This is a genomic window from Nocardioides sp. Root682, assembly GCF_001427795.1.
Classification (GTDB): Bacteria; Actinomycetota; Actinomycetes; order Propionibacteriales; family Nocardioidaceae; genus Nocardioides.
In genome coordinates this window covers 1,022,898-1,136,870 of the sequence record NZ_LMHJ01000003.1, presented here as the reverse complement: position 1 = coordinate 1,136,870, position 113,973 = coordinate 1,022,898, and the positions used below count along the sequence as shown (strand labels likewise).

Sequence of the window (113,973 nt, the reverse complement as noted above, 5' to 3'; positions counted from 1 at the left end):
ATCTCCGCCTCGAGGCGGTCGCCCTTGGGCGTGCCCTTCCAGTCGTCACCCTTGAAGATCTGGTGGAAGCCGACGTCGCGCCACGAGTCGGTCTTGCTGACCGTCTCCTCGGCGTAGACGGCGTCGACGATGCCGATGGCCTCGACGATCTCGATGCGCTCTGCCAGCGGCACCGTGGGCTCGACGCCCTTGGTCTTCAGGCAGATCTCGTCCGCCACGACTCCGGCGACGAGGACGTCGCACCACTGGCGCGCCTGGCGCAGGGCGTTGAGATGGCCGATGTGGAAGAGATCGAAGGCGCCGGGCACGTAGCCGATCACGTTTCCCACCGGAGCCTCTTTTCCCTTCGGATGGGCCCCGACCGTCGGTGCCCGAGCAGAACTTTAGCGAAACCCTAGCGAATGTTGCCTATCCCAAGAGGGAACGCACCACGGCGTCGGCGAGCAATCTGCCCCGCCTCGTCAGCACCACGCGGTCCGATCGATCCTCCACGAGACCGTCCGTGACGAGCCCTTCCAGCGCTGCCGCCGTGCCTGTGCGCGCGCCCAGGACGTCCGGCGACAGGCCCTCGCGCAGTCGCACCTCCAGCAGGACCCGCTCCACGGCGCGCGTCTCCTCGTCGAGGACCTCGCGGGCGTGCGCCGGGCTGAGCCCGTCGGCCAGGCGGGCGGCATAGGCGGTCGGGTGCTTGACGTTCCACCACCGGACACCGCCCACGTGCGAATGCGCTCCGGGCCCGATCCCCCACCAGTCCGTGCCCCGCCAGTACGCGAGGTTGTGGCGGCAACGCGCGGCATCATCGCGAGCCCAGTTGGACACCTCGTACCAGCCGAGACCGGCGGCGGTGAGTCGCTCATCGGCCTGGACGTACTTGTCCGCGAGGTCGTCGTCGTCCGGCATCGGGAGCTCGCCCCGACGCACCCGCCGGGCCAGCGCCGTGCCGTCCTCGACGATGAGCGAGTACGCCGACACGTGGTCAGGCACGCAGGCGAGCGCCGCGTCCAGGGTCGTCGACCAGTCCGCCGCGGACTCCCCCGGCGTCCCGTAGATCAGGTCGAGGCTGATCTGGTCGAAGCCGGCCGCGCGCGCTGCCTCCACCACCACCGGAACGCGGGCTGGGTCGTGGGTGCGGTCGAGCACCGCGAGCACGTGCGGGACAGCGGACTGCATGCCGAACGAGATCCGGGTGAACCCGGCCTCGCGCAACCGGGCCAGCGAGTCCGCGTCGACCGAGTCCGGGTTGGCCTCGGTGGTCACCTCGGCACCGGGTGCCAGGCCGAACTCGTCGTCGATCGCGGCCAGCATCCGGCCGAGGTCCTCGGGTGCCAGCAGCGTCGGCGTGCCACCGCCGAGGAACACCGTCTCCACCGGCGCATCGGCCTCACCGAGCACCGTGCGGGCCAGCCGGATCTCGGCGACCGCCTGGTCGGCGTACGACGACCGGGAGACGCCGCCGCCGAGCTCCTCGGCCGTGTAGGTGTTGAAGTCGCAATAGCCGCACCGGACGCGGCAGAACGGGACGTGGACGTAGACACCGAACGGTCGGGTGCCGAACCCGGCGAGCGCGTCAGCGGGAAGCGCTCCGTCGGTGGGGGCGAGGTCCCCCTCGGGGAGCGCGGACGGCATTCGCCCAGTCTCCCCGAGCCATCAACGGATTACCTACACGGGCACGTTGAGGGTGGCGGTGTAGCCGTCGTCGACCGAGCCGGTGACCGTGGCCATCTGCAGGGAGTGACCGTCACTGAAGACCATGTCGGAGTCGAGGGAGACCCCCTGGAAGGTCGACACGCTCGAGTCGTAGCCGTCGGCGTTCCCGTAGACGTCGTTGCAGACGTCCTCGGGCAGCGCCAGCTGGGAGGTGCGCAGCTTGCTCGTCCCGCTGGTGGCCGCATCGAGGCTCTCGTACACCTCGAAGTGCATGTGCGGCCAGCGACCGGAGTAGCAGGCCGGGAAGATCGTCGTGAAGGTCAGGTTGCCGTCGGCATCGGCCTCCTGGACCCCGCGCAGGTAGTTCTCGCCCGAGATCTCGTCGTCGTAGAGCGAGTAGCGACCGTCCCGGTCGCAGTGCCAGAGGTAGACCGCAGCACCGGCGAGGGCCGTGATCGAGTCGCCGTTGAGGTCGTAGACCTTGAGCTTCACCGTCATCGGCACGCCCGCGGCCACACCTGAGGCCGAGCCGAAGCTGGTCGTGATGTCGCTGCGTACGACGCCCGACTCGGTCAGCACGTTGGGTCCGTTGCTGCCGTCCCCCGGATACGGACCGGCCGTCTCCTCGGGGATCTCGCCGTCCGTTGAGGCCGCGGTGGCTGCCGAGGTCGTGCTCGCCGCGCTGTCCGCCGTACCGGCGTCCGAGCCGCAGGCGGTCAGCGCGGCGGCCGCGCCGACCCCGCCGAGGAGGCCGAGCAGCCCACGACGCGCCATGATGCGCGGCAGGTCGTGGGACAGCCCGAGGTCGTGGTCTTCGATATCGTCGCTGTGGCTCATGCCCTCAGTGAAACGGGGAGACCTGTGCGGCTGCTGTGTGCTTCCTACGAGCCCGTGTAGAAGCTGGCGATGAGGTCCTTGTTGTTGGCCTCGACGACGTTGCGCTTCACCTTCAACGACGGGGTGAGCTCGCCGGACTCGATGGTGAGGTCGTGGTCGAGCAGGCGCCACTTCTTCACCGTCTCCCAGCGGTTGAGCTGCGCGTTGAGGGTGTCGACGTACTCGCCCACCATCGACAGCACGGCCTCGTCACGCACCAGGTCGGTGTAGGAGGTGCCCTCCTTGCCGTTCTCCGCCGCCCAGCCGGCGATGGAGTCGGGGTCGAGGGTGATCAGCGCGGAGACGAAGTTGCGCTCGGCACCGAAGACCATGAACTGGCTGACGTAGGGGCAGATCGCCTTGAACTTCGCCTCGATCGCCGGCGGCGCGATGTACTTGCCACCGGAGGTCTTGAAGAGCTCCTTGATGCGGCCGGTGATCTTGAGGTAGCCGTCGCTGTCCAGCTCGCCCTTGTCGCCGGTGCGCAGCCAGCCGTCCTCGGTGAGTGCTTCGGCGGTCGCCTCGGGACGGTTGTGGTAGCCAGCCATGATGTGCGGGCCCTTGAGCTGGACCTCGCCGTCGGCGCCGATCCGCACCTCGGAGCCCGGGAAGGGCTGGCCGACCGTTCCGATCTTGTAACCGTCGGGGTGGTTGACCGTGGCACCCGCGGCGTTCTCGGTCATGCCGTAGCCCTCGAGGATCAGGATGCCCGCAGCGTGGAACCACTGGGCGATGTCGGCATTGAGGGCGGCCGAGCCGGAGATGAAGAACTTGACCCGGCCCCCGAAGCGGTCCCGGACCTTGCTGAACACGAGCTTGTCGAACAGGCCGTGCTGCAGCTTGAGCAGCAGCGGGACCGACTTGCCGTCTCGCTTGAGGGCGTCGAACTTGGTGCCGACCTCGAACGCCATCTTGAAGATCTTCTCCTTGGCGCCGCCCTCGGCCGCGGTCATGGTGACGATCCGGGCGTGGGCCTTCTCGAAGATGCGGGGCGCAGCACCCATGAAGGTGGGCTTCACGATGCCGAGGTTGTCGACGATCTTGTCGACCCGGCCGTCGATGGCGGTCGCGAAACCGCACGCGAGCTGGGTGGAGAGGAGCACCTTGCCGAACGAGTGCGCCATCGGCAGCCAGAGGAACTGCAGGTCGTCCTCGGTGAGGATCCGCTGCGCCTTGATGGCTTCGCCCTCGAAGACCCAGGCACGGTGGAGAGTGCGCACGCCCTTGGGCTTGCCGGTGGTGCCGGAGGTGTAGATCAGGGTGGCGAGCTGGTCGGGCTCGATGCTCTGCGCCACCGTGTCGACCGCGTCCGGGTTGGCGGCGAGGTGGGCCTCACCGAGCTCGGACAGCTGGTCGAGCGAGATCACCCAGTCGCTGTCGGCCAGGGCGGGGTCGAAGGAGACGACCTTCTCGAGCGCCGGGAGGTCGGCCCGGTGGTCACGCAGCTTGGTGAGCTGCTCCTGGTCCTCGGCGAAGATGATGCGGCTCTCGGAGTCGCCGACGATGTAGGCGGTGTCCTCGCCATTGGTCGACGGGTAGACCGTGGTCGTGGCGCCACCGGCACACATCACGGCGAGGTCCGCGAGGATCCACTCGTACCGCGTCGACGAGGCGATCGCCACGCGCTGCTCCCGCTCCAGGCCCAGGGCGAGCAGGCCGGCCGCGAGGCGTCGTACGCGGTCACCGGCCTCGCCCCACGTCACGGACTCCCACGCGTCGCCCACGGGGAAGCGGAAGGCTTCCCTCGAGCTGCTCGCCTTCACCCGGTCCAGGAACTGCACAGCGCAGTTCTTGGGAAGGTGCTCGAGGAAACTGGTGTCGTGGTTGACGGGCATGTCGCTCCTGAAAAACTGTTCCGAGACCGGCGGTGACTGGTTGGTAACTTAGATCACTCTGCGGCCAGTGGGTACGGGACCCCAGCGGCGCGGACGAACTCTTCGACCTTCTCGCGGACCTTCGGCGGCAGCAGCTCGATCGCCGCGAGCTCGGGAAGACGGTTCCGATCGGTGTTGAGCGCGACGAACATGTCGCGCACGGTCACACCGTGTCCGGGCCGGTGAACCACCTCGACCGGGTCGCCCGCGGCGAGAGTTCCGGGCTGGAGCACCCGGAGGTACGGGCCGGGGCGGGCCTCGGCGGTGAACCGCTTCACCCACACGGTCGGGTCGTAGCCGCTCTCCCCCATCCAGCCCTTGAAGTCGTTGCACGGTGTCCGCACGTGGGCGACCTCGAGCAGCGGTCCGTCGGCGCCGCCGATCCGGAGCCGGGTGCCGATCTCCATGCTGGTGAGGTCGAGACCTTCGGTGGTGAGGTTCTCCCCGAACTGGCCGTTGCGGATTGGCTGCCCGAGCTCGGCCTCCCAGAAGTCGAGGTCCTCCCGCGCATAGGCGTAGACGGCCTGGTGCGGCCCGCCGTGGTGCTCGGTGTCGGAGACCTCGTCGCCCTCGATCCCGAGGGCGTGGACGACGACAGGCCCGGTCAGGTTGCCCTTGTCGATGGACGTGCGGCCGATCCCGGCCCACTCCTTGTCCTGCGGACGACCGACGCTGACGGCGAGAACGCGAGGCATGGGTCCAGTCTGCACGACGGCGCTCAGTCCTGGACGGCCTTGGCGATCGTGATGCAGGCCGTGACGTGCTCACGTTCGTCGGCGGTGGGCCTGCGTCCGGTACGGACCGCTTCCTCGTGCGCCCAGTGGGCGTTGAGCACTGATCGGACCACGGCCCAGTCACGGGCACGCGACTCGTCGAATCCGGCAGCGTCGACCAGCGCATGGAAGCGCCGACGGATGCCGTCGCGCACGGACCCGACGGCACCGGGCAGGAGGTACTCCTCGAAGCGGTTGCGGAGCATCGGCTCGAGCTCGTAGTGCGGGTCACCGTTGGTCGGCTTCGGGTCGATGGCGAGCCACTGCGGGTCACCGTCACGCTCGCCGCAGAGCACGTTCTCGTAGTGGAGGTCGCCGTGCAGCACCGCGCTCGCCGGCTCTCGGCACAGGTCGCGCGCCAGTCCGATCGCCTGGTCGACGAGCCGACGCGGCACCGGCACCGTCGCGGCGTCCCGTTGCAGCGCCCCGACCCAGCGGGCGACGTACGACGACTGGTCACGAAGCTGCGGCATGGGCGGCACGTGGAGGCGGCCGTAGAGGGAACCCACGATCTCGCACGCCTCCAGGTCCCAGACGTCCACCAGGTCGTCACGGTCCAGGCGCTCGAGCAGCAGCGCCCGCCGCGACGGATCTGCGCGCAGCAGGAGCACCGCTCCGTTTCCCTGCCAGCGCTGCAGCGCGATGTGCTCGTGCTCCGACTCGTCGTCGGGGAGCGCGATCTTGAGGGCGGCTGCGCGACCCTGACGGGTCGTGACAGGCAGCACGAGCGAGCGGGTCCCGTGCCACCTCTCGTCGCCGGCGACGAGCTCCCACTCGTCGAGCAAGCCCTCAGGGATCGAGACACTCACCGGGACATCCTCGGTCAACCCGCTACCTCACTCGTCCAGCCACCGCTGCACCTGCGCCTCGTCGGGACGGTCGGCGTCGGTGATCACGTGCGGGACGACGCGCGAGAAGTAGTCGGTGACCGGTCCGTCCGACTCGCGAACGATGCATCCCGCCGACACGCCGCCCACCACCCAGGAGCCGATCACGGCCCGGTTGCCGTCGAACGAGGGAATCGGGTTCCACTGCTGGTAGACGAGGGTCTGGCCTTCGTAGTGACCGGGCCGTCGGTCGTCGCTGTCGTGCGTGTGGATCCAGACGTTGTCGCCCTCGCGACCCTGCAACGGCTTGGCGACCCATTCGGTCAGGTCGCCCGGGTGACCGAGGTACGCGGGCAGCAGGTTCGGGTGGTCGGGGTAGAGCTCCCACAGCACAGGGAGGATCGCCTTGGTGGACAGCATCAGCTTCCACACGGGCTCGACCCACCGGACCGGCTCGCGCTCGTGGCGTTCGAGCAGGTGCGGGCCGAACTCCTCGGCCAGCATGCTCTCCCAGGGGTAGAGCTTGTAGGCCGCGCGGATCGGCAGGTCCTCGACGTCGACGAACCGCTGTGCCTCGGGAGCCTCGTCCCAACCGACCTGCTCGATCACGTGGCCGTAGGTGCGCAGGCCCGCCATCGCTGCGGTGTCGCGCATGTACGTCGTCGTCATCTCCTCCTCCCCGCTGGTGTCGGTCGCGGAGTGGAAGAAGTGCACGGCGTGGTCGGGGAACAGTCCTCGTGCGTCCTGTTCCCGCCACCAGCGGACCAACCGGTCGTGGACCGAGTTCCACTGGTCGCGGTCGGGGAACACGTCCTCGAGCCAGTTCCACTGGGCCACCGCCGTCTCGATGAGGCCCGTGGGAGTGTCGCCGTTGATCTCGAGCATCTTCGCCGGCAGCTCGCCGTCGTACGACAGGTCGAAGCGGGCGTGCGCGGACGGATGTTCGGCACGCAGCGACTCCCGGACCAGGTCCATGGTGCCGCTGGGCAACATCAGCTCCCGGTCAGTGAAGCGCTCGGCCATCACGGCTCCGGCGTGCAGGCACATCGCGTAGAGCTCGTCGGTGACGGCCTCGAGCCGCTCGATCTCGGTGGAGGTGAACTCGTACCAGGCGGACTCGTTCCAGTAGACGACCTCACCGGAACCGTCCGCCAACGGGGTCATCGGGAAGACCAGGCCCTGCGCGACCACGGTGTCCTGCCACCCGGCACGCGGGCTCGTGACGTGGCGCCACATCAGGCGATGCTCGCGATCACGACCAGCGCGACCGCGACGACCACCCCCGACGTGACCTTGGCCAGCGGCTGGGTCTCGCCGGCCACGCAGATCTCCTCGCCCAGGTTGCCCGGCGTCACCAGGTCGACGAGGCGCCAGGCCGCGGTCTGCAGCAGGACCCCGAGCACGCTGAACGCCAGCGTCCACACCAATGCGTCACCGAACCCGGACGACGCGTTCGTCCAGATCGCGGTGAAGATGATCGCTCCCTGCGCCACCATCCACGTGGCTGCGACGAGACCGGCGCTGTGGGACACCCGCAGGTGCTCCCCGAGCCGCCCCGGGGTCAGGAGATCGAGCACGAACCAGCCAGCGGTCAGCACGATCGTGCCGAGGAGGCCGTACGCCATCCCGTAACCGAGGGCGGGAAGGAGGTCTTCCATGGTGGTCCTTGTCTCTTCGAGGCCGAGGGGATTCAGGATCCGGAGAGGTGGACGCCGCCGAAACCGCCGCGCTTGATGGTGCCGCCGGCAGCGTCCACCCCACCACGCTTCACCTCGCCGCTCAGCGAGGAGGAATCGAAGGTGCCGCCGCTGGTGGAGTACCGCTCGCCCACGGCCGGAGCGTTGCTGCCCGCCCGAAAGTAGTACCAGTAGTAGCCGCCGCCGTGGCCCGCGTAGTCGTCGTCGGAGTCGTCACACAGGTCGTCGTCGACGCGCTGCTGGGCCTGTGGATCGGCGCAGACCGCCCGGTGGTCGGGGTTGTCCTCGCAGCTGACGAAGCTGGCCGCGACCAGACCGGTCAGGCCGACACCGACAGCGACGCTGCGCCATCGGATCGGCTGGTCGCCCCGGTCGCCCTTGTGACTGGTCACTTCTTCGGCTTGTCCCCCGCGGGACCGGAGGTGGACAGCGCGGCGACGAAGGCCTCCTGGGGCACCTCGACACGGCCGACCATCTTCATCCGCTTCTTGCCTTCCTTCTGCTTCTCGAGCAGCTTGCGCTTGCGGGTGATGTCACCGCCGTAGCACTTGGCGAGGACGTCCTTGCGGATGGCGCGGATGTTCTCGCGTGCGATGACCCGGGCGCCGATGGCGGCCTGGATCGGCACCTCGAACTGCTGGCGCGGGATGAGGTCCTTGAGCTTGCCGGCCATCATCACGCCGTACGCGTAGGCAGCGTCCTTGTGGATGATCGCGGAGAACGCGTCGACCGGCTCGCCCTGGAGCAGGATGTCGACCTTCACCAGGTCGGCGGCCTGCTCGCCGGTGCGTTCGTAGTCGAGCGAGGCGTAGCCCTTGGTGCGCGACTTGAGCTGGTCGAAGAAGTCGAAGACGATCTCGCCCATCGGCAGGACGTAGCGCATCTCGACGCGGTCCTCGGAGAGGTAGTCCATCCCCTGCAGGGTGCCGCGCTTGGTCTGGCACAGCTCCATGATCGTGCCGATGTAGTCGGACGGCGACAGGATCGTGGCCCGCACGACCGGCTCGCGCACCTCGGCGATCTTGCCGCCGTCGGGGTACTCGCTCGGGTTGGTGACCTCGATGTGCTTGCCGTCCTCCATGACGACCTCGTAGACCACGTTGGGCGCGGTCGAGATGAGGTCGAGGTTGGACTCGCGCTCGAGGCGGTCCCGGGTGATCTCCATGTGGAGCAGGCCCAGGAAGCCGACGCGGAAGCCGAAGCCGAGCGCGCCCGAGGTCTCGGGCTCGAAGGTCAGCGCTGCGTCGTTGAGCTGGAGCTTCTCCAGGGCGTCACGCAGCACCGGGTAGTCGTCGCCGTCGATCGGGTACAGGCCGGCGTAGACCATCGGGTTCGGGTGCTTGTAGCCGCCGAGCGCCTCGGTCGCGCCGTGGTGCTGGGAGGTGACCGTGTCACCCACCCGCGACTGACGGACGTCCTTCACGCCGGTGATCAGGTAGCCGACCTCGCCGACACCGATCTCGCCGGACTTCACCGGCTCGGGGCTGATCACGCCGACCTCGAGCATCTCGTGCACGGCGCCGGTCGACATCATCTTGATCCGGTCGCGGTGGCTGAGGCTGCCGTCGACGACCCGGACGTAGGTGACCACGCCGCGGTAGGTGTCGTAGACCGAGTCGAAGATCAGCGCGCGGGCCGGCTTGCTGGCGTCGCCGACGGGCGGCGGCGTCTGCTTGACGATCTCGTTGAGCAGGGTCTCGACGCCCACGCCGGTCTTGGCGCTGGTGAGCAGCACGTCGGACACGTCGCAGCCGACGAGTCCGGCCAGTTCGGCGGCGTACTTCTCGACGTTGGCGCTCGGCAGGTCGATCTTGTTGAGCACCGGGATGATGTGGAGGTCCGCGCCCATGGCGAGGTAGAGGTTCGCGAGGGTCTGCGCCTCGATGCCCTGCGCCGCGTCGACCAGGAGTACGGCGGCCTCGCACGCCTCGAGCGAACGGGACACCTCGTAGGTGAAGTCCACGTGGCCCGGGGTGTCGATCATGTTGAGGACGTAGGTGCCGGGCTCGGCGCCCTCCTCGTTGCCGTCCGGAACCGTCCACGGCATCCGCACGGCCTGGCTCTTGATCGTGATGCCGCGCTCGCGCTCGATGTCCATCCGGTCGAGGTACTGCGCCCGCGCTGCGCGCGCGTCGACGACCCCGGTGAGCCGCAGCATCTGGTCCGCGAGCGTCGACTTGCCGTGGTCGATGTGCGCGATGATGCAGAAGTTGCGGATGATCGCGGGGTCGGTACGACCGGGCTTCGGGGCGGGTGCTGGCGGCATGGTGGACCCATTCTCTCCAATGCCGGCTCCGTTCGCTAAACCGTCGCCACCGATTCACCGGCGCCTCGCCTGAACGGCGGCTCCGCGTTCGTCGTACGACGTCAGGTTGGTGCCATGGACTCGGCCACCCCCCAGCCTCCCGCCCCTGCCCGCACCGACCGCCGCACCCTGCTCCGCGGAGCAGCCGGAGCCGGTCTCGCCACCGGTGGCGTCGCGCTCTTCAGCGCCCGCTCCGCCGCCTCACCGCTGCTCGTGCACCGCGACCGACCCGTGCTGCCGCTCGGCGTCCAGTCGGGCGACGTCCGGGCCGGCTCGGCCTTGCTCTGGTCGAAGGCGGACCGGCCCTCGCGCTTGGTCGCCGAGATCAGCCGCGACCCCGACTTCCGTCGCGTGCGCCGGGTCCCGGGGCCCGTGGTGACGCCGTCCAGCGACCTCACCGGCACGATCCCGCTGCGTGGCCTGCCCACAGGCACCGACATCCACTACCGGATCCGCGCGGTCGACCTGGGCTCCCACGTCGCGAGCGCGCCCACGGTCGGCCGGTTCCGGACCGCGCCCGCCACCCACGACGACGTCCGGTTCCTGTGGTCCGGCGACATCGCGGGACAGGGCTGGGGCGTCAACCCGGAGTACGGCGGCTTCCGGATCGCCGACGCGATGCGGGCCCGCGACGCCGACTTCTTCCTGTGCAGCGGCGACACGGTGTACGCCGACGGGCCGGTGCAGTCCTCGGTACCGCTGCCGGACGGATCGACCTGGCACAACCTGGTGATCCCGGAGAAGACCAAGGTCGCCGAGACGCTGGACGAGTACCGCGGGCAGTTCCGCTACAACCTGATGGCCGACAACTGGCGCGCGTTCCTCGCCGAGACCTCGCAGGTCGGGCAGCGGGACGACCACGAGGTCACCAACAACTGGTACCCCGGCGAGATCCTCGAGGACGCGCGCTACACGGAGAAGCGGGTCGACGTCCTCGCAGCCCGCGCGAGCCGGGCCTTCCACGAGTACGTGCCGGTGGCCTCGATCTCGCCCGACCCTGAGGGCCGGGTCTACCGGGTCATCCACTACGGCCCGCACCTGGACGTCTTCGTCCTCGACATGCGCACCCACAAGGACCCGAACACGGCCGACAACGAGGCGCTGGGCGACGGCGGGGTGCTCGGCGACCGCCAGACCTCCTGGCTCATCGAGGAGCTCAGGAAGTCGCGTGCGACGTGGAAGGTGATCGCCGCCGACCTGCCCCTGGGATTGGTCGTTCCCGACGGGTCCGCCGCCCAAGAGGGACTCGCCCAGGGCGAGCCGGGCGCGCCGCTCGGGCGGGAGATCGACATCGCCCGGGTGCTCTCGGCCTTGTCGCACGCCGGGATCCGCAACCACGTGTGGCTCACCGCCGACGTCCACTACACCGCAGCCCACCACTACTCCCCCGACCGTGCGGCGTACCAGGACTTCGACCCGTTCTGGGAGTTCGTGTCGGGCCCGCTCAACGCCGGAGCCTTCGGTCCCAATGCTCTCGACGGCACGTTCGGCCCGGTCGCGGACTTCGTCGCCGCACCACCGGCCGCGAACACGTCGCCGGCGCTGGGGCACCAGTACTTCGGCGAGGTGGAGATCTCGGGCCCGACCGGTCAGCTGACAGTCACGCTGCGCGACGTCGTCGGAGTCGCCCTCTACACGAGGACGCTGGACCCGGCACCGCGCTGAGCACGCCGTTGGCGACATGATGTGCGGGTGATTCCGAACCGGATCCCCCACGGCCGGACGGCCCGACGCCTCGACTGGGTCCACCTGCCGCCGTACATCCGGTCGACGGTGGAACGTCATGTCGGCTCGGCTGTGGTGGAGGACGTCTCCCAGGGCGGCGGCTTCACGCCGGGCTTCGCATCGGTGCTGACGTGCGCGGACGGTTCGAAGCACTTCGTGAAGGCGGCCTCGACGAAGGCGCAACGGATGTTCGCCGAGTCGTACCGCGAGGAGACGCACAAGCTGCGGTTCCTGCCTCGGGAGGTGCCGGCGCCGCGACTGCTGTGGGCAGAGGACGACGGCGAGTGGGTGCTCCTCTCCACCGAGTACGTCGACGGGCGGGCGCCTGTCCGTCCCTGGACCGCTGAGGACCTTGCCGCCGCATCCGCGATGGCGGTGACGATGGCGGAGGTACTGACACCCGCTCCGGGCGAAGGGCTGACCAGCGCGGCGGAGGAGTTCGGCGACTGGCCCGCGCTCTGGGACCAGATCGACCACCCGCGCGCTGCTGACCTCAAGGCGCTCGCTGACCGCTACCGGGAAGTGGTGGGCGGTTCGACCCTGGTCCACACCGACATCCGCGACGACAACATCCTGATCCTGTCCGACGGCAGTGCCGTGCTGTGCGACTGGAACTGGCCGGTGATCGGCGCCGCCTGGATCGACTCCCTGTTCCTGCTGATCGGCCCCCGCGGCGACGGCCTCGACGTCGAGGCCCACATCGCCGCCCACCCCCTGCTGTCGGCGGTGCCTGCTGGGGACATTGATGTGGTGCTCGCCCTGGTGCTCGCCTACTTCACGGTGTCGGCCGCGCAACCGGTCCCGTCCACGTCGCCGTACATCCGCCAGGCGCAGGCCTGGCAGCGCACGGTCATCGACGACTGGCTGGCTGAGCGGCGGGGCTGGCGGGACTGAAGGCGGGCGGTCAGGCGTCCTCTCGGAGCGTGTGCGCCACGAGCGCGCTGGCATGTCCGTGCCCGACCTCGTGGTCGTTCTTGAGGAACGCGACGAGATCGGAGTGACGGGCACCGGCGCCGTACTCGGGATGACCCCGCAGGATCTGCTGCCAATCGGCGATCGATCGGCCGTACTTCTTCTCGATCGAAGGGAAGTACGACGCCGGGCCGGTCGGCTGGGGCCTGCTCTGCTCAGTCATGAGCGTGGAGACCGGATGCAGCAGGCAAACTCATCGCGGCCCAACTGCATGGTCGCCACTCGACACCTCGGAACGCACGAATGACACAACCGCCCGCTCCGAGGCATGGTCGGGCGTTCCGCTCCGACAGCGGCAGATCCGTGCGGTCTCCTTGTGACGTTGATGGCACTCCGCCGGTTGGGCAGAAATGGCGCAGTCCAGGCCGTTCAGGAAGCCAATTCCGCCCAAATGGGTTGAGACGTCAGCCCGCGCGGCGGGCGATCGACCCGGCGGCCGTCCCAGCAGCCTGTCCTCGGCAGATCCGGGCGGGTCGATCCCACCCTCGACCGACCGCCGTCCACCCTCACGCGGCGACGTAGTTGACGAGGGTTTCGCTGAACTGGAGCTCTGCGGGCGTGGGCGAACTGCCGCCGGGGGTGCCGGTGACTCTCCTCGTTCCGGTCGCATCGACCAGGTAGTGGGCCCCGTAGGGATCTCGCCAGATCACGATCCCGGGGAACGGTTGTCGCACTTCCCAGCCCGTATGGGTCTTGATCCGGTGGTGGGCCCGGGTCATCGGACCCAGATTCCCGACCCCCGTGGGTCCGCCCTCGGAGTAAGGGATCGCATGGTCGAGGTCCATTCGCCTGCTGGTGTTCGCCGCAAACGGGAACACGTCGCCGGGATGGATCAAGTGCACCGCTTCGCGCATCCTTGACGGGATCTCGTACGCGTCGACCGGGGCCTGGTTGTTCAGATCGATCACCGGCGTCACCTGAACCTTGCCACCCAGCCCGTGGCGGCCCAGCTGGTGGCGGACCCAGTCGGTGGTCACGGGCCCGTGGCCCTCCAGGCGTGCGATGGGTGAATCGCCGTACAGGTGCAGGTAGGCCTTCACCTTGACCTTCACCGGCCCCACCGAAGGCTCAACATGCGCGGCCGGGTTCACCAGGAGCGCGACCGCAGCAACACGACGTTCGTTCAGGGTCGCGTCGGGCATCAAAGCCTTCAGCTCCTCGGACTCGGCGACCGCGTTCACCGCGGCATCGATCCCAGCGATCGTCAGAGCGTCGCCGTGGATCGTGTAGGTCGCCTTGCCGTGCTTGTTGACCCGCGACACCCGCGCAAACACCTCCCTCGCAGCGGCTTCCTCCTTCAACCGCGCCAACTCAGGTGCAGCGGCAGCGACCTTGCCCTCCACCAACGCCTCGAACCGCGCCCACGACAACCGGCCGTCACAGGACTCCGCGACCTCGGCATCGACCCACGCCGCCTCCGACTCCGACAGCTCCCGGGTCGCCTCAGCAACGTGGCGGGCATGACCAGGACGGGCGGTACCGGCATCGACCCCGGCCCGGATCCGCGGCAACCGCAGCGCGATGTCGACCGAGTCCGCGATCAACTTCTTCGCCCCGTACGGCGAGGTCTGGATCCGGGCCCCGAACGCGGCGGCGGCGTGCTCGGTGATCAACGGCGTCCCCGCCCCACCCGCAGGCTTCGCCCGCTCCCGACCCCGCTTGTCACCCGCCGGCAACGCGTCGGGATTGTGCAGGACAGCCCACTGGTACGCGGCCTTCAGGATGTTCCGCTCAGCATCCAGGCGCTTGGCGTGCTCGGCCTCGGCGTACGCCAGAACACCGCCGGCGGACATATCCACCAGCTCGTCCCGCTCGTCGACCTCGCACCCGATTGCCATACGAGTATTGGACCAGAACCCTCCGACACAAGACCCAGATCAGGCCAAGTTCTCCACAGACATCGGGTTTCCAGGCCCGGCGGTGCCGCGCCGTACTCACTTGTGAGGACATTCCGTGCGTCCGATGCGGGGTTACCGTCAAGACGCCTCGGTCGGCGCCGAGGATCTCGGGCCCGCGGGTCCCTCGTCGGGGGATCCCAACCGAGGGAGCCATGGACGATGAAGAAGAGCTTGATGTCGATCGGCGCTGCTGCAGCAGCGCTCCTGCTCATCCCGCTGACGGTTGCTGATGCCGCACCGGGAGGAGCCAACTGGACCAACGCTGGCGGCGACTACCGGAACACGAGGTCGCAACCCTCCGAGTCGAAGCTGACGGTCAACAACGTCAGTGGGCTCACGAGGAAGTGGGAGTTCACGACCGGCGGCGACGTGTCGGCGACGCCCGCCGTCTACAACGGTCACGTCTACGTGCCCGACTGGGCCGGCAACCTGTACGCGATCAACGCGAGGACCGGTCTCCAGGAGTGGCAGGTCAACATCGCTGCTGCCAGCGGCGTGCCGTTCGACAAGGTCCGTGCGACCCCGACGGTGACCGAGTCGCTGGTGATCGTGGGTACGCAGGGCAGCATCCTCGTGCCCGGGGGTGGACCCGGCGGCAAGGTGATCGCATTCAGCCGCGCAACCGGTGAGGTCGTCTGGATCACTCAGGCTGACTCACACGCTGCCGCGATCATCACGCAGTCCGCGACCGTCTTCAGTGGCCTGTTGTACGTCGGCGTCGCCTCCCAGGAAGAGGCACTCGCCGCCTTCGTTCCGGGCTATGAGCTCTCGTTCCGTGGCAGCATGCTGGCGATCGACGTGGCGACGGGCGCCATCGTGTGGAAGACCTACATGGCACCGGACGGCTACACCGGCAACGCGATCTGGGGAAGCTCGCCGGCCATCGACACCAAGCGCCACCAGGTGCTGATCGCCACCGGCAACAACTACTCGGTGCCGCCGGACGTGCTCGCATGTGTGGACGCAGCCAGCGGCCCCACGGAGCAGTCGGCGTGCCTGGCTGGCAACGACTTCTTCGACTCGATCCTGGCGCTCGACCTGACCACCGGCGCGGTGAAGTGGTCGACCCGGGCGATTCCGTACGACGCGTGGACCGTCGACTGCATCCCGTTCTTCGGGGACGGCGACCTCTGCCCCGACCCGGCAGGACCCGACTACGACTTCGGTCAGGCGCCCGCGCTCTTCACCGTCAAGACCACCGGAGGCAAGTCGGTCGACGTCGTCGGAGCGGGGCAGAAGAGCGGCCAGTACTGGGCACTGGACGCGGCCACGGGCGCAGTTCGCTGGGTCACCCAGGCCGGGCCAGGTGGAACGGCGGGCGGCCTGCAGTGGGGCTCCGCCGTCGACGGCGGACGCGTCTACACGGCGAACGCCAACAGCAACCTCGTGCCGTGGACCCTCCCCGACGGCTCGGTGACGACCAACGGTGTGTGGACCGGACTCAACGCCTCGACCGGCCAGGTCCTGTGGCAGAAGACCCCGCCGCACGGCGGGGGCGCCTCCGGCCCGGTGACCACCGCGAACGGCATCGTGTTCGGTTGCTCCCTCGACCCCGACGGCTACATGTATGCGATGAACGGGGCGACGGGCGCGGTGCTGTGGGAGTTCGCGAGCGGCGGCTCATGCCTGTCCGGCGCCGCGATCTCCAACGGCACCGTCTACTGGGGCTCGGGCTACAGCAACTTCTTCTTCGGGACCCCGAACAACAAGTTGTACGCGTTCGGCCTGCCGGGCTGAGGGTCCTGGCCGCGCTCAGCCACGGCCGAGCGCGGCCGGGTCGATCACGACGTACTGCGGGTCGTCCGGGTGCACCCACACGTCGATCACCGTGTCCGGCAGGATCCGCGGGATCGCCAGCTGGGAGACCAGCTCGGTGAGCTCGACGCGGTACGGCTCCCCCGACTCGGGGTCCACGTCGAGCGTGAAGATGACGTACGGGTCGTTGTTGAGGCTGCCCCGCACCCGGGTGGCGACGATCCGGGCCGTCGTCCGCGTGCCGGAGGAGATCGCCCGGTCCCGGTGCAGGCGCTTGACTCGAGACTCCCGCACCTTGAGGACGGCGAAGAGAGCCAGGCCGGCCCCACCCACGGCGAACGCTGCGGCGACGTACCCGTCGTCCTCCGTGGTCGCGGCCAGGATCACCAGGACCCAGAAGAGGGTGCCGGGCAGGAACATGAGGGCGCCGAGCGGGAGAGGTGGTCTCGATGGTGCGGGCACGCGCGCAATCTCGCAGACTGACCGGGCCAGCACAACAGCCGGTCCGTCGGACGCTCGCCCGATTTGGGGGCGGTGTTCCCCCGCTGTTAGCCTTACTGGTCGCGTCTCCTGTGTTGTCGCCTGCCCCTCGGGCACGGCTCACCGGGACACGCACTCCGGACCAGACCAGCATTTCCATACGACACAGAGGCAGTCAACCGTGGCGAACATCAAGAGCCAGATCAAGCGCAACAAGCAGAACGAGAAGGCGCACGAGCGCAACAAGGCCGTCAAGACCGGCCTGAAGTCTGCGATCCGCAAGTTCCGTGAGGCCGCCGAGGCCGGCGACAAGGACAAGGCTGTCGCCGCCGCCCGCGAGGCCACCAAGAAGCTCGACAAGGCTGCGTCCAAGGGCGTCATCCACAAGAACCAGGCTGCGAACCGCAAGTCGTCGATCTCCAAGAAGGCTGCTTCTCTCTGATCCACTCCGGTCCGGAGTCAGCAACATCTGAAAGGGGAGTCCTCGCTCTGCGAGGGCTCCCTTTCCGTTTTCCTGAAGCGACGGGGGTCAGCCGCGGCGGAGCGACGTGATGGTCAGCACCAGCCGCTCGAGGGCGTACGACGCATCGCTGGCCGCACCCTTGATGTCGGCGTCGGCCTGGGCGACCGCGCGGATCGCGCGAGCCAGTCCGGGTTCGTTCCAGCCACGCGCCTGGTCGCGCAGCGAACGCAGCTTCCACGGCGGTACGCCGACCTCGCGGGCCAGGTCCGCCTCCCGCATGCCGCGCGGCGCACTCACCAGACGAGCCAGTCCACGGGCGCTGCCCGCGAAGGCTGAGGTGACCAGCACGGCCGGGGTGCCGGCGTCGAGGGCCCAGCGCAGCTCTTCGAGCGCCGCCCGGTCGCGGCCGGCGAACGCAGCATCGGCAACGGCGAAGGACTTCGCCTCCGCGCGGCCACCGAAGTAGCGCTTCACCTGCGCTTCGCTGATCCGCTCCCCCGGGAAGTCGTTGGCGAGCTGATGAGCCCCTCCGGCGAGCGAGCGCAGATCGCGGCCGATCGACTCGATCAGCACGTCCGCGGCGTCACGCTCGATCGTGGCGCCCCATCGTCGTACCTCGTTGGCGACGAAGGCCGGGAAGTCCGACGGCTTGAGCTCCTCGGACTTGTGCTCGGTGACGGCGGGCAGCTTGCGGAGCTTGGTCAGCACGCCGCTGCCCTTGGGGCCGCCGCCGTGGACCAGTACCAGCGCGACGTCATCGACGGGCGCTGCGGCGTAGCTCAACACACCCTCGACCGACTCGTCCGGCAGGTTCTCGAACCCGCGCACCACCACGCAGCGGATCGCGGAGAACAGCGACGGAGCGGACATCTCGCCGAGGGATGCCAGGGTCAGGTCGACGGCAGCACTGTCGGCGAACTCGGTCTCGGCGTCGTACGCACGGACCGCAGCCTTGACGTCATCGACCGTCCGAGCGCCGAGGAACTCCTCCTTGCCGGTGACCAGGATGACCCGTCCCAACACGTCCTCGGCCCGCATGCGCCCACCTTCCCACACGGCACCGACCGCATCTCTCCCCCCTCACTGCCGGGTGGCGGTGGTGACGGCACCGTCGCTGTCGACCACGATCGCGAGGTCACCGCCGGTGTCGGTGCGCAGCACCTCGGCATCCTCCTGCTCGAGCGTCTCGACGACCCGCGGGGACGGGTGTCCGTAGTCGTTGTCGGCCCCCACGGACACCAGCGCGATCTCGGGATCCAGCGACGCCAGCCAGCCGAAGTCCTGGTGGGCGCTTCCGTGGTGCGGCACCTTCAGGACGTCGATGTCGAGGCCGGGCACCAACCGTGCGAGCTCGGCCTGCCCGGGCGGCTCCACGTCGCCGGTCAGCAGGATCCGTGTGCCGGCCACCTCCACGAGCAGCACCACGCTGGCGTCGTTGGCCGAGCTCCCGTCGCCCGCACCGCTGACCGGCACCGGGATGTCGGGGTGCAGGACCTGGAGCACGGCGGCGCCGTACCGCCGCGCGCTCGCGTACGACGCCGGTGCGACCGGGATCCGCGCCGCATCGGCGATCTGCTGGACCTGGCGGACCGCCTCGGGCGGGTCGAGGACCGGCGTGGTCTCGATCGCGGAGACGCGTCTCCCGCGCAAGACACCCTCGAGCCCGTCGACGTGGTCGGCGTGGAAGTGGGTGAGCACGACCAGCGGGATCCGCTCGATCGCCAAGCGGTCCAGGCAGCCGTCGATCGCGTCCGGGTCGGGTCCGGCGTCGATCACGATCGCGGTGTGCGGCGCGACGGACAGGACCAGCCCGTCGCCCTGCCCCACGTCGCAGGCGACCAGGACCCAGCCGTCCGGCGGCCAGCCGAACCCGGGACCCGACCAGATCCGGCCGGGCACGCCCAGCACCACCAGCAGCAGTCCGACGCCGAGAGCTGCGCCGAGCGCACGCCGACGCAGGATCCGCGGCAGGACGACAGCGATGACCACGCACACCCCGACCAGGCACGCGATGGCGAGCGCGCTGGTGCCCCAGCCGACGGTGGCCCCCGGGAGCCCGGCGCCGTGGCGCGCAACGGCGATGATCCAGCCGACACACCATCCCGCGCCCGTGCCGCACACCCGTCCCAGCCCGGGCACGACGAGGCCGACCAGGCCGCCGAGCAGACCCAGCACCGTGGCCGGACCCACCAGCGGTCCGGCCAGGAGGTTGGCCGCGATCGCGACCAGGCTCACCTGGCCGGACAGCACCGCGATGACCGGGGTGCACGCCAGTTGCGCGGCGGTCGGCACCGCGATCGCCTCGGCCAGCCCATGCGGCAGCCAGCGAGCCAGCGCCTCCGAGAGGGGTGGGCCGAGGAGCACGATGCCCGCCGTCGCCAGGACGGACAACGCGAAACCGGCCGACACGGCCAACGCTGGCTGCACGAGCACGAGGGTCGTGACAGCGACGCCGAGCGCGCGCAGGCCACGGCGGCGGCCGTCGGGACCGAACGCGAACAGTCCGACCGTGCCCATGGCGGCCGCCCGGAGCACGCTCGGCTCGGTGCGCGCGAGCAGGACGAAGCCGACGATCCCGGCCAGCCCGACGACCACCAGCCAGCGTCGTCGTACGCCGACGCTGCGGGCGAGCAGCAGCAGTGCGCCCACCACGAGGGTGAGGTTGGTTCCGCTGACGGCGGTGAGATGGGTGAGGCCGGTGACCTGGAAGTCCTCCTCGATCGCAGCAGGCAGCCCGGCGTCGTCGCCGTCGACGAGCGCCGGCACCAGACCGGCCTGATCAGCCGGACGGTGGGCAACGGCCTCCCGGATCGCGGCCCGCAGCGCCCCCGATGCCCGCCACCACACGTCCGGGCCACGGATCCGCACGGGCGGCCGGGCCCCGGTCAGCAGCGCCGCCTCCTCGGCCCGGTCCGACGGCGCCAGCCGGCCCCTGGCCACCACTCGCTCCCCCAGCGCCACCTCCGACCACGCCGGGTCGCCCAGCACCACGACCGTGCCCCCGAGCCGCTGTCGCACACCACGCGCGGTCACCCCCTCCACCCGCAGTCGTACGACGACCTGATCGCCCCATTGCCCCTCGACCCGACGCGGGTCGGAGACCACGGTGGCCTCCAGCTCGGCAGTGGCCCGGTCGGCGGCCCAGTGATGGAGCGGACTCGCGGAGACAGAGGTGTGCCGCAGCACGGTGCTGGCCACCACCGCCGCTGCCAGGAGCAGGGCAGCAGTGACCAACCGGGAGCCCCCGACCACTGCGGCAACGGTGGCGAGCGCCAGCGCGACCAGCAGCCAGACCGCCGAAGGTCCCATGCCGGCCGCTGCCACTCCGGCGCCCCAGGCCGAGGCGCCGAGGGCGGGCATCCGGAAGTCGTGGCGCGGCGGCTCCGGCTCGGCGCTCACCGCGGGGTCCACGGCGACCACCTAGGGTTCCACGGGTGAGCCGCTACTCGACGTCCGAACTGGCCCGTGGTGCCGGCGGTGCCCTGCTCGGCATCGCGGTGGCCGGCGCCACCGCGCGGGCGGTGCCCGGCGGACCGGAGCTGCTGCCGTTCATCGTGGCCCCGATGGGCGCCTGCGCGGTGCTGCTGTTCGCGGTGCCGGCGAGCCCGTTGGCCCAGCCGTGGCCGGTGGTCGGCGGCAACCTGATCTCGACGGCGGTCGGGCTGACGGCACACTGGCTGGTCGACGACGTGCTGCTCGCCGCAGCGGTCGGAGTCGGTGCGGCGATCGCCGTGATGATGCTGTTGAACTGCCTGCACCCGCCCGGCGGCGCGTGCGCCCTGCTCGCGGCGACCGCGACGCCGGTGATCCACGACCAGGGTCCCCTGTTCGTGCTCACGCCGGTGGCGGTCAACACGCTCGCGCTGCTCGTGATCGCCGTCGCGGTCAACAACCTGACCGGCCGCCGGTACCCCCACCGTCCGCCCGCGACCGCGCCAGCGACCGCCGCGAGCGAGCTCGGCATCACCACCCCCGACGTCGAGGAGGCGATGAAGCGCCTCGCCGACCGCCTCGACGTGCTCCCCGCCGACATCGTCGCCATCGTGCGCGACGCCGAGACCCACGCGCTCGACCGGCGGCTGGGATCGATCCCCGTGTCGCGGATCATGAACACCGACGTCGCGGTGGCCCATCCGTTCGAGTCGATCTACCGGGCTCGCGCGCTGATCGTGCAGCGCCAGGTCAAGACGCTCCCGGTCATCGACAGCGAGCGACGGGTGATCGGGGTGCTGTCGATCATCGACCTGTTCACCCGCGACCTGGTCGAGCTCGAGACGGTCGACTCGATCATGCGCCACGACGTCACGACGATCCCCGCGAGCACCCCTGTCGCCGATCTGGTGCCGATGATGACCTCGGAGGGCTACAAGAACGTGCCGGTCGTCGACGACGACGGACGCCTGGTCGGCATGATCACGCGCGGCGAGCTGATCGCAGTGCTGCACCGGGCCCTGCTCGGCGCCACCTGAGCGAGCCACCCCCTCACACCGTGACGAACGGCGCGAGCCGCTCCAGGGTCTTCTCCCCGATGCCGTCGACCTCGAGGAGCTCGTCGACGCTGGTGAATCCGCCTCGCTGGTCCCGCCACGCGATGATCGCCTGGGCCGTGACCGGCCCGACCTGGGGCAGCCCCTCCAGCTCGCCCTGGCTCGCGAGGTTGAGGTTGACCAACGGCCCGGCGGCTCCCGGCGCCGCCGCACCTCCTCCGCTCGGCACCGCAGCGGGTGCGGCACCGGGTGCCGCCCCGACCACGATCTGCTCCCCGTCGACGAGCACCCGGGCGAGGTTGAGGGACGACACGTCGACGCCCCGCTTGGCACCGCCCGCCGCCGACAGGGCATCGGTCACCCGCGCCCCCTTGTCGAGCACGACGATGCCGGGACGTCGTACCTTGCCGGCAACGTCGACCGTGACGGTGCCCGCAGCCACTCCTGGCGACGCGGTCGGGGAACCGGCGGCGAGCAACGGCTCCACCGCCTCTCCCGCGGCCACCGGTGGACCGGACTCGCCCACCGGCTGGTCCCGGGCCACCCACCACGTCGTGACGGCCAGTGCGACCGCGACCAGGACAGCGACCACGGCGACGTGTGCGGGGCCGAGCGTCGGCAGCCCGCGCGGCGCCAGCCGAGCCAAGGACATCACCCGAACCCGACGGCGTGCGGCGTGCCGACCCGGCACCGGCAGCGCAGGAGGAGGCGTCACCGGAGGGGAAGGAGGAGGCGGCTCCACCTCCGCCACGCGCGTGTGGTCGGCCCACCAGGTCTCGACAGGCTCGACCAGCGGGGACGGTTCCGTGTCAGCGGCCAGCCCGTCGGCGATCAACGCGAGTCGAGGATGCATGCCCGCACGGTAGGCAGGATTCGCCGACCTCCACGGGCGTCACGTCGCCGCCTGTGGAGAAGTCAGGAGCCACCGACCGCCTGTGGAGAGAAGGTGGCCGTCAGGTGAGCGGGGCGACGCAGACGGCGAGCATGCCGGGCCCCACGTGGGCGCCCAACACCCCGCCGAACTCCATCCGTCGCACCCGGCGTCCGTCCCGGGTCGGCACCAGCTGCTCACCGAGGCGCTCGGCCAGCCGCTCCGCGAGCGCCGCGGCGCGATCCTCGGCCTCGAGGTGGGCGACGCACAGCTCGACGAAGTGGTCGCCCGCAGCTTCCACGGCCATCGACTCCAGTCGCGCGATCGCCTTGCCCGACGTCCGGACCTTCGCACGGGGCGCGATCACGCCGTCGACGATGCCGAGCAGCGGCTTGACCGCGAGGGCACCACCGAAGACCGCGGCCGCGCCGCCGACGCGGCCGCCGCGGCGCAGGTACTCGAGGGTGTCGACGTAGAACAGCGAGGTGGCCGCTGCCGCACGCGTGCGGGCTGCTTCCGCAGCCGCGGTCACGGTGCCGCCGGCTGCAACCACGGCGGCCGCGGACTCGACGGCGTAGCCGGTGGCGATGCCGACCTGGCGCGTGTCGATGCAGGTCACCGGCACCGGGGACGTCCGTGCCGCGACGAGGGCCGACTCGAAGGTGCCGCTGACCTCCGCCGAGAGGTGCACGGAGAGGATCTCCGTCGCGCCGTCGGCGGCCAGCTTCGCGTAGAGGTCCGAGAACACGGCCGGCGGTGGCCGCGAGGTGCTGACGGCGCGCTTCTCACGCAGCGCCGTCGCCACCTTCGCAGGCGTCGCTTCGGGCGACCCCTCGTCGTACACCTCGTCATCGATGACGACCTGCAGGGGCACGACGGTGACCCCACAGGCCTCCTCGGCGCCGGGCTGCAGGTGCGCCGTCGAGTCGGTGACGATTGCTACGGACGAGCCCATCGGGTCACACCACGATGTTGACGAGCTTGGGCGCCCGGACGACGACCTTGCGGACCTCACGGCCGTCGATCGCCTTGATCACCGCTTCGTCCGCCAGCGCGAGGGCTTCGAGGTCGGCCTCGCTGATGTCCGGCGAGACCTCCAGGCGACCGCGGACCTTGCCCTGGATCTGGACGACCGCGGTGACCGAGTCCTCGACGAGCAGCGCCGGGTCGACGACGGGCCACGAGACCTGGGCGACCGACGGCTGGTGGCCGAGCCGGTCCCACATCTCCTCGGCCGTGTACGGCGCCACCAGGGACAGCAGGATCGCAACGGTCTCCGTCGCTTCGCGCACGGCCGGGTCGGCCGGGCCACAACCCGAGTCGATCGCCTTGCGGGTGGCGTTGACCAGCTCCATCACACGGGCGACGACCACGTTGAAGCGGTAGGACTCCAGCAGGTGGGTCGCGTCGTTGACGGTCTTGTGGGTGACCCTGCGCAGCGCGACGTCTCCGGTGCTGACGTCGACACCGGGATCGGAGGTCACGTCACCCGACAGGCGCCAGGCACGCTGCAGGAACTTGGCCGAACCGGCCGGCGAGACGTCGGCCCAGTCGATGTTGTCCTCGGGCGGGCTGGCGAACACCAGCGTCAGCCGAATCGCGTCGACACCGAACTCCTTGAGCTGGTCGCCGAGGTTGATGCCGTTGCCGAGCGACTTGCTCATCTTGCGGCCGGCGTTGATCACCTTGCCCTGCGAGAGGTACGCGGAGAACGGCTCGTCCCAGTCGACCAGGCCGATGTCGCGCAGCACCTTGGTGAAGAAGCGCGCGTAGAGCAGGTGCAGCACGGCGTGCTCGTCGCCACCGATGTAGAGGTCGATCGGACCCCACGCGTTGGCCAGCGTCGTGTCGAACGCCTGCGTCGCGTCGTGGGCCGAGATGTAGCGGAAGAAGTACCAGGACGAGTCGACGAACGTGTCCATCGTGTCGGTGTCGCGCAGGGCGGGACCGCCACAGGTCGGGCAGCTGACGTTGACCCAGTCGGTGGCCGCGCCGAGCGGCGAGGTGCCCTTCGGCTTCAGGTCGGCGCCACGCAGCTCGGGCAGCTCGACGGGCAGCTGGTCCTCGGGGACCGGCACCTCACCGTCGACCGGGCAGTGGATGATCGGGATCGGCGCGCCCCAGTAGCGCTGGCGCGACAGCAGCCAGTCACGCAGCCGGAAGTTCACGGTCCGCTCGCCGCGGCCCTTGGCCTCGAGCCAGTCGATGATCGCGGCCTTGGCCTCGGCGATCGCCAGGCCGTCGAGCGAGATCTCGTCGTTGGCGGAGTTGATCGCGGGACCGGTTCCGGTGAACGCGTCGCCCTCGAAGTCCTCGGGCGGCTGCACCGTGCGGATGATCGGCAGGTCGTACGCCGTCGCGAAGTCCCAGTCGCGCTGGTCCTGGCCGGGCACGGCCATGATCGCGCCGGTGCCGTAGTCGGCCAGCACGTAGTCCGAGGCCCACACCGGGAGCTCCCGGCCGTCAACCGGGTTGACCGCGTGGACACCGAGGAAGACACCGGTCTTGGGGCGGTCGGTGGCCAGGCGGTCGATGTCGGAAGCCTTGCGGATCCCGTCGAGGTAGGCCTCGTACGCCGCCCGGTTCTCGTCGGTCACCAGCGTGGCGGCCAGTGGCGCGTCGGCAGCCACCACCATGAAGGTCGCGCCGAACAGCGTGTCGGGGCGGGTCGTGAACACGTCGATCTCGTGGCCGGTGCCGACCACGGGGAACGTGACGTGGGCACCCTCGGAACGGCCGATCCAGTTGCACTGGGCGTTGACGACCTTGCCGATCCAGGTGTCCTGCAGCCCGTCGAGGCAGTCGTGGAGCTCCTGGGCGTACTGCGTCGTCCTGAAGTACCACTGCGTCAGCTCACGCTTGGTGACCTCGGCGCCGCAGCGCTCGCAGGTGCCGTCGGCCAGGACCTGCTCGTTGGCGAGCACGGTCTGGTCGTTGGGGCACCAGTTGACCGGGCTGTTCTTGCGATAGGCCAGCCCCTGCTCACGGAACTTCAGGAACAGCCACTGGGTCCACTTGTAGTACTCGGGGTCCGAGGTGTGCAGCCGACGGGACCAGTCGAAGCTGATGCCGTAGCGCTTCATCGACTCGAACTGGGTCTCGATGTTGGCGTAGGTGTACGTCGCCGGGTGCTCGTCGTTGCGGATCGCGGCGTTCTCGGCGGGCAGCCCGAAGGAGTCCCAGCCCATCGGGTTGAGCACCTCGTAGCCGCGGAACCGCCAGTAGCGGGAGATCACGTCGTGGAGCGCGAACACCTCGGCGTGACCCATGTGCAGGTCGCCGCTCGGGTACGGGAACATCGTCAGGGCGTAGCGCTTCTCACGCTCGCCGGACAGGACGGCTGCGTCGTCGGCGCGGAAGGGGTCGAGCTCTTCCCAGACCGGAAGCCACTTCTCCTCGACGGCATGGACGTCGTAGTGGACTTCTGGACTCACAGGGGAGGGCACGACCGTTTCACTCACGGCCAAAGGATAGTCGTCAGCGCGGGTGGCTCAGGCCACGGCCTCACCGGTCTGGACCCGCCACAGGGCGGCATAGCTGCCACCGAGCGCGACCAGCTCGTCATGGGTGCCCGCTTCAGCGACCCGGCCGCCGTCCACGACCCAGATCCGGTGGGCGTGCCGGACGGTCGAGAGCCGGTGCGCGACCACGATCGTGGTGCAGCGCTCCGCGGCCCGGCGCAGCGAGGACTGGATGGCCGCCTCGGTCTCGTTGTCCACCGCGCTGGTCGCCTCGTCGAGCACCAGGATCGCCGGATCCCGCAGCAGGGCGCGGGCCAGCGCGATCCGTTGCCGCTGGCCGCCGGACAGGGTGATGCCGCGCTCCCCCACCCAGGTGTCGTAGCCGGCGGCCAGCCCCTCGATGAAGTCCGCGACGGCAGCGGCGTCGGCCGCTTCGCGGATCTCGGCCGGCGTCGCACCCGGGCGGCCGTAGGCGATGTTCTCGCCGATGGTGCCCGAGAAGAGATAGACGTCCTGGGCGACGTACCCCATGGAGCCGCGCAGCGAGTCCCAGTCGAGGTCGCGCACGTCGGCACCGTCGAGGAGCACCTGGCCCTCCCGCGCGTCGTCGAAGCGCAGCACCAGGCGCAGCAGCGTGGACTTGCCGGCGCCGGTGGAACCGACGATGGCGTGCGTCTCGCCCGCAGGGACGACGAGGTCGATGCCGTGCAGGACGTCCGGCCCGTCGGCGTACCCCGCCCGGACGCCGCGCAGCTCGACCCGGCCGGCGACCGGCCCGGCGAGGGTCGCGGTCCCGGCCGGGACCGTCACGGGTTCGTTGAGCAGCGCGAGGATGCGGGCCGTCGACGCACGGCCGCGCTGGTAGAGGTCGAGCACCTCCGCGACGTCGGTCATCGGCCAGAGCAGGCGCTGCGTCATGAAGACCAGCACGGAGTAGAGCCCGATCTCCAGGTCCCCACGGAGGGTCGCCCAGCCGCCGAGGAGCAGGGTGCACGTGAAGCCGGCGAGGATTGCCATCCGGACCAGCGGCACGAAGGCAGCCGAGGACCGGATCGCGCGCACGTTGGCGTCGCGGTACGCCGCGGAGACGCCCTCGATCCGCTCGCGCTCGCGACCCTCGGCGGTGAAGGCCTTGATCGTGGCGATGCCGCCGAGGTTGGCGCTCAACGCACCCGACAGGTCCGCGACAGCCGCACGCACCCGGTCGTAGAGCGGCTCGAGGCGCTTCTGGAACAGCAGCGAACCCAGCACGATGACCGGGATCGGGAGGAACGCGTAGAGCAGCAACGACCACGACGCGATCGCGAACACCGCACCGACGAGCACGATGTTGAGGAAGGTCTGCAGGATCGCCGGGAAGCCGACGTCGAGGAACCGCTCCAGCTGGTTCACGTCGTCGTTGAGGGTCGCGAGCGTGGTGCCCTGCGGCCGCGACTCGTGCCAGCCCAGGTGCAGGTGCTGGGCGTGGTCGTAGGCGTCGACCCGCAGCTCGTGCTCGACGGTCTGCGCGAGGCCGCGCCAGAGCAGGCTGGCGACGTACTCAGACGCCGACTCGATCACCCACACGACCACGTTGAAGGCCGCGATCCAGGCGAGCTGCGCGTAGCGCGAATCGACGCCGAGGAGGTCGCCGACGAACGAGTCCGACCCGCGTACGACGACGTCGACCGCTGCTCCGATGAGCAGCTCGGGCATCACGTCGGCGACCTTGTTGATCGTCGACATCAGCACAGCGAGGAGGAACCGACCACGGAGTCGGTCGTAGCGGTTCCACAACGCGCGGAGCGGACGATCGATTGGCGCGGTGGACTGCACGGTGCTCCCGGGTTCGACAACTGGTTAGGCGAACCTTACCGACGGATCGGCCAGCGACCACGCCCGGTCCCTGCCCGAGCCAGCCGCTACCGTGACAGCATGACTGTCAACGACCTCTCCTCGATGTTCCGGCTCGACGGCAAGGTTGCCGTCGTCACCGGCGCCAGCTCCGGCCTGGGTGTCGACTTCGCGAAGGCACTGGCCGAGGCCGGCGCCGACGTCGCGATCGGCGCCCGCCGCGTCGAACGCCTCGCCGACACCGCCGCCCTGGTCGAGGCAGCCGGGCGTCGCGCGCTGAGCGTGGCGACCGACGTCGCCGACCCGGCGTCGTGCCAGGCCCTCGTCGACGCCGCGATGGCCGAGTTCGGCCGCGTCGACATCCTCATCAACAACGCCGGTGTCGGCACCGCCGTACCCGCCACCCGCGAGACGCCGGAGCAGTTCCGCGAGGTCATCGACATCAACCTCAACGGCAGCTACTGGATGGCCCAGGCCTGCGGTCGCGTGATGGGACCGGGCTCGAGCATCATCAACATCTCCTCGGTCCTCGGGCTCACCACCGCGGGCCTCCCCCAGGCCGCCTACGCCGCCTCCAAGGCCGCGATCATCGGGCTGACCCGCGACCTCGCGCAGCAGTGGACCGGGCGCAAGGGGATCCGCGTGAACGCGATCGCTCCGGGCTTCTTCCTCTCGGAGATGACCGACAGCTACCCGCCCGGCTACCTCGAGTCCCAGCAGGCGCGGATCCCCGCCGGACGCAAGGGCGACCCTCGGGAGCTCGCGGCAACGGCCGTCTTCCTGGCCTCCGACGCCGCCGGCTACATCACCGGCCAGACGCTCGCCGTCGACGGCGGGATGACCATCGCCTGATCACCGGGCCTACTTCACCGGGCCTACTTGACCGGGTGGTGGCTGGTGATCGAGATCCGGTTGAACGCGTTCATCGTGATCGCCACCCACGCGACCGCCGCATAGGCAGCGTCGCCGAGGACGGCGCGAGCCATGTCCTCGGCGTAGCGACGCTCGTCCGGCTCCGGCAGGCGCGTGATCGACTCCGCGAGGTGCAGGGCCGCGCGTTCCTGCTCGGTGAAGAGGCTGGTCTCCTCCCACGCGTCGAGCACCGCGAGGCGGCGCTCCGACTCTCCCGCCTCCAGCGCCATGCGGTGGTGGAGGTCGAGGCAGTAGGCGCACCCGTTGATCTGGGAGATGCGCATGTTGAGCAGCTCGATCAGCACCCGGGAGACGCCGGCCGCCTCGGCCGCAGCGCCCACCGCTCCGGAGAGCTCGACGGCTGCCTGGTAGGTCGCCGGCTGGGCCTTGTCGAGGAAGACCGACCTCATGCGGGCAGGTCGGTGATGTCGTCGTACTCGGGGTGCTTGGTGATCCACTTCGCGACATAGGGGCAGTGCGGGATGATCCGCATGTCCCGCGCCCGCACGTCGGCGAGGGCGAAGGCCACCAGCTCGCCGGCCAGTCCACGGCCGCCGTACGCGTCGTCGACCTCGGTGTGCACGAAGTCCACGTGGACGTCGTCCGGCAGCCGGTACTGCGTGAAGCCCACGAGCGTCTCGCCGTCGCGGATCTCGTAGCGGTGCCGCTCGGGGGCGTGGACGTAGTCGATGCCGCTGTTGTCGGGCGCGTCACTCATGGGTTCATCCTGCCGGGCTGGTGCTGAAAACGCACGAAGGCCGCCCCGATCGGGGCGGCCTCGTGCTGGTGTCGGATCAGTGCTGGATCAGCGCACGTCGAACCGGTCCGCGTCCATGACCTTGGTCCAGGCAGCGACGAAGTCGGTGGCGAACTTCTCCTTGGCGTCGTCACTGGCGTAGACCTCGGCCAGGGCACGCAGCTGCGAGTTGGAACCGAAGATCAGGTCCGCCGCGGTCGCGGTCCACCGCACGTCGCCGGTGGCGGCGTCGCGGATCTCGTAGACGTGCTCCTCGGTCTCCGAGGCCTTGACCACGGCGCCGGGGGCGAGCAGGTTCACGAAGAAGTCGGTCGACAGGACGCCCGGCTTCTCGGTGAGCACGCCGTGCGTCGAGCCCGCCGCGTTCGTGCCGAGGGTGCGGAGCCCACCGAGGAGCACCGTGGCCTCCGGCGCGGACAGGCCGAGCATGTACGCACGGTCCAGCAGCAGCGTCTCCAGCGGGAGCTTCTCACCGGGGCGTACGTAGTTGCGGAACCCGTCAGCACGCGGCTCGAGCACTGCGAACGACTCCGCGTCGGTCTGCTCCTGGGTGGCGTCGGTACGGCCCGGCGTGAACGGCACGGTCACGTCGAAGCCACCGTCGCGGGCGGCCTTCTCGACCCCGGCCGAACCGGCCAGCACGATCAGGTCGGCCAGCGAGACCTTCTTCTCACCCTGGGCGTCGAACTCGGCCTTGAGCTTCTCCAGGGTCCCGAGCACCGTGGCGAGCTGGTCGGGCTGGTTGACCTCCCAGCCGTTCTGCGGCGCGAGGCGGATCCGGGCACCGTTGGCGCCACCACGCTTGTCGGTGCTGCGGAACGTCGCGGCCGAGGCCCACGCGGTGGAGACGAGCTGAGAGACGCTGAGGCCGGACTCGAGGACCTTCGCCTTGAGTGCGGCGACGTCCGCGTCGTCGACCAGCGGGTGGTCGGCGGCCGGGACCGGGTCCTGCCACAGCTGCGGCTCGGGCACCCAGGGGCCGAGGTAGCGCGAGACCGGGCCCATGTCGCGGTGCAGCAGCTTGTACCAGGCCTTCGCGAAGGCCAGCGCGAACTCGTCGGGGTTCTCCAGGAAGCGGCGCGAGATCTTCTCGTACGCCGGGTCGAACCGCAGCGCGAGGTCGCTGGTCAGCATCGTCGGCAGCTTGTTGGGGCCGCCGTGGGCATCCGGGATGATCGCCTCGGCGTCCTTCGCCACCCACTGCTTGGCTCCGGCAGGGCTCTCGGTGAGCTCCCACTCGAAGCCGAAGAGGATCTCGAAGAACCGGTTGCTCCACTGCGTGGGCTTGTCGGTCCAGGTGACCTCCAGGCCCGAGGTGATCGCGTCGCCACCCTTGCCCGTGCCGTAGCTGCTCTTCCAGCCCAGGCCCTGCTCCTCGATCGGTGCGGCCTCCGGCTCCGGACCGACGAGCGCGGCATCACCGGCACCGTGGGTCTTGCCGAACGTGTGGCCGCCGGCGATCAGTGCGACGGTCTCCTCGTCGTTCATCGCCATCCGGGCGAACGTGTCGCGGATGTCGCGCGCCGACGCGAGCGGGTCGGGGTTGCCGTTGGGGCCCTCCGGGTTGACGTAGATCAGGCCCATCTGGACAGCGCCGAGCGGGTCGGACAGGTCGCGGTCGCCGCTGTAGCGCTCGTCGCCGAGCCAGGTGTCCTCCGAGCCCCAGTAGATCTCCTCGGGCTCCCAGACGTCGACGCGACCGAAGGCGAAGCCGAAGGTCTTGAAGCCCATCGACTCCAGCGCGACGTTGCCGGCCAGCACGAGCAGGTCGGCCCACGAGATCTTCTGGCCGTACTTCTGCTTCACCGGCCACAGCAGGCGGCGGGCCTTGTCGAGGTTGCCGTTGTCGGGCCAGCTGTTCAGCGGGGCGAAACGCTGCCCACCGTCACCGGCTCCACCACGACCGTCGTAGATGCGGTAGGTGCCCGCCGCGTGCCAGCTGAGCCGGATCATCAGGCCGCCGTAGTGGCCGAAGTCAGCGGGCCACCAGTCCTGCGAGGTGGTCAGGACGTCGGTGACGTCCTGCTTGAGCGCCTCGAGGTCGAGAGTGGCAACCGCAGCCGCGTAGTCGAAGTCCGCACCCAGCGGGTTCGATGCCGGCGCGTGCGCATGCAGCACCGACAGGTCCAGCTGGTTGGGCCACCAGTCCTTGTTGGAACGCGGACGGTGCCCCTTCGGCTCCGGTGCGTCCAGAGCGGGGTTCTCGCTCTCGCTGCCGTCATGGGCGACGGGGCAGCCTGCCTGGTTCTCGGACATGCTCAACCTTTCGGGGGTGTTCGGTCAGGTGTGGGAGGAACAGTCGGGGCAGGTGCCCCAGTAGATGACCTCGGCCTCGTCGATGACGAAGCCGTGGGAGTCAGAGGCCGTCAGGCACGGCACGTGACCGACGGCGCAGTCGACGTCGGCGATCGATCCACAGGACCGGCACACGACGTGGTGATGGTTGTCGGCAGTGCGGGTCTCGTAGCGCGCCACCGAACCGGCCGGCTTGATCCGGCGCACGAGTCCGGCCTCGCTGAGGGTGTGCAACGAGTCGTAGACCGCCTGGTGCGACACGTCGGGAACCAGCAGCCGGGATGCAGCGATCACGGCTTCGGTGTCGGCGTGCGGATGGGCGTGGACGGCCTGCAGCACGGCCAGCCGCGGCTGGGTGACCCGGAGCGCGACGTCCCGCAGCTGCTGCTGGAAGTCCGCCTGGATGTCACGCTCGGTCACGTCGACCATCCTGCCACTAATCTTGAATGAGTCAAGACTGGATTCGGCGAGTCCCCCCGCACGTCGTGTTGGTGCGGAGCCGATAGCGTCACGCCATGGCACACCAGATGAGGGTTCGACGCACCTTCGCCCGCGGCGCACTTCGTACGACGAGGTGGCGCCTCGTGGGCGAGGTACCCCAGACCGGGATCCTCGTGGGCGCTCCGCACACCTCGAACTGGGACTGGGTGGCCATGCTCCTGATCGCCTGGTCGAACGGCCGCAGCCCCCAGGTCCTGATCAAGGAGAGCTTCTTCAAGGGACCGATCGGGTGGCTCATGCGCAAGACCGGCGGCATCCCGCTGGACCGCAAGAACCCCGGCGCCACCATCCGGGCGCTGCTCGAGGAGGCCCAGGGAGACGACCCCTTCCTGCTCGTCATCGCTGCCGAAGGCACCCGCGGCAAGGGCGAGTACTGGAAGCCCGGCTTCTACCGGATCTCCCAGCAGACCGGGCTGCCGATCACGCTGGGCTTCGTCGACTCCCCCACCCGGACCCTCGGCATGGGCCCGACCTTCAGCCCGTCCGACGACATCGTCAAGGACATGGACTTCGTGCGGGCCTTCTACGCCGACAAGATGGGCGTCCGCCCGGAGAACCGCACCGAGCCGCGACTCCGCGAGGAGAACGCCAGGGAGTGACCAGTCGGGCCTTGAGGCCCCGTGTCACCCTTTGCCCCATGTTCGAGGCCATCGGGTACGTCGGCGCCGTGGGCTCCGCCAGCATGTGGGCCCCGCAGGCTGCTCGGGTGGTCCGGCTGCGTCACGACGTCACGGCACTCGCGGGGATCAGCGCGTCGGCGTACGCGATCGCGGTGGTTTTCAACGCCCTGCTGGTGGTCTACGGAAGCCATGCCCACGCACTGCCAGTGGTGGTGGCCGGTGTGACCAACCTGGCCTGCGCGACCCTCATCTTCGGCATGCTCCAGCGGTCGAGACGGAGAGCCGCGTGAGCCTTGCCCTCGGGTGGCTGGTCGGCGTCATCGACGTCGCACAGTTCCTGCCCCATGCCCGCCACACCATCGACAAGCGCCACGACGCGCAGGCGATGAGCGGCTTGAGCGTGTGGACCTGGACCATCGCGACGGTTCAGGGCGTCGCCTGGATCGTGTACGGCGCCGCGAACGGCCTGATGCCGATCCTGCTGCCCAACCTGGTGATCACCCCGGTCTGCGCGGCGATCCTCGCGCTGCGACTGGCCAGCGGCCGCCGCTCTGAGCCGCCGGACCCATCTGCTCAGGAGCGCAACCCGTCCGGCCGATGAGGTCAGTGCGCAGGGCCCGCTGCGCACCCAGGGACGGGACGCGCGATGACGCCACGATGGACCTTCGCTTCCGGCTGCCTGGCAGTGGCCATTGCCGCCGGCGGTAGCCAGTGGACGCTTGCCCGGGACGACGCGCCAGTCGCCCAGGTCCGCAGTGCACCCGTTGCCACCCACCAGGCACTGGCACCTGCCACGGCGGCGGGCGGGAACCTCTCAGCGACGATTCCGCGCGCCGTCGTGATCCGTCTGGACACCCACGGGCGTCCAGTCTCGGTGATGACCAACACGGGCGCCCGACCCGTCGGCGACGAGGAGATTCACGCGTCGCGCCAGGGCGCGCAGGTCGCCGTGTCGAACGGCCTCCTGCAACGGATCAGGACTCACGTCTTCGAGGGCGACTGGTCCAGACCGGGCGAATGGCACGCCTGGTGACGGCGACGCCGGGGGCCTGACCGGCGTACTGTGCGGAAGGTCGTCCCGGAGTCCAGCAGGAGGTCCCTCGTGAGTTGGTTGCGTCAGTCAGCAGTGGTGTCGGTGGGTGCGTTGTCGTTGGTCGGAGCCCTGGTCGCGACCGGGCCGGCCGAAGCGGACAAGGGCGGCAGCAACAGCGACACCGGCACGGGCCGCATCTTCATGGTCAACCCCGTCCAGTCGAGCAACGACCAGGGACTGACCGACCAGAAGGACTCCGCGGCCGCTGTACCGGACAGCGCGTACGCCGACGCGCAGCTGCGCAACCTCGACGGCTCGGGCTACCTGCGCGGTGCGTGGGTCACGGTGGAGTCGAGCACCGGCACGCCCGCCTTCAGCCGCACCAACACGTTCCGCTACGACCGTTCGCAGGACCAGTTCGAGCAGGTGATGGCGTACTTCTGGGTCAACCAGGCGCAGGAGTACCTGCAGTCCCTCGGCTTCGACAACATCCTCCACGCGCCGTTCTCCGTGAAGATCAACCAGTACGGCGGCGACAACAGCTACCAGACCGACAAGCCCTTCCGGGTGCGGTTGGGCAAGGGCGGGGTCGACGACGCCGAGGACGCCGAGGTGATCGTCCACGAGTACGGCCACGCGGTTCACCAGTCGCAGGTCCCCGGCTACGGCCAGAGCCTCGAGGCCGGTTCGATCGGTGAGTCCTTCGGCGACTACCTCGCGGTGACCGTCGGGCTCGACGCGGCCGACGCCAATGGCTGGCCGGTCGCGGCTGACCCGTCGTGCCCGATGGACTGGGACGCGACGTCGTACACGAACGCGCCGCACTGCATCCGCAGCTTCCACACGAACCTGACCGTTGCCGACAAGACCGACCAGGTCCACCACGACGGACAGATCTGGTCCCAGGCGCTGTGGGAGATCCGCAACGACTACGTGACGCTCGGCGGCACGACGCGCGACTGGGACCGGACGCTGATCGCCTCGCAGTTCGACTACGCGCCCGACACGTCCTTCTCAGCCGCTGCGGCCACGACGTACGCCGAAGCGCTGGCCGACGGCCCCGCGTTCGCCGCCGCCGTCAAGAGCCGGTTCGCCGCTCGCGGCATCACGTTCTGAGCGGAGTCCCCACCCGAGTCCGCACAGGATTACCGCTATCGCGGTCAGCACGTAGAGGTTGCCGGAGAGCCCCTGCCAGAGGTTCCAGTCGTACTCGACGCCGTTGCGGAACGGTGCCCACCAGATCGCGCGTGAGGCCGCGACGACGACCACGGCGCCCGCGACCACGCGGGCCCGCGGAAGGTCGCTGAGCCACAGCGCCAGCGTGAGGGGCACGAACCAGACCCAGTGGTGGTCCCAGGAGATCGGCGAAGCGAGCACCATGCCGAGGGTGGCCATGGCCACGGCCAGTGCCGCCGCCCGGGTCGCAGGACGTCGGCCAGGATCGCGGCCATCAGGAAGAGGTTGACCTGGCCGTAGGACAGGGTCGACCAGACGGGCTGGCTCAGCAGCGCGACGGCCGTCACGATCGGCACGACCAGGGCTGGGTACGTCGCCCCGCAAGCCTTGAGCGTCGCGTTGATGACCCACGCCAGCACGAGCACGCACGCAGCCGACCAGAGCCCGGCCGTGAACCACAACGGCATTACTGACACCGGCAGCATCAGCACCGCGGCGAACGGCGGGTAGGTGAACGGCAGGTCGGCGACATGGAAGCGGACGTCGTAGAGGTCGCCCCGGAACAGGGCGCTCGCGCCGAGCTCGTAGACCCGCAGGTCGATGAACCACTCCCAGCGCCAGGCAAGCAGCGCGCACCACAGCCCGACGCAAGTGGCGAGCGCCGCGACGAGGCGGCCGGCGGTCCGGGGAGAGTCCACCTGCCCGAGGCTAGGTGGGTTCCGGCCCCCGTCCGGCCTCGCGGAGGTCGACGTAGCGAGACTTCATCCGGAGGTCACCGCTGCGTCACCCGCTGGGTCCTAGCCGAGCGCACCGAGGATGGGCTGCGACTCGATCAGCCCCTCGTCGCTGGGTGCCAGGTGGTCGTCGAACACGCGCGCATGCTGACGAACCCGGAGCTCGAGGTGCGCCTCTGCGGGCTTGAGGTAGCCGTAGCGCTCTCGCGCCTCGGCAGGTGTGAGCACCACCGGGTTCACGGGCGGGATTCCCTGCCAGTACGGCTCGACGATCGGCAGGGTCTTCGGCGCCAGCATGCCGAGGATCCATCGCTGCAGCGGTCGGCTCCGGTGGAGGACTGCCATCATCACCCGCAGGACCAGGGTGACCAGGACGTCCGTGACGCGCGACTGCCGGATGTCGGCGAGCCGGCGCATGTGTCGCGGCAGGGTCGCGATCGTCCCCTTGCGGAGCAACCAGTTCGCCACGGGTCGACTCAGCCCGACCAGTCCCCCGCGCGGGACGACCTCGTTCGCGCCATTCAGCAGGTGGTGCATCATCCGCTGGGTGGCCTCGCTGGCGGCCAGCTTCGGGCGCCATGCCTCGAAGTAGGCCCGGACCTCCTCCCGCGAGCGGGGGACCGCCGTCGGGTCGCAGGTCTGGAACTCCGCCGCGATGGCGCACTCGGCCCAGAACTCCTCGACCTCGGCGTCGCTGAGCTTGCCGGGACCGAACATCTCGTAGGCGGTGAGCACCGAGTGCCAGCCCGTGACCAGGATCCACAGCTGGGAGTCCGGGTCGTTGGCGTCGTACCGGTTGCCGCTGACCGGCTCGATGCCGATGGCCTTGGAGTGGATCTTGACGAGGACGTCGGCCATCTTCGAGACGCTGCGGCTGTCGGCGAACGCGACCGCGGCGAAGTACTGGACCGTCCGGGCGTAGCGGGTGTCGAGCCGGTCGTAGTTCGCACCGGTGTTGTGCACAGCGGCGAGGAGGTTGGGGTCGAGCTCCTCGATCGTGACGGCACGAACGATGCCCATCAGCGGCGTCGTGGGGTGGCCCCACACCTTCCGGGTGACCGAGTCCGGGCCGAAGAACCCGTAGTCCTCGTGGGGCGTGATCTCGCGGCTGGCCTTGTGCTTCGTCATGGGAGTCCTCACGGGTTCATCGAGTAGGTGCCGGCAGTGGCACGAGCGTCGGCCCACACCCGCTCGGAGCGCCCGGCATCGAAGGCGGGACGACGCTGGATCGCGTTGGCACCCTTCACCTGGGCGTTGGTCAGCGACGGTTTCCGGGTCAGCGTCAGCGCATGGGCAGAAACGTCACCGACCAGCACCTCGAAGATGCTGTCGACCAGGTCGTCGTCGATGCTCGAGATCCTGGACTGCTGGAGGATGAGGTCGCCGTACGCGACGGTGGTGAAGATGTCCCCCACGACCAGCAGCAGGTCGAGGTCGCGCATCTGCTCTTTGCTCAGCGGCGTCGTGCCCAGCAGCGCCTGGAACGCGTCGACCTGTTCCAGCAACAGCTTCACGTTCGGCAGGTGCGCCCACTCGGCGTACACCGCACGCCAGTCGTGGAAGACGACCTTGCTCAGGCCCGCGGTCGGCCCCTGGTTCCACAGGTACGTGTCGTCCGCGGTGTCGCGGCGACGTGGGGGCAGCTCGGGCGAGGCCGCTGCGAGCCGGGCACCGATCGGCTTGGCGGCACGGATCGCGGCACGCGCGGCCTTGAACGCCGGGGTGAACGCTGCGTCGGGAACCTTGCCGGCCTTTCCGCGGACCGCGAGCAGCGCCAGGCTCGCGTCGGTCGGGCTGAAGATGTAGCCCTGCAGGAACTTCAGGGACAGCGCCATGTTGAGGTGGACGGTGCCCTCGAGGCGGGGCAGGCCCATCATCGCGATCGCGCCGACCGGGTAGTACATGTCGTTCTCGAAGCCGCGAGCGGCGATGCAGTCGGCGATGAGCTCGTAGATGTGGGCGCCCTGACGGCTGACGGTCATCTTCTCGATGGCGTCGAAGAGCAGGTAGCGGCGGTCGTCGGCAGCGGCGGAGCGCATGTAGTCGACGGCTCGTTCCGAGTAGAGGTCCATCGCCTGCAGGCGGACCCAGCTCTCGGTGAAGTTGGCACGCACCTGCGCGAAGTCGGTGACCTTGGTGTCGAAGAGCACCCGGTTGTCGGCGTGGGTGAGGCCTTCGTGCCAGATGTGCTGGGTGGCACCGACGGCACCGAAGCCGATGTTGAACTTGCCCACATTGACGGTGTTGATCGCCGCGTCGAAGGCCTCGGAACCGACGTGGATGATGTCCTCCTCGCGGACCGGGTAGTCCTCGAGGTCGAAGGCAGCGACGTAGATCTGCGAGTTGACGACGTTCTTGCGGAGCTTGTACGCCTTGTGCTTGCTGTCGGCGACGAAGAAGACGTAGCCGTCCTGGGTCTTCGGACCGGTCGACAGGCCCTCGACGCGGCCGAAGACCGACACCATGCCGGCCTTGTTGCCGTTGCCGATGTAGTACTTTCCGCCGTTGGCCCGGTAGCCGCCCTTGCCGTCCGGGGTGAGCACCATGTCGGAGGTGTAGACGTCGGCGCCGTGGTCGCGCTCCGACAGGCCGAACGCGAAGATCTCGCCGTCGTCGAGCAGTTGGGCTGCCCTGCGCTTGACCGCCTCGTTGCCGCTCTGCCAGATCGGCCCCAGGCCGAGGATCGTGACCTGCCAGACGTACCAGTACGACATGCCGTAGAAGCCGAGGATCTGGCTGTACTTGGTGACGCGGGCCTCGTCCCACCGCTTGTTCGGGTCACCCTCGGCCTGCGCCGACGGGGTCAGCAGGGTCGCGAAGACCTTCTCCTTCTTCTGGAAGTCGAGGAACTCGTCGAACCAGACCCGGTCGCGGTCCTGCTGGAGCAGCCACCCCTTGCCCTTGCCTTCGAAGAAGGCGATGGTCGCCTCGAAGATCCGCTGCGTCTCCGCATCGAACTCGCTGAAGTCGGGCTTGTGCGGGTTGAACAGGCTCATCAGAAATCTCTCCGTCCGGGAAGGGGCGGAGCCAGATTAATACACTCGTGTAGGAAATTGCTACATCTATGCAGGAAATTGCCGGATCGCCTACGCTCGGCCCATGTCCTCCAGCACGACGACCCGCGACGGACGGCAGCGCGCCGCGCACCTCGGACCGGAACGCCGACGCCCCCATGTCCTCGACGCAGCCCTGACCATCGCCGTGCGGGACGGGATCGGCGCTGTCACCGTGGGCTCAGTGGCCACGGCCATGGGGGTCACCCGACCCGTCGTCTACGCGTGCTTCGCCGACCGGGTCGAGCTGGTCGACGCCCTCCTCGACCGAGAGACCGGAGCCCTGGTCGACTCGATCTTCACGGCGCTGCACAGCTCCGCGAATGCCGACGATCCCGAACAGGCCTTCGTCGACGGGTTCCGGGCACTGCTCCACGCCGCCACGGACACCCCCGACACCTGGCGCCTCATCTTCGCGGGCGAGCCCGACCCGGCCATCGCCGAGCGCTTCCGTGCCGGGAAGGCCCTCGTCCAGGCTCGGACCGTGGAGTGGATCCGACCGGCCATGGAGCACTGGTGGCAGACGGAGGACCTGGACCGGAAGCTCCCGGTGCTCATCGACCTCTTCCTGGCAACTTGTGAGTCGGCAGTGCGTTCGGTCCTCGACCCCGCCAACGACTGGGCCCCGGACGACCTCGGCGCCTTCATCGGCAAGGCGCTCCACGGGGTGTTCAGGGACGCCTGACGACTCAGCCGTCGTCGCGCTCGCTGAAACCTGACTTCCCGCTGAGGCTGGCCACGACACTCACCGCTGCCGAACCGGTGCGGCTGCCGTTCGCCGCACGCAATGCGTCCGCCCGGTAGCGCTCAGGCGAAGGCTGGAGCGACGTAGGTCACGACCAGATCCCGCTCGACGTCGGGGTCCTGGCCCGGCCAGGCCAGGAGTGACAGGACGACGCGGACCACCCAGTCGCCGCCGTGCGGGTGGTCCTGCGCCATCCCGGTCAGGCGGGTCGCCAACTGGGCCATGGCGCCTGAGCGGCTGAAGTACTCGTCGCTGCGAGCGGTCCGTCGCCCCAGGAACCACTCCTGGAGCGTCCGGTCCGCGCGAATCGCGAGCACGGAAGCCAGGATCGCTTCCACCACCCGCTCGCTCCCGCGCAGGCCATGCACCTCGCGCTCGACGCGTTCGGCGACCGTGGCCGCCGCCTCGGCCACCACCGCATCGATGAGCGCCGTCCGTCCGCCGACGTAGCGGTAGAGCGTGGCCCGGGAGCAGCCCGCCCGCGCCGCGACCGCTTCGGCACTGAACTTCTCGACGCCGCGCTCGACCAGGAGCTCCCGAGCCGATCCCACCAGCCGACGTACGGCGAGCTCGCGGCGGTCACCGCCGGCCAACCAGTCAGGTGCGTGTGCCGTCGCCATGAGAAAACCCCTTCGGACAGTTCAAGTATTTTGTCTCACCATGGGACACACTGCCACATTTGTCCGCCGTCATCCCGCCTGCCGGCGCCCTTGGTGAGACACCGCTCAGAACCGGTCGGGAGCGGCCCGTCCGACTTCTCCGGACTCCCTTGACCGCCCCGTCACGGACCCGAACGATTCATCGAGAAGCCCCTCCCACGACAGGACTCCGATGACGATCACCGCCGGCGAGATCGACCTCTTCGACCCCGTGCACGTCGAGGATCCATATGCGCTGTACCGCCACCTGCGCGACACCTCCCCCGTCCACCGGGTGCGCGGCACCGACTTCCACCTGGTGTCGAACTGGGACCTGGTCCACGACGCGGTGACGCGTCCGGAGGACTTCTCCTCCCGCCTGCATGCGGTGATGCTCGAGAACCCCGGCGGCGCTCCCCTGACCCTGGAGATGGACGGGGCGGGCACCATCGAGCAGGTGCTGGCCACGGCCGACGACCCGATCCACAAGGCCCACCGAGGGTTCGTCATGAACACCCTCGGCAAGCGGATCCGCGCCCTCGACACGGCCGTTGCCGCGTGCGCCGAGGACCTGTGGACCCGCTACGCCGTCCACGGCGAGATCGACTGGGCCGACGCCATGGCCGACCGGCTGCCCCTCGCCATGGTCGCGACCCTGCTCGGCCTTCCCGCCGGCGACGTCCCCCAGTTGCTGAGCTGGGCGTACGACAGCACGGAACTCCTCGGTGGCGTGGTGGCCGCGGGGCGGATCGACGCGCTGGTCACCGCGTCCTTCGAGTTGCACACCTACCTCGACGAGAAGTTCACCCACGCGCAAACCGATCCGGGCGACGACCTGATGGGGATCCTCGCCACCGCCTGCCGGGACGGCGAACTCGCCGCGTCGACCGCCGTCCTCATGCTCCTGCAGATCGTCGGCGCCGGCGGGGAGTCGACAGCCGGACTCGTCTCCACCGCCGCTCGCCTCCTGGCAACGCGACCCGACCTCCAGACGCAGCTCCGCGCTGACCCGACGCTCGTGGATCCCTTCCTCGACGAGTGCCTCCGACTGGAGTCGCCCTTCCGCGGCCACTACCGCCACGTGCCCGTCGAGACCACCCTCGGCGACACGGTGCTGCCCGCGGGCGGCCACCTGCTGCTGCTGTGGGGGTCGGCCAACCGCGACCCGTCCCGATTCCCGCTCCCCGACCGACTGGACCTCGCCCGACCGGGCATCCGGCAGCACCTCGCCTTCGGCAAGGGCACCCACTTCTGCGTCGGCTCGGCCCTCGCCCGGATGGAGGCGACCGCGGCGATCCGCGCCCTTCTCGAGAACACCCGTCACGTCGAACTGACCGGCCCCGACGCGGCCCGCTGGGTCCCCAGCATCTTCGTACGCCGGCACGCGACCCTGCGACTCGCATTCGACTGACAGGTCAGCCGAGTGGGTGTGAACCACAGCTGTCGCGCACGATCAGCTTGGTCGCGAGCACGGTACGTCGCCGACGAGGTCGCTTGCCCTGGATCAGCTCGGAGAGTACGTGCATGGCCTGGAGCCCGATCTGTCGCGCGGGGACTTCGACCACCGTCAGCGCCGGGTCGACCAGTGATGCGAGGGGAGAGTCGGTGTAACCCACGATCGCGAGGTCCTGCGGGACCCGCAGGCCCCGCGCCTTGGCTTCGGCCATGGCCCCGAGAGCCAGGTTCGAGCCTCCGGCAAAGATCGCCGAAGGTGGATCGGGAAGCTGCAGCAGTCGGGCCGTCGCGTTGCGTCCGGCCTCGACGGTGAAGTCCGAAACCTCAGCCACGAGGTCGGGAGACGGTACGACGTCGGAGCCCTCGAACGCGCGCGCGTAGTCGCGATGGAGCTCAGCGACGTTGTGCCAGACCAGTGGCGCCGTGACGAAGCCGATCCGGTCCAGGTCCAGAGGAACGCCCCGTACCCGGGCTACGACTACTGGGTCGTCGGCGTCAACGTCCAGGAGCTCTCGTTCATGGACCTCAAGGCCTACGCGATGTGCGTCGCCAAGTGACAGGTCCCGACGGAGCGACCGGGGCGCAACCGTGAAACGACGAAGGTCGACTTCCCGCCGGGAAGTCGACCTTGTCCATTCGATGTCCATTCGATTGGTGGAGCTGAGGGGATTCGAACCCCTGACCCCCTGCATGCCATGCAGGTGCGCTACCAGCTGCGCCACAGCCCCAAACTCAGTTTCCCCGCCGGAGCGGATCAACCTGCGGAATACTAGCCAACCCTGCCCGACGACGTGAAATCGGGGTCAGAGGTTGTACGCCGCAAGCGCCCAGTCGCCCGTCGTACGCTGCTCCAGAACCACCCGCGCGCAGTTGCCGAGCGCCCGCAGGTCACGTCCGATGGTGAGCGGCCAGCCCAGGAACGCCACCAGGCCCGTGCGGGTGGCAGCACCGTGAGACACCGCGACTCCGGTCTGTCCGGGCCCCAGCGCCGCAGCCAGGTCACGGATGGTGGCGGCGAAGCGATCGGCCACCTCGAGGGGCGACTCAGCGCCCGGGATGTCCTCCCAGTCGCCACGACGGAAGCGTTCGAAGGCGGACGCATCCTTCGCGAGGAGCTCGGCGTGGGTCTGGCCCTGGTACTCCCCCAGCCGGAACTCCCTCAGCCGGGCGTCGTACGACGGCGTGAGGCCGGCTTCCTTGGCGACCTCGTCGGCGGTCATCCGGGCGCGGGCCAGGTCGCTGGACCACACGAGGGCGGGCTCCATCGCCGCGATCAGCGGCGCGACCGAGCGGGCCTGGTCGACCCCGACGTCGTCGAGCTCGACGTCGAGCTGGCCCTGGATCCGGTGCTCCGCGTTCCACGCCGTACGGCCGTGCCGGAGCAGCACGATCCGGCGGGCATGCGTCTCGATACGCACTCGTTCGTCCCTCACGAGCGCTACTCGACGACCGAAGCAGGTCCCGTGATCTCGGCCGGCAGCTCGATGACCGGGCAGTCGCGCCACAGCCGCTCCAGCGCGTAGAACTCGCGCTCCTCGCTGTGCTGCACGTGGATGACGATCTCGCCGAAGTCCAGCAGGACCCAGCGGCCGTCGCGGTGGCCCTCGCGGCGGATCGGCTTGGAGCCGAGGTCGCGCAGCTTGTCCTCGATCTCCTCCACGATGGCGCGGACCTGACGGTCGTTGGCGCCGGAGGCGAGCAGGAAGGCGTCGGTGATCGCGAGCTGCTCGCTGACGTCAAACGCGAGCTGGTCGGTCGCGAGCTTGTCGGCGGCGGCGAGGGCCGCGGCGCGGATGAGCTCGACGGCGTGGTCGGTGGCGGTCATGTGTCTCCGGACTGATCGTGAAGGGTGTTGCTGTCTGACACGGGGTGGGGATAGATCCCGTGCTTGGTGATGTATTGCACGACGCCGTCAGGCACGAGGTACCAGACGGGCTGGCCCTTGCGTTGCCTCTCGCGGCAGTCGGTCGAGGAGATCGCCAGTGCGGGGATCTCCACCATGGTGACGCGTTCGTGCGGAATCTTTGCCAACGTCGCGGGGTCCATCTCTGCGCCCGGGCGGGTACAGCCGACGAAATGGGCCAGCTCGAAGAGCTCTTCGGCGTCGCGCCAGCTGAAGATGTCGGTCAGCGCGTCCGAGCCGGTGATGAAGTAGAGATCGGCTTCCGGCCGCTGCTTGCGCAGGTCGCGCAGCGTGTCGATCGTGTACGTCGGCCCGATCCGGTCGATGTCGACCCGGCTCACGGTGAACCGCGGATTCGCGGCGGTGGCGATCACCGTCATCAGGTAGCGGTGCTCGGCCGGCGACACCGCGCGGTCGACCTTCTGCCACGGCTGGCCGGTGGGGACGAACACGACCTCGTCGAGGCCGAACCAGCCCTGGACCTCCGACGCAGCCACGAGGTGGCCGTGGTGAATGGGGTCGAAGGTGCCGCCCATTACCCCGAGGCGGATGCGCCGTCCGGGGTCCGAGGCCGACACCGGCTGATCAGCTGTGTTCGCGGCCGCCGCCGAAGGCGACCAGGGCGATCAGCAGGAGCAGCAGGAGAGCCAGGACGCCGCCACCGACGAACCACGGATTGACGGCGGGCTCGCCGTGCTCCTCGGCGGCACTGACGACGGCGAGAGCAAGGGTGCTGATCTGGCTGAGCATGGCCGGATCCTATCGAATGCCGGGCCGGGAGGTGGGCACCGGTCAGTGGAGCGCGAAGTCGACACCCAGGAAGAGCAGCGTGAAGCGGATCGAGCGCCCGATGAAAACGGTCGGGATGAACGCCCACAACGGCATCTTGAGCAGCCCGCCGACGGCGGCCATGACCAGCAGCGGCGGGATCCCGACGGAAGCCGCCACGAACATCACACCGATGGCGTACCAGGGCCGCCCCTGCATCCGGGCGACCCACTTCTCGTAGCCCGCCTTCACCTTCGGGGAGGACAGCTTCTTCTGGGCCCAGGCCGAGTCGGCCCCGCGGCGGGCCGCTTCGTACCAGATCACCTTGCCGACGGTCGCGCCCGCGCCGGCCGCAATGCCCAGGGCGATCGCGGCCGCCGTACCACCGTCGGCGGCGCCGGCCCCGACGATGTAGACCTCCATCGGGAGGAAGGGGAGCAGGGCCGAGGCAATGCTGAAGGCGAACGTCGTCAGCCACAGGATCATGCCGGCCCCCGGGTCACTGGGCCGGAGCCTGCTCGCGCGCGGGGATCGGAATCCCCAACCTCAGCAGCCATCCGAGAGAGACGCACTTGAGGACCAGCAGCGCGACCGCGATCACGATGCCGAGCCACACCCAGCCGGTCGCCAGGAGGATCACCGCGAAGGCGCCGGAGTTGGCCGCCTTCCCGATCCGGGACCAGTTCCACAGGTAGATCCGGCGGTCGATGACGTGGAAGTAGTTGGGGCTGCGGATCGGCCACGCGAGGAAGGCCAGCGACAGGTACATGTCGATGACCATGAACTCGAACAGGTAGATCGCGATCGGGATCCCGATCCACGTCATCGGCTCGTCGCTCAGCCACCCGGTCGGCTCGAGCCAGATCAGGCCGACGTACAACGCACCGCAGCTGAGCCGGTCGCACATCATGTCGACGACCGCGCCCATCCGGGTCTCGCAGTCGAACCAGCGCGCCCACTCGCCGTCGATGCTGTCGCCCACCCAGTAGACGACCAGTCCGACGGCGATCAGGGTCAGGCTTTCGTCGTACGCCGCCCAGACGGCGATGGCCAGGGTGATGGCCGTACGGATGAACGTGATGATCGTGGCTCCGGTGAAGAGCCGTTCGACGGACGGATCTGCGTAGATCCGGTCCGGGGAGCCTGCCATGTCGCGAAACCTATCGCGCGACCATGAGCGGTCGGTGAATCGGCCCCTAACGAACGTGGCCGTCGCCGATGACGACGTACTTGGTCGACGTCATCTCGGGCAGCCCCATCGGCCCGCGGGCGTGCAGCTTCTGGGTGCTGATACCGATCTCCGCGCCGAACCCGAACTCGCCTCCGTCGGTGAACCGGGTCGACGCATTGACGAGCACCGCGGCCGAATCGACCTCCGCCACGAACCGGCGCGCAGCGGCCTGGTTCTCGGTGACGATCGCGTCGGTGTGACCGCTCGACCAGGTCCGGATGTGCTCGAGCGCCGCGTCGAGGTCCGGTACGACGCGGGCGGCGATGTCGAGGGAGAGGTACTCGCTGCCCCAGTCGTCGTCGGTCGCCGGCAGGACGTCGTCGTACGCCGAGAACGCGTCGTCGCCGTGCAGGACGACGCCTGCGGCCTGGAGCGCGGCGACCACGCGGGGCAGGAACTCCCCCGCCACGTCGGCGTGGACCAGCAGCGATTCAGCCGCGTTGCAGACACTGGTGCGGTGCGTCTTGGAGTTCAGGACGATCGACAGCGCCTTGTCGAGGTCAGCGGCCGCGTCGACGTACACGTGGCAGTTGCCGACGCCGGTCTCGATCACCGGCACCGTCGACTCGTTGACGACCGACTGGATCAGGCCGGCCCCGCCGCGCGGGATGAGGACGTCCACCAGGCCGCGGGCCCGCATCAGCGCCTTGACGCTGTCGTGGCTGTCCCCGGGGACCAGCTGGATCACGTCGGGCTCCAGGCCGCAGGCCTGGACGGCGTCACGGAGCACGGCCACGATGGCGGCGTTGCTGGACCTCGCCGAGGAGCTGCCCCGCAGCAGCACGGCGTTGCCGGACTTCATGCAGATACCCGCCGCGTCAGCGGTGACGTTGGGGCGCGCTTCGTAGATCATCCCGACGACGCCGAAGGGCACCCGGACCTGACGCAGCTCGAGTCCGTTGGCGAGCACGCCTCCGCGCACCACCTCACCGACGGGGTCAGCGAGCCCGGCCACGTCGCGCAGGCCCTGGGCCATGTCCGCGAGGCGGGCGTCGGTCAGCCGCAGGCGGTCGATGATGTTGTCCGGCGTACCGCCGTCGACAGCACGCGCGACGTCCTCGGCGTTGGCCGTGAGGACCTCACCGGAACGGGCCAGCAGCGCGTCGGCCATGGCCTGCAGGGCGGTGTCCTTGGCTGCCCTGGTGGCGAGCGCCAGCCCTCGGCTGGCGACACGTGCCCGTCGGGCCGCGCTGATGACGTCGTCGGTAGTGCTGCTCACCGAACAGAGGGTAGTTGCTCAGGCTCAGGCGCAGGGACGACGGGTGGGCTCGAGACCCACCTTGTGCGTGGCGTCCCGGCTGTCCCACATCCGACGCCACTTCGTGTTGTAGGCGCTCAGCACGGCCGCGTCGTGGATCTCGTAGGTGACCTCGTCGCTGCCGAGCGCAGGCGCCGACCAGTTCTCGGAACCGGTGAAGACGACCTTGGTACCACGGCCCTTGTAGGTGCCGTCGATGGTGAGCACCTTCAGGTGGGAGTAGCAGCGCGTTCCGTAGACCATCTTCTCGCCGCCTGTGGAGAGCTTCTGGCCGAAGTCCCAGTCGGCGGCCTTCACGGGGATCCCCGAGCGCTGCAGGATGCTCACGACTTCCTTGCTGATGACCGAACCGATGACAGCGACGTTGCAGCCCTCACGCTTGCGGGCAGCCACCGCCCTCGCGATCCGCGCGCCGCGCGGGCCGTACCAGGCGTACATCGCGATCCGGATCACCGTGCGGTTCTGGTAGCCGAAGGCACCGGTGGTCTTGCAGGAGGTGAGGTTGAGGCGGTCGAGCGGGGCATCGCCGGTGCTCGCGACGCGCACGGTCTCCCGCGGGGCCGCGAAGCGCTGGTAGAACACCCCCAGGGTCTCGGTGCGGTAGGTGATCCGGCGAGGCGAGGCGGTGCGGTCGAGCCGCAGCTGGCGGAAGACGGTCAGCCAGCTGTTGAACAGATCGGCGTTGCCGTAGACGGTGAAGGCGTCGTTCCACTGGCCGTTGACGGCACCGCCGCTGAGGTTGGCGGAGCTGTTGATGATCACGCCGCGCGCAGCACCGGTCTGGCTGAAGGAGTACACCTTCTGGTGCATGTTGCCGCCGGGGGCGCCGTTGCGGCACGCGTTCTTGCAGATGATCAGGAAGCTCGGGCGGGCCGGGTTCTTGCCCAGCTTGGCCTGCAGACCCTTCTCCACCGGACCGATGAGGTTCGCGTTGACGACGATCTGGACGTTGACGCCGCGGTCCTTCGCCTGCTTGAGGAGGCCTGCGGTGTCCTTGCGGTCGATGTTGTACGACGCGAACCGGATCGTGGCGCCAGCCGGCGTGTGCCGGATGCCGTCGTGCACGCGCTTGAGGATCGCCGTGCGGCCCTCGAAACCACCGTTCGGGATGTTGAAGACCTGGCCGCGCGGCGGCAGCCACGTGTCGGCCCCGGCGGCCGTCGCAGCCGTGGCCGAAGCCACGGGAGCGGGAGCGGCATTCGCGGCCGGCACCGTACCCGAGCCCGAGAGCAGGCCGAGCAGGAGCAGCGCAGCTGCAGCGACGATCTTCATGGAGAGAACCCTAACCGAGTGGTTTTGCTGTGGCGGTCATATGCAACTGTTGAAAAGCACCGAAGGACGCCGCACCAAAGTACGGCGTCCTCCGGATGAAACGAAAACCGTCAGCCCTTGCGCTTGACGATCTCGGCGGTGGCGGCGGGCAGCACGGAGTGCAGGTCCCCCACGACGCCGAAGTCGACGAGCTCGAAGATCGGGGCCTCTTCGTCCTTGTTGACGGCCACGATGGTCTTCGAGGTCTGCATGCCGGCCCGGTGCTGGATCGCACCGGAGATGCCGTTCGCGACGTACAGCTGCGGCGAGACGACCTTGCCGGTCTGGCCGACCTGGAAGGCGTGCGGCTTCCAGCCGGAGTCGACAGCGGCACGCGAGGCGCCCACGGCCGCACCGAGTGCGTCGGCGAGGCCCTCGACCGCGGTGAAGTCACCGCCGGTGCCACGACCACCGGAGACCACGATCGCGGCCTCGGTGAGCTCGGGGCGACCGGTGGCCTGACGCGGCTGCGAGGCCACGATCTGGGCAGTCTTGGCGCCGTCGGAGATGGTGGCGGCGAACTGCTCGACGGCACCGGCACCAGCGGCCTCTTCGGGAGCGGCAGCGTTGGGCTTGACCGCGATGATCGGCGTGCCCTTGACCACCTTGGCCTCGACCGTGAAGTTGCCGGCGAAGACGGACTGGGTCGTGACGATGTCGCCACCGTTGACCTGGACGTCCACGGCGTCGGTGATCAGGCCCGAGGAGAGCTTGATCGCCAGGCGACCGGCGATCTCCTTGCCCTCGGCGGAGGCCGGGATCAGGATCGCGGCAGGCGAAGCGGCGGCAGCGATCTGCTCGAGCACCTCGGCCTTGGGGGCCACGAGGTAGCCCTTGATCTCCGTGTCGTCGACGACGTAGACCTTGTCGGCGCCGTACGCCTTGACGGCGTCAGCAGCAGCGGCGGCCTTGTCGGCGCCACCGATGAAGACGGCCGAGGGGGAGCCGATCCGCTTGGCGATCGCCAGCAGCTCGTACGTGGGCTTCTTGACTGCACCGTCGACGTGGTCGACGAGAACGAGAACTTCAGACATGGCTCAGGCTCCTCAGATGAACTTCTTGGAAGCAAGGAACTCGACCAGCGCCGTGGCGCCCGATCCGTCCTCGTCCTTGACGATCTCGCCGGCGGTGCGCGCCGGGCGTTCGGTCACGGTCTCGACCTTGGTCCAGGCTGCGTCGATGCCGACCTCGGAAGCGTCCACGCCGATGTCGGCGAGGGTGAGCGCCTCGAGGGGCTTCTTCTTCGCCGCCATGATGCCCTTGAAGGACGGGTAACGGGCCTCGCCCGACTGGTCGGTGACCGAGAGGACCAGCGGCAGCGTGCCACCGACGACCTCGGTCGCCGAGTCGCCGTCACGCTTGATGCGGACCTGGTCGCCCTGGCTCTCGACCACGGCCGCGAGGGTGACCTGCGGCAGGCCGAGGCGCTCGGCCAGCATCGCCGGCACCACGCTCAGGCCGGCGTCGGTCGACGCGAGGCCACCGATGATCAGCTCGGGAACACCGATCTTCTCGATCGCCTTGGCGAGCACCAGCGAGGTGGCGATGGCGTCCGAACCGGCGATCGCGTCGTCCTGCACGTGGACGGCCTTGTCGGCGCCCATCTGCAGCGCCTTGCGCACGGCGGCCTCGGCCGCGGCGGGGCCGACGGTCAGGGCGGTGACGGTGATCTCGTCGTCGGGGCGCTTCTCCTTCAGCTGGAGAGCCTGCTCGACGGCGTACTCGTCGAGCTCCGAGAGGAGACCGTCGACGCCGACGCGGTCAACAGTGTTGTCCGCCTCGAACTTCCGGTCGCCCGTGGCGTCGGGAACGTACTTCACAAGAACGACAATGTTGGAGAGAGTCATGGTTGTGGCCGGACCGGCCCCTTCCTGTGCAACGAGCCCCGCGCCGTAGTTGGCACAGGGAACAACTGTGTGGTCCTCTTCAGGACAGCGTTCGGCAGGCTACCGTCCGGTACGCCGCGGCGGAAACCGCATCGCAGTGGACTACCTCACACACGGCCTGTTCCTTGGCGGCCGGGCGAGTGCCTCAGGGCCGGATGACCCGCTCGAGGAGCCGCCCGACGACGAGGTAGACGACGGCGGCGATCCCGTAGTTGAACAGGGCCGTCTTGACCAGGTCGTTCTTGCCCGTGAACTCCTTGACCGGGTTGTCCAGGTCGAAGAAGCCGAGGTCGAAGGCGTTGGCCAGGTCGCGCACGATCTTCACCAGGTCGTTGTTGGCATTGGCCTCGAGGGCGAAGGTGAACGCCGCTGCGGCGAGGATCAGGGCGAGCGTCACACAGACCCCCCAGATCACCCGTGCGGCGAGGTCGCGCCAGCGCGCCGCAGCCAACGTGCGGCTCGACGGACCCGGATCGGCGATGGGCGTCCCGGTCTCCTCGACGTTGTCCGACATGCCGCTCACCTTCCTTCGAAGGTGGCCTTGCCCGGCCCGTTCTCGATGAAGGACTGCATTCCGGTCCGGCTGTCCTCGGTCGCGAAGACCGACGAGAAGTGCTGTCGCTCGATCTGCAGTCCCGTCTCGAGGTCGGCCTCGAGGCCACGGTCCACGGACTCCTTGATGGCGCGCAGGGCGTACGGCGCCGCGGTGGCGAAGCGTGCAGCCCAGGCAACTGCTTCGGTGTAGACGTCGGCAGCGGGGACCACCCGGTCGACCAGACCGATGGCCAGAGCCTCCTCGGCCTTGACGAAGCGACCGCTGTAGAGCAGGTCCTTGGCCCGGCTGGGGCCGATCAGGCGCGGCAGCCGCTGGGTGCCACCGGCACCCGGAATGATGCCGAGCAGCACCTCGGGCTGGCCGAGGACGGCGTTCTCCGCAGCGAACCGGAGGTCGGCGGCCAGCGCGAGCTCGCAGCCGCCGCCGAGGGCGTAGCCGTTGACCGCGGCGACCACGGGCTTGGGGATCCGAGCGATCGCATTGACAGCGCCCTGGAGCGCCTCGACCCGGTCGACCATGTCCGTGTAGGACATCGTCGACATCTCCTTGACGTCGTTGCCGGCGGCGAAGACCTTCTCCCCGCCCCAGACCACCACCGCACGCACATCGGCCCGCGCCGTGGCCTCGGCGGCCGCGACACGCAGCTCGTCCTGGACCTGGATGCTGATGGCGTTCATCGCCTTCGGGCGGTCGAGCCGGATCGTGCCGACGCCGTCGGCAACTTCCAGACGCACGAACTCGCTGGTCATGTGCTCCCTCTCATGGTGGTGACGTACTGGTGGGGCTCCCCTGCGCATTGTGCCGCTCCTGACCCCCTCGGTGTACAGAACCCCCGGGACATGAACACATTGACGGCACAATGACCGAGTGACTCCCGGCCTCTGGCGATCCCTCGATGAACGTGCCGCGGTGTGGCCCGGGCGCAACTGGCCGCTGGGCGCGACGTGGTCTCCCGAGTCGACGAACTTCGCCGTCTACTCCCCCAACGCGACCGGCATGTGGCTCTGCCTGCTCGATGACGCGCCCGGCGACGGCGAACAGCGCTTCGCCCTGACCGAGCAGTCGCTGGGCATCTGGCACGGCGCGCTGCCCGACATCGAGCCGGGCACGCGCTACGGCTACCGCGCCGAAGGGCCGAGCGATGCCGCCGAAGGCATGCGGTTCGAGCCCGAGACGCTCCTGCTCGACCCCTACGGCCTCGCCGTGTCCGGCACCGCGGGCCACGCCACCAGCGTCGTGGTCGACCCGTCCTTCGACTGGTCGGACGACACCCCGATCCGGCGGCGGTGGCTCGACTCGGTCATCTACGAGCTCCACGTCAAGGGCTTCACCAAGCTGCACGACCGGATCCCCGAGGAGCTGCGCGGCACCTACGCCGGGCTCGGCCACCCGGTCGTCACCGACTACCTGCGCGACCTCGGCGTCACCGCGGTCGAGCTGCTCCCCGTCCACCAGTTCTTCTCCGAGCCGGCGCTCGTCGAACGCGGGACCGTCAACTACTGGGGCTACAACCCGGTCAGCTACTTCGCCCCGGACGCGGGCTACTCGTCGTCCGGTGACCGCGGACAGCAGGTCGCCGAGTTCAAGCAGATGGTCAAGGACCTGCACGCCGCCGGGATCGAGGTCATCCTCGACGTCGTCTACAACCACACCGCCGAAGCCGGGCCGGACGGGCCGACGTACTCCTTCCGGGGACTCGACGACCGCGGCTTCTACCGCCGCGTCCCGCCCGTGGACGGGGAGTACGACGACACGTACTGGGACGTGACCGGCTGCGGCAACACGGTGAACTCCGAGGACCCCCTGGCGCTGCGGCTGATCCTCGACTCGCTGCGCTACTGGGTCAGCGAGATGCACGTCGACGGCTTCCGGTTCGACCTGATGTCGGCGATCACCCGCACGGCCGGGCCTGACGCGATCCGCGTCGACATGGCCTGCAAGCTGCTGATCGCGATCGGGCAGGACCCCGTGCTGCGCCACGTGAAGCTGATCGCCGAGCCGTGGGACGTGTCGATGGACGGCTACCTCGTCGGCGGCATGCCACCGCCGTGGGTGGAGTGGAACGACCAGTTCCGCGACACCATCCGAGACTTCTGGCGAGGCGAGACTCAGGGCTCGCACGCGGTCGCCACCCGGTTGGCCGGCTCCTCTGACCTGTACGCCGACGACGGCCGGTCGGCGTACAACTCGGTCAACTTCATCACTGCCCACGACGGCTTCACCGTGCGCGACCTCGTCTCCTACGACCACAAGCACAACGAGGCCAACGGCGAGGACAACCGCGACGGCACCGACAACAACCGGTCGTGGAACCACGGCGTCGAGGGCGAGACGTCCGATCCGGGGATCCTTGCGCTGAGGCGGCGCCAGGCGGCGAACCTGATGGCGACGCTGTGCCTGTCCAACGGCGTACCGATGCTGACCGCCGGCGACGAGCGCGGTCGCACCCAGGGCGGCAACAACAACCCGTACTGCCAGGACAACGAGATCTCGTGGATCGACTGGCGCGCGGACAACGCGTGGCTCGACGTCTACTCCGTCACGCGGGCTGCGCTGCAGCTGCGCCGCGACCACCCGGCACTGCGGCAGCGGCACTGGTTCGAGGGGCGCCCCACCATCATCGGCGGCCCGAAGGACCTCGCGTGGCTGCACCCGTCGGGGCGAGAGATGACCGACCAGGACTGGTACGACGCCGACCTCGACACGATCGGCATGTTCGTGTCCGGCAAGCCGCTGCGCGCCCCCGGCCCGCGCGGCGAGCAGCAGATCGACTCGTCGTTCCTGCTGTGGTTCCACACCGGCGCCGAGCCGGTCACGGTGTTCTTCCCCGAGAACGACTGGGTCCACACCGGCACCGTCGTCCTGTCGACCGATCCCGACCTGTCGTCCGGGACGAAGCTGGTGGTGGGTGAGGAGCTGGTGATCGGGCCGCGGAGCGTCGTGGTGATGCAGGAGACCGAGGCGTAGCGTCCCCGCTCAGGCGAGCGCCACGACCCCCAGCTCCGCGGGCGCGACCAGCAGCGGATGGGTGGGGAGGACCCGGACCGTGTAGCCGAACGGGCCGGGGCGGCCGAGCTCGACCTCGCCGTCGAAGCGGTGCCGCCCGCCGTCGTACGACTCGACGAGGGTGAGCGGGGTCGTCCTGGCATCGACGATGTCGTCCTCGGCGTCGACGCGGCCGTGGACCAGCTGGACCTGGACGTCACCGGGCGCGAGATCACCGAGGGCGACGTAGGAGTGCACGGCCAGGCGGGCGCCGACCTCGGCGGCGTCCTCGACGCCCTGGGCCTCGACGTGCTCGACCCGGACCTGCGGCCAGACCGCACGCACGCGCGCCTTCCAGGCGGCGAGGTCGCGGGCGCCGTGCTCGGTCGCGGCCAGGGTGCGTGCGTTGCGGACCGCCGGTGCGTAGAGCTGGGCGACGTAGTCGCGGACCATCCGGGTCGCGAGCACCTTGGGACCGAGGGTGGTCCAGGTGTGGCGCAACATCTCGACCCAGCGGGCCGGAACGCCTTCGTGGTCGAGGTCGTAGAAGCGTGGCGCGACCTCGGTCTCGATCAGGTCGTAGAGCGCGGAGGCCTCGAGGTCGTCACGCTTGTCGGAGTAGTCCTCCAGACCGTCGGCGGACGGGATCGGCCAGCCGAACTCCGGGTCGTACCACTCGTCCCACCAACCGTCGAGGATCGAGAGGTTGAGCCCACCGTTGAGCGCGGCCTTCATGCCGGAGGTTCCGCAGGCCTCGTAGGGCCGCAGGGGGTTGTTCAGCCACACGTCACACCCCGGGTAGAGCGGGAGGGCGAGCGCGATGTCGTAGTTGGGCAGGAACACGATCCGGTGCCGCACGTCCTCGGCGTCCGCGAAGCGCACCAGTTCCTGGATCAGCCGCTTGCCACCGTCGTCCGCGGGGTGCGACTTGCCGGCCACCACGAGCTGGATCGGGCGCTCGGGGTGGAGCAGAAGGGCCTTGAGGCGCGCGGGGTCGCGCAACATCAGCGTCAGTCGCTTGTACGACGGCACGCGCCGCGCGAACCCGATGGTCAGCACGTCCGGGTCGAGCGCCTCGTCGATCCAGCTCAGCTCGGCCGGCGCCGCGCCGCGCTTCTCCCACGACCGCCGCAGCCGACGGCGAGCGTCCGCGACGAGCCGCTCGCGAAGCGCCCGCTTGGTGCGCCAGACGTCGGGGCCCGAGACCTTCGCGAACGCTGCCCAGAACGCCTCCGCGTCGTCGTCCTCCGGATCCCCACCCTCGGCAGCGGCCAGGGCCAGCACCTCGGGGGCCACCCACGTCGGCGCGTGCACGCCGTTGGTGATCGACGAGATCGGCACCTCGGCCTCGTCGAAGGCCGGCCACAGGCCGTTGAACATCCCGCGACTGACATGACCGTGCAGCTGGGAGACACCGTTGGCGCGCTGGGCCAGCCGGAACCCCATCACCGCCATGTTGAAGACGCCGGGGTCGCCGCCGTCGAAGTCCTCGGCGCCGAGCCCGAGCACCTCGTCGACGGGCACGCCGGGGGTCGCGCCGTGCTCGCCGAGGTACTGCTCGACGAGCGTGCGCGGGAAGCGGTCGATGCCGGCCGGGACCGGCGTGTGCGTCGTGAAGACCGTCGACGCGCGGCCGATCTCCAGTGCGGTGGCGAAGTCCAGGTCGCTGTCGACCGTGAGCTCGCGGATCCGCTCCACACCGAGGAATCCGGCGTGACCCTCGTTGGTGTGGAACACCTCCGGCGCCGGGGCGCCGGTGATCCGGGCGTGCACGCGCAGGGCCCGGACTCCACCGACGCCGAGCAGGAGCTCCTGGCGCAACCGGTGCTCGGTGTTGCCGCCGTACAACCGGTCGGTGATGAGGCGGTAGTGCTCGGGGTTCTCCTCGAGATCGGTGTCGAGCAGCAGCAACGGCACCCGGCCGACGGACGCGACCCAGATCCGGGCGAGCAGGTCCGGGCCGTCCGGCATCCGGAGCGACACGGTGGCGCGCTCACCGGACGGCTCGACCAGGGGCGACAGCGGGAGGCCGTCGGGGTCGAGGACGGGGTAGCTCTCCTGCTGCCAGCCCTCGTGCGACAGCGCCTGCTTGAAGTAGCCGTGGCGGTAGAGGAGACCGACGCCGACGATCGGGACGCCGAGGTCGCTGGCCGCCTTGAGGTGGTCGCCGGCGAGGATCCCGAGACCTCCGGAGTACTGCGGCAGGACCGCCGTGATGCCGAACTCCGGCGAGAAGTACGCGATGGCTGCCGGCCAGGTCGCCTCCGGCTCGGCCGCACTGGCGCGCTGGTACCAGCGTTCCCCGTCGAGGTACGACGCCAGGTCGGCACGCACCGCGGCGACCCGCGCGACGTAGGACTCGTCGGCGGCCAGCTCTGCCCAGCGCTCGGCCGAGACCTCGCCCAGCAGCCGGGTCGGGTCGTGGCTGGTGCTCAACCAGAGGTCGGGATCGACCGTCGCGAAGAGCTCCTGGGTCGGTGGATGCCAGGACCAGCGCAGGTTGGCCGCGAGCTCGCCGAGGGAGGCAAGCGCGTCGGGCAGGACGGGGCGGACCGTGAACCTTCGGATCGCACGCATGTGTCCGACCGTAGCCAATGGGACTTGAACGATCCAAGAGATTGGCGGAGAAGGTTCCGTAACGACGGGCCGCTGACGCCGTTGAACTGGTACTAGCGGGCGGGGTGGTCATGGGGGCCACCTCGCCTCGCTGTCTTTTGGGCGGGCGCGTCTTCGTCGTGGGGTCCTAGGGTGGAACCAATGACCACGACCCCAGCCCTCCGCTCCGTCGCCGACCACCAGCAGCACGTCGCTGCCCTCCTCGCACAGCGCGTTGGCGCCGAGGAGCCCATTGCCCTCGCCGAGGCGCGCGGGCGGGTCCTGGCCGTCGCCGTCGCCGCCCCCGAGGCGCTGCCTTCCTTCGACAACTCGGCCATGGACGGCTACGCCGTGCGCGCAGCCGACATCGCAGCGGCAACGCCCGACTCCCCCGTCCTCGTCCCGGTTGCCGGCGACATCCCGGCCGGTGCACCGGTGAGCGACCTCGCGCCCGGCAGCGCGCTGCGGATCATGACCGGCGCCCCGGTCCCGCGAGGCGCGGACGCGATCGTCGAGGTGGAGGTCACCGACGGCGGAACGGACAAGGTCGCGATCAGCCAGGCCAGGGAGGTCGGCTCGTTCGTCCGGCCTGCCGGTTCCGACGTCGCGGTCGGCCAGGAGGTCCTCGCCGCGGGTGCGGTCCTCGGGCCCGCCCAGATCGGCGTGCTGGCGGCGCTCGGCATCGCCGAGGTCGTCGTACGACGTCGACCACGGGTGCTGGTCTGCTCGACCGGGTCGGAGCTGGCCGAGGACCCGGCCCCGGGGTCCGGACAGATCCGGGACGCCAACGGCGCGCTGCTGGCCGCCGCCGTGGAGGAGGCGGGGGCGGTCGCCGTCCGCAAGCTATGGGTGGCCGACGACGTGCCTGCCTTTCTCGCCCTGCTCGACGCCGAGACCGCCGCAGGCGACATCGACCTGGTGCTGACGTCGGGTGGGGTCAGCGCCGGCGCCTACGAGGTCGTGAAGGACGCGCTCGGGCCGCGCGGCGTGGAGTTCGTGAAGGTCGCCATGCAGCCCGGGATGCCGCAGGGTTCGGGGGTCGTCGGCGGGGTTCCCGTCGTCTGTCTCCCCGGGAACCCGGTGAGCGCACTGACGTCGTACGAGGTCTTCGTGCGGCCGGCGCTGCGCAGCGCGGCCGGCCATCCGCACCCGCAACGACCGGTGGTGCACGCGACCCTGACCGAGCCGCTGAACCCCCTCCGGGGCAAGCGGCAGCTGCGCCGCGCACGACTCGACCGCAACGCTGGCACCGTCACGCCGTGGGGTCCGCCCGGCTCGGGATTCCTCGGTTGGTTCGCTGGAGCCGACGCCCTCATCGACCTGCCCGCCGACGGCAGCCCGCTGCAGGCGGGCGATGCGGTCGCCGTGTGGGACCTGACTTCCGGATAGGTTCGAAACATGGTCGGACGCATCCCCGTGATCGACATCGAGCCGCTGCTGGCGGCCGGCGCCACCGGTGACCGGCTGGCAGCAAAGGCGAGCATCGGTGAACCGTTCCCCGTCAGAGCCACCGTGTTCCGCGAGGGTCACGACCGGCTCGGCGCCGAGGTCGTGCTCATCGCCCCCGACGGCACCCGCCAGCCGCCCGCCCGGATGAGTCCGGTCGTGGCAACGGACCGACACTCGGTCGATCGCCACGAGGCGTGGGTCCAGGCCGACGCCGTCGGACCGTGGACCTTCGAGGTGCACGCCTGGTCCGACCCGATCGCCAGCTGGCAGCACGCGGCCGGCATCAAGATCCGTGCCGACATCGACACCGAGCTGATGTTCGCCGAGGGACGGCTGCTGCTGGAGCGGGTGGCGGGCCTCACCAAGGCGGAGCAGCGCGTGGTCCAGGCTGCGATCAAGGCGACCGGCGACAAGAAGCGCCCTGCCGAGGCCCGCCTCGCACAGCTCGAATCACCTGAGCTGGTGGGGGTCCTGCGCGCCCACCCGTTGCGTGACCTGCTCACCGTCGAGGGTCCGTTCCCCGTGTACGTCGACCGTCCGCGCGCGCTCTTCGGCAGCTGGTACGAGTTCTTCCCGCGCTCTGAGGGCGCGCACTTCGACCCGCAGGCCGGTGACGTGGTCAGCGGGACGTTCCGGACCGCCGCCGAGCGACTGCCTGCCGTCGCGGCGATGGGCTTCGACGTGGTCTATCTCCCGCCGATCCACCCGATCGGCGAGGTCAACCGCAAGGGCCCGAACAACACGGTGCTCGCCGAGGGCGAGCCGCTGCCGCCCGACTGGACCGGCTCCCCCTGGGCGATCGGCAGCGCAGCCGGCGGCCACGACGCCGTCCACCCCGACCTCGGCACGCTCGAGGACTTCGACGCCTTCGTCGCTGCCGCTGCCGCGCTCGACCTGGAGGTCGCGCTCGACCTCGCCCTGCAGGCGGCTCCTGATCACCCGTGGGTGGCCGCGCATCCCGAGTGGTTCACCACCCGCGCCGACGGCTCGATCGCCTATGCCGAGAACCCGCCGAAGAAGTACCAGGACATCTACCCGGTCAACTTCGACGCTCATCCGTACGACCACCCGGACAGCCTCGCCACCGAGGTGCTGCGCGTCGTACGCCACTGGATGGCGCACGGCGTGCGGATCTTCCGCGTCGACAACCCGCACACCAAGCCGGTCGCGTTCTGGGAGTGGCTGCTGGCCGAGGTGCGCCAGACCGACCCGGACGTGCTGTTCCTGGCGGAGGCGTTCACGAAGCCGCCGATGATGCAGACCCTCGGCGCGATCGGCTTCCACCAGTCGTACACCTACTTCACCTGGCGCACCGCGAAGGTCGACATCGAGGACTACCTCCGCGAGGTGTCGCACGAGTCCGCCCACCGGATGCGGCCGAACTTCTTCGTCAACACTCCCGACATCCTCCACGAGTTCCTGCAGTACGGCGGCACGGCTGCCTTCCGGATCCGGGCCGTGCTCGCGGCGATGTCCTCACCCACGTGGGGCATGTACGCCGGGTACGAGCTCGGCGAGCACGTGGCCGTGAAGCCGGGCAGCGAGGAGTACCTCGACTCGGAGAAGTACCAGATCCGCGTTCGGGACTGGGGTCCGGACGCCACCGGCCTGGCGTCGTACGTCACGAGGCTGAACGCGATCCGGCGGGCGCACCCGGCGCTGCAGCTGCTGCGCAACCTCACCGTGCACCCGACGGACGAGGAGCACGTGCTGTGCTTCAGCAAGGCGTCTCGATACGACCCGCCTCGTTCCTCGGCGGCCCTACTCGACGACCTTGGGGACCGGGTGATCGTCGTGCTCAACCTCGATCCCCACCAGGTGCGCGAGACGATGGTGCACCTCGACCTGGCCGCCCTGGGCCTGGCTCCCGGCAGCTCGTTCGCCGTCCACGACGAGATCAGCGGCGCGGACTGGACCTGGGGCGCCGACAACTACGTCCGGCTCGACCCGACGCAGCCGGCCCACATCCTGAGCGTGAAAGGACATACATGAGCGGGGTCTCGACAGGCTCGACCACTGTGCTGAACGACGAGCCCGAGTGGTTCCGCACCGCTGTCTTCTACGAAGTGCTGGTGCGCTCGTTCCGTGACTCGAACGGTGACGGCACGGGCGACTTCCGGGGACTGACGGAGAAGCTCGACTACCTCCAGTGGCTCGGCGTCGACTGCCTGTGGGTGCCGCCGTTCTTCCCCTCCCCGCTGCGCGACGGCGGGTACGACGTCGCGGACTACACCGGCGTGCTCCCCGAGATCGGGACGGCCGAGGACTTCCACGCGTTCCTCGACGCGGCACACGAACGCGGCATCCGCGTGATCATCGACTTCGTCATGAACCACACCAGTGACCAGCACCCGTGGTTCCAGGCGTCCCGGTCCGACCCCGAAGGTCCGTACGGCGACTTCTACGTGTGGTCCGACACCGACGAGCTCTACCAGGACGCGCGGGTCATCTTCGTCGACACCGAGCCGTCGAACTGGACGTGGGACCAGGTCCGCGGTCAGTACTTCTGGCACCGGTTCTTCCACCACCAGCCGGACCTGAACTTCGACAACCCGGCTGTGCACGACGCGATGATCGAGGCCATGTCGTTCTGGCTCGACATGGGTCTCGACGGCTTCCGGCTCGACGCCGTGCCGTACCTCTACGAGCGGCCGGGCACCAACGGCGAGAACCTGCCCGAGACCCACGAGTTCCTGCGCAAGGTGCGCCGGTTCGTCGACGAGAACTATCCCGGCCGGGTGCTGCTGTGCGAGGCGAACCAGTGGCCGACGGACGTCGTGGAGTACTTCGGACCCGAGCTGCTCGACAACGGCGAGGTCATCGGGACCGAGTGCCACATGGCCTTCCACTTCCCGGTGATGCCGCGCATCTTCATGGCCGTACGCCGCGAGTCGCGCTTCCCGATCTCGGAGATCATGGAGCAGACGCCGGCGATCCCGTCCGGCTGCCAGTGGGGCATCTTCCTGCGCAACCACGACGAGCTGACGCTCGAGATGGTGACCGACGAGGACCGTGACTACATGTGGGGCGAGTACGCCAAGGACCCACGCATGAAGGCCAACATCGGCATCCGCCGCAGGCTCGCGCCCCTGCTCGACAACGACACCAACCAGATCGAGCTGTTCACCGCGCTGCTGCTGTCCCTGCCCGGATCCCCCGTCCTGTACTACGGCGACGAGATCGGGATGGGCGACAACATCTGGCTCGGTGACCGCGACGGCGTGCGTACGCCGATGCAGTGGACGCCCGACCGCAACGCCGGCTTCTCCGCAGCGACCCCCGGCAAGCTCCACCTTCCCGCGATCCAGGACCCCGTCTACGGCTACCAGAGCGTCAACGTCGAGGCCCAGCTGGAGAACCCGTCCTCGCTGCTGCACTGGACCCGGCGCATGATCCACATTCGCCGCGGCCACGACGCGTTCGGGCTCGGGACCTTCACCGACCTGGGCGGCTCGAACCCCACCGTGCTGTCGTACGTCCGCGAGCACGGGTCCCACCCCGCGGGTCCGGATCAGGCGGAGGACGACGACGTCATCCTGTGCGTCAACAACCTGTCCCGCTTCCCGCAGCCCGTCGAGCTGGACCTGCGCCGCTACGAAGGGCGGGTGCCCGTCGAGCTCCTCGGCGGCGTCCCGTTCCCTCGGATCGGCGAGCTGCCCTACCTGCTGACCCTGAGCGGACACGGCTTCTACTGGTTCCGACTCACGAATCCCGACACCTCGGGGAGGCCGGTGCTGTGATCGAGCAATTCCTTGCGCACAGCCGCTGGTTCGGCGGCAAGGGGCGCACGTTCACGGTGACCGGTGTGCGGCAGGTCGGGGCGATCAGGTCCGGCGGGAGTGATCCCGAGGTGGTCGTCGTACTGGTCGAGGTCACCTACTCCGAGGGCGACCGGGAGCTCTACCAGCTGCCGCTCTCCCTGTACGACGCCCCGCAGGACCGTCTCGAGCACGCGCTCGTGGGGCGCTGGCCGGAGGGTTCGGAGTCCGGGCCCTTCGCCTACGACGCCGTGCAGGACCGCGATGCGATGGCGGGCTACCTGCGTGCCTTCGCCGTCGCGCAGGTCGAGGAGGCCGGCCATCTCGAGACCACCGGCCTCGAGTTCGTCCGGCTCGAGGGCCACGACCTCGACCTGGACGCGGTCCCGGCGCTCTTCAGCGGCGAGCAGTCCAACTCGTCGGTGCTCTACGGAGACGACTCGGTGCTGAAGATCTTCCGCAAGGTCACTCCGGGAGAGAACCCCGACATCACGACGCACCAGGTCCTCACCGAGGCGGGCTCCACGCACGTCGCCGCGCTCTACGGCTGGATCGAGGCCGACGGCCTCCACCTCGCGATGCTGCAGCAGTTCCTGCGGACGGCGAGCGACGGCTGGGAGCAGGCACTGGCCAGCGTGCGCGACCTGTTCGCCGAGGCCGACCTGCACGCCGAGGAGGTCGGTGGCGACTTCGCCAGCGAGGCCACCCGGCTCGGCGAAGCGCTGGCCGAGGTGCACGGGCAGCTGCGCGCCTCCTTCCCCACCGCGGTCGTCGCCGCGGCAGACGTGGCACGAACGATGACCCGCCGCCTGGAGGACGCGATCGAGGTCGTCCCGGCGCTGCAGGCGTACGCCGACGGTGCCCGCGCCGTGTTCTCCGCGCTCGCCGGACAGGGCGACCTCGCCGTCCAGCGCGTGCACGGCGACCTCCACCTCGGCCAGACCCTGCGCACGGTCGCGGGTTGGAAGCTCGTCGACTTCGAGGGCGAGCCGGCCAAGACGCTCGCCGAGCGCCTGCTTCCCGACTCCCCCTGGCGCGACGTCGCCGGCATGACCCGCTCGTTCGACTACGCCCCCCATGCGGTGGCCGCCTCCCTGCCCGAGGAGGACCCCGACGCCGCACACCAGCGCGCCGTCCGCGCCGACGAGTGGGCCCGCCGCAACCGCAAGGCCTTCCTGGCGTCGTACTGCGGTGAGGGTGGGCTGAGCGACTCCGACCGCGCCGTGCTGACGGCGTACGTCGTCGACAAGGCGATCTACGAGTGCGTGTACGAAGCGCGGAACCGCCCGGCGTGGCTGTCGATCCCGCTGGCAGGGGTCGAGCGCCTCACCACCGGCTGATCGCACACCGGATGGGCGGAAGTGGCAGCCGCAGCGCTGCGCTGGGCGCCAGTTCCGCCCAATCAGCGCGCTGCGTCGCAGGGCAGAACACCGCGTGGATCGTCGCAGGGGCGGATGTGCACCCGCCACTCGATTCGGAGCCCCCTGAGAGGATCACCCATGCCGCTCACGAACCCCTGGCTCACCGGACCGCCGCCCACCCAGGCCCTGCCGCGCGACGAACTCGAGGAGCGGATCCTCAACCTGCTCTCGTCGCAGAACATGGCCGTGGTCGCCACGATCAACAAGGACGGCTCCCCCGCGGCCACACCGGTGCGGTACTTCAGCCTCGAGTTCGAGATCTTCTACACGAGCTGGAACACCTCGGTGAAGTCGCGCAACATCGAACGCGACGAGCGGGTGTCGGCCGGGATCTTCGCGCCCCTCGTCGGGCAGGCCAGCAGCCGTGGCGTCCAGCTCTTCGGTACGGCGCGCACCATCGAGCGTTCCGCGCCTGAGGCGGACCGCTACTGGGAGGCCGTGCGCTGGCAGTCCGACCACGCCGAGCGCGGCCGCCCCGTCGACGTACCGCCGTCGGACCCGCTGACGATCATCACGCCGCACCGGATCCTGTACACCGAACACTGGTTGCGACGGAGCGGGTTCGCGCCGCGCCAAACGTGGCGCGCCGAGTAGTCACCCGGAGAAGCGACATCCGTCCTTGGTGTCCAGGCACCCGTCCAGGGCATCGAACGTCGTGTTGAACAACGTGTGCTCGGCACCGGTCGTGAGGACGAGCCAGCCAGCACGGAGGAACACCTCGTAGGTGAAGGAGTCGGCGTACTCGGGTTCCGGTGCGTCGAGCTCAGCCTCGAGGATCTCGTCGGCATCCGCGACAGCGTCCGGCCGAGGGGTGTCCATGTACCTGTAGTCGTCGTAGCGGCGCACCGATTCCAGCGGGTACGTCGCCGCCAGAGCCTTGCGGTCGCACGGCACCAAGCGGCGTACGACGGCGCGGGTCGTCGGGTCGAGGTACGTGTCCCAGGCCTTCTCGAGCTCCGGACAGGTCGCGGCGACGTCGATCTCGGCGAAGGCGCGCCGGGCGAAGTCCTCGGCCGACTCGCTGGGCGTCGCGACGTCCGAGGCGCGCACGTCGTCGTTCTCCCCGCAGCCGGCGAGGCCACCGAGCACGGACACCAGCAGGACGGGAAGGACGATGACGCGGAGCACGGGCGTCATGGTGCCATCACAGCAGCTCGATCGGCTCCCGATCGACAGCACTCCCCTGCACGGCGCAGTCCCGGTCCTCGAGCGCGCAGTGCCAGGCCCACAGCAGCTGCCCGCCGCCGACCCCGACGAGGGCGGCGGTGGCGAAGCCGAGGGCGGACGTGCCGACGAAGGGGGTGACGGCAACGGCCGTGACGGCGTTGAGGACCAGGGCGAAGAACGACGACATGGACACCGCGGCACCCAGCCGGTGCGGGAACAGATCGAGCAGCATCAGCTGCATCGTCGGGTAGGTCAGGCCGTTGCCGAGGGCGATGAGGCTGAGGCCGATGACGGCCCACGGCAGGTCGGCGGCGACGGGCGAGGCCGCGATGAGGACACCGACGACACCCCCGACGAACGAGATCGTGCAGCCGATCGAGATCAGGCGCCGGGCGGTCATCCGGCCGGCGGCGCGGCCGCAGAGCCAGGAGCCGAGCATCATCGCGCCGATCATCGGGACGAACAGCTTCCAGAAGTCGAGCTCGCCCTCGCCGAGCACGTCGACGACGAAGATCGCCGCGCCGCCGATGTAGAGGAACTGCGCCCCGAAGATCAGCGACGTCGCCCAGGCGAGCCGGTGGAACGCCGGCTCCTTCACGACGGCCGTGAGGCCTCCGAGCACCGCGCCGACGCGCAACGCGACCCGGCGTTCGGGCGCCAGGGTCTCGGGCAGCAGCACCAGGACGGCGAGGATCAGGGCGACCCCGAGGGCGGCCTGGAACACGAACACCAGCGGCCACTCACCGAGCTGCAGGACCAGCCCACCGATGATCGGACCGATCGCAGGTGCGATGCCGAAGATCACCGCGACCCGGCTCATCAGCCGCTGCGCCGTGGCGCCCTCGAAGAGGTCGCGGATCACCGTGCGGCTCACGATCGTGGCGCCACCGGCGCTCAGGCCCTGGAAGGCGCGGCACACGAGGAGCCAGGCGAGGCTCGGCGCGAAGGCGCAGCCGATCGACGCGGCGACGTACACGACGAGGGAGGCGAGCATGACGGGCCGGCGACCCACGGCATCGGAGATCGGGCCGTGGAGGACACTCATCGCCGCGAAGGAGCCGAGGTAGACCGTCACGACGAGCTGGAGCGCACCTGCGCCGACACCGAAGTCGTCGCGCATCTCCGGGAACGCCGGGAACGGCGTGTCGATGCTGAACGGCCCGATCATCGACAGGCAGGCCAGCACGATCGGTACGACGACCAGCAGCCGGGCGGACGTGGCTTCTCGGGTCGCGGTCACCCCCGCATCACATCATTCCCGCCATCGCGAGCGTCAGTCGCCGACGACCCCGGATCACTAGGGTGATCGCCATGACGGCCACGCGGGTCCACCTTCGCGACGGAGGCGTCAGCCTCCTCCTCGAGTACGACGCCAGCTGGGCCAACGGCCTCCCCCGAGTCCTGCACTGGGGAGATGACCTGGGGCGCCTCGGTTCGCGCCAGCTCGCCGACCTGGCGGAGGCCGCGCGGCCACGCCGCGGCAACAGCGCCTTCAGCGTCCCGGGGATCCCGTCACTGGTGCCGGTGGAGTCGGAGGGCTGGCTGGGCCGGCCCGGCCTGATCGGCAGCCGCGGAGGCGCCGGCTACGTCACCCGTCTGGCCGTCACCAGCCACGAGATCATCGAGCACGGCGTGCGGTTCCATGCCGTCGACGAGGCCGCGGAGATCTCCCTGGACCTGACCGTCACGCTCTCCCCTCACGGTGTCGCGCGCCTCGGAGCCGAGCTGACCAACACCGGCCGGACGTCGTACGACCTTGACCACCTGGGGATCTCGCTGCCGGTGCCGGGTCACGCCACCGAGGTCCTCAGCCTCGCGGGCAGCCAGGGCCACGAGCGCGTACCGCAGCGGCTCCCGCTCAGCGTGGGCGCGCACGTGCGCGAGGACCGGAAGGGCCGGCCGGGGCACGACGCACCGCTGGTCCTGGTGGCTGGCGAGAGCGGGTTCGGCTGGGAGTCCGGCGAGGTGTGGGGCGTGCACCTGGCGTGGTCGGGCAACCAGGTCCAGGCCGCCGAACGGCTGTACCACGGCGAGGCGGTGCTCGCCTCGGGCGAGCTCCTGCTCCCCCGTGAAGTGACGCTCGCACCGGGTGAGACCTACGCGGCGCCCGAGGTGTGGGCGAGCCACGGCCACGGCCTCAACGAGCTCGCCGGACGACTCCACGACGAGATCAGGGGCCGCGCCACGCACCCGCGGACGCCCCGCAAGGTGCTGCTCAACACCTGGCAGGCCGTCTACTTCAAGGCCACTCCCGAGCGCCTGCTGCCGCTCGTCGACGCCGCCGCCGCGGTGGGAGTCGAGCGGTTCGTGGTCGACGACGGCTGGTTCCGCGGCCGCAACAACGCCCGCGCCGCCCTCGGCGACTGGGAGGTCGACCGCGCGTGGTGGCCCGACGGACTGACGCCGCTGGTCGAGCGGGTCACCGCCGCCGGGATGGAGTTCGGCATCTGGGTGGAGCCCGAGATGGTCAACCCCGACTCCGACCTCGCCCGGGCGCATCCGGACTGGATCCTCCGGCCCGGACCGGGCGACGGTCCGGAGGGACTCGGGCTGCCGTCGCGGTTCCAGTACGTCCTCGACCTCGCGAACCCCGAGGCCCACGGGTACGTCGCCACGTCCCTGCACCAGCTGCTGGACCAGCACCCCGTCGGCTACCTCAAGTGGGACCACAACCGCCCCGTCACCGAGGCCGGCCACGGCCCCACCCACACGCCCGGCGTCCGGGCCCACACCGTCGCCGTCTACCGGCTGATCGACGACCTCAAGTCCCGCCACCCGGGCCTGGAGATCGAGTCGTGCGCCAGCGGCGGCGCCCGGATCGACCTCGGCATCCTCGCCCGCACCGACCGGGTCTGGGCCAGCGACTGCATCGACGCCCTCGACCGGCAGGAGGTGCAGCGCTGGACGCAGCTGCTCGTCCCGCCCGAGCTCGTCGGCACCCACCTCGGCCCGGAGACCGCGCACTCGACGGGCCGCACCCAACCGCTCGACTTCCGCGCGGCCACCGCACTGTGGGGCCACTTCGGCATCGAGTGGGACCTCGCGAAGCTGCCGCCCGAGCAGCTCCCGGAGATCCGCGGCTGGGTCGACCTGCACAAGAGCCTGCGCCCGCTGCTGCACACGGGCCGGGTCGTCGTGGCCGACCACCCGGACCCGACCCTGTGGGTGCACGGCGTCGTCGCGCGGGACCAGCGCGACGCGGTGTTCGCGATGACGTCGCTCGGGAAGCCGGCGACCTCGCCCCGCGGCAGGGTCCGGCTGCCCGGCCTGGACCCCGCGACGTCGTACGACGTCCGGTTGCTCGCACCCGTTGGGGCCGGTGACCCGCCGTGGTCGGTGCCCAGCTGGCTCCAGGGCAAAGGGGTTCGGCTCCCGGGCCGGGTGCTGGGCAGCGTGGGCGTCCAGGTGCCCGCGATGAAGCCGCAGCAGACCTGCCTGCTTCGGGTGCGCGCACTACAGTGAACAAGATGACTCTCGGCGAGATGGATCTTCACCTCGTTGCGGAAGGGCGCCACGAGCAGCTCTGGCAGGTGCTCGGCGCGCACGTCCGCAACGAGCCGGTGGACGGAACCAGCTTCGTTCTCTGGGCCCCGAACGCCCGTCAGGTCGCCGTCACGGGCGACTTCAACGGCTGGGACGGCTCGGCCCACCGCATGGAGCCCGTGGGCTCGGGGCTGTGGGAGACGTTCGTCCCCGGCGTCGGCTCGGGCGCGACGTACCAGTTCCTGGTGGAGGGCGCCGACGGCGTCTGGCGCCACAAGGCGGACCCGATGGCGTTCCACGCCCAGGCGCCGCCGGAGACGGCATCGCGCGTGTACACCTCGACCCACGTGTGGCAGGACCGCACCTGGCTCGCCGAGCGGGCCACCCGGCAACCGGTCAACGAGCCGATGGCGACGTACGAGATGCACCTGGGCTCGTGGAAGAAGCATCCCGACGGCTCGTTCTGGAGCTACGACGAGCTGGCGGACCCGGTCCACGGCTTGCCCACCTACCTCGCGGACCTGGGCTTCACCCACGTCGAGCTGATGCCGGTCATGCAGCACCCGTTCGGCGGTTCGTGGGGCTACCACGTGACGTCGTACTTCGCGCCCGACGCCCGCTTCGGCGACCCCGACGGCTTCCGTCGTCTCGTCGACGCGCTGCACGCGGCGGGCATCGCCGTGATCCTGGACTGGGTGCCCGGCCACTTCGCCACCGACGACTGGGCGCTGGTCCGCTTCGACGGAACCGCGCTCTACGAGCACCCCGATCCGCAGCGCGGCTGGCACCCGGAGTGGGGCTCGCACATCTTCGACTTCGGTCGCCCCGAGGTCCGCAACTTCCTGGTCGCGAACGCGCTGTACTGGCTCGAGGAGTTCCACGTCGACGGCCTGCGGGTCGACGGTGTCGCGTCGATGCTCTACCTCGACTACGGCCGCAACGACGGCGAGTGGACGCCGAACCAGTACGGAGGCCACGAGCACCTCGAGGCCGTGCGCTTCCTTCAGGAGCTCAACGCCACCGCCTACAAGCGGGTGCCCGGGATCGTCACGATCGCGGAGGAGTCCACGGCCTGGCCGGGCGTCACCGGCGCCACCTCGGGTGGCGGGCTGGGCTTCGGCTTCAAGTGGAACATGGGCTGGATGCACGACAGCCTGAAGTACCTGCAGCACGACCCCATCCACCGCGCCTACCACCACGGCGAGATGTCCTTCTCGCTCGTCTACGCGTTCTCCGAGAACTACGTTCTGCCGCTGAGCCACGACGAGGTCGTGCACGGCAAGGGGTCCCTGGTCCGCAAGATGCCCGGCGACCGCTGGCAGCAGCTCGCCAACCTGCGCGCCTACCTGGCGTACATGTGGGCCCATCCCGGCAAACAGCTGTTGATGATGGGATGCGAGTTCGCGCAGGAGTCGGAGTGGGCCGAGGCCCGCGAGCTGGACTGGTCACTGCTCGCGCATCCCGCCCACCGCGGCATGCAGGACTTCGTGCGCGACCTCAACCACCGCTATTGCGAGGAGCCGTCGCTCTGGCGCCTCGACAACGACCCGGCCGGGTTCGCGTGGATCGACGCCCAGGACGCCGGCCACAACACCTTCTCCTTCCTACGACGCTCCCCCGGCGAGCCCGACCTGGTCTGCGTCTCCAACTTCGCCGCGATCCCCCACGACTACCGGCTGGGCCTGCCGGTCGCCGGTCCGTGGGCCGAGCTGCTCAACACCGACGCGGCGTCGTACGGCGGCAGCGGGGTGGGCAACCTCGGGACGGTCGAGGCGATCGCTGCGGGACCGCTCGAGGCGAACGCCCCAGGTGGCAGTCCTGCCTACGCGGCGCTCGTCCTGCCCCCACTGTCGACGCTCTGGTTGAGGGCACCCATAAGGTAACCCTGTGTCCGACCCGGAGATCCGCCACACGACCGTCGACGACGGCATCGCCCGGCTGACCTGGACCGCGGACCTCACCGAGCGTGGCTGGCAGGCCGCCGTCGACGTCGTACGACGCCAGGTGGCTGCGGCACTGATCGATCACGAGCGGGTCGAGGTCAAGGTCGCGGTCGACGACGCCGAGGCGCAACGGATCGCGACGTGGTCCGGCATGCGGCGTGAGGGCGTGCAGCGCGGGCGGGTCGGCGACGTCGTGGTCTACGCCCGCCTCGCCGACGACACGCCCGTGCACGAGCCCGGTGGCTTCCGGGCGTTGCTCAACTCGTTCCTCCCGCGCAAGCGCGGCATCGCGCAGATGCTGATCCGCGACGAGTCTCCCGAACCGCGAGTACTCATGTGCCAGCTGACCTACAAGGACGACTGGGACCTGCCCGGCGGCGTGGTCGAGCCGGGCGAGTCACCCCGACTGGCAGTGAGCCGCGAGGTCGAGGAGGAGCTCAGCCTGCAGATCGAGGCAGGGCCGCTCGTGCTCACCGACTGGCTGCCCCCGTGGGGTGGCTGGGACGACGCGATCTGCGTGGTGTTCGACGGCGGCGTGCACCCGGCGTCCATCGCCGGTGACGTCGTGCCGCAGGCCCGCGAGATCCGGTCGGCTGCGTTCCTCACGCTGGCCGAGGTCGACGAACGGGCGGCCGACTTCACGGCACGGCGGGTGCGGGCTGCACTGGCGTCCCTGGCAGGGGAAGGTCCGGCGTACACCGAGTCGGGTCGCTGAGGTTCGGTTCACCAACCGTATTTGCTGCGCCACGGGCCGGATCACGACGAATTCGGTAGTTGCGCTGGGCGACCAGCACACCGACCACCAAGATGGCGCCGCCGACCAGCTCGCCGGTGGAGGGCACCTCACTCAGGAGCAACCAGGCCGAACCGATCGCGACCGGCGGCACCAGCATGATCCACGGCACCACGGACGCCGAGGTGTTGCGCGACAGCAGGCCGTTGAAGATGCCGTAGCCGACCAGCGAGGCGAGGCCGGCGGTGTAGACGGTGGACACGGCTGCCTTCCACCCGAACGCGGCGACGCCGTCGGCCAGGACGCCCGGGCCGTCGAGGACCATCGACAGCGCGATCAGCGGGATCGGCACCACGAGGGCCGACCAGACGGTGAGCGCCAGGCCACCGGTGGCGCCGGAGGCGCGGGAGACGACATTGCCGATGGCCCACATCAGCGCGCCCATCAGGCACAGCGCCAGCGCGATCACCGGCACGTGGCCACCCCGGCCGAGGCCGACCACGACCAGTCCGGCGGCGCCGAGCACGACCCCGATCGTCTGCGGGCCGGTGGGGCGTTCGCGGAGCACGACCGTGGCGAGCAGGATGGTGAGCACCACCTGCGCCTGGAGCACCAGTCCGGCGAGCCCGGGCGGCATGCCGGCGTCCATGGCGACGTACAGGAAGCCGAACTGGCCGAGCGACATGAACACGCCGACGGCCGCCACCGTGCGCCAGGGCACCGGCGGTGGGTCGAGCAGGAACACTGCCGGGACGACGACGGCGAGGAAACGGGCTGCCAGGAACAGCAGCGGCGGCACGTCGCCCATGCCCCAGTCGATGACGACGAAGTTGAAGCCCCAGATCACGGCGACGAGGGCGGCGAGGGACTGGTCCTTGCGATTCACGGGTCCAGCATCGCCGGGTTGATCATTAAGCACCAGCGAATAGATGTGTGCCAAATGATGTAGCGTTGCTACATGATCGATCTCGACGCCCTCGCCGGCCTGCAGGCCGTCGCGACCCATGGTTCCGTGGTCGCCGCGGCCGGGGCGACCGGCTTCACCCCCAGCGCGATCTCCCAGCAGGTCAAGCGCCTCGAGCGCCAGACGGGCGTCCCGCTGCTCGAGCGGGTCGGTCGTGGCGTGATGCTGACCAGCCACGGCCAGCACCTCGTCGACGCCGGCCAGCAGGTCCTCGCGGACCTCGAGCTCCTCGAGTCGAACCTCCAGCAGCGCGCGGGTGTCGTCGCCGGCAGGATCCGGCTCGCCGCGTTCTCCACCGCCATGCGGGGCCTCGTCGCGCCCGTCGCCCGCGGCCTGCGCGACGCGCACCCCGACCTGACCCTGACCCTGCGCGAGGGCGAGCCGTGGGACGTGGTCGACCTCGTCGCGAGCGGCCAGGTCGAGCTCGGCATCGTGCACCGCTGGGGCGGGGTCGCGCAGACCATCCCCGACCACGTGGTCGCCACTCCCCTGCCCGGTGACGTCGCCGACCTGATCGTCCACCGCGACGACCCGCTCGCCCGGCGCCGCAGCGTCACGCCGCACGACCTCCTCCACGTCGACTGGATCGCCACCCCGGAGGGCACCATCTGCCGCCAGTGGCTGTCCCGGATGTACGACGGCACCGGCCGCCCGCCCCGGATCGCCCACGTGTCCGGGGAGTTCGACTCCCACGTCGCCCTCGTCGCCGCGGGGCTCGGTGTGGCACTCGTCCCGCGGATGGGTCGCGCTCCGCTCGGCGACCAGCTGGTCGCCGTACCCGTGAGGGACCCGGAGCCGATCCGGCTGATCGACGCCCTGCACCGCCGCACGATGGCCGACTCCCCCGCCGTACGGGCGGTGCTGGCGGCTTTCGCTCAGCTGGGCTGAGACTCCAGCGCCTGGCGCGCGAGGTACGTCGCGCCGGCCACCGCCGCGGGCATCACCAGGATGCCGCCGAACGGGACCAGGAAGCAGGCCTGCACACAGACGCCGAAGCCGAGCATGGCGCCGCGGTGCTGGCGCATCAGGTCGGCACGACCGGCACGATCCATGCCCCGTGCCTCGAGCGGGCGGGAGACCAGTTCTCCGGCCAACAGGCGGCCGGAGACGACCAGCCCGAGCACGGCTCCGATGATCGCGCCGATCACCGGCAGCAGGCCGAGCAGGAACACGACCACCGCCATGACCAGGCCCATCAGCACGAGCACCAGGCCGTCCAGCGCGCCGCGGATCCAGCCGACGCCGCGGCCAGGCACGTCACCGCCGAGGGAGAGCTCGACCTGCTTCCAGATCTTCTCGTAGAAGGGATCGCCGACGGCGAGGGTCAGCCCGGTGAAGGTGACGATCGAGAGCATCACCGCGCCGGCGAGGACACCCAGGAACACGATCACCCGGAAGGTCGTGCGGACCGCGTCGGCCCAGTCGTCGGCGAACGGGGTCGCCCACGAGATCAGGTCGTCCAGGACCAGGACCAGCCCGACGAACGCCGCCGCCAGCAGGATCATCACGATCACCGCGGGCACGATGCCCAGCAGCATCAGGCGGGTGCGGGTGCGCCACAACCGGAGCCCCTGCAGCAGGAATCCCGCGCCCTGCCCGAACCCCATGCCCCGCACGGCCTCTGACATGGTCAGACTCAGAACAAGGCTGAGGCGAGGGCGGCACGGCCCTTGAGGACCCGCGGGTCCTCGTTGCCGACGGCGCCGAAGAGCGCCAGCAGGTGCTCGCGGACCTTGTCGCGGTCCTTCCCGGCCGTACGGCGGATCAGCTCGATGAGGCGCGCGAAGGCGTCCTCGACGTGGCCGCCGAGCATGTCCAGGTCGGCCACCAGTGTCTGCGCGTCGATGTCGTCGGGACTGGCGGCAGCCGCGGCCCGCGCGGCGTCGAGGTCGACGCCCTGCGTGCGCTGGAGCACCTTGGCCATGGCGAGACCGGCGACGGCCTCGTGGTCGGCGGGGTTGCCGTCGACGAGCTTCTGGTACTCCGCGACGGCGAGGTCGATGTTGCCCTCGGCCAGAGCGTCCTGGGCCGGCGCGTAGCGCGGGTCGACGTCGGACTCGGCGCCCTCCTCGCCCTCGACGGCGGCGACCGGAGCGCCGAACGCGTTGGGCTGGTGGCGGCCGGCGATGCCCTGCGCGGTCAACTGCTGCGCAAGCTGGTTGAACAGAGCGCGGATGTCGTCGATCGGGGCCGCGCCGGGGATCGGCTGCGTGGCCGGGCGACCGTCGAGGATCACCAGCATCAACGGAACCTGCTGGATCTGCATCGCCTGGGCGATCTGCGGATTGGCGTCCACGTCGACCGTCGCGGCGAGGAACCGGCCGTCGTACTCGTTGGCGACCTGGATCACGTCCTGGGCCATGTCGACGCTCTCGGGGACCTGGCTGGCCGAGTGGAAGACCAGCACGACCGGGGCGTTCATCGACGCCTCGAGGACGGTCTGGAAGTTCGCTTCGTCGACTGCGACGGAGTACGCCGAGGTGGATCGGCCGCCGCTGGCACCAGTGGGTGCGCCCCCAGCGGGAGCGGGCGGGGCCGGACGCTTCTTCAGCGCCGAGAGATCGATGGCGCCGGGACGGGAGAACGGCTGCTGCGTCATGGACGCAATCCTACGGAGCGCCGTCAGTTGGGAACGCGGGGGCCACGCAGGCCCGCCCGCTGCACGACTCGCTGGATGGCGAGATCACGGTCGTCGGGGCGACCGACGTACCGGATGTCGCGCAGGCCCTGCTCCTGTGCGGCGGACTCGAAGCAGAAGTGGCCGAAGCCGAGGATCCGCCCGTGCAGCGGCTTCTTGACCGAGATGTCGAGGATCCGGCTCAACGGCATCGTCGCCAGGCTCTGCGACAGCACCCCGTGGACCCGGAAGACGCGCATGTTCGTGATCACGAAGCGGTCGCGGAGGACGGCGAGGCCGCCCCACGACGCGTGCACCAGCAAGACGGCGGCAACGATGATGAAGAACCACGCGACCGCGATCGCGACGAACCAGCTCGCGACCAGCAGCACCAGAGCGAGCAGCGCCTCGCCACCGGGACGAAGGTAGGCGAACCAGTGGTGAGTCACCTCGTCGACGACGACCTCACCCTCCTCGCGGAGCAGGTGCTTGCCGATCCCGGGGTCCCCGAGGCGCGCGACGAAACCCGACACGAAGCTCATCGACGACTCATGGCAGGTCTGCCCTGCTAGCCGAGAGCGCCGAGGAAGTCGATGATCCCGGTGAAGGCCTGCTCCGTCAGGGACCAGACGTCGGCGCCGGTGCTCTTGGCGGTCGTGGCCAGGCCGTTGGGATCGGTGAACATCCAGAAGCCGAGGAACACGATCACCACGACACCGATCAACTTCTTGGCGTCCATGCGTGGGTGTCTCCATCCTGGTGTGGTTGTGCCCCCGAGGACACAGATCGACACATTGGTACCAAACGCCCCACCCGTGGAGCGGGAGGCGCGCCCAACGCCGCCGTACGGCGATCAGGGACAGGCGTGCCGCAGGCCGTTCTGCGTGGTGCCGGCGGGCGCCGCGGAGCCCCGGAGCCAGGCGTCGAAGAAGCCGTCGAGATCGGCGCCGGTCTGGGTCTCGGCGAACGTCTCGAACTGCGCCACCGAGGCGTTCCCGTCGCGGTGTGCGGCCACCCAGGCGCGCAGCAGGTTGCGCATGGGGACCGCGCCGACGCGGTTGCGCAGGGCTGCGAGCACCATGGCACCCCGGTCGTAGACCGCGCCGTCGAAGATGTTCGGCGCCCCGGGGTTGTCCAGCTTCAGGGTCCAGAACGGCGAGGTCGGCGACTGGCACGCCGATGCGTAGAAGCTGTCGAGCCAGGCCTCCACGCTGGGGCCGCCGTGGGCCGCGTCGAACAGGACCTCGGCGTACGTCGCGAAGCCCTCGTTGAGCCAGATGTCGCGCCACTTGCTCACCGACACGCTGTCGCCGAACCACTGGTGGGCGAGCTCGTGGACGATCACGCTCGTGTAGATCCACGGGCCGTAGGTCGGCCGGGTCTGGTTCTCGAGCGCGAAGCCGACGTCCAGGTTGGTGACCACACCCCCCGTGGAGGTGAACGGGTAGGCGCCGAACTGGCCCTTGAGCCACTCCGTGATCGCCCCCGACCTCCGGAGCGCCCGCATCGAGCTGCCGCGTTCGGAGGACGAAAGGTGCGAGGAAACGGCGTTGTAGACCGGGATCCCCGAGGAGGTACGACTGGTCTCGACCACGAAGTCGCCTGCCGCCACGACAGCGAGGTACGTCGCCATCGGGTCCGTCATCCGCCAGTGGGTGGTCGCGCGGGCACCGGTCACCTTCTTCGAGATCCGCACGCCATTGCTCAGCACCCGCTTGGCCTTCGGCAGGTTGACGCGGATGTCGAAGGTGGCCTTGTCGCTGGGGTGGTCGTTGGAGGGGAACCACCAGGGCGCCATGTGGGGCTGGTTCATCGTGACGAACTCGTGGCGGTCGGCCAGCCAGTTGTGCTCGCCGGCATAGCTGAGCGGCGAGGGCTTGCCGCGGTACACGACCTCGACCTTGAAGGTCTTGCCCGCCGCGATCGCACTGGCCGGCGCGACCTTGAGCTCGTGCCGGTTGGGCCGGGAGAACCGGGCGGTCCGGCCGTTGACCTTCACGGCGCTGACCGGCAGCAACAGGTCGAGGGAGAAGCTGCTCAGCGCCTGGTTCGCCCGCATCGTGATGAACGTGCGCCCGCGCAGGACCAACTCGTTGAAGTCGTAGGCGATGCGCACGTCGTAGTGCAGTGCGTTGGTGCCGCCGTTGCCGTCGTAGGGCCAGTAGGGGTCGGGTCCCTTCACCGCCCCTGGCACAGGCGCGCTCGAATCACTCGCCGAGGCACCGGAGAGGCCCGGGACGAGAAGGAGCAGGAACACCACGAGAATTGTCCGCCAACGCATCGGGCCAATCTACGTCACCGTAATTCGGTTGCCGGGACGACCGCGCTGGGTCAGCCTTGTGTCCTGGCTCCGCGATCCCGCGGAGCCCGTCGAGAGGAGCGTGACATGTCCATGACTGTCTCCGGCCTGCCTGCAGACCGATCCCTCTCGACCCACAGGAGCACCCTTGTTCCCGGAGATCCCCTCCACACCTGTTGACCTCGCTGCCGATCCGGCAGCTGACCTGGACCCTCGCTTCGTCTTCGACTTCCAGGCGTACGACGACCTCGGCGCCGGCCAGCGCTGGTCCACCTGGCTCGACGTCGAGCCACTGTCCCGCGGACCCGAGCCACGCCCCGACTGGGTCGTGACGTCCCAGGGCGCGATCGACACCGAGCTCGGCATCCTCAAGACCGGCAAGGAAGCCGACGTCTTCCTGCTGGACCGCACCGACCCGCGGGATCCGGCGCAGTCCGTGGTGATGGCGGCCAAGCGGTACCGCTCCACCGAGCACCGCACCTTCCACCGATCGGCCGCCTACACCGAGGGCCGCAGCATGAAGCGGTCCCGTGACGAACGCGCCCTCAAGCGCAAGAGCACCTTCGGTCGCGAGGTCGCCGCCGGCGAGTGGGCGATCTCCGAGTGGAGCGCCCTGCAACGCTGCTGGGAGCTGGGCGTTCCCGTCCCCTACCCGGTCCAGATCGACGGCACCGAGATCCTCATGGAGTGGATCACGGTGCCGGGGACGGACGAGGGTGAGCCCGAGACGGCACCACGGCTCGCGCAGACCCGGCCGGATCCCGTGCTGCTCGCGTCGTACTTCGAACAGCTTCGCGCGGCGATGTTGACGCTGGCACAGTCCGGACTCGTGCACGGCGACCTGTCGGCGTACAACATCCTCGCGGCGGGCCAGCACCTCGTGATCATCGACTTTCCCCAGCTGGTCGACCTGGTGGGCAACTCGGGCGGCTTCGACTTCCTGCAGCGGGACTGCACGAACGTGTGCGGGTGGTTCGAGAGGCGAGGACTCGCGGTCGATCCGCAGGAGCTCTTCGGCGACCTGGTCGCGCACGCCTTCTGAGGGCAGGCCCCCGGGCTCCCGGTGAGCGGGACCTGTTCGGGGGCCTGTCGGCCGCTTCCTCCTAGCGTGACTGAGGACACACCCCGGAGCGGCCCACAGCGGTCCCGGACTATCACCTGGAGGATCAGTGAGGAACCGCATCACGACACGGACACGTGTCGCCACCGCACTCCTGGCGACCACGTTGCTGGCTGCGGGATGCGCCGGCTCGGGCGGCGGCAGCGACAAGGACACCGACAGCTCGTCGTTGACCAAGGACGAGATCTACGCCGCCGGCGTCGTCGGCGTGAGCGGCGACGAGGGTGACCCCAAGGACGGCGGCACGCTGACCCTGGCCGACTACTCGGAGGCCCGCAGCCTCGACCCGACCAAGACCTACGGCAACGGCGCTGCCGGCGGCAACGCGACCGCGGCCGTCTACGACGTGCTGATGCGCTACAACCAGGAGACCAACGCGTTCGACCCGTGGCTCGCCGAGTCGCTGTCGACCGAGGACAGGACGACCTGGACGCTGAAGCTGCGCAAGGGCGTGAAGTTCACCGACGGCACCCCACTCGACGCCAACGCGGTCATGGGCAGCCTCGGCTACTACATGAAGAACTCCGGCTACAACACGCTGCTGCTCGCGACGAACATCAAGGACATGAAGGCGCAGGGTTCCGACACCGTCGTGTTCACCCTGAACGGGCCGTGGGCGACCTTCCCCAACATGCTGGCCAGCGGCCCGGGCATGATCATGGCCCCGGCGGCGTACGCCGGTGGTCCGGAGAAGTTCAAGCCGATCGGTGCGGGTCCGTTCATCCAGGACGCGTACAAGCCGGCCGAGGAGCTCGTCCTCAAGGCGAACCCCGGCTACTGGAGTGGCAAGCCGCACCTCGACGCACTGCGGTTCGTCTGGCTCGGCAGCGACGACGCCCGCCTCGAGTCGCTCGCCGGCGGTTCGGTCGACGCCGCCAACCTGCGCGCGCCGCAGACGCTGGAGAAGGCTCGCAAGGACGGCTTCGCCGGCATCATGGCGCCGTCCGGCCTGGCCACGATGTTCTGGCTCAACAACCGCGAGGGTCGGGCCACGTCCGACGTCCGCGTGCGCCAGGCCATCAACTTCGCGATCGACCCCCAGGTCTACGCCGAGCGCGTCAGTGGTGGGGCAGGTCTGCCCGGCCGCAACATCTACTCCCCGAGCGCGCCGTACTTCACCGACGTGAAGACGTCTGACTACGACCTCGCCAAGGCCAAGTCGCTGCTCGCCGAGGCGAAGAAGGACGGGTACGACGGCAAGCTGACCTACATCGGCCAGTCGGACCAGGCGTCGCAGACCGCCGCCGTCACCGTCCAGGCGATGCTCGAGGCCGCCGGCTTCACGGTCGAGACCGACCTGCTGCGCAACATCGCGGACCAGACCCAGCGGATCTACGTCACCCACGACTACGACCTCGCCGTGTCCGCGATGAGCATCCCGGACGAGGACCCGTACTCGCGGCTCTCGACGAACCTCAACGCCCAGTCGCCCCAGAACCCGTCCGGCTACAGCAACCCGGAGATGGACGGCCTGATCGCCCAGCTCCAGGCCGCCGAGGGTGACGCCGCGACCGCGCTGCTGACCAAGATCAACGAACTGTGGCAGGAGACGGTCCCCGGCATCGCCATGGGCGCCGGCGCCTTCTTCCAGCCCTGGAACAAGGACGTGCACGGCATCACCAGCACCTCCGAGACCCTGATGCTGTTCGGCGGAGCCTGGAAGGGCTGATCCGCTCCTCCTCCCACCTTCCCCGGTTGTTCCGAGGCACCCTCCACCCACCGGGGTGGGGGGTGTCTTGTGCGCGAGGTGCACGGGTTGGGGGTGCGAGGTGCACGAGTTGGGGGTGCGAGGTGCACGGGTTGGGGGTGCCACCTCACCAGCTCGGTCGCCAGCGGTACGACGGCTGGTCGGGCCCGCGCGAATAGATCCGCTTCGACGGACGATCGGGCGAGCGCTCGTTGATCGCCTGCGCGAGCTCTGCCAGCCAGATGGCCCGCTTGGTCGCCTTGAGGTCGCCCTTGCGGACCACGAGGATGATCCACCCGGCGGCCTCGAGGGCCGCGCGCCGGGTCTCGTCGCGCTCGCGGTCCCCGTCGAGCGTGTGGAACTTCTCGCCGTCGTACTCGACCGCGATGCGGAGGTGCGCGTAGGCGTTCTCGACCCGGGCCGGGCCCCAGCCCGGAACCACGAGGTCGACCTGGGCCTCGGGCATGGGCAGCCCTTCGTCGTGGATCATCAACCGGACCCAGGACTCCGGCTGCGAATCCGCGCGGTCCGTCGAGAGCGGGATCAGCTCGCGCAGCTGGATCACGCCGCGGCGGCCGCGGAACCGCGGCAGCATCAGAGCAAGGTCCAGCTGCGAGATCCCGTGCTTGCGGCGGAACTCGTCCAGCGTCGCCATCGCTCGGTAGCGGCCGTAGAGGCAGGCCACGTCGCACGCGGTTCGCAGTGGAGTTGTCACGCGAACGCCGCCGGGCAGGAGCATCACTTCGGAGCCCGACAGATCACGCTTCCCTCCGAACACACCGCGACGAGCCGAGGCGCGCTTGCCGTCGCGCGACACCGCATCGAGCTCCGGGATGACGTCGTGCTCCTCGAAGTCGAGGATGTCGACGTCGTGGAGCCACGCCGCGCACCGATCGGCAACCACGGCGTGAGGTGGCAACACCAGAGCCGCCGCCTCGATCCGCAGATCGAGCGAGTCCGGTGTGGACGCGTCCACGTAAACGCCGTACAGCAGCGTCCGGACGGCGCCGCACTTCACCTTCCAGCGGAGCTGCTCGCGACTGATCCCCAGGTCACGCGCGATCGCTGCAGTGAACGGTCTTCCTCGGAGAGCTTCCAGTTCGGTCATCACCACAGGCTCGTGCGACGGACCCGGCTACGCACCGGGCGCCGACGTGCCCTGTGGACAACACGTCTGTCCACAGGGATGACCGTTGGTCATGGTCCGCTGTGGTCCTCATGGGGCTGGTGTGAAACGCAACCAGCGCATCTCGCACTCCCATTCGGCGCACCTCGTGCGCCCAACCCACGCACCTCGTGTCAGGAGGTCGGGGCGAGGAGGGGCCAGGGGGCGGCCAGCTCGAGTTGGTGCGCGAGGGAGAGGAGGGTGCCTTCGGCGCCGAGGGGGGCGACGAAGTGGGCGCCGAGCGGGAGGCCGGCGGCGTCGTCGTACCCGCGCCGGCCGAGCCCGCCGCAGGGGACGGACATGGCGGGCATGCCGGTGGCGTTGATGACGGCGGTGAAGGACGAGTAGTCGCCGCCGCGCTCCCACATCACCTCGGGGCGGCTGGTGTCGAGGACGCCGAGCTCGGGGGTCGGGAGCGGGAGGGTCGGGGTGAGCAGCAGGTCGAACTGCCCGAACATCGCGCCGAGCTGCCAGCCGACCTGCTGGATGGCGGCGTGGGCGTCGTACACCTGGATCGGCGTCATGGTCGCGCTGTAGTGGTCGAACAGCATCCGGGTGAACGGCTCGAGGTCGTCACCCCTCAGCTCGCGCCCCAGGGCAGCCAGCCGGTGCGTGACGTCGGCCAGCAGCGACGCACCCATCAGGGTGCCGAAGCCGCTCATCATCAGCTCGGCGTCGTACGCCAGCTCGGTCTCCTCGACGACGTGGCCGAGCTGCTCGCACAGCTCCGCTGTCGCCCGTACGGCGGCCACGACTGCCGGATCGACGACGCCACCGTCCGCGCGGCGGGTGGCCAGGCCGATCCGCAACGAGAGGGGCGCCCGCGACGCCTGCTCCCCGAACGCCACCGATGGCGTGGGCGCCGCCAGGGCTTCACCGGGCATCGGGGCGGAGGTGAGGTCGAGCAGCAGTGCACTGTCGCGGACCGATCGGCTGAGCACGTGGTTGGAGGACAGGGGCGAGGCGAGGGTGGTCGGTGCGGGGTAGGTGGTGATCCGGCCGCGGCTCGGCTTGAGGCCGAACAGGCCGCACATCGCGGCGGGGATGCGGATCGAGCCACCACCGTCGTTGCCGTGGGCCACGGGGACCAGGCCGGCCGACACGGCGGCAGCCGAACCGCCGGACGAGCCACCCGACGAGTGGGCGACCGACCACGGGTTGCGGGTCGGGCCGTGATGCAGGGGCTCCGTCGAAGCGTTCTTGCCGAGCTCGGGGCTGTTGGTCATGCCGAGCACGACCATGCCGGCTCGCCGGTACCGTCGCACGAGCTCAGAATCCACCGAGGCGACGTCGTCGGCCCACAGCTTGCTGCCCCGGGTCAGCGGCAACCCTGCGACCTGCATGCCGAGGTCCTTGATCAGCGTCGGGACACCGTGCAGTGGTCCCCGCGCCAGGCCGGCGTCGACCTCGGCCAGCGCCTGCTCGAACCGTTCCGCCACCAGCACGTTGAGCACGCCGTTGTGCTTCTCGAGCCGCGCGATCGAGTCCTCCACGACCTCGCGTGCCGAGACCTCGCCGCTCCGGATCGCCTGCGCGGTTGCGATGGCGTCGTCGTACTGGATCACAGCTCACTCCTCAGACGTGGTGGCAGGCCACGAACTGGCCCGGGTTCATCTCGCGCAGCAACGGTTCCTCCGCCGCACACCTGTCGGTGGCGAGCACACAACGGGTGCGGAACCGGCAGCCGGACGGCGGGTCGAGGGGCGAGGGCATCTCGACGGCCGTCGTCGGCTCGGCCTCCCGATCGGCGTCCGCCTCGCTCGGCACGGAGGCCAACAGGAGCCGCGTGTACGGGTGGAGCGCGGCGTTCTCGAGGTCGGCAGAGGGCAGCACCTCGCACGTCTTGCCGAGGTACATCACCATCACCCGGTCGCTGATGTTCTTCACGACGGCGACGTCGTGGGCGATGAACACCATGCTCAGCCCGAGGCGCTCGCGGGCCTTCTCCAGCAGGTTGAGGATCTGCGCCTGGACCGACACGTCGAGGCTCGATACCGGCTCGTCACAGATGAGGACGTCGGGCTCGAGCGCGATCGACCGCGCGATGCAGACCCGCTGGCACTGCCCGCCGGAGAGCTCGTGGGGACGCCGGTCCCGGACGGCCTCGGGGTCGAGTCCCACCGAGCTCAACAAGGAATCGACGAAGGTTGCGCGGTCCCGATCACCCCACCCCCAGATCTCGAGTCCCTCGACGACGAGGTCCTTCACCTTGCGCCGCGGATTGAGTGCGGACACGGGGTCCTGCAGGACCAGCTGCATCCGCGAGCGCGCCTTCCGCATCGGCTGCGCCTTCATCCCGGTGAGCTCGACCTCACCCAACCGCACGGACCCACCGGTCGGTGGCGGCAGCTGCATGATCGCGCGACCGGCGCTCGACTTGCCGCAGCCGGACTCCCCGAGGATGCCGAGGGTCTCCCCCGGCAGCAGGTCGAGGTTGAGCCCGGACACGGCGTGCACCGTGCCGCGTCGTACAGGGAACTCGACGACGAGGTCGTCGACGGCCAGGGCCCGCGGTTGTCCGGGCCGCAGGTGCGCGGTGCCACTACCGGCCATGACCGGCCTCCGTCAGGGGTGCGTTGGGCTCGAGGGACTCGATCGAAAGGAGCGGGTGGTGACACGCGACCTGCCGCGCCGGTCCGTCCGGTACGGCGACCAGCGCCGGCATCAGGTCCGTGCAGGTGTCGTCCGCGCGTCCGCACCGGGGGCCGAACCGGCAGCCGCGGGGCGGTCGGGTCATGTCGGGCGGGTTGCCCTCGATCGTCCGCAACACGGTGTGCGGCTGATCGGAGAGCTGCGGGATCGAGGCGAGCAGCGCGTCGGTGTAGGGGTGGTCCGGGCTGTCGAAGACGGTCCTGGTCGGACCGGCCTCGACCGTGCGGCCGGCGTACATCACCTGCACCCGGTCGGTGCGCCCGGCGACCGCACCGAGGTCGTGGCTGATCAGGATCATCGCCATCGTGCGCTCGCTGACGAGCGAGGCCAGCAGGTCGAGGATCTGCTTCTGCACGGTCACGTCGAGCGCCGTGGTGGGCTCGTCGGCGATCAGCAGCCGCGGGTCGCAGGCCAGTGCGGTCGCGATGACGACACGCTGCCGCATCCCGCCCGACAGCTCGTGCGGGTACTGCGTCAGCCGGCGCACCGGCTCGGGGATCCCGACCTGGTTGAGCAGGTCGACGGCACGCTCGGTCGCCTCCTTGCGGGAGCAGTGCAGGTGCCGGCGCAGGGTCTCGGTGAGGTGGGTGCCGACGCGCTTGACCGGGTTGAGCGAGGTCATCGGGTCCTGGAAGACCATGCCGATCTCGGGACCCCACAGCTGCCGGCGCTGGCCGGGCTTGAGGGCGTGCACGTCCCGCCCGTCGAGGAGCACCTGTCCCGACACGGTCGTGGCAGGGCCAGTCGCGATCAGGCCCATCACGGTGCGGCCCAGCACCGACTTGCCGGACCCGGACTCCCCCACCAGACCGAGGGTTTCCCCCGCGGCCACCTGGAAGGAGACGCCGTCGACGGCACGGACCTCACCGCGTGGGGTGTGGAAGACGGTGTGCAGGTCGTCGACGACGAGCAGCGGACCGTCAGAGGGGGTCATCACAGCTTCGCACTCCTCGGATCCCAGCGCTTCTGCGCCTTCTCCCCCAGCAGGTTGAAGGAGAACACGGTCAGGAACAGGCACACACCCGGCACGACCACGATGAACGGGTGCTTCTCCATGACGCCGCTCTGGCCCTCGGCGATCATGTTGCCCCAGGTCGGTTCGGGCTGCTCGATGCCGATGCCCAGGAAGGACAGCGACGCCTCGGCGACCACGAGCACGGAGATCATCACCACGGCCAGCGACAGCACCGGCAGTACGACGTTGGGCAGCACCTCGCGGCGCAGCAACCGCACCCGCCCAGCGCCGAGCGCCCGCGCCGCCAGCACGAACTCGCGCTCGGCCACGGTGATCGTGTTGGCCCGAGCGAGGCGCACCATGCTCGGAATCGTCAGCAGGGACAGGGCAAACGCGATGCTGCGGACGCTGGGTTCCAGCACGGAGCCGAGTGCGATCAGCAGGATCAGCGGCGGTACGGCGAGCAGCGCGTTCGACAGGATGCCGACCACACGGTCGGTCGTGCCGCGGACGAAACCGGACACCATCCCGACCAGGCCACCGACGACGGTGCCGATCAGCACCGCCAGCAGGGCGACCAGGATCGACGTGCGGGCGCCGTACACGGCACGCGAGAGCACGTCGAGGCCGTAGTTGTTCGTGCCGAACGGGTGGCTCGACCCGAGGTCCGGGCGGGCGAAGATCGGCTCGGTCAGGCCGGCGACGGAGTCGTCGTGGTTGCCCAGCGGCAGCAGGGGCGCGCACAGGGCCGCGCCCAGCACCAGGACCAGCCAGGCCATCCCGAGCCAGAACACGACGTCGACCTTCCGGCCCAGCAGGCCGCGGAACAGCCGACCGAGGCCCGTGATGGCGAGCAGGATGCCGGCGGCGAGCAGCACCATCCGGACGAAGGTGACGACGACGTCGGTCGTGAAGGCCCAGCCAGCAAGGCCGAGACCCGCAACCAGGATCGCGGCCCCGGCCAGGGCGAGGGAGGTGCGGCCGTCGCGACGGCGAACGGGTTCAGGCGCGAGCACGGCGGGTCCTCGGGTCGAGAAGGCCATAGGAACGGTCGATCAGGGCGTTGCTGCCGACGTAGATGACGGCGATGACCAGGACTGCGCCCTGCACCATCGGGTAGTTGCCCTGGTTGGCGGCGTCGATGACGAGCTTGCCCATGCCGGGCAGCGCGAAGAGGTACTCGACGATCACGGTGCTGCCGACGAGGCGGCCGATGCTCAGGCCGAGCACCGTGACCAGCGAGAACGACGACGGACGCAGCGCGTCGCTGACCATGATCCGCAGCGGCGACATGCCCCGGGCGCGAGCAGCGAGGATGAAGTCCTCGTGCAGTGTGGTGACGAGGTCGTTGCGCAGGATGCGCGTGAACATCGCCGCCTCCATCAGCGCGATCGTCAGCGCTGGCAGGAAAGCGTGCTGGAGGTTGCCGCCGATGCCGTCACCCAGGCGCACCCACTCGTTGCGCGGGAACAGGTCGAGGGTGTTCACCAGCACCGCGATCAGCAGCAGGCCGACCAGGAACGACGGCATCGACAGCAGGCCGAAGGTCGCGGCGCTGATGGACCGGTCGGCCCGGCCTCCCTCGTGGTACGCCGACCACATCGCCAACGGGATCGCGATCAGCAGCGCCATCACCAGGCCCATCGCGGCCAGCTGCGCGCTGACCGGCAGCGCCGAGAGGATCCGGTCGAGGACCGAGGTCTGCGGCGGCACCAGCGACGTGCCGAAGTCTCCGTGGAGGACGCCGCCCAGCCAGTCGCCGTACCTCACCAGCAGCGGGTCGTTCAGACCGAGCTGCTCGCGGAGCGCGTCGTACTCCTGGGGCGTGCGGCCCTCGCCGAGGACCGCGATCGCCGGGTCCCCGGGGACCAGCGACAACAGCAGGAACACGCCCAGGCTGACCAGCAGCAGGACTGCTGCCAGCTCGAGGACGGGAAGAAGGATGCGGCGTGCCACCTGGGAAATCTCCCACCTGGAGTACCGACCGCGTGTGACGAGTCCCACTCAACGGCCAGGGTCGACGAGAGCCGGCCCGGCATAGCCCGCAGGCTTGCCCCAGTCAGGTCCACGGGTGGTCCGACGGTCGACCAGGACGCAGCGCGTGCCGGTGTAGTTCGTCGGCATGCACTTGTTGCAGTGGTTGCACAGCGAACGGGTGGCCGCGTCGGCCTGGAGCCGGTTGACGAGGTCGGGCTCGCGCAGCAGTGCACGGGCCATGGCGACGAAGCCGAAGCCCTCCGCCATCGCGGTGTCCATCATCGGCCGGTCGGTGACGCCGCCGAGCAGGATCATCGGCAGGTCGACCGCGGCACGAATCTGGCGCGCGTCGTCCAGCAGATAGCCGTCGGTGTACGGATAGCTCTTCAGCAACCGGTGGCCGATCATCTTCACGCCGGCCTTGATCGGCTGCGGCATGACACCCGCGAACTCCTGCAGCGGGACATCGCCCTTGAAGAGGTACATCGGGTTCAGCAGCGAGCTGCCCGCCGTCATCTCCAGGGCGTCCAGGGTGCCGTCGGCCTCGAGCCACTGTGCGACCGGTATCGCCTCGTCGAGCCAGAAGCCGCCCGGGGCGCCGTCGTCCATGTTCATCTTGGCGATGATCGCGATCCGGTCGCCGACCTCGTCACGGACGGCGCGCATGATCGCGCGAGCCAGCCGGGCACGGTTGCGGAGGCTGCCGCCGTACTCGTCGGTGCGGTGGTTGAGCTTGGGGCTGAGGAACGCGCTGGCCAGGTAGTTGTGGCCCAGGTGGATCTCCACGGCGTCGAAGCCGGCCTCGACCGCGCGACCCGCAGCATGTGCGTGCGCAGCCACGATGCGCTCGAGGTCGGCGACCGTCGCCTCCTGCGAGGTGTTCATCGCGATCGCGTTGACCCGCCTGCTCGGCGCCAGCGCCGGCGACCTGTTCCCACGCGCCTCGGCAACTGGTCCGCCGTGACCGATCTGCGCCGACACCGCAGCGCCTGCGTCGTGGACGGCGTCGGTCAGCGTGCGCAGGCCGGGCATCGCCTCGTCGGTCCAGAGGACCTGGTGGCGGTCGGTCCGCCCGTCCCTGGCGACGGCCAGGTAGGCGACGGTCGTCATGCCGACCCCGCCCCTGGCGTAGGCGGCGTGGAAGTCCACCAGGTCACGAGTGACCCGGCCGCGGTGCGCGAGTCCTTCGTACGTCGCCGCCTTGATCACCCGGTTGCGCAGCTGCACCGGTCCGATCTGGCCGGGCGAGAAGACGTCGGGCGGAGAGCTCGATGCAGTCACGGCTTCACAGCCGGGCGGATGACCTTGCCGGTGGCGTTGCGGGGCAAGGGCTGCTGCTCGATCCGCCAGCGGCTGGGCACCTTGAAGTGCGCGAGCTCGGTGGCGACGTACGCACGCAAGACCTCGACCAGCTCGCCCGCGTCACCGGAAGGATCGGCGGGGACGACGACCGCGGCGACCTCCTGCCCGAGGTCGTCGTGCGGGACACCGAGGACCACGGCCTCACTGACCGCGGGGTGGTCGACCAGGACACCCTCGACCTCGGCGGGGTAGACGTTCTCGCCGCCGCGGATGATCAGGTCCGAACGGCGGGCGGCGAGCCGGATCCGGCCCTGCTCGTCCATCGTCCCGATGTCGCCCGTGTGCAGCCAGCGGTCGGTGTCGATCGCGTCGGCGGTCGCCTGCGGGTCCTGCCAGTAGCCCAGCATGTTGTAGGCGCTGCGCACACAGATCTCGCCCTCCTCGCCCCGCGGGAGGACCTCGCCCATCGGGCCACGCACCTCCATCTCGACGCCGATGATCGGGCGACCGAGCGTGCCCGGCGACTCGGCGAGGTCCATCGGCGTCGCCAGCGCGACCGCCGTGCACGACTCCGTCAGGCCGTAGCTGTCGACCAGCGCGCCGGCGAACGGCAGGTGGTCGCGGAGCTTCTTCTTGAACGCCGGGGACGACGGTGCGGACGCGAGCGAGAACGCCGAGAGCGACGAGGTGTCGTAGTCCCGCACGCCGTCGAACTCGAGCAGCCGGTTCGCCATCGTCGGTACGGCGCCCCAGTGGGTGACGCGCGCGCCCTGGACGAGCTCCAGGACCGTCGCGGGGTTGAAGGCGCCGAGGTGCAGCGCGGCCGTACTGCCGTTCGCGAGCCGCGGTACGGCGAGGTTGTGCAGGCTGCCGATGTGGAACAGCGGCATCGCCAGCAGGTAGACCTTGTCCTCGGGCGCGACCGGGTCGCCGAAGGTGGCCGCCAGGATGTCGTTGTAGCGGTGGAAGCCGATCACCGCGCACAGGTTGCGATGCGTGTGCACGGCACCCTTCGGTCGGCCCGAGGTGCCGGACGTGAACAGGATGACCGCCGGGTCGTCCTCGGCCACGTCGGCCGAGGGCAGCGGTGCGTCGGGGTGGGCCGTGGCGAGCCGCTCGTGCTCGACGCCGAATTCGATGACGGGAAGGTCCCGGTCACCCAGAGCACCCAGAGCACCCAGAGCACCCAGGGCAGCCTTTCGCTTCGCGTCCGCGAGCACGACGACCGGCTCGGTCAGGTCCAGCGCGTGGGCCAGCTCGCGTGGAGACCACCACGCGTTGCACCCGACGGCGATCGCCCCGATCGAGACCACCGCCCAGAACGACTCGATCCAGGCGGCCGAGTTCGCGGCGGAGATCGCGACGCGGTCGCCCGGCCGGACGCCGTACTCCTCCCGCAGGGACTGGGCGAGCGACGAGACGCGGGCGGCGTGCTCGGCGAAGGTCAGGCGACCCTCGAGGCTGACGAGGTAGGTGCGGTCGCCGTACTGCACCGAGGCCGCGAGGACCTCGTGCAGGGCGCGGAACCGCTCGGCGAACACGGGGATCGGGGCACCGAGGACCTCTTCGGTCCGCATCTCGCTCGGGCCGCCGGGGCCGGAGATCGCCGCCAGGGCAGCGTGCGCTGCCGCGACGGGGTCAGCCACAGGGTCAGTCTGGGTGGTCATGTCGTCGAGTATTCGCAAGCAGCGAGAGCCAGGCGCGCGTGCTCCCGGTGACCGGGACCACCTCCGGCCGGGCACCGTCGGGCGCGCTCAGGATGTCGGCATGAACCCATTGAACGGACAGGTCGCGATCGTCACCGGCGCAGGCCAGGGAGTCGGGCAGGGCATCGCCCTCGCCCTGGCAACTGAGGGAGTCTCGGTTGCCGTCGTCGGCCGCACGGTCTCGAAGCTGGACGCCACCTGCGAGCTCCTGCGCGAACGCGGCGTGCGAGCCGAGGCCTACGGCCTCGACCTCCTCGACACCGACGCCATCGCCCCGTTGGTCGACCGGATCGCCGCCGACTTCGGCCGCCTCGACCTGCTCGTCAACAACGCGTACGACGGCGCGATGATGCCGTTGCTCGACATGACCCTGAAGAACTTCACCAAGGGCTTCGTCTCCGGCCCGTTCGCCGCGTTCGCCTTCATGCAGGCAGCGCACCCCCACCTCGTGGCGGCCGGCGGCGGCTCGATCGTGAACCTCGTGACCTCGGCGATGGTGCGTTGGGACCCCACCACCTACGGCGGGTACGCCGCCGCCAAGACCGCGCTGCGCTCACTGACCCGCACTGCGGCAGTCGAGTGGGCCACCGACGGGATCCGCGTCAACAGCATCGCCCCGCACGCCCTCTCCCCCGGCCTCAAGTGGTGGACCGAGAACAACCCCGAGGAAGCGGCCGAGTTCGTGGCCGCCATCCCGATGAAGCGGATCGGTGACCCGGAGGCCGACATCGGCCGCGCCGTCGTCGCCCTCGTCGGTCCCGACCTGGCCTACCTCACCGGCGCGACCATTCCGCTCGACGGCGGCCAGGCGCACTTCTAGCCTGCGAAGAGTGTCGTGCCCAGTGCTTCGGCGCCACCGTCGACGAACACCATCTGGCCGGCCATGTGGGAGTTCTCGGGGGCGATCAGCCAGAGCAGCGCGTTGCCGATGACCTCGGGCTCGGCGTAGCCGTTGAGCGGCATCGGCACGGCCGCGTCCATGATCGCCTTCCACTCCGGGTCGGAGACGAGCTCAGCCGTCATCGGTGTGAGTACGACGCCGGGCGCGATCGCGTTCACCGGGATCCCTGCTCCGGCGAACTCGGGCGTCACCGCAGTCCGTCGCAGCCACTGCGTCAGGGCCGCCTTGGTCGACCCGTAGATCTCGTGCGCCCGACCGGCTCCGGCGGCCACCTCGGCGGCAGCCAGGCCAGCGGCCTCGTCACCAGCCAGGCAGGCCGCGACGATCGCGGCGTCGTTGGGGTGGGTGCCCGCGATCGAGCCGACCAGCGCCACCCGTGGAGCAGGCGCGGCGGCGAGCACCGGCTGCAGGCCGGTGACCAGGTCCGTCGTACCGAAGAAGTTGACGCTCACCTGTGCGGCTCCTGCCTGGCTCAGGCCTGCGCAGGTGATGAGGCCGTCGAGTCGACCTTCCGCGAGCTCGACGACCTGCGCGACCGCGGACGCGCGCCCCTCGGGCGTCGACAGGTCTGCACAGACCTCGACGTCCTTGAGGTCGACACCGATCACGCGGTCCCCGCGTTCACGCAGCAGACCAGCGGTGGCGGCTCCGATGCCGGACGCAGCTCCGGTGACGGCAATGACTCGGCTCATGAGGTTCTTCCTTCGTCGTAGCGCGGACCCAGGAGCAGACGTGCCGCGAGCCGGACGTCCTCCTCGGCCTGCTCGCGGTTGATGACACCGTTCAGCACGGACACCAGGACGCCGTACCAGGTCTGTTCGATGATCCGGACCATCCGCAGGTCCTCGTCGACGGCCTCGCCGACACCGAGCGCGTTCAGCAGCACCCGGTGGAACGCGGCGTTCGCCTCGGTGTACTCGCGGCCTCCCTGCAGCTGGGCGGCGTTGTTGGCCTGGAGCATGGCGGTGGCGAGCTGGGGCCGCTCGAGCAGGCGACGCCCTGCGGCAATCAGCACGTCGGCGACGGCCGCCGCGTGCCCCTCCTCGCCCGGCACCTGCGCGGCGACGACGCTGAGGTTGTCCACCTGCCCGTGGAGCACCGCGACGAACAGGTCGGTCTTGGACGGGAAGTAGCGGTAGAGCGTGGCGATGGCGACACCGGCTTCCTTCGCCACGTCTGCCATCTGCATCCGCTCGAGTCCGTGCTGGGCACCCAGCTTGCTGGCGGCCTTCAGGATCCGGCGGTAGCGGACCTTCTGCTCCTCGGAGCTGGGCTCGGCCGGTTGCCGGGCCTCGGCGATTCGCGGCACGCGTGTCTCCTGCTCTGCTGGTGGAGCCCGGTGGCGGGCGTGATCATCCTCGACCTCCGTGCTCCCGGGCGTTGGCAGGCTACCGCTCAGTGGGACCTGATCGGGCGCACATCGCGCCGGACTCACAGACTCGAGCCATGACGACCCACGACCAGATCCGCCAGATCGAGGTGGACGCCGGTCCGCGGCGGTTCGCCCGCGGCTGGCACTGCCTGGGGCTGGCCCGCGACCTCACCGACGGCAAGCCCCACCAGATCAACGCCTTCGGCCAGAAGCTCGTCGTGTTCGCGGGCGAGGACGGCACCATCAACGTGCTCGACGCCTACTGCCGGCACATGGGCGGCGACCTGTCCCAGGGCATCGTGAAGGGCAACGAGATCGCCTGCCCGTTCCACGACTGGCGCTGGGGCGGCGACGGCCGCTGCAAGCAGATCCCCTACGCCCGCCGGGTTCCGTTGCGCGCCCGCACCGCGTCGTGGCCCACCCTGGTCCAGGACGGCATGCTCTTCGTCTGGAACGACCCACAGGGCAACCCGCCACCGGCCGACGTGACCATCCCCCGGATCCCGCAGGTCGACGACGACAGGTGGACCGACTGGATCTGGTACGAGACGGTCATCGAGGGTGCCAACTGCCGCGAGATCGTCGACAACGTGGTCGACATGGCCCACTTCTTCTACATCCACTACTCCTTCCCGACGTACTTCAAGAACGTCTTCGAGGGCACGGCCGCCTACCAGTACATGGACGGCGCCGGCCGCGACGACGTGCGTCCGGCCACGCCCTCCAGGAACAACCCGACGGTGCTCGGCACCACGAGCGTCGCGGCGTACCACGGCCCGAGCTTCATGATCGACGAGGTGACCTACCACTACGAGGACCTCGACGTGGACACCATCCTGATCAACTGCCACTACCCGATCGACGAGAACTCCTTCGTCCTCCAGTACGGGATCATCGTGGAGAAGAAGGACGGCATCTCCGACGCGGACGCCGAGCTGATGGCGGCCAAGACCGGCAAGTTCATCAAGTACGGCTTCGAGCAGGACGTCGCGATCTGGAAGAGCAAGGCCCGGATCGACAACCCGCTGCTGTGCGAGGAGGACGGCCCCGTCTACCAGCTGCGGCGGTGGTACCAGCAGTTCTACGTCGACGTCGAGGACGTCACTCCCGAGATGACCGACCGGTTCGAGTTCGAGATCGACACCACGCGGCCCAACGAGGCCTGGCGTGCGGAGGTCGAGCAGAACCTCGCCGCACGGCGCGGCTGATGTCGACGCCGCGCACCGACGTACGCCTCGACGTACGCCTCGAGGCCGCACCGATGCAGCCGGTCGGCTGCGGCACCTGTGGCGCGACGGTCCTCGCCCGCAAGAGCAGCTGGGACCAGACCACCCTGCAGTGGACCGCCGCCGCGCTGGCCACCTGCGCGGAACGCCGTACGACGACCGCGGGGTCCGAGCGCCCCAACCGCAACGCGTTCACGGGGTGCTCGGCGCTGACTGCCGCGATCCGGGCAGCTGCGGTCGCGGGGCAGCTCGACGTGCAGTCGGACGAACCCCTGCCGACCAATCCGGAGGCACACCCATGACCGACGTCGAGAAGTACGGGCCCTGGGCCGTCATCGCCGGAGGCTCCGAAGGTGTCGGCGCCGAGGTCGCCCGCCAGCTGGCCGCCGACGGCTTCCACCTCGTGCTCGTGGCCCGCACGCCCGGCCCGCTCGAAGCAACCGCCGCGGCGGTCCGCGACCTCGGTGTCGAGGTCCGCACCGTCGCTGCCGACCTGACCGATCCGGCGTCCATCGCGGCCGTCACGAGCGCGACGGCCGACGTCGAGGTGGGCCTGCTGGTCTACAACGCCGGCGCGAACACGCACGGCCGCGCGTTCACCGAGGGCGACCTGCCCGGCTTCCAGGGCGTCATCGACCTCAACATCACCGCGATGCTCGCCCTGACGCACCACTACGCGCGCCCGATGAAGGAGCGCGGCCGCGGCGGCATCCTGCTCGTCGGCTCGCTCGCCGGCTACGTCGGCACCTCGACCGAGGCGATCTACGGGGGCGTCAAGGCGTTCGGCCGGATCTTCGCCGAGGGCCTCTGGGCCGAGCTCCGCGAGTACGACGTCGACGTGCTCGAGCTCGTCCTGGGCGTCACCCGCACCCCGGCCATGGAGCGCGCGGGGCTGAACTTCGACGTCCCCGGCATGCACGTCTCCGAGCCCGTGGACGTAGCCCGCGAAGGACTCGCCGCGCTGCCGAACGGCCCCGTGCACGTGATCAGTGGCAACGAACAGATGGTCGAGCGCCGGATGAGCGGCGACCGGTCCCGGCTCGTCGCCGGGACCGAGAAGATCATGCGCCTGCTGGTCCCCCGTCACTGACCTGATCGAGGTCGTCGGGCAGGTCCCGAGCAGATCGGACGGACCTCAACCAGCGGTGCGGATCCGGGTCACCGTCGCAGCGCGCGAGCTGCGGGTGGCGACCTGCTCCGGAAGGTCCGGGTAGAGATCGGCCGCGATCCGCCGCACGGCATCGACCACCAGCGGGGCGACCCGCTCCAGCGCAGTGCCGGCCGCAGCGACGACCGAGATCGCCCCGACCGGGCCCCGCGGGCCCCGGATGGCGGCGGCGGCACAGGCGATGTCGGGGAAGCACTCGCCCCGCTCGAGCGCGAGGCCGTTGCGGCCGCGGATCCGGCCGAGCTCACGGTGCAGGGCGTCGACCTCGGAGATCGTCGCGGGCGTGCGGGCCGGGATCTGCTCGCCGACCAGCTCGTCGACGTACTCCGGCTCGAGCCAGGCGAGCATCGCCTTGCCGAGGCCGGTGCAGTGGGCGGGCGCCGTACCGCCGACACGCGAGGGGACAGTGGCGGCGAAGCGGCCGCCGATCTTGTCGAGGTAACGCACCTGGTCGCCCTCGAGGACGGCGAGGTGGATGACCGCGCCGGTGCGGATCAGCAGGTCGTGGAGATAGGGCGAGGCGGCGGAGCGCAGGTCGCTGTGGTCCTCGGCGCCGCCGCCGAGGACGAGCGAACGCCGGCCCAGGCCGTAGCCCTGGGCCGAATGCTCCAGCCATTCGAGGCGGACCAGCTGGTCGAGGATCCGGTGCGCCGTCGACCGGGGCAGGCCCGTGGTGCGAACGATCTGCTCCAGCGTCTCGCGCGACTCGCGCGTGGTGAACAGGTCGAGGATCAGGGTCATCCGTTCGACCATCGACGGCGGGAGCTCCCGCTCCTGGGTCGTCTCGGTCCGCTCGATCGTCAGCGCCGACATGATGTGCCTCCCGGTCCAGAACTGAAATGAATTCTAGTTCGAAGGTAACACCCCTCACACGACTTGAGAAGTCCATTTCTGAAATTCATTCTACCGCCGCTGAGCGGGACCAGCCGCACGCCTCCGGGCCCGGTTCGGCTTGGATGGACCGCAACGCCGCACCCACGAGGGAGTCCCCATGTTGCTGGGCATCACCAGCCCGATCGTCACCGCCGTCCCGGGCTTCCACTCACCCTGGGAGCGCTCCGCCGGCATCGACGACCTGTCCCGGATCGCCGAGGCCGCCGACCGGCTCGGCTTCGACCACCTGACCTGCTCCGAGCACGTCGCGGTGCCCGTCGAGATCGCCGAGCAGCGCGGCGGGACCTACTGGGACCCGCTGGCCACGCTGAGCTACCTGGCCGCACGGACGACGAACATCCGGCTCGTGACACAGGTCCTCGTCCTGGGGTACCACCACCCCCTGGCCATCGCGAAGCGCTACGGCACCCTCGACCTGATCAGCAACGGACGCCTGGTCCTCGGCTTCGGCGTCGGCTCCATCGAGGAGGAGTTCGCCCTGCTCGGCGGCGAGTTCGCGGGCCGCGGCGCCATCGCTGATGACGCCCTCGCGGCACTGCGCGCGTCGATGTCCCAGCCCCTTCCGTCGTACGACGGCCCGCACTTCAGCTACGACGGCCTGGTCATGGACCCGCACGCCCTGCAGCAGGAGGTGCCGTTCTGGATCGGCGGGTACACACCGCGCAGCCTGCGCCGCGCGCGCGAGCTCGGCACCGGCTGGGTGCCCTTCGGCCTGCCCCACGACCAGCTTCGGAAGATGCTCGACACGGCCACGCTGCCCGACGGCTTCGAGGTCGTCCTCGGTGCCGGCCGCCCGATCGACCCCATCGGCGAGGCCGACCGCACTCGCCGAGCCATCGATCGCACCCGCGACGCCGGGGCGACCGTCGTCAACGTCCAGATCGCCGCCACCTCGGCGGACCACTACGTCGAGCAGCTCGAAGCCCTCGCCGCGCTGGAGGAGAACCGATGACCGACCGTCTCACCGCGCTCGAGGCCCGTCTCCAGCTCCTCGAGGACCAGTGGGCGATCAGCCAGCTCGTCGCGTCGTACGGCCCCCTCGTCGACGCGGGTGAAGCCGATCGCGTCGCCGCCTTGTGGACCGAGGACGGCGTGTACGACGTCGAGGACTTCCACATGCGCAGCCGAGCCGACATCGAGACGATGGTGCGCTCCGACGCACACCAGGGCCTGATCGGCGCCGGCTGCAGCCACTTCCTCGGGCCGGCGCATGTCACTGTCGACGGGGACTCCGCCGTCGCCGTCTGTGAGTCCGTGCTGCTCGTTCGCCACAAGGGCCGCATCTTCCCGGCCCGCATCGGCGCCAATCGCTTCGAGCTGGTGCGCACCCCGCAGGGCTGGCAGACGACCTGTCGGACCACCCGCGGGCTCGACGGCAGTGCCGAGGTCCGCGGCCTGCTCGCCTCCACCGGCACCCGATGACCGGCCGCCTGGCAGGCCGCGTGGCAGTCGTCACCGGTGCTGCTGACGGCATCGGCGCCGGCATCGCCCGCGCCTACGCGGCCGAGGGCGCCCGCGTCCTGGTCGCCGACGTCTCCGAGGACCGAGGACGCGCCCTGGCCGGCGAGATCGACGGCCTGTTCCTGCGCGTCGACATCACCGACCGCGACCAGGTCGAAGCCATGGTTGCAACCGCCGTCGATGACCTCGGGGCGATCGACGTACTCGTCAACAATGCCTGGGGCGCCGGTGACGTCGGTCGCGTGGAGAACAAGACCGACGCGATGCTCGAGCGCGGCTTCGCGATGGGCTACTACGGACCCTTCTGGGCGATGCGCGCCGCCTTCGGGCACATGAAGGCGGCCGGCTGGGGCCGGATCATCAACATGTGCAGCCTCAACGGCGTCAACGCACACGTCGGCACCCTCGAGTACAACTCCGCCAAGGAGGCGCTCCGCACACTGACCAGGACCGCTGCCCGGGAATGGGCACCGACCGGCGTGGTCGTCAACGCTATCTGCCCCGGCGCGAGGAGCGCGGCCTTCCACCGGATGGCCGCGGCGCATCCCGAGATCGCCGCAACGGCCGAGGCGGCCAACCCGATGGGACGGCTCGGTGACCCGCTGACCGACATCGCACCGATCGCCGTCTTCCTCGCCTCCGAGGACTGCCGCTACCTCACCGGCAACACGCTGTACGCCGACGGCGGATCACACATCAACGGCGTGGCCTGGGCTCCCGACCTGCCCTGACACCACGGGCGAGGTAGCGTCCGCGACGTGAGGAGCACCCGCGCCAGGTCCGTCGTCGTCACGTCCCGGACCGACGCCGACCGCCAGATCGAGGCGGCCTCGGCGGCCATCGCGTGCGCGCACCTGGTCGGCCTCGACCTCGAGCGGACTGAGCTCTACACCCCCGACGACCTCTACGACCGACCCCAGTACGCGGCCTCCTTCGACGCGCGGGCCGACCTCTGGGCGCGTTCGACGTCCGGGCCGGCCGAGGTTCTCGCCGAGGTGCTCCACGACCAGGCGATCGACACCGCCCTGGCCACCTGGATCAGCGGCCGTTCACTGGTCGGCGTGATGGGTGGGCACGCAGCCCAGCGCGGGAGCATCGAGTACGACGACGCGGCGCGCCTCGGCGCGCTGCTGGGCCGGACCCACGTGATCGCGACCGGAGGCGGCCCGGGCTCGATGGAGGCGGCCAACCTCGGCGGGCGGTTCGCACACGGATCCACCGAACAGCTCCTCGCCGCGCTCGCCACGGTGTCGCGGGTGCCGTCGTTCCTGCCTTCGGTGGATGCGTGGACGACGACAGCCAGGGAGGCGCTCGCGCTCTGTCCCGAGCCGGCACCGACGCTGGGCGTGCCGACCTGGCACTACGGCCACGAGCCGCCGAACCTGTTCGCGACCGCGATCGCGAAGTACTTCCGCAACGCACTGCGCGAGGCGATCCTGCTCCAGGTCTGCGACGCGGGAATCGTGTTCCTGCCGGGCGCAGGCGGCACCGTGCAGGAGATCTTCCAGGACGCCTGCGAGAACTACTACGCCGTCGAGGGCGCGGTCGCGCCGATGGTCCTGGTGGGGCGCAGGTACTGGACCGAGACACTGCCTGCCTGGCCGCTGCTCCAGGCGCTGGCCCGGGGCCGGCCGATGGAGCGGCACATCCACCTCGTCGAGACAGTCGACGAGGCGGCGGCCCTGTTCACGCCACCTGGAAGGTGACCCGCTCCGCGATCACCGCGCGGTAGTGCGTGAGGAGCTGCTCGTTGATCGCGGACCAGGACCGCTCCTGCACGGCACGAACGGCGGTGACACCCATTGCCCGGCGCAGCGCACCGTCGGTGGCGAGGCGATCGACCGAAGCGGCGAGCTCGGCCCCGTTGCCCGGCTGGTAGAGCAGGCCGGTCACACCGTGCGCCACGACGTCGATCGGGCCGCCCTGGGCCGGGGCGACGACTGGCACACCCGAGGCAAGTGCTTCCTGCGCGGACTGGCAGTAGGTCTCGTAGCGACCGGTGTGGACGAAGACGTCGAGCGAGGCGTAGGCCCGGCTGAGGTCGTCGCCGTGCAGCAGTCCCAGGAAGGTCGCGCGCCGGCCGAGGACGCCGCGGAGCCGCTGCTCCTCCGGACCGCCGCCGACGAGCACCAGCTGGTAGCGGGGGTCGTCGGCGAGGTGCGTGAGGAGGTCCAGCTCCTTCTCCGCGGCGAGGCGTCCGACGTAGCCGACGATCAGCTGGCCCTCGGGGGCGAGCAGGCGGCGCAGCGCGCCGTCGCGGTGACGGGGATGGAAGGCAGCCAGGTCGACGCCGCGGCCCCAGCGGTGCACGGCGGGGACGCCGAGCTCCTGCAGCTGGTCGATGCTGGCAGTCGAGGGCGCCAGGGTGCGGTCGACGTGGTGGTGGATCCGGCGCGTCAGGCGAGCGGCCGCGCGGACACCGCCCGGGACGTCGTACCGCTCGGCGAAGCCGACGAGGTCGGTCTGGTAGATCGCCACCGTCGGGATCCCGAGCTCCTCCGCGGCGCGCGCGGCCTGGTAGCCGAGCGTGGCGGGCGAGGCGATGTGGACGACGTCGGGGCCGTACTGCAGCATCATCGCCCGCAACCGGCGACGCGTCTCGAGGCCCACGCGGAAGTCGGGGTAGAACGGCAGGTTCGCACCGCGGGCGCGGCGCAGCCGGAACCCGGCATAGGTGTCCGGTCCGGTCGGAGCAACCAATTCGGCCTGATGGCCCTGGGCGGCGAGGTGCTCCAGGACCCGCCGCACGGAGTTCGTGACACCGTTGATCTGCGGGAGGAACGACTCGGCCACCACCATGACGCGCAGCTTGTCCATGGCTCGCACGCTAGGCAGCGTTCCGCAACGCTCGCCCACCGTTGCGCGAGTGTCGGGCGACTGCCTCGTGAACGACTGGCGTACGACGTGACCCGGGTCACTGTTGCGTCGTTTGAGACCCGTGGAGATCTCTCGCCGTCAATTGATCCGTCAGACCATCGCCGCGGGCGGGCTCGCCGCAGCCGCCACCGCGCTGCCCGGAGTGATGCGGGGAGGAGCGGCCTCCGCGTCGACCGCAGCTGCCTCCACCGCGGCGTCGACGGCTGCGACGACGGCTGCGACGCTGCAGCAGACGTACACGACGGGCACGCCCAACGCGCTGGGCTACCGCAAGGTGCTCGCGGTCGCCGGCGAGCCCCACGGCACCCGAATGGCCCTCGGCATCGAAGCGGGAGCAGGTCGTGCCGCCGCGCGCCAGGGCCTGCTCGCGTTCGTGCAGCTCAGCGACGTCCACATCGTCGACGCCCAGTCGCCCCTGCGCCTGGAGTGGGTCGACCGGCTCGAGGACCCGGGCTCGCCTGTCGCGACGGGGCTGCTGTCGTCGTCGTACCGCCCCCACGAGATGTTGACCGGACAGGTGGCGGACTCGATGGTCCGTGCCATCAACCAGGTCGCCAATGGCCCGGTCACCGGCAAGCCCCTGGCACTGGCCATCCAGACCGGTGACAACTCCGACAACTCGCAGCTCAACGAGGTCCGCTGGAACATCGGCCTCCTCAACGGCGGGCAGGTCCGCGTCGACTCCGGCAACCTGACCCGCTGGGAGGGCGTCGCGGACGGCAACGCCCTGACGTACGACACCGCCTACTGGCACCCGGACGGCGCCCCCCTGGGCAAGCCGGTGGACCGCCCGCGCAAGGAGTACGGCTTCCCGGTCGTGCCGGGCCTGCTCACCGCCGCCCGCCGTCAGTTCGAGGCCGAGGGCCTCGACATCCCGTGGTACTCCGTGTTCGGCAACCACGACGGGCTCGTCCAGGGCAACTTCCCCACCAGCACGCTCCAGCTCAACCTGCTCGCCCTCGGAGCGCTCAAGGTCGTCTCTCCCCCGACCGGCATCAACCCGGCCGAGGTCCTCGACAACCTGATGAGCGACCCGGCAGCGGTCATCACGAACCTGCTCTCCGGAGTCACCAATGCGGGCGTCCGGGTCGTCACCCCCGACCTCAACCGTCGCCTGCTCACCCGCAAGCAGGTCGTCGAGCAGCACTTCGCGATGGGCGGGGCCCCCTTCGGCCACGGGTTCACGACCGCGAACCGGCAGCAGGGCACGGCCTACTACACCTTCGACCAGGGCAGCTTCCGCTTCATCGTCCTCGACACCGTGAACCCCAACGGGTACGCCGACGGCTCCCTCGACAAGACCCAGTTCACCTGGCTCACGAACCTGCTGGCCGCCTCGGCCGACAAGATCGTGATGGTCTTCAGCCACCACACGTCCGACACCATGGGCAACCCGCTCATCGCCACCGGCGGCAGCCTCGAGACGCGGGTCACCGGCGGAACGGTGCTCACGGAGCTGCTCTCGCACCCGCAGGTCATCGCGTGGGTCAACGGCCACACCCACACCAACAAGATCACGCCGCGGCCCCGCACCGGTGGCGGCGGCCTGTGGGAGATCACCACGGCCTCGCACATCGACTGGCCGCAGCAGGCCCGGATCATCGAGGTCGCCGACAACACCGACGGCAGCCTGTCGATCTTCACCACGATGGTCGATCACACCGGTCCGGCGTCCAACGCGAACCTCGCCAACCCGACGCAGCTGGCCAGCCTCGCCCGCGAGCTCGCCGCGAACGACTGGCACGACCACAGCAGTGGCCTCGGTACGGCGGACGACCGCAACGTCGAGCTGCTGGTGGGCAACCCGCTGGCGTGACGTCGGTCGAGACCTACTCGACTGCGGCGAGCTGTCCGCAGGCGCCGTCGATCTCGGAGCCACGGGTGTCGCGGACGGTCGTCGGCACGCCCTTGGCCTCGAGCCGACGGACGAACTCGCGCTCGTCCTTCGGGTCGGACGCCGTCCACTTCGACCCCGGAGTGGGGTTGAGCGGGATCAGGTTGACGTGCACCCAGCCGTGGCCACGTTCGTTCAGCACGTCGGCCAGCAGGTCCGCGCGCCAAGCCTGGTCGTTGATCTCGCGCATCATGGCGTACTCGATCGAGACGCGACGCTTGGTCTTCACGAAGTACTCGTAGGCCGCGTCGACCGTCTCGGCGACGGAGAAGCGGGTGTTGATCGGGACCAGCGTGTTGCGCAGCTCGTCGTCAGGGGCGTGCAGGCTGAGCGCCAGCGTGACGGGGATGCCCTCGTCGGCGAGCTGCTTCATCCGGGGCACGAGGCCGACGGTGGAGACGGTGATGCCGCGCGCCGACATGCCGTAGCCGTCGGGCGCGGGATCCGTGAGGCGTCGTACGGCGCCGATGACGGCCTTGTAGTTGGCCATCGGCTCCCCCATGCCCATGAACACCACGTTGTTGACGCGACCGCCGCCACCGGGCACCTCGCCGCGTTCGAGTGAACGGGCGCCGGCGATGACCTGCTCCACGATCTCCGCGGTCGACATGTTCCGCTGCAGGCCACCCTGGCCGGTCGCGCAGAACGGGCACGCCATGCCGCAACCGGCCTGGCTGGAGACACACATGGTGACCCGCCCGGGGTAGCGCATCAGCACCGACTCGACGAGCGATCCGTCGAAGAGCTTCCACAACGTCTTGCGGGTGGTGCCCTTGTCGGCCTCGAGGGTGCGCAACGGCGTCATCAGGTCGGGCAGCAGCGCCGTGACCAGCTCGGCTCGCTGGGCGGCCGGCAGGTCGGTCATCTGCTCGGGGGCATCGGCGAGGCGCGAGAAGTAGTGCGTGGCGACCTGCTTGGCCCGGAAGCCCGGCAGGCCCATCTCGACCAGGAGGTCCTTGCGCTCGGCCGCGGTCAGGTCGGCGAGGTGGCGCGGCGGCTTCTTGCGGCCGCGCGGCTCGTCGAACACGAGCGGGAGCGGGCGCCGGGCGGAGTCTGGCTGGTCGGTCATCGTGGATCGATTGTCCCACCTGCGCCGACGGACGCCGAAACGTCAGGCGTCGCGCTTGAGCAGGAACCAGAGCACGGCCCCGGCGACCCCGACCGCGACCACGAGGGTCGCCACCGTCCCCAGCAACATGTAGCGCGCAAAGCGCCGCGTGTGGTGGGGCACCAGCAGGCCGATGGGGATCGCCAGCAGGAGCAGCACGAACGGGAAGAGCTCCTCGGCGCGGTGGTAGCCCACGAGCCAGCGGAGAACGGCCGCATAGAGGCCGGGGACGACGATGATCGAGACCATGCCGGTGAAGAAACCCGCGAGGGGGAAGAACACCGGGTGCCCACGATGGAACCAGTCGGGTCGCCGCGAACGGTCCGCCGCCTCGGTTCCGGCGTCGCGCGCCTGATCTGCCTCGTCCATGTCTGGGCGATCGTATCGGTGTGGGCCACACCACGCCCAACTGCCCGAAGGGGCAGCGCAGGGCGCCCGATCGTCCGCCACCCGGTCGTCGCGGCCCCGAGCCGTCCCGCCATAGATTTTGCCCATGCTGTGGTGGACGGGCACCTCATGACGCAGGCCCCCGTGTTCATTCCGTGGCGGAGCATCGCGGCCGGCGTCGTGGATCCCTCTGCGCGCACGCTGACCTACGGCGAGGCGCTCGAATCGCCCTGCGCGACCTGCAGCACCTCGCCGTGCTGCACGCACCTGCCCGTGCACACCTTCAGCGTCAGCACGGTCGGTGATCTCTCGTACGCCGCCTACCTGCTCAACTTCGACCGGATCCGGCTCGGCGTGACCCGCACCGGCGAGTGGAGCGTCTACTACGTCAACCCGTGCCGGTTCCTCGACACCGAGCACATGGCCTGCACCGTGCACGCCACGGACAAGCAACCGAACATCTGCCAGAACTACAGCCCCTACCAGTGCTGGTACAAGCGCTCGATGACGAAGTCGGTGACCGCGGACTTCGTCTTCGTCGACCGGGCCCGGCTCGACTTCATCACCGAACGCGTCGAGTTCGACGACGCGAGGAACGTGATCGGCATCCCCGACTGGGACGAGCTGGTGAACGCGCTCGCCAGTGTCAGCGACGAGGTGCCGTGGGACGAGGCGGCCCCGGTGCCGTCCGACCACGCCTACGAGCGCTGGCACGCGGAGGTCGTCGGAGCCGAGGACCCGACGCCGGCCCACCGGCGGCAGCTTCCCTTCGCCGACAACCCGCAGCCGTGCGACACCTGCTCGGCGCCGTGCTGCGAGACCCTCGAGTTCGCACAGGGATTCCCCACCACCAAGAGCTCGCTCGACTTCTTCCAGTTCTGCCTCGGCTTCCCCGGTGTCGAGCTGTCGGTCTCGGACGCCGGATGGTCCCTCGCGATCAAGACCACCTGTCGCCATCTCACCGACGGGCGCTGCGGTGTCTACGGCCAACCCGAGCGCCCGCTGTACTGCCGCTACTACGACGCCTGGAAGTGCACCTACCGCGAGAAGTACCTGCAGCCACGGCCCGCCGCCAGCGTCCGGGTGCGGCTGGACGAGCTGCCGGCGCTCACCGAGTGCATCGTGGTCGACGAGAACGGTGTGATCGCCACCATCGCCCCTGTCGACGACATCCGGGCGCAGATCGAGGCGTCGTGGCGCAAGGCGGCAGGGCTGGAACAGGCACCGACATGAGGGAGCGGGCACGCGAGCCCGAGCCCTCCCGCCAGGAATCCCTCCGGCGGGAGGACGACCTGCGCTCGAAGGCCCATCTCCTGCCTCCCGAGCAGACGCCTGTCACCGGACCGATGGGGCCCACGTCCATGCAGCGCCTGGGCCGAGAGGTCGGGAACACCCGCCTGTCCTCCTGGATGGGTTCGAAGGCCGACGGCCGTGAGGTGATCCAGCGGGTTCCGGTGAAGTACGCCGACACCGGCGAGACGCTCTACGAGGACCCCGCGGCACCGGCTGCCGCAGCCGCCGCTCCGCTGACGGCGGCGGCCAAGCAGTTCGTCCCGACCGGCTACGCCAACCCGAACCCCAACATCGAGTACGAGATCGACCGCAAGGCTGACCACGCCCTGGTCACCGTCAAGATCCAGTTCGTCCAGCAGAACCGTGGCGAGAACAAGTGGCTGAAGAACAAGGCCGGCGGCTTCGCTCTCGACAAGGCCGGCAACAAGCAACCGGACCCGACGTTCGCCAGGGACATCGGCACCCCCAAGGAGATCCCCGCGGGCGACAAGCGCCGCACCTTCATCGCGACCCAGGTCAAGGGGATCACCGCCGCCTGGGACCACTTCGACCTCAACAGCAAGACCGTGCCGAAGGCCGGTCCCCCGGGACCGGACGGCAAGGCGGCTCCCGCGCCGGCGCCCACCCCGATCAACCTGCCGCTCAAGTTCCTCGCCCAGCCGGAGTACTCCCTGGCGGCCAAGGGCGTCCACGCCACGATCCGGGTCTTCGGACCCAACGTCGATGCCGACCGCGACGGCGCGCACCCGGTCGACTCCGGCCACTGGTACATGAACACCAAGAAGAACTACGGCGACACGAGCCAGGCCGACCTGGTCGCCACCTCCGCCCACGAGTACGGCCACCTGCTCGGGCTGCAGGACGAGTACTTCCGCAGTGACGACCAGACCCACCAGATGTTGCACAAGATGGGTGGCGGAGCCGCGACCGCGGACAAGGAGCTGGACCAGCACACCGTCCGGCTGATGGTCACGGCGGCACTGATGCCGGTCATCGAGGGCCGGATGTCCGCCAACATCGGCACCATCTCGGAGACCTTCGCGAAGTCGTTCCCGACCCTGCGCAAGCAGCTCACCGGTGCGGTGCGGAACACGTGGGCCGACAGTGGCCTGCGGTCGGGCATCGTGTCCCAGATCGAGCCGCACCTGAAGTCCAAGTCGATCAAGCACCAGCTCGAATCGGTGGTCGCCTTCCAGACCGGCCAGAACCTGTCGAACCTGACCAGGGCCACCGACGCTCTCGCCGCGACGTCGACGAAGCACATCTCGAGCATGGTGCTGGGGATCTTCTGGGACTGGCAGAACGCGATGAACGGCAATTTCAAGACCAAGGGTGCCGACGGCTCCGAGGTGACGGTCCGCACCGACCTCTCGGCCAATGTGACCGACTTCGGCACCACCGGCGGCGGCAAGTCGGAGGCCTCGAAGCTCGCCGACAGCATGATCGGCGGTCCCGGGCTGCCGAAGATCGCGCCCTCGACGACATTGCTCGGACAGCTCGAGGAGATCCCCAAGCGGTGGTCGGAGCCCGGGAAGGGACTCGACTCGGCGTACACACCCGCGGTGGTCACGCCCCAGATCACGGCCGCGGTGGACGCCGCGATCGCGGCCGGGATCTTCCCCAAGATCAACGGCACCGGACAGCTCTACATCCGACTCCGGCGCCTGATCGACTCGACCGCCAAGGTGAGCGCGAACAAGGCGGCCATGGCCTTCGTGGACGGCGCCGTGCAGGAGAAGGTCGACAACCAGCTCACCGAGCTCAAGGCCCAGATCGAGAACGAGGTCAGCAGCACCGTCGGCCTCAAGGCCGGCGCCCTGGCCGCGAAGGGCCCCCCGGATCCCAACGTCACCGCCATCGCAACCAAGCTGCACGCCATGTTGCAGGCGCAGCAGAACAAGGCGAACTACGCTCCCGGGGTGGGCGAGATCAACCCGGGGACGGGATCGGCGGGCACCGACGTGCGACACAACAGCAGCTCGGTGATGAGCTCCAACGACGTCAGCCAGGCCGGCTTCCGGGCTGACCTCATCGCGCCGGTCGTCGGCCAGTTCAACAGCCTGCTGAAGAAGGCCGACGAGGAGAGCTTCACCGCGAAGGTCACCCGATGAGCGAGACCTTGCTGACCTTCACGTTCCAGGTCACCTCGACCGTCCACCAGCAGATGGTGCTCGCCGACGACGGCGTCGTCACGCGGGTGAACGCGCGCCCCACCGACACGGAGCGTCCCGAGGTCGGGTGGTGGCACGGCAGCATCGACGCCTCCGTGCTCGGGCTGGCCCAATCCCTCGCGACCTCCGCCTGGCCCGACTTCACGGCCAGCCGGCCGCCTGCCGCGGGTGCGTGGTCAGCGATCGGATCGGGCGGACGACGCGGCCTCTGGGGCGAGACCGACGAGATCGGTACGGCGCTGCGCTCGCTGCAGTCCGAGTGCTCAGCCGTGGCACAGGAGGCCGTCGCCGTGGCTGCGCTGTCGGCCCGTCAGTCCGGCGCCGACGGCCCGGTCATGCTGACCGTGGAGTCCCGCGGATCCGATCCGATCGACCTCAGCCTGCGCGACGCGGAGTTCGTCGAGGGCGAGACCACCATCTTCATCACCGACGAGGCGGAGGTCGTCGGGTACCTCGGTGCGGCGCTCACCCTGCCGCCGGAGCTACGTGCCGTCGGCGTCCTTCGCAACCGCCACCCCGGTCCCGAGGGCGTCGTCCTCGCCGGAACCATGTCGTCCGGCGCCGACAGGTACGACGTCGGTCTGCGGGTCGCGGTCACCGCGGAGTGAGCAGGGGTTGACCGCTCTGTGACAGTGGTCCCGTGAACGAACCGCACCCGTCGCTGACGTACAGCCACTATCTCGCCCTCGACGAGGTCCTCGCCGCCCAGCGGCCGCGATCCGACGAGCACGACGAGCTCCTGTTCATCGTGATCCACCAGGTCTACGAGCTGTGGTTCAAGCAGATGCTGCACGAGCTCACCGGTCTCCAGCGCCGCCTGGAGGACGGGGACACGCCTCGCGCGCTCCACACGCTCGGGCGAGTGCTCGCGATCCTCAAGGTGGCGGTCGCGCAGGTCGACGTCCTCGAGACCATGACGCCGCGTCAGTTCACCAGCTTCCGCGGCCGGCTCGACGCATCGAGCGGGTTCCAGTCCGAGCAGTTCCGCGAGCTCGAGGCGACCCTGGGCCGCCGGGACCGCCGCGTGTTCGAGCACTACCCGGAGGGCAGCGCCGGCCGCGAGCGGATCGCCACCGCGATGTCGCGCCCTTCGGTGTTCGACTCCTACCTGCGCTACCTCGTCACCCAGGGGTACGACGTCCCGCCGGTCGCGCTCGACCGCGACCTGTCCACCCCGTGGGAGCCGTCCCCCGAGGTCCAGACCCTGCTCCTGGCTGCCTACGCGGAGGACGGCGGCTCCGCCCAGGTCGCCGAGCGGCTCGTCGACCTCGACGAGGGACTCCAGGAGTGGCGCTACCGCCACGTCAAGATGGTGGAGCGGACCATCGGCGCCAAGATGGGCACGGGCGGCTCGTCGGGCGCGACGTACCTCTGGAGCACCGTCACCCACCAGCTGTTCCCCGACCTGTGGGCGATCCGGAGCGAGATGTGAACCTGGCCGGGCACTACACCCGGTTCCGGGTCGCCGACCGCCTGCTCCTGACCGGCCACAGCCACCAGGCCTGGCCGGACGTCGCCCGCAACGCCGTCCTGGAGGCCTGGGACGACGCAGCCCTGGCCGTCGGACAGAAGTGGGACCGGGCACAGCAGCGGGCCGACCGTCTGCGCGAGGGGGTCCGCCAGCTGCTCGACGACCCGCAGGGCGAGGTCGCCCTCGGCGCCAGCACCCACGAGCTCCTCGTGCGGCTCCTCTCCGCCCTCGACCTCCGAGCGCGGCCGCGGCTGGTCACGACCGACGGCGAGTTCCACTCCGCTCGGCGACAGCTGGACCGACTTGCCGAGGCCGGCCTGCAGGTGGTCAAGGTGGCGGTCGAACCCGTCGAGACCCTGGCCGAACGGCTCGCCGCCGAGGTCGATGGTCGGACGGCCGCTGTCGTGGTCTCGTCGGTCATGTTCGAGACCTCGCGGGTCGTACCCGAGCTGGCCGCGGTGGCGCAGGCGTGTGCCCGCCACGGCGCCGAGCTCCTCGTGGACGCCTATCACCAGCTCGGCGTCGTCCCGCTGTCCCTGACAGAGGCCGGCCTGACCGACGCCTGGATCGTCGGGGGCGGCTACAAGTACCTCCAGCTCGGCGAGGGCAACTGCTTCCTCCGCGTCCCTGCGCATGCCTCTGGCCTGCGCCCCGTCGTCACCGGGTGGTACGCCGAGGGCGGCGACCACCTCGCCGGGGCGACCTACGACCCCACCAGCCACTACCGCGCGAGCCGGGTGCTCGACTTCTTCGCCGAGCAGGGGCTCACTCCCCCTCGACTGCGCGAGATCTCGCTGCACCAGCGTGGACTGCTCGCCGGCGCGTTCGACGACCTCGACCTGCCCGACGACGTCGTCACCCGCGACCGGGAGACCCCGGCGCACGGCTTCGGCGGGTTCCTCACCCTGTTCTCGTCGCAGGCGGCCAGCCTGCAGGCGGCGCTCGCCGAGCGCGGCGTCCGGACCGACAGCCGGGGACAGCACCTGCGGTTCGGGCCGGCGCCGTACCTCACGGACGACCAGCTGACCACCGCGATGGCCACCCTCGGGGAGGTCGTCCGGGCCCGGAGAGGCTAGCGGGTGAAGACGCCGTAGTGCAGCAACAGCCAGACCGGGGCGATCGTGGCCAGCAACGAGTCGAGGCGATCCATCAGGCCGCCGTGGCCCGGGATCACCTGGCTCATGTCCTTGATCCCAAGGTCGCGCTTGATGACCGACTCACAAAGGTCGCCGAGGGTGGCCATCACGACCGCGATCAGGCCCAGGCAGACGCCGACCCACCAGTCGCCGTCGAGCAGGTAGACGACCAGCGCCCAGCCCGCACCCACGGTGGCCAGCAGCGACCCGACGAAGCCCTCCCAGGACTTCTTGGGAGAGATCACCGGCGCCATGGGGTGCTTGCCGAACAGGACGCCGGCGATGTAGCCGCCAATGTCGGAGGCGATCGTCACCCCGATGAAGGTGATGATGCCCTTGACGCCCGGGTTGTCGAAGCCGCCTCCCGTGCGCCCACCCTCGGCCAGCATCAGGGCGACGAACGAGCCGAGGAAGGGCACGTAGATCAGCGCGAACACCGAAGCGGTGGCGTTCTTGACGTAGCCGTCGATACCGCGCCGCAGCAGCCACAGCATGATCGCGAGCGCGCTCACGGCGGTCGCGGTGACCAGGGCGGCGGAGCCCCAGACGTAGGCGACGACCACCATCGTCACGCCACCGATCATCAACGGCTGCTCAGGCAGGTCGATGTCCTTGGCGAGCAGGCCCTTGCGCAGCTCCCACACCGCGACGACCACGGCGATCGCCACGATCACCATGAAGGCGGGCTTCCAGAAGGCCAGCGACGCCGCAATGGCGCTCAACAGCACCAGGGCGGAGGTCACCGCGGCCTTCAGGTCACGGCCAGCCCGGCCGTGGTCCTTCTTCGGGGCAGGGTCCGTCGACGGCGTTGTCGAGGTCATGTCGGCGCGAGGTCGAGGTCTCAGACCTCGAGCAGCTCGGCTTCCTTGGACTTGAACAGCTCGTCGATCGCCTCGGTGTGCTTCTTGGTCAGGCCGTCGAGCTTCTTCTCCGCGCCGCTGACGTCGTCCTTGCCGACCTCGCCGTCCTTCTCGAGCTTCTCGAGGTTCTGCTTCGCCTTCTGGCGCACCTGGCGGACGGCGACCTTGCCGCCCTCCGCCTTCTCCTTGGCGAGCTTGATGAACTCCTTGCGGCGCTCCTCGGTCAGCTCGGGGAAGACGCAGCGCAGCTGCTTGCCGTCGCTGGACGGGTTCACGCCCAGGTCGGAGTCACGGATCGCGCGCTCGACGTTGCCGATCGCGCCGACGTCGAACGGCGCGACGATGATGATGCGGGCCTCGGGCGCAGTGAAGGACGCCAGCTGCTGCAGCGGGGTCGGCGAGCCGTAGTAGTCGACCGTGATCTTCGAGAACATGCTCGGGTGCGCACGTCCGGCACGGATCGCCGCGAACTCCTCGCGGGTCGCGTCGACCGACTTGCCCATCTTGTGGTCGGCCTCGTTGAGGGTGTCGTTGATCACCGGTTCTCCTTCGTCATTTGCGCATCATCTCGCGCGTCATCCTGCGCTGACCCGGGTGCCGATCTTCTCACCCTGCACGACGCGCAGGATGTTGCCTTCCGGCTCCATGCCGAAGACGATCATCGGGAGCTTGTTCTCGCCACAGAGGGCGAAAGCGGTCTGGTCCATGATCCGCAGGCCTTCTGCGATGGCCACGTCATAGGTGAGCTCGTCGTACTTCGTCGCCGTCGGGTCGACCTTCGGGTCCGCGGAGTAGACCCCGTCGACACCGTTCTTGGCAACCAGCACGACGTCGCACTTGCTCTCGAGCGCGCGCTGGACGGCCACGGTGTCGGTCGAGAAGTAGGGCATGCCCATGCCGGCGCCGAAGATCACGACGCGGCCCTTCTCCATGTGCCGTATGGCACGGCGCGGGATGTACGGCTCGGCGACCTGACCCATCGTGATCGCGGTCTGCACCCGCGTCTCGACGCCCGCCTTCTCCAGGAAGTCCTGGAGCGCGAGACAGTTCATGACGATGCCGAGCATGCCCATGTAGTCGGCGCGGACGCGGTCCATGCCGCGCTGCTGGAGCTCGGCCCCGCGGAAGAAGTTGCCGCCGCCGGTGACGATGGCGATCTGGACGCCTGCGTCGACGACCGCCTTGATCTCGTGGGCGATCGCCTGGACGACATCGGGATCGACCCCGACCTTGCCACCGCCGAAAACCTCACCGGAGAGCTTGAGGAGGACTCGCTTGTAGCCGGTCACCTGGGTCCTTCCTTGTTGATCGCCACGTCATGCTGTGGCACGTGCAGGGAGCGGTGCCGAGGTTACCGTGCCCGTGGTCCCCCAGTCAGCGCGGGCGATCAACGAACCCGCTGCACCCGCGCTCGGAACGTCCCGCCGTTGTCGCCGTCGATGTTCTTGGAGCGCGTCTTGGAGATGTGGTCGACCTTCTCCTCCCCGCCCTGCACCGGCTGGGCGGCAATGATCGTGTCGCGCTCGAACTCGTGGGACTTGTCGTTGTTGCGGTAGTAGCGATAGATCGCCCAGTACGTCGCCACGCCTCCCGCGGGTCCCGCGGCGAGCAACCACACCGCGCCGTCGTCGCTCGAGGCCTGCACCAGGCCCGGTACGACGTGGGCCAGGCCCACTGCCAGGTCGAGAATCATGCTGTCGCCACCAGGATCGTGCCGGCGATGCCTTCGAGGAAGGTGCCGACCGTGAATGCCGCGAGGAGCAGCTTCGGCTGCGAGACCGGGATGCTCCCCATCGTCTCGCCCGTGCGGGCGTTGACCGCGATGTAGTGGAGCACGCCGTTGCTCTCCTGCTGGTAGGAGTACAGCCACACGGGGAGGTACATCGACACCCAGCGTGATCCGCCGACGTCGACCTGTTCCTGCTCCCACCGCACCCCGCGGTCGAACCTCCCCAGCGAGCCGCTCACCTGGGATCGGCCGATCGAGAGCAGCTGGTCCTCCAGGACCGGCCCCATCGCCTCCACGTTGCGGTCGCGCTTCTCGCTGGTGAACCCGACGAGGTAGTTGGCGTTCCACTTGACGGCGTTCTTGGTGTCGAACGGCAGGACCGCGTTGACGATGTTGTTGGTCTTGTCGCTCCCGAAGTCGGCACGCTCGGAGGATCCCTCGACGGTCAGGTCGTCGACGGTGAAGCTCACCTGCCGCGCCACCTGGTAGACGTCCGCGGCGTAGTAGGTGACCGTGTTGTCGCCGTGCTTCTCCGTCCAGCGACGGGTCTGGACCTCACCCCTGCCCCAGTACTTGGAGTCGGCCCGGGCGTCGATGACGAGGTACGGGAGGTAGACGCCGAGCACGTTCTCAGGCACGAACTCCTTCTTGAACCGGGCGTGTGCGAAGAGCCGCCGCTTGGATGCGAAGCCGCGGATCTTCTCGACGGCCTCCTCCTTCGTCAGCTTGAACGGGAGTACGGCGTCGGGCACGGCTCCGTTGGGGATCTGCTGGTTGACGTTGAGCGTGTGCCTGCACCAGTGGCACCGGGCATTGAGGGAGTGGGCGGTGTCGACGACCACCTCGGCGCCACAGGACTCACACTTGAACGTGAGCATGTCGGCGGCGTCGGCCTGGATCGCCTCCGCGCCACTCGCGATGACCGTGCCCTGGAGCTCGTCGATGCCCACACCGAGGCCGAACTCCTCCTCGACCCGGGCCTCGTGCCACTCGTTGCGGCAGAAGAGGCAGATCAGGTTGCCCGTCGACCCACGCAGCTGCACGTCGGTGGACCCGCACTTCGGGCACCTGTTGAGACCGTCCTTGAGGGACTCGTTGACCGTCGCGATGCTCGGCTTGGACTCCGGCTCAGCCTTGGCCGCGGCGAGCTCCTCCTCCAGCGACAGGGGCGGCCCGTCGAAGGTGGGCTGCTGAGGATCCCCTGACTCCCCTGACTGCTCCGCCATGTCAGAGCCCGAGTGCCTTCGCCTTTGCCGCGTCGTAGTCGGCCTGGGTGATCAGGCCGGCGTCGAGCATCTCCTTGGCACGCTTGAGCACGACCATCGGGTCATCCGCGGCCGGCGCTGCGGGGGCGGCCGGCGCCGCCGCCGGAGCTGCGGGGGCGGCCGGCGCCGGGGGCGCCACCGGCTGCTGCAGGCCGCCGAGACCCGCGCCGCCAGCGGCCATGCCCATCCCGATCAGGCCACCCGGTCCCGCGTTCTCCCCCGCTGCCTCCATCCCTGCGGCGACGGACGCCTGCAGGTTCGAGTTGCCTCGGGATCCCGACAAGGCGTCGGCTCGCTGGACGTTCTTGAGCAGCTCGCGCGTGTTGGCGTCGTACTCGATCGAGATGATCGCCGTCTTGACGATCTCGAGGCCGCGGTCGGTCTTCCACTGGTAGTTCTGCTCGACGGCCGCCGACAGTGACTGGGCGAACCCGATCGAGTCCTGCTGGAGGCGCGCGATCCGGTTCCCCTTGGCGGGGTCGTTGGTGTACATCGAGAACGCCGGCGCCAGCGAGCCGACGACCTCGTTGAAGAGCTGCTCGCCCGCGGGGTTGTCGATGTCGGTGAAGTCGAAGGTCGCACGACCGCCGATGATCTCCGCCGGGACGAAGTTGCGGATGAAGGTGAGCGGGTCGGTGATCTTGAGGGTGTAGGTGCCCCGGGTGATCGCACCGACCTGCGTGTTGAGGAAGGCGTCGTCCCAGTAGATCTCCGACTGGGTCCCGAACTTGTTGTTCGGCAGCTCCTTGAGCGTCACGAACACCGCGGACTGCTGCGTGGAGGGGCGACCGCCGAACTTGAACCGCTCCCAGCTCTGCTTGATGACGGAGTCGACGAGGCCACCGCCTGAGAACACCGACTGCGAGGCCGGCTCGTCGGAATTCCAGATGTACGCGCCCGGCTCGGCGGCGAAGCCGGTGAAGGCGCCGTCCTCGAGCAGGACCAGGCCGTAGCCCTCCGGCACGATGATCTTCGAGCCGTTGGTGATCACGCCCTCGGATCCGCGGGTGTTGCTGCCGCGGCCGGCGTTCTCGCCCTTGGGTACGGCGGGAAAGACCGCCACGGTCGAGGTCACGCCGTCCGGGACGCCGTAGAAGTCGAGCCACTGGTCACCGAGCGTGCCGCCGATCGCGCCGATCGCGGCCTGAATGAGTCCCACCTGAAGATCTCCTCCACCAGAACGAAAAGACGCTCGCGAAAGTGCGAACGCACGTCACCGACTGATGTCCGCTGCCGGCGACCGCAAACCTACCGCCAGCAGTAAACGTCCGCTCAACAAAAGGACGAACGGCCGGTCCCCACGTTGCGTGGGAACCGGCCGTTCGGGTGGTTCTGCGTCAGGCGCCGACCTCGAAGCGGGCGAACCGCGACACGGTGGTGCCGGAGGCGTCGAGGACGGCCTTCACGGACTTCTTCGACTCCGAGACGGACTCCTGCTCGAGCAGGACGATCTCCTTGAAGAAGCCGCCGATGCGGCCTTCGACGATCTTCGCGACGGCAGCCTCGGGCTTGCCCTCCTCGATCGTCTTCTTGGTGAGGACGTCCTTCTCGGCGGCGACGATGTCGGCCGGGACCTCGTCGCGAGTGAGGTACTGCGCCTTGAGCGCAGCAACCTGCATCGCGGCACCGCGAGCAGCAGTCTCGTCGCCTTCGTAGGCGACCATGACGCCGACGGCGGGCGGCAGGTCGGCCGAGCGCTTGTGCAGGTAGACCGCGACCGGGCCGTCGAAGTACGCGACGTTGCCGAGCTCGATCTTCTCGCCGATGGTGATGGCGAGGCCCTCGACCACCTGGCCGACGGTGCTGTCACCGAGCGGCAGCGCCTTGGCGGACTCCGTGTCGGTGGCCTTGCCCGCGTTGATCGCCTCGGCGATCTGCTGGGCGGCAGCGATGAAGTCCTCGTTCTTGGCGACGAAGTCGGTCTCCGACTTCAGCTCGATGAGCGCGCCACCAGCGTTGGCGACCAGGCCGGCGGAGGCCTCGCGCTCGGCGCCACGTGCGGCTGC

The 113,973-nt window shown here is 69.8% G+C and carries 110 protein-coding genes and 1 tRNA gene (2 of these 111 running past the window's edge); 40 read left to right on the top strand and 71 right to left on the bottom strand.

What is annotated here, in order from left to right; genetic code table 11:
* From ASD84_RS20715 to lepA, 10 genes are all read right to left on the bottom strand, one after another.
* Positions 1–329, bottom strand: partial view of an adenylyltransferase/cytidyltransferase family protein gene (locus ASD84_RS20715; RefSeq protein WP_056714649.1) — the 5' portion only. The gene continues 97 nt to the left of window position 1, outside the view; only the first 329 of its 426 coding nucleotides appear in the window; the start codon lies at positions 327–329; its stop codon lies beyond the left edge, outside the window.
* 79 nt (positions 330–408) lie between these two features.
* Entirely contained in the window at positions 409–1,626 is a 1,218-nt protein-coding gene (gene hemW / locus ASD84_RS20710; protein WP_056714647.1) for a radical SAM family heme chaperone HemW, read from the bottom strand.
* Positions 1,627–1,659: 33 nt separating this feature from the next.
* Positions 1,660–2,484 carry a hypothetical protein gene (locus ASD84_RS20705; RefSeq protein ID WP_056714643.1) on the bottom strand — a complete coding sequence of 275 codons (825 nt, stop codon included), beginning with the start codon at positions 2,482–2,484 and terminating at the stop codon, positions 1,660–1,662.
* A 44-nt stretch (positions 2,485–2,528) separates the two neighbouring features.
* Positions 2,529–4,358: an AMP-dependent synthetase/ligase gene (locus ASD84_RS20700; protein ID WP_056714639.1), complete on the bottom strand. Its 1,830-nt coding sequence runs from the start codon at positions 4,356–4,358 to the stop codon at positions 2,529–2,531.
* Positions 4,359–4,411: 53 nt separating this feature from the next.
* Positions 4,412–5,092, bottom strand: coding sequence for an MOSC domain-containing protein (locus ASD84_RS20695; protein ID WP_056714638.1), 681 nt, complete (start codon positions 5,090–5,092; stop codon positions 4,412–4,414).
* A 23-nt stretch (positions 5,093–5,115) separates the two neighbouring features.
* Positions 5,116–5,979, bottom strand: coding sequence for an aminoglycoside phosphotransferase family protein (locus ASD84_RS20690; protein ID WP_056714636.1), 864 nt, complete (start codon positions 5,977–5,979; stop codon positions 5,116–5,118).
* A gap of 27 nt (positions 5,980–6,006) precedes the next feature.
* Positions 6,007–7,233 carry a glutathionylspermidine synthase family protein gene (locus ASD84_RS20685; protein WP_056714633.1) on the bottom strand — a complete coding sequence of 409 codons (1,227 nt, stop codon included), beginning with the start codon at positions 7,231–7,233 and terminating at the stop codon, positions 6,007–6,009.
* A complete protein-coding gene (locus ASD84_RS20680) occupies positions 7,233–7,655 on the bottom strand; it encodes a DUF350 domain-containing protein (RefSeq protein WP_056714630.1) in 423 nt (140 codons plus the stop codon). The genes ASD84_RS20685 and ASD84_RS20680 overlap by 1 nt, the downstream gene beginning before the upstream one ends.
* A 32-nt stretch (positions 7,656–7,687) precedes the next feature.
* Complete coding sequence (locus tag ASD84_RS20675; protein ID WP_056714627.1) at positions 7,688–8,086, bottom strand: hypothetical protein; 399 nt, start codon at positions 8,084–8,086, stop codon at positions 7,688–7,690.
* Entirely contained in the window at positions 8,083–9,960 is a 1,878-nt protein-coding gene (gene lepA, locus ASD84_RS20670) for a translation elongation factor 4 (protein WP_056714624.1), read from the bottom strand. Before lepA ends, ASD84_RS20675 begins: the two co-directional genes overlap by 4 nt.
* A 114-nt stretch (positions 9,961–10,074) precedes the next feature.
* Here lepA and ASD84_RS20665 point away from each other — a divergent pair, with 114 nt between their 5' ends.
* Both ASD84_RS20665 and ASD84_RS20660 read left to right on the top strand, forming a co-directional pair.
* Positions 10,075–11,664, top strand: a complete 1,590-nt coding sequence (locus ASD84_RS20665; RefSeq protein WP_056714622.1) for an alkaline phosphatase D family protein — start codon at positions 10,075–10,077, stop codon at positions 11,662–11,664.
* A 27-nt stretch (positions 11,665–11,691) separates the two neighbouring features.
* Positions 11,692–12,618: a phosphotransferase family protein gene (locus tag ASD84_RS20660; protein WP_235531212.1), complete on the top strand. Its 927-nt coding sequence runs from the start codon at positions 11,692–11,694 to the stop codon at positions 12,616–12,618.
* Between the two features lie 10 nt (positions 12,619–12,628).
* Here ASD84_RS20660 and ASD84_RS20655 read toward each other — a convergent pair whose 3' ends face one another.
* Both ASD84_RS20655 and ASD84_RS20650 read right to left on the bottom strand, forming a co-directional pair.
* Positions 12,629–12,859, bottom strand: coding sequence for a DUF4287 domain-containing protein (locus tag ASD84_RS20655; protein ID WP_056714617.1), 231 nt, complete (start codon positions 12,857–12,859; stop codon positions 12,629–12,631).
* Between the two features lie 343 nt (positions 12,860–13,202).
* Entirely contained in the window at positions 13,203–14,534 is a 1,332-nt protein-coding gene (locus ASD84_RS20650) for an HNH endonuclease signature motif containing protein (protein ID WP_056714613.1), read from the bottom strand.
* Between the two features lie 219 nt (positions 14,535–14,753).
* Between ASD84_RS20650 and ASD84_RS20645 the strand changes: the two genes are divergently transcribed.
* Positions 14,754–16,331 (top strand): PQQ-binding-like beta-propeller repeat protein, encoded by a 1,578-nt coding sequence (locus ASD84_RS20645; RefSeq protein WP_056714610.1) that lies wholly within the window; start codon positions 14,754–14,756, stop codon positions 16,329–16,331.
* A gap of 15 nt (positions 16,332–16,346) precedes the next feature.
* On the opposite strand, the gene ASD84_RS20640 is transcribed toward ASD84_RS20645, so the two are convergent.
* Positions 16,347–16,811, bottom strand: a complete 465-nt coding sequence (locus tag ASD84_RS20640) for a hypothetical protein (protein ID WP_156392218.1) — start codon at positions 16,809–16,811, stop codon at positions 16,347–16,349.
* A 199-nt stretch (positions 16,812–17,010) separates the two neighbouring features.
* Here ASD84_RS20640 and rpsT point away from each other — a divergent pair, with 199 nt between their 5' ends.
* On the top strand, positions 17,011–17,271 hold the full coding sequence (rpsT, locus tag ASD84_RS20635; RefSeq protein ID WP_056714606.1) for a 30S ribosomal protein S20: 261 nt from the start codon (positions 17,011–17,013) through the stop codon (positions 17,269–17,271).
* Between the two features lie 87 nt (positions 17,272–17,358).
* Here rpsT and holA read toward each other — a convergent pair whose 3' ends face one another.
* Both holA and ASD84_RS20625 read right to left on the bottom strand, forming a co-directional pair.
* The gene (gene holA / locus ASD84_RS20630) at positions 17,359–18,330 is read right to left on the bottom strand and encodes a DNA polymerase III subunit delta (RefSeq protein WP_056714603.1); all 972 of its coding nucleotides are present in this window, start codon (positions 18,328–18,330) and stop codon (positions 17,359–17,361) included.
* A gap of 42 nt (positions 18,331–18,372) precedes the next feature.
* On the bottom strand, positions 18,373–20,703 hold the full coding sequence (locus ASD84_RS20625; RefSeq protein WP_235531213.1) for a ComEC/Rec2 family competence protein: 2,331 nt from the start codon (positions 20,701–20,703) through the stop codon (positions 18,373–18,375).
* 23 nt (positions 20,704–20,726) lie between these two features.
* Between ASD84_RS20625 and ASD84_RS20620 the strand changes: the two genes are divergently transcribed.
* Positions 20,727–21,761, top strand: a complete 1,035-nt coding sequence (locus ASD84_RS20620; protein WP_056714600.1) for an HPP family protein — start codon at positions 20,727–20,729, stop codon at positions 21,759–21,761.
* A gap of 13 nt (positions 21,762–21,774) precedes the next feature.
* On the opposite strand, the gene ASD84_RS20615 is transcribed toward ASD84_RS20620, so the two are convergent.
* The 4 genes from ASD84_RS20615 to ASD84_RS20600 all read right to left on the bottom strand — a co-directional run bounded on the left by ASD84_RS20615 (position 21,775) and on the right by ASD84_RS20600 (position 27,926).
* Positions 21,775–22,632, bottom strand: coding sequence for a helix-hairpin-helix domain-containing protein (locus ASD84_RS20615; protein WP_082574036.1), 858 nt, complete (start codon positions 22,630–22,632; stop codon positions 21,775–21,777).
* Positions 22,633–22,732: 100 nt separating this feature from the next.
* A complete protein-coding gene (locus tag ASD84_RS20610) occupies positions 22,733–23,605 on the bottom strand; it encodes a DegV family protein (RefSeq protein WP_056714597.1) in 873 nt (290 codons plus the stop codon).
* 4 nt (positions 23,606–23,609) lie between these two features.
* Complete coding sequence (gene leuS, locus ASD84_RS20605) at positions 23,610–26,096, bottom strand: leucine--tRNA ligase (RefSeq protein WP_200954687.1); 2,487 nt, start codon at positions 26,094–26,096, stop codon at positions 23,610–23,612.
* Positions 26,097–26,141: 45 nt separating this feature from the next.
* Positions 26,142–27,926, bottom strand: a complete 1,785-nt coding sequence (locus ASD84_RS20600) for an ABC transporter ATP-binding protein (RefSeq protein WP_056714595.1) — start codon at positions 27,924–27,926, stop codon at positions 26,142–26,144.
* 99 nt (positions 27,927–28,025) lie between these two features.
* On the opposite strand from ASD84_RS20600, the gene ASD84_RS20595 reads away from it, so the two are divergent.
* Entirely contained in the window at positions 28,026–28,796 is a 771-nt protein-coding gene (locus ASD84_RS20595; RefSeq protein ID WP_056714593.1) for an SDR family NAD(P)-dependent oxidoreductase, read from the top strand.
* Positions 28,797–28,819: 23 nt separating this feature from the next.
* Here ASD84_RS20595 and ASD84_RS20590 read toward each other — a convergent pair whose 3' ends face one another.
* From ASD84_RS20590 to ASD84_RS20575, 4 genes are all read right to left on the bottom strand, one after another.
* A complete protein-coding gene (locus ASD84_RS20590) occupies positions 28,820–29,266 on the bottom strand; it encodes a carboxymuconolactone decarboxylase family protein (RefSeq protein WP_056714588.1) in 447 nt (148 codons plus the stop codon).
* Positions 29,263–29,574 carry a GNAT family N-acetyltransferase gene (locus ASD84_RS20585; protein WP_056714585.1) on the bottom strand — a complete coding sequence of 104 codons (312 nt, stop codon included), beginning with the start codon at positions 29,572–29,574 and terminating at the stop codon, positions 29,263–29,265. The genes ASD84_RS20590 and ASD84_RS20585 overlap by 4 nt, the downstream gene beginning before the upstream one ends.
* An 87-nt stretch (positions 29,575–29,661) precedes the next feature.
* Positions 29,662–31,869 (bottom strand): catalase/peroxidase HPI, encoded by a 2,208-nt coding sequence (katG, locus tag ASD84_RS20580; RefSeq protein ID WP_056714582.1) that lies wholly within the window; start codon positions 31,867–31,869, stop codon positions 29,662–29,664.
* A gap of 24 nt (positions 31,870–31,893) precedes the next feature.
* The gene (locus tag ASD84_RS20575) at positions 31,894–32,328 is read right to left on the bottom strand and encodes a Fur family transcriptional regulator (RefSeq protein WP_321164046.1); all 435 of its coding nucleotides are present in this window, start codon (positions 32,326–32,328) and stop codon (positions 31,894–31,896) included.
* Between the two features lie 95 nt (positions 32,329–32,423).
* On the opposite strand from ASD84_RS20575, the gene ASD84_RS20570 reads away from it, so the two are divergent.
* From ASD84_RS20570 to ASD84_RS20550, 5 genes are all read left to right on the top strand, one after another.
* The gene (locus ASD84_RS20570; protein ID WP_056714575.1) at positions 32,424–33,008 is read left to right on the top strand and encodes a 1-acyl-sn-glycerol-3-phosphate acyltransferase; all 585 of its coding nucleotides are present in this window, start codon (positions 32,424–32,426) and stop codon (positions 33,006–33,008) included.
* Between the two features lie 38 nt (positions 33,009–33,046).
* Positions 33,047–33,319: a hypothetical protein gene (locus ASD84_RS20565; protein ID WP_056714573.1), complete on the top strand. Its 273-nt coding sequence runs from the start codon at positions 33,047–33,049 to the stop codon at positions 33,317–33,319.
* Positions 33,316–33,630 (top strand): hypothetical protein, encoded by a 315-nt coding sequence (locus tag ASD84_RS20560; RefSeq protein ID WP_056714571.1) that lies wholly within the window; start codon positions 33,316–33,318, stop codon positions 33,628–33,630. The genes ASD84_RS20565 and ASD84_RS20560 overlap by 4 nt, the downstream gene beginning before the upstream one ends.
* Before the next feature lie 45 nt (positions 33,631–33,675).
* A complete protein-coding gene (locus ASD84_RS20555; protein WP_156392222.1) occupies positions 33,676–34,062 on the top strand; it encodes a hypothetical protein in 387 nt (128 codons plus the stop codon).
* Positions 34,063–34,131: 69 nt separating this feature from the next.
* Positions 34,132–35,178 (top strand): M36 family metallopeptidase, encoded by a 1,047-nt coding sequence (locus ASD84_RS20550; RefSeq protein WP_235531214.1) that lies wholly within the window; start codon positions 34,132–34,134, stop codon positions 35,176–35,178.
* A 44-nt stretch (positions 35,179–35,222) separates the two neighbouring features.
* Here the strand turns inward: ASD84_RS20550 and ASD84_RS24880 are convergent, their stop codons facing one another.
* The 3 genes from ASD84_RS24880 to ASD84_RS20535 form a co-directional block, all read right to left on the bottom strand.
* Positions 35,223–35,936: a glycosyltransferase 87 family protein gene (locus ASD84_RS24880; RefSeq protein WP_056914088.1), complete on the bottom strand. Its 714-nt coding sequence runs from the start codon at positions 35,934–35,936 to the stop codon at positions 35,223–35,225.
* Positions 35,937–36,035: 99 nt separating this feature from the next.
* Positions 36,036–37,100 (bottom strand): oxygenase MpaB family protein, encoded by a 1,065-nt coding sequence (locus ASD84_RS20540; protein WP_056714563.1) that lies wholly within the window; start codon positions 37,098–37,100, stop codon positions 36,036–36,038.
* Positions 37,101–37,108: 8 nt separating this feature from the next.
* The gene (locus ASD84_RS20535) at positions 37,109–38,968 is read right to left on the bottom strand and encodes an acyl-CoA dehydrogenase family protein (protein WP_056714560.1); all 1,860 of its coding nucleotides are present in this window, start codon (positions 38,966–38,968) and stop codon (positions 37,109–37,111) included.
* Positions 38,969–39,071: 103 nt separating this feature from the next.
* On the opposite strand from ASD84_RS20535, the gene ASD84_RS20530 reads away from it, so the two are divergent.
* Positions 39,072–39,710: a TetR/AcrR family transcriptional regulator gene (locus ASD84_RS20530; protein WP_056714558.1), complete on the top strand. Its 639-nt coding sequence runs from the start codon at positions 39,072–39,074 to the stop codon at positions 39,708–39,710.
* Between the two features lie 122 nt (positions 39,711–39,832).
* On the opposite strand, the gene ASD84_RS20525 is transcribed toward ASD84_RS20530, so the two are convergent.
* Positions 39,833–40,390 carry a TetR/AcrR family transcriptional regulator gene (locus tag ASD84_RS20525; protein ID WP_056714555.1) on the bottom strand — a complete coding sequence of 186 codons (558 nt, stop codon included), beginning with the start codon at positions 40,388–40,390 and terminating at the stop codon, positions 39,833–39,835.
* A gap of 211 nt (positions 40,391–40,601) precedes the next feature.
* Between ASD84_RS20525 and ASD84_RS20520 the strand changes: the two genes are divergently transcribed.
* Positions 40,602–41,819: a cytochrome P450 gene (locus ASD84_RS20520; RefSeq protein WP_056714551.1), complete on the top strand. Its 1,218-nt coding sequence runs from the start codon at positions 40,602–40,604 to the stop codon at positions 41,817–41,819.
* 4 nt (positions 41,820–41,823) lie between these two features.
* Here ASD84_RS20520 and ASD84_RS24875 read toward each other — a convergent pair whose 3' ends face one another.
* Positions 41,824–42,279: a LacI family DNA-binding transcriptional regulator gene (locus ASD84_RS24875; RefSeq protein WP_235532882.1), complete on the bottom strand. Its 456-nt coding sequence runs from the start codon at positions 42,277–42,279 to the stop codon at positions 41,824–41,826.
* On the opposite strand from ASD84_RS24875, the gene ASD84_RS25875 reads away from it, so the two are divergent.
* Positions 42,250–42,420 (top strand): hypothetical protein, encoded by a 171-nt coding sequence (locus ASD84_RS25875; protein ID WP_235531234.1) that lies wholly within the window; start codon positions 42,250–42,252, stop codon positions 42,418–42,420. The two genes, ASD84_RS24875 and ASD84_RS25875, sit on opposite strands and share 30 nt — an antisense overlap.
* Positions 42,421–42,515: 95 nt before the next feature.
* On the opposite strand, the gene ASD84_RS20510 is transcribed toward ASD84_RS25875, so the two are convergent.
* The 13 genes from ASD84_RS20510 to ASD84_RS20455 form a co-directional block, all read right to left on the bottom strand.
* Positions 42,516–42,591 (bottom strand) — tRNA-Ala (locus ASD84_RS20510).
* A gap of 75 nt (positions 42,592–42,666) precedes the next feature.
* Positions 42,667–43,281 (bottom strand): histidine phosphatase family protein, encoded by a 615-nt coding sequence (locus tag ASD84_RS20505; RefSeq protein ID WP_162251566.1) that lies wholly within the window; start codon positions 43,279–43,281, stop codon positions 42,667–42,669.
* Positions 43,282–43,301: 20 nt separating this feature from the next.
* The gene (gene rsfS, locus ASD84_RS20500) at positions 43,302–43,688 is read right to left on the bottom strand and encodes a ribosome silencing factor (RefSeq protein ID WP_056714546.1); all 387 of its coding nucleotides are present in this window, start codon (positions 43,686–43,688) and stop codon (positions 43,302–43,304) included.
* A complete protein-coding gene (gene nadD, locus ASD84_RS20495) occupies positions 43,685–44,344 on the bottom strand; it encodes a nicotinate-nucleotide adenylyltransferase (protein WP_268788487.1) in 660 nt (219 codons plus the stop codon). Before nadD ends, rsfS begins: the two co-directional genes overlap by 4 nt.
* A gap of 7 nt (positions 44,345–44,351) precedes the next feature.
* The gene (locus tag ASD84_RS25595; protein ID WP_200954674.1) at positions 44,352–44,516 is read right to left on the bottom strand and encodes a hypothetical protein; all 165 of its coding nucleotides are present in this window, start codon (positions 44,514–44,516) and stop codon (positions 44,352–44,354) included.
* A 42-nt stretch (positions 44,517–44,558) separates the two neighbouring features.
* A complete protein-coding gene (locus tag ASD84_RS20490; RefSeq protein WP_056714540.1) occupies positions 44,559–45,020 on the bottom strand; it encodes a VTT domain-containing protein in 462 nt (153 codons plus the stop codon).
* Positions 45,021–45,033: 13 nt separating this feature from the next.
* Positions 45,034–45,684, bottom strand: a complete 651-nt coding sequence (locus ASD84_RS20485) for a CDP-alcohol phosphatidyltransferase family protein (RefSeq protein WP_056714537.1) — start codon at positions 45,682–45,684, stop codon at positions 45,034–45,036.
* Positions 45,685–45,730: 46 nt separating this feature from the next.
* Positions 45,731–46,984, bottom strand: coding sequence for a glutamate-5-semialdehyde dehydrogenase (locus ASD84_RS20480; RefSeq protein WP_056714534.1), 1,254 nt, complete (start codon positions 46,982–46,984; stop codon positions 45,731–45,733).
* Positions 46,985–47,008: 24 nt separating this feature from the next.
* Positions 47,009–48,295, bottom strand: a complete 1,287-nt coding sequence (locus ASD84_RS20475) for a phospholipase D-like domain-containing protein (protein ID WP_056714532.1) — start codon at positions 48,293–48,295, stop codon at positions 47,009–47,011.
* A gap of 110 nt (positions 48,296–48,405) precedes the next feature.
* Positions 48,406–49,368 (bottom strand): electron transfer flavoprotein subunit alpha/FixB family protein, encoded by a 963-nt coding sequence (locus tag ASD84_RS20470; RefSeq protein WP_056714529.1) that lies wholly within the window; start codon positions 49,366–49,368, stop codon positions 48,406–48,408.
* Positions 49,369–49,380: 12 nt separating this feature from the next.
* Entirely contained in the window at positions 49,381–50,181 is an 801-nt protein-coding gene (locus tag ASD84_RS20465; protein WP_056714526.1) for an electron transfer flavoprotein subunit beta/FixA family protein, read from the bottom strand.
* 184 nt (positions 50,182–50,365) lie between these two features.
* Positions 50,366–50,734, bottom strand: coding sequence for a hypothetical protein (locus tag ASD84_RS20460; protein ID WP_056714523.1), 369 nt, complete (start codon positions 50,732–50,734; stop codon positions 50,366–50,368).
* Between the two features lie 5 nt (positions 50,735–50,739).
* Positions 50,740–51,525 carry an enoyl-CoA hydratase/isomerase family protein gene (locus ASD84_RS20455; RefSeq protein ID WP_056714521.1) on the bottom strand — a complete coding sequence of 262 codons (786 nt, stop codon included), beginning with the start codon at positions 51,523–51,525 and terminating at the stop codon, positions 50,740–50,742.
* Between the two features lie 118 nt (positions 51,526–51,643).
* Between ASD84_RS20455 and glgX the strand changes: the two genes are divergently transcribed.
* Positions 51,644–53,743 carry a glycogen debranching protein GlgX gene (glgX, locus tag ASD84_RS20450; protein ID WP_056714518.1) on the top strand — a complete coding sequence of 700 codons (2,100 nt, stop codon included), beginning with the start codon at positions 51,644–51,646 and terminating at the stop codon, positions 53,741–53,743.
* 9 nt (positions 53,744–53,752) lie between these two features.
* On the opposite strand, the gene glgP is transcribed toward glgX, so the two are convergent.
* Positions 53,753–56,338, bottom strand: a complete 2,586-nt coding sequence (gene glgP / locus ASD84_RS20445) for an alpha-glucan family phosphorylase (protein WP_056714514.1) — start codon at positions 56,336–56,338, stop codon at positions 53,753–53,755.
* A gap of 180 nt (positions 56,339–56,518) precedes the next feature.
* Here glgP and glp point away from each other — a divergent pair, with 180 nt between their 5' ends.
* The 5 genes from glp to ASD84_RS20420 all read left to right on the top strand — a co-directional run bounded on the left by glp (position 56,519) and on the right by ASD84_RS20420 (position 63,578).
* A complete protein-coding gene (glp, locus tag ASD84_RS20440; protein WP_056714511.1) occupies positions 56,519–57,745 on the top strand; it encodes a gephyrin-like molybdotransferase Glp in 1,227 nt (408 codons plus the stop codon).
* 9 nt (positions 57,746–57,754) lie between these two features.
* Positions 57,755–59,797 (top strand): maltotransferase domain-containing protein, encoded by a 2,043-nt coding sequence (locus ASD84_RS20435; protein WP_056714509.1) that lies wholly within the window; start codon positions 57,755–57,757, stop codon positions 59,795–59,797.
* On the top strand, positions 59,794–61,545 hold the full coding sequence (gene treS / locus ASD84_RS20430) for a maltose alpha-D-glucosyltransferase (protein WP_056714506.1): 1,752 nt from the start codon (positions 59,794–59,796) through the stop codon (positions 61,543–61,545). The genes ASD84_RS20435 and treS overlap by 4 nt, the downstream gene beginning before the upstream one ends.
* Entirely contained in the window at positions 61,542–62,903 is a 1,362-nt protein-coding gene (locus tag ASD84_RS20425) for a maltokinase N-terminal cap-like domain-containing protein (RefSeq protein WP_056714502.1), read from the top strand. The genes treS and ASD84_RS20425 overlap by 4 nt, the downstream gene beginning before the upstream one ends.
* Positions 62,904–63,062: 159 nt before the next feature.
* A complete protein-coding gene (locus tag ASD84_RS20420) occupies positions 63,063–63,578 on the top strand; it encodes a pyridoxamine 5'-phosphate oxidase family protein (protein ID WP_056714499.1) in 516 nt (171 codons plus the stop codon).
* Here ASD84_RS20420 and ASD84_RS20415 read toward each other — a convergent pair whose 3' ends face one another.
* Positions 63,579–64,121 carry a hypothetical protein gene (locus tag ASD84_RS20415; RefSeq protein ID WP_056714497.1) on the bottom strand — a complete coding sequence of 181 codons (543 nt, stop codon included), beginning with the start codon at positions 64,119–64,121 and terminating at the stop codon, positions 63,579–63,581. It lies immediately after the preceding gene.
* A gap of 7 nt (positions 64,122–64,128) precedes the next feature.
* Positions 64,129–65,391, bottom strand: coding sequence for a multidrug effflux MFS transporter (locus tag ASD84_RS20410; RefSeq protein WP_200954675.1), 1,263 nt, complete (start codon positions 65,389–65,391; stop codon positions 64,129–64,131).
* 71 nt (positions 65,392–65,462) lie between these two features.
* Between ASD84_RS20410 and ASD84_RS20405 the strand changes: the two genes are divergently transcribed.
* Genes ASD84_RS20405 through ASD84_RS20395 form a run of 3 tightly spaced genes read left to right on the top strand, consistent with a single transcriptional unit; the run spans position 65,463 to position 70,292 of the window.
* Positions 65,463–67,613 carry an alpha-galactosidase gene (locus ASD84_RS20405; RefSeq protein ID WP_056715014.1) on the top strand — a complete coding sequence of 717 codons (2,151 nt, stop codon included), beginning with the start codon at positions 65,463–65,465 and terminating at the stop codon, positions 67,611–67,613.
* A gap of 5 nt (positions 67,614–67,618) precedes the next feature.
* A complete protein-coding gene (glgB, locus tag ASD84_RS20400) occupies positions 67,619–69,517 on the top strand; it encodes a 1,4-alpha-glucan branching protein GlgB (RefSeq protein ID WP_082574130.1) in 1,899 nt (632 codons plus the stop codon).
* Between the two features lie 4 nt (positions 69,518–69,521).
* Positions 69,522–70,292, top strand: a complete 771-nt coding sequence (locus tag ASD84_RS20395; RefSeq protein ID WP_056714494.1) for an NUDIX hydrolase — start codon at positions 69,522–69,524, stop codon at positions 70,290–70,292.
* Here ASD84_RS20395 and ASD84_RS20390 read toward each other — a convergent pair.
* Positions 70,216–71,196, bottom strand: a complete 981-nt coding sequence (locus ASD84_RS20390) for an EamA family transporter (protein ID WP_235531215.1) — start codon at positions 71,194–71,196, stop codon at positions 70,216–70,218. The genes ASD84_RS20395 and ASD84_RS20390 overlap by 77 nt on opposite strands.
* Positions 71,197–71,268: 72 nt before the next feature.
* Between ASD84_RS20390 and ASD84_RS20385 the strand changes: the two genes are divergently transcribed.
* Positions 71,269–72,162 (top strand): LysR family transcriptional regulator, encoded by an 894-nt coding sequence (locus ASD84_RS20385; protein ID WP_056714491.1) that lies wholly within the window; start codon positions 71,269–71,271, stop codon positions 72,160–72,162.
* Here the strand turns inward: ASD84_RS20385 and ASD84_RS20380 are convergent.
* From ASD84_RS20380 to ASD84_RS20365, 5 genes are all read right to left on the bottom strand, one after another.
* Positions 72,150–72,902: an EI24 domain-containing protein gene (locus ASD84_RS20380; RefSeq protein ID WP_082574045.1), complete on the bottom strand. Its 753-nt coding sequence runs from the start codon at positions 72,900–72,902 to the stop codon at positions 72,150–72,152. The genes ASD84_RS20385 and ASD84_RS20380 overlap by 13 nt on opposite strands.
* Positions 72,903–72,910: 8 nt before the next feature.
* Complete coding sequence (locus ASD84_RS20375) at positions 72,911–73,873, bottom strand: co-chaperone YbbN (protein ID WP_056714486.1); 963 nt, start codon at positions 73,871–73,873, stop codon at positions 72,911–72,913.
* Between the two features lie 23 nt (positions 73,874–73,896).
* Positions 73,897–74,433, bottom strand: a complete 537-nt coding sequence (locus ASD84_RS20370; protein WP_056714484.1) for a PH domain-containing protein — start codon at positions 74,431–74,433, stop codon at positions 73,897–73,899.
* Positions 74,434–74,459: 26 nt separating this feature from the next.
* Complete coding sequence (locus ASD84_RS25215) at positions 74,460–74,630, bottom strand: hypothetical protein (protein ID WP_156392224.1); 171 nt, start codon at positions 74,628–74,630, stop codon at positions 74,460–74,462.
* A gap of 114 nt (positions 74,631–74,744) precedes the next feature.
* The gene (locus tag ASD84_RS20365; RefSeq protein ID WP_082574047.1) at positions 74,745–76,172 is read right to left on the bottom strand and encodes a M1 family metallopeptidase; all 1,428 of its coding nucleotides are present in this window, start codon (positions 76,170–76,172) and stop codon (positions 74,745–74,747) included.
* A 166-nt stretch (positions 76,173–76,338) separates the two neighbouring features.
* On the opposite strand from ASD84_RS20365, the gene ASD84_RS20360 reads away from it, so the two are divergent.
* Positions 76,339–77,232: a serine protein kinase RIO gene (locus tag ASD84_RS20360; protein WP_082574049.1), complete on the top strand. Its 894-nt coding sequence runs from the start codon at positions 76,339–76,341 to the stop codon at positions 77,230–77,232.
* A 127-nt stretch (positions 77,233–77,359) separates the two neighbouring features.
* The gene (locus ASD84_RS20355; RefSeq protein ID WP_056714479.1) at positions 77,360–78,979 is read left to right on the top strand and encodes an ABC transporter substrate-binding protein; all 1,620 of its coding nucleotides are present in this window, start codon (positions 77,360–77,362) and stop codon (positions 78,977–78,979) included.
* Between the two features lie 145 nt (positions 78,980–79,124).
* On the opposite strand, the gene ASD84_RS20350 is transcribed toward ASD84_RS20355, so the two are convergent.
* From ASD84_RS20350 to ASD84_RS20315, 8 genes are all read right to left on the bottom strand, one after another.
* On the bottom strand, positions 79,125–80,105 hold the full coding sequence (locus tag ASD84_RS20350) for a hypothetical protein (protein ID WP_156392226.1): 981 nt from the start codon (positions 80,103–80,105) through the stop codon (positions 79,125–79,127).
* Between the two features lie 191 nt (positions 80,106–80,296).
* Entirely contained in the window at positions 80,297–81,727 is a 1,431-nt protein-coding gene (locus ASD84_RS20345) for an amidase (protein WP_056714472.1), read from the bottom strand.
* Positions 81,728–81,737: 10 nt separating this feature from the next.
* Complete coding sequence (locus ASD84_RS20340) at positions 81,738–82,715, bottom strand: ABC transporter ATP-binding protein (protein ID WP_056714470.1); 978 nt, start codon at positions 82,713–82,715, stop codon at positions 81,738–81,740.
* The gene (locus tag ASD84_RS20335; protein ID WP_056714468.1) at positions 82,705–83,748 is read right to left on the bottom strand and encodes an ABC transporter ATP-binding protein; all 1,044 of its coding nucleotides are present in this window, start codon (positions 83,746–83,748) and stop codon (positions 82,705–82,707) included. Before ASD84_RS20335 ends, ASD84_RS20340 begins: the two co-directional genes overlap by 11 nt.
* Positions 83,748–84,785 carry an ABC transporter permease gene (locus ASD84_RS20330; RefSeq protein ID WP_200954676.1) on the bottom strand — a complete coding sequence of 346 codons (1,038 nt, stop codon included), beginning with the start codon at positions 84,783–84,785 and terminating at the stop codon, positions 83,748–83,750. The genes ASD84_RS20335 and ASD84_RS20330 overlap by 1 nt, the downstream gene beginning before the upstream one ends.
* Positions 84,772–85,725: an ABC transporter permease gene (locus tag ASD84_RS20325; protein ID WP_056714465.1), complete on the bottom strand. Its 954-nt coding sequence runs from the start codon at positions 85,723–85,725 to the stop codon at positions 84,772–84,774. Before ASD84_RS20325 ends, ASD84_RS20330 begins: the two co-directional genes overlap by 14 nt.
* A 48-nt stretch (positions 85,726–85,773) precedes the next feature.
* Positions 85,774–87,027 (bottom strand): NADH:flavin oxidoreductase, encoded by a 1,254-nt coding sequence (locus tag ASD84_RS20320; RefSeq protein ID WP_056714461.1) that lies wholly within the window; start codon positions 87,025–87,027, stop codon positions 85,774–85,776.
* A complete protein-coding gene (locus tag ASD84_RS20315; RefSeq protein WP_056714458.1) occupies positions 87,024–88,715 on the bottom strand; it encodes a class I adenylate-forming enzyme family protein in 1,692 nt (563 codons plus the stop codon). Before ASD84_RS20315 ends, ASD84_RS20320 begins: the two co-directional genes overlap by 4 nt.
* Positions 88,716–88,815: 100 nt before the next feature.
* Here ASD84_RS20315 and ASD84_RS20310 point away from each other — a divergent pair, with 100 nt between their 5' ends.
* A complete protein-coding gene (locus ASD84_RS20310; protein WP_056714456.1) occupies positions 88,816–89,574 on the top strand; it encodes an SDR family NAD(P)-dependent oxidoreductase in 759 nt (252 codons plus the stop codon).
* Here the strand turns inward: ASD84_RS20310 and ASD84_RS20305 are convergent.
* Together ASD84_RS20305 and ASD84_RS20300 are read right to left on the bottom strand one after the other, a co-directional pair.
* Complete coding sequence (locus tag ASD84_RS20305; protein WP_056714453.1) at positions 89,571–90,347, bottom strand: SDR family oxidoreductase; 777 nt, start codon at positions 90,345–90,347, stop codon at positions 89,571–89,573. The two genes, ASD84_RS20310 and ASD84_RS20305, sit on opposite strands and share 4 nt — an antisense overlap.
* Complete coding sequence (locus ASD84_RS20300) at positions 90,344–90,964, bottom strand: TetR family transcriptional regulator (RefSeq protein ID WP_056714449.1); 621 nt, start codon at positions 90,962–90,964, stop codon at positions 90,344–90,346. Before ASD84_RS20300 ends, ASD84_RS20305 begins: the two co-directional genes overlap by 4 nt.
* 137 nt (positions 90,965–91,101) lie before the next feature.
* Between ASD84_RS20300 and ASD84_RS20295 the strand changes: the two genes are divergently transcribed.
* Genes ASD84_RS20295 through ASD84_RS20285 form a run of 3 tightly spaced genes read left to right on the top strand, consistent with a single transcriptional unit; the run spans position 91,102 to position 93,343 of the window.
* Entirely contained in the window at positions 91,102–92,235 is a 1,134-nt protein-coding gene (locus tag ASD84_RS20295; protein ID WP_056714444.1) for a Rieske 2Fe-2S domain-containing protein, read from the top strand.
* A complete protein-coding gene (locus ASD84_RS20290) occupies positions 92,235–92,555 on the top strand; it encodes a hypothetical protein (protein ID WP_056714440.1) in 321 nt (106 codons plus the stop codon). Before ASD84_RS20295 ends, ASD84_RS20290 begins: the two co-directional genes overlap by 1 nt.
* Positions 92,552–93,343 (top strand): SDR family NAD(P)-dependent oxidoreductase, encoded by a 792-nt coding sequence (locus tag ASD84_RS20285; protein ID WP_056714437.1) that lies wholly within the window; start codon positions 92,552–92,554, stop codon positions 93,341–93,343. Before ASD84_RS20290 ends, ASD84_RS20285 begins: the two co-directional genes overlap by 4 nt.
* Positions 93,344–93,388: 45 nt before the next feature.
* Here the strand turns inward: ASD84_RS20285 and ASD84_RS20280 are convergent, their stop codons facing one another.
* Positions 93,389–94,234 carry an IclR family transcriptional regulator gene (locus ASD84_RS20280; protein ID WP_056714435.1) on the bottom strand — a complete coding sequence of 282 codons (846 nt, stop codon included), beginning with the start codon at positions 94,232–94,234 and terminating at the stop codon, positions 93,389–93,391.
* 178 nt (positions 94,235–94,412) lie between these two features.
* Between ASD84_RS20280 and ASD84_RS20275 the strand changes: the two genes are divergently transcribed.
* Genes ASD84_RS20275 through ASD84_RS20260 form a run of 4 tightly spaced genes read left to right on the top strand, consistent with a single transcriptional unit; the run spans position 94,413 to position 97,482 of the window.
* Positions 94,413–95,267: a TIGR03619 family F420-dependent LLM class oxidoreductase gene (locus ASD84_RS20275; RefSeq protein WP_056714432.1), complete on the top strand. Its 855-nt coding sequence runs from the start codon at positions 94,413–94,415 to the stop codon at positions 95,265–95,267.
* On the top strand, positions 95,264–95,737 hold the full coding sequence (locus tag ASD84_RS20270) for a nuclear transport factor 2 family protein (protein WP_056714431.1): 474 nt from the start codon (positions 95,264–95,266) through the stop codon (positions 95,735–95,737). The genes ASD84_RS20275 and ASD84_RS20270 overlap by 4 nt, the downstream gene beginning before the upstream one ends.
* Positions 95,734–96,507 (top strand): SDR family NAD(P)-dependent oxidoreductase, encoded by a 774-nt coding sequence (locus ASD84_RS20265; protein WP_056714428.1) that lies wholly within the window; start codon positions 95,734–95,736, stop codon positions 96,505–96,507. Before ASD84_RS20270 ends, ASD84_RS20265 begins: the two co-directional genes overlap by 4 nt.
* A gap of 27 nt (positions 96,508–96,534) precedes the next feature.
* A complete protein-coding gene (locus tag ASD84_RS20260) occupies positions 96,535–97,482 on the top strand; it encodes an LOG family protein (RefSeq protein ID WP_056714425.1) in 948 nt (315 codons plus the stop codon).
* Here ASD84_RS20260 and ASD84_RS20255 read toward each other — a convergent pair.
* The gene (locus ASD84_RS20255) at positions 97,463–98,593 is read right to left on the bottom strand and encodes a glycosyltransferase family 4 protein (protein ID WP_056714423.1); all 1,131 of its coding nucleotides are present in this window, start codon (positions 98,591–98,593) and stop codon (positions 97,463–97,465) included. The genes ASD84_RS20260 and ASD84_RS20255 overlap by 20 nt on opposite strands.
* Before the next feature lie 121 nt (positions 98,594–98,714).
* Here ASD84_RS20255 and ASD84_RS20250 point away from each other — a divergent pair, with 121 nt between their 5' ends.
* Complete coding sequence (locus ASD84_RS20250; RefSeq protein WP_156392228.1) at positions 98,715–100,469, top strand: TIGR03767 family metallophosphoesterase; 1,755 nt, start codon at positions 98,715–98,717, stop codon at positions 100,467–100,469.
* A 13-nt stretch (positions 100,470–100,482) separates the two neighbouring features.
* Here the strand turns inward: ASD84_RS20250 and rlmN are convergent, their stop codons facing one another.
* Positions 100,483–101,616: a 23S rRNA (adenine(2503)-C(2))-methyltransferase RlmN gene (gene rlmN, locus ASD84_RS20245; protein WP_056714418.1), complete on the bottom strand. Its 1,134-nt coding sequence runs from the start codon at positions 101,614–101,616 to the stop codon at positions 100,483–100,485.
* 42 nt (positions 101,617–101,658) lie between these two features.
* Entirely contained in the window at positions 101,659–102,024 is a 366-nt protein-coding gene (locus ASD84_RS20240; protein WP_056714415.1) for a hypothetical protein, read from the bottom strand.
* A gap of 147 nt (positions 102,025–102,171) precedes the next feature.
* Between ASD84_RS20240 and ASD84_RS20235 the strand changes: the two genes are divergently transcribed.
* From ASD84_RS20235 to ASD84_RS20215, 5 genes are read left to right on the top strand one after another with little or no spacing between them, the layout of a single operon-like run.
* Entirely contained in the window at positions 102,172–103,275 is a 1,104-nt protein-coding gene (locus tag ASD84_RS20235) for a hypothetical protein (protein ID WP_056714412.1), read from the top strand.
* Positions 103,272–105,446: a hypothetical protein gene (locus tag ASD84_RS20230; RefSeq protein WP_056714410.1), complete on the top strand. Its 2,175-nt coding sequence runs from the start codon at positions 103,272–103,274 to the stop codon at positions 105,444–105,446. Before ASD84_RS20235 ends, ASD84_RS20230 begins: the two co-directional genes overlap by 4 nt.
* Positions 105,443–106,114: a hypothetical protein gene (locus ASD84_RS20225; protein ID WP_056714407.1), complete on the top strand. Its 672-nt coding sequence runs from the start codon at positions 105,443–105,445 to the stop codon at positions 106,112–106,114. The genes ASD84_RS20230 and ASD84_RS20225 overlap by 4 nt, the downstream gene beginning before the upstream one ends.
* Positions 106,115–106,146: 32 nt before the next feature.
* The gene (locus ASD84_RS20220) at positions 106,147–106,938 is read left to right on the top strand and encodes a tryptophan 2,3-dioxygenase (RefSeq protein ID WP_056714405.1); all 792 of its coding nucleotides are present in this window, start codon (positions 106,147–106,149) and stop codon (positions 106,936–106,938) included.
* A complete protein-coding gene (locus ASD84_RS20215) occupies positions 106,935–108,053 on the top strand; it encodes an aminotransferase class V-fold PLP-dependent enzyme (RefSeq protein ID WP_200954677.1) in 1,119 nt (372 codons plus the stop codon). The genes ASD84_RS20220 and ASD84_RS20215 overlap by 4 nt, the downstream gene beginning before the upstream one ends.
* On the opposite strand, the gene ASD84_RS20210 is transcribed toward ASD84_RS20215, so the two are convergent.
* The 7 genes from ASD84_RS20210 to tsf all read right to left on the bottom strand — a co-directional run.
* Complete coding sequence (locus ASD84_RS20210; RefSeq protein WP_056714401.1) at positions 108,050–108,934, bottom strand: phosphatidate cytidylyltransferase; 885 nt, start codon at positions 108,932–108,934, stop codon at positions 108,050–108,052. The two genes, ASD84_RS20215 and ASD84_RS20210, sit on opposite strands and share 4 nt — an antisense overlap.
* Before the next feature lie 20 nt (positions 108,935–108,954).
* A complete protein-coding gene (frr, locus tag ASD84_RS20205) occupies positions 108,955–109,509 on the bottom strand; it encodes a ribosome recycling factor (RefSeq protein ID WP_200954688.1) in 555 nt (184 codons plus the stop codon).
* A 39-nt stretch (positions 109,510–109,548) separates the two neighbouring features.
* Complete coding sequence (gene pyrH, locus ASD84_RS20200) at positions 109,549–110,262, bottom strand: UMP kinase (protein WP_056714396.1); 714 nt, start codon at positions 110,260–110,262, stop codon at positions 109,549–109,551.
* A gap of 98 nt (positions 110,263–110,360) precedes the next feature.
* Entirely contained in the window at positions 110,361–110,666 is a 306-nt protein-coding gene (locus ASD84_RS20195) for a hypothetical protein (protein ID WP_056714391.1), read from the bottom strand.
* Positions 110,663–111,928, bottom strand: a complete 1,266-nt coding sequence (locus ASD84_RS20190; RefSeq protein WP_056714388.1) for a hypothetical protein — start codon at positions 111,926–111,928, stop codon at positions 110,663–110,665. The genes ASD84_RS20195 and ASD84_RS20190 overlap by 4 nt, the downstream gene beginning before the upstream one ends.
* Before the next feature lies 1 nt (position 111,929).
* A complete protein-coding gene (locus ASD84_RS20185; RefSeq protein ID WP_056714386.1) occupies positions 111,930–113,126 on the bottom strand; it encodes an SPFH domain-containing protein in 1,197 nt (398 codons plus the stop codon).
* A 178-nt stretch (positions 113,127–113,304) separates the two neighbouring features.
* A protein-coding gene (gene tsf, locus ASD84_RS20180) for a translation elongation factor Ts (RefSeq protein ID WP_056714381.1) crosses the window boundary here: on the bottom strand, positions 113,305–113,973 show its 3' portion. It continues 141 nt past the right edge of the window; 669 of the gene's 810 nt are visible here — the last part of the coding sequence; the start codon falls outside the window, past its right edge; the stop codon is at positions 113,305–113,307.

Coding starts and splice junctions, on each gene's coding strand:
- glgP (WP_056714514.1), bottom strand. CDS start 56,338: ATGCGTGCGATCCGAAGGTTCACGGTCCGCCCCGTCCTGCCCGACGCG.
- ASD84_RS20490 (WP_056714540.1), bottom strand. CDS start 45,020: ATGATCCTGTGGCTGACGACGTTCGCCTTCAGCATTGCCTCGGCCCTG.
- ASD84_RS20420 (WP_056714499.1), top strand. CDS start 63,063: ATGCCGCTCACGAACCCCTGGCTCACCGGACCGCCGCCCACCCAGGCC.
- holA (WP_056714603.1), bottom strand. CDS start 18,330: ATGCGGGCCGAGGACGTGTTGGGACGGGTCATCCTGGTCACCGGCAAG.
- ASD84_RS20255 (WP_056714423.1), bottom strand. CDS start 98,593: ATGGACAAGCTGCGCGTCATGGTGGTGGCCGAGTCGTTCCTCCCGCAG.
- ASD84_RS20385 (WP_056714491.1), top strand. CDS start 71,269: ATGATCGATCTCGACGCCCTCGCCGGCCTGCAGGCCGTCGCGACCCAT.
- ASD84_RS20285 (WP_056714437.1), top strand. CDS start 92,552: ATGACCGACGTCGAGAAGTACGGGCCCTGGGCCGTCATCGCCGGAGGC.
- ASD84_RS20375 (WP_056714486.1), bottom strand. CDS start 73,873: ATGACGCAGCAGCCGTTCTCCCGTCCCGGCGCCATCGATCTCTCGGCG.
- rsfS (WP_056714546.1), bottom strand. CDS start 43,688: ATGACCGCCACCGACCACGCCGTCGAGCTCATCCGCGCCGCGGCCCTC.
- ASD84_RS20195 (WP_056714391.1), bottom strand. CDS start 110,666: ATGATTCTCGACCTGGCAGTGGGCCTGGCCCACGTCGTACCGGGCCTG.
- ASD84_RS20370 (WP_056714484.1), bottom strand. CDS start 74,433: ATGAGCTTCGTGTCGGGTTTCGTCGCGCGCCTCGGGGACCCCGGGATC.
- ASD84_RS20455 (WP_056714521.1), bottom strand. CDS start 51,525: ATGACCAGCGAGTTCGTGCGTCTGGAAGTTGCCGACGGCGTCGGCACG.
- glgB (WP_082574130.1), top strand. CDS start 67,619: ATGACTCTCGGCGAGATGGATCTTCACCTCGTTGCGGAAGGGCGCCAC.
- ASD84_RS20210 (WP_056714401.1), bottom strand. CDS start 108,934: ATGACCTCGACAACGCCGTCGACGGACCCTGCCCCGAAGAAGGACCAC.
- ASD84_RS25215 (WP_156392224.1), bottom strand. CDS start 74,630: ATGGACGCCAAGAAGTTGATCGGTGTCGTGGTGATCGTGTTCCTCGGC.
- ASD84_RS20310 (WP_056714456.1), top strand. CDS start 88,816: ATGAACCCATTGAACGGACAGGTCGCGATCGTCACCGGCGCAGGCCAG.
- ASD84_RS20520 (WP_056714551.1), top strand. CDS start 40,602: ATGACGATCACCGCCGGCGAGATCGACCTCTTCGACCCCGTGCACGTC.
- ASD84_RS20680 (WP_056714630.1), bottom strand. CDS start 7,655: ATGGAAGACCTCCTTCCCGCCCTCGGTTACGGGATGGCGTACGGCCTC.
- ASD84_RS20565 (WP_056714573.1), top strand. CDS start 33,047: ATGTTCGAGGCCATCGGGTACGTCGGCGCCGTGGGCTCCGCCAGCATG.
- ASD84_RS20525 (WP_056714555.1), bottom strand. CDS start 40,390: ATGGCGACGGCACACGCACCTGACTGGTTGGCCGGCGGTGACCGCCGC.
- ASD84_RS20470 (WP_056714529.1), bottom strand. CDS start 49,368: ATGTCTGAAGTTCTCGTTCTCGTCGACCACGTCGACGGTGCAGTCAAG.
- ASD84_RS20585 (WP_056714585.1), bottom strand. CDS start 29,574: ATGAGTGACGCGCCCGACAACAGCGGCATCGACTACGTCCACGCCCCC.
- ASD84_RS20475 (WP_056714532.1), bottom strand. CDS start 48,295: ATGAAGATCGTCGCTGCAGCTGCGCTGCTCCTGCTCGGCCTGCTCTCG.
- ASD84_RS20230 (WP_056714410.1), top strand. CDS start 103,272: ATGAGGGAGCGGGCACGCGAGCCCGAGCCCTCCCGCCAGGAATCCCTC.
- ASD84_RS20280 (WP_056714435.1), bottom strand. CDS start 94,234: ATGTCGGCGCTGACGATCGAGCGGACCGAGACGACCCAGGAGCGGGAG.
- ASD84_RS20335 (WP_056714468.1), bottom strand. CDS start 83,748: ATGACCCCCTCTGACGGTCCGCTGCTCGTCGTCGACGACCTGCACACC.
- ASD84_RS20570 (WP_056714575.1), top strand. CDS start 32,424: ATGGCACACCAGATGAGGGTTCGACGCACCTTCGCCCGCGGCGCACTT.
- ASD84_RS20615 (WP_082574036.1), bottom strand. CDS start 22,632: ATGCATCCTCGACTCGCGTTGATCGCCGACGGGCTGGCCGCTGACACG.
- ASD84_RS20530 (WP_056714558.1), top strand. CDS start 39,072: ATGTCCTCCAGCACGACGACCCGCGACGGACGGCAGCGCGCCGCGCAC.
- ASD84_RS20700 (WP_056714639.1), bottom strand. CDS start 4,358: ATGCCCGTCAACCACGACACCAGTTTCCTCGAGCACCTTCCCAAGAAC.
- ASD84_RS25595 (WP_200954674.1), bottom strand. CDS start 44,516: ATGCTCAGCCAGATCAGCACCCTTGCTCTCGCCGTCGTCAGTGCCGCC.
- ASD84_RS20305 (WP_056714453.1), bottom strand. CDS start 90,347: ATGAGCCGAGTCATTGCCGTCACCGGAGCTGCGTCCGGCATCGGAGCC.
- ASD84_RS20405 (WP_056715014.1), top strand. CDS start 65,463: ATGACGGCCACGCGGGTCCACCTTCGCGACGGAGGCGTCAGCCTCCTC.
- ASD84_RS20380 (WP_082574045.1), bottom strand. CDS start 72,902: ATGTCAGAGGCCGTGCGGGGCATGGGGTTCGGGCAGGGCGCGGGATTC.
- ASD84_RS20695 (WP_056714638.1), bottom strand. CDS start 5,092: ATGCCTCGCGTTCTCGCCGTCAGCGTCGGTCGTCCGCAGGACAAGGAG.
- ASD84_RS20340 (WP_056714470.1), bottom strand. CDS start 82,715: ATGGCCGGTAGTGGCACCGCGCACCTGCGGCCCGGACAACCGCGGGCC.
- ASD84_RS20265 (WP_056714428.1), top strand. CDS start 95,734: ATGACCGGCCGCCTGGCAGGCCGCGTGGCAGTCGTCACCGGTGCTGCT.
- ASD84_RS20350 (WP_156392226.1), bottom strand. CDS start 80,105: ATGACCGAACTGGAAGCTCTCCGAGGAAGACCGTTCACTGCAGCGATC.
- hemW (WP_056714647.1), bottom strand. CDS start 1,626: ATGCCGTCCGCGCTCCCCGAGGGGGACCTCGCCCCCACCGACGGAGCG.
- ASD84_RS20685 (WP_056714633.1), bottom strand. CDS start 7,233: ATGTGGCGCCACGTCACGAGCCCGCGTGCCGGGTGGCAGGACACCGTG.
- ASD84_RS20650 (WP_056714613.1), bottom strand. CDS start 14,534: ATGGCAATCGGGTGCGAGGTCGACGAGCGGGACGAGCTGGTGGATATG.
- ASD84_RS20235 (WP_056714412.1), top strand. CDS start 102,172: ATGACGCAGGCCCCCGTGTTCATTCCGTGGCGGAGCATCGCGGCCGGC.
- ASD84_RS20540 (WP_056714563.1), bottom strand. CDS start 37,100: ATGACGAAGCACAAGGCCAGCCGCGAGATCACGCCCCACGAGGACTAC.
- ASD84_RS20240 (WP_056714415.1), bottom strand. CDS start 102,024: ATGGACGAGGCAGATCAGGCGCGCGACGCCGGAACCGAGGCGGCGGAC.
- ASD84_RS20435 (WP_056714509.1), top strand. CDS start 57,755: ATGGTCGGACGCATCCCCGTGATCGACATCGAGCCGCTGCTGGCGGCC.
- katG (WP_056714582.1), bottom strand. CDS start 31,869: ATGTCCGAGAACCAGGCAGGCTGCCCCGTCGCCCATGACGGCAGCGAG.
- ASD84_RS20295 (WP_056714444.1), top strand. CDS start 91,102: ATGACGACCCACGACCAGATCCGCCAGATCGAGGTGGACGCCGGTCCG.
- ASD84_RS20610 (WP_056714597.1), bottom strand. CDS start 23,605: ATGGGCTCGTCCGTAGCAATCGTCACCGACTCGACGGCGCACCTGCAG.
- ASD84_RS20270 (WP_056714431.1), top strand. CDS start 95,264: ATGACCGACCGTCTCACCGCGCTCGAGGCCCGTCTCCAGCTCCTCGAG.
- ASD84_RS20275 (WP_056714432.1), top strand. CDS start 94,413: ATGTTGCTGGGCATCACCAGCCCGATCGTCACCGCCGTCCCGGGCTTC.
- ASD84_RS20595 (WP_056714593.1), top strand. CDS start 28,026: ATGACTGTCAACGACCTCTCCTCGATGTTCCGGCTCGACGGCAAGGTT.
- ASD84_RS20655 (WP_056714617.1), bottom strand. CDS start 12,859: ATGACTGAGCAGAGCAGGCCCCAGCCGACCGGCCCGGCGTCGTACTTC.
- ASD84_RS20665 (WP_056714622.1), top strand. CDS start 10,075: ATGGACTCGGCCACCCCCCAGCCTCCCGCCCCTGCCCGCACCGACCGC.
- ASD84_RS20535 (WP_056714560.1), bottom strand. CDS start 38,968: ATGAGCCTGTTCAACCCGCACAAGCCCGACTTCAGCGAGTTCGATGCG.
- ASD84_RS20315 (WP_056714458.1), bottom strand. CDS start 88,715: ATGACCACCCAGACTGACCCTGTGGCTGACCCCGTCGCGGCAGCGCAC.
- glp (WP_056714511.1), top strand. CDS start 56,519: ATGACCACGACCCCAGCCCTCCGCTCCGTCGCCGACCACCAGCAGCAC.
- lepA (WP_056714624.1), bottom strand. CDS start 9,960: ATGCCGCCAGCACCCGCCCCGAAGCCCGGTCGTACCGACCCCGCGATC.
- ASD84_RS20555 (WP_156392222.1), top strand. CDS start 33,676: ATGACGCCACGATGGACCTTCGCTTCCGGCTGCCTGGCAGTGGCCATT.
- ASD84_RS20190 (WP_056714388.1), bottom strand. CDS start 111,928: ATGGCGGAGCAGTCAGGGGAGTCAGGGGATCCTCAGCAGCCCACCTTC.
- ASD84_RS20485 (WP_056714537.1), bottom strand. CDS start 45,684: ATGGCAGGCTCCCCGGACCGGATCTACGCAGATCCGTCCGTCGAACGG.
- ASD84_RS20705 (WP_056714643.1), bottom strand. CDS start 2,484: ATGAGCCACAGCGACGATATCGAAGACCACGACCTCGGGCTGTCCCAC.
- ASD84_RS20465 (WP_056714526.1), bottom strand. CDS start 50,181: ATGACTCTCTCCAACATTGTCGTTCTTGTGAAGTACGTTCCCGACGCC.
- ASD84_RS25875 (WP_235531234.1), top strand. CDS start 42,250: ATGGAGCTCAGCGACGTTGTGCCAGACCAGTGGCGCCGTGACGAAGCC.
- ASD84_RS20415 (WP_056714497.1), bottom strand. CDS start 64,121: ATGACGCCCGTGCTCCGCGTCATCGTCCTTCCCGTCCTGCTGGTGTCC.
- ASD84_RS20290 (WP_056714440.1), top strand. CDS start 92,235: ATGTCGACGCCGCGCACCGACGTACGCCTCGACGTACGCCTCGAGGCC.
- treS (WP_056714506.1), top strand. CDS start 59,794: ATGAGCGGGGTCTCGACAGGCTCGACCACTGTGCTGAACGACGAGCCC.
- rlmN (WP_056714418.1), bottom strand. CDS start 101,616: ATGACCGACCAGCCAGACTCCGCCCGGCGCCCGCTCCCGCTCGTGTTC.
- ASD84_RS20590 (WP_056714588.1), bottom strand. CDS start 29,266: ATGAGGTCGGTCTTCCTCGACAAGGCCCAGCCGGCGACCTACCAGGCA.
- ASD84_RS20365 (WP_082574047.1), bottom strand. CDS start 76,172: ATGCGTTGGCGGACAATTCTCGTGGTGTTCCTGCTCCTTCTCGTCCCG.
- ASD84_RS20460 (WP_056714523.1), bottom strand. CDS start 50,734: ATGTCGGACAACGTCGAGGAGACCGGGACGCCCATCGCCGATCCGGGT.
- ASD84_RS20225 (WP_056714407.1), top strand. CDS start 105,443: ATGAGCGAGACCTTGCTGACCTTCACGTTCCAGGTCACCTCGACCGTC.
- ASD84_RS20645 (WP_056714610.1), top strand. CDS start 14,754: ATGAAGAAGAGCTTGATGTCGATCGGCGCTGCTGCAGCAGCGCTCCTG.